This is a genomic window from Pseudomonas abieticivorans (assembly GCF_023509015.1).
In the GTDB taxonomy this organism is placed as follows: Bacteria; Pseudomonadota; Gammaproteobacteria; order Pseudomonadales; family Pseudomonadaceae; genus Aquipseudomonas; species Aquipseudomonas abieticivorans.
Genome location: NZ_CP094975.1, coordinates 1617501 through 1731465, shown reverse-complemented (window position 1 = coordinate 1731465; position 113965 = coordinate 1617501). Strand labels below are relative to the sequence as shown.

Annotated in this window: 98 protein-coding genes, 2 tRNA genes, 1 other RNA gene and 2 pseudogenes (2 of these 103 only partly in view); 51 read left to right on the top strand and 52 right to left on the bottom strand. The window is 60.5% G+C overall.

Translation table 11 applies throughout. The annotated features are described in order from the left end of the window. From L9B60_RS07855 to L9B60_RS07840, 4 genes are all read right to left on the bottom strand, one after another. A protein-coding gene (locus tag L9B60_RS07855; RefSeq protein ID WP_249677829.1) for an aldehyde dehydrogenase crosses the window boundary here: on the bottom strand, positions 1-537 show its 5' end (the start). 945 nt of this gene lie to the left of the window's left edge; only the first 537 of its 1482 coding nucleotides appear in the window; it begins with the start codon at positions 535-537; its stop codon lies beyond the left edge, outside the window. Next, positions 534-1367: an alpha/beta fold hydrolase gene (locus tag L9B60_RS07850; protein ID WP_249677827.1), complete on the bottom strand. Its 834-nt coding sequence runs from the start codon at positions 1365-1367 to the stop codon at positions 534-536. The genes L9B60_RS07855 and L9B60_RS07850 overlap by 4 nt, the downstream gene beginning before the upstream one ends. A gap of 22 nt (positions 1368-1389) precedes the next feature. Further along, on the bottom strand, positions 1390-1980 hold the full coding sequence (locus L9B60_RS07845; RefSeq protein WP_249677824.1) for an amino acid synthesis family protein: 591 nt from the start codon (positions 1978-1980) through the stop codon (positions 1390-1392). A 168-nt stretch (positions 1981-2148) separates the two neighbouring features. Beyond that, positions 2149-2721, bottom strand: coding sequence for an acyl-homoserine-lactone synthase (locus tag L9B60_RS07840; protein WP_249677822.1), 573 nt, complete (start codon positions 2719-2721; stop codon positions 2149-2151). 132 nt (positions 2722-2853) lie between these two features. On the opposite strand from L9B60_RS07840, the gene L9B60_RS07835 reads away from it, so the two are divergent. Then, positions 2854-3096, top strand: coding sequence for a hypothetical protein (locus L9B60_RS07835; RefSeq protein ID WP_249677820.1), 243 nt, complete (start codon positions 2854-2856; stop codon positions 3094-3096). A gap of 9 nt (positions 3097-3105) precedes the next feature. Here the strand turns inward: L9B60_RS07835 and L9B60_RS07830 are convergent, their stop codons facing one another. The 4 genes from L9B60_RS07830 to L9B60_RS07815 all read right to left on the bottom strand — a co-directional run bounded on the left by L9B60_RS07830 (position 3106) and on the right by L9B60_RS07815 (position 7600). Then, positions 3106-3876: a helix-turn-helix transcriptional regulator gene (locus L9B60_RS07830; protein WP_249677818.1), complete on the bottom strand. Its 771-nt coding sequence runs from the start codon at positions 3874-3876 to the stop codon at positions 3106-3108. A 102-nt stretch (positions 3877-3978) separates the two neighbouring features. Continuing rightward, the gene (locus L9B60_RS07825) at positions 3979-5187 is read right to left on the bottom strand and encodes an SGNH/GDSL hydrolase family protein (protein WP_249677817.1); all 1209 of its coding nucleotides are present in this window, start codon (positions 5185-5187) and stop codon (positions 3979-3981) included. Continuing rightward, a complete protein-coding gene (locus L9B60_RS07820) occupies positions 5188-6210 on the bottom strand; it encodes an SGNH/GDSL hydrolase family protein (protein WP_249677816.1) in 1023 nt (340 codons plus the stop codon). Next, complete coding sequence (locus L9B60_RS07815; RefSeq protein ID WP_249677814.1) at positions 6197-7600, bottom strand: MBOAT family O-acyltransferase; 1404 nt, start codon at positions 7598-7600, stop codon at positions 6197-6199. The genes L9B60_RS07820 and L9B60_RS07815 overlap by 14 nt, the downstream gene beginning before the upstream one ends. Before the next feature lie 170 nt (positions 7601-7770). Here L9B60_RS07815 and L9B60_RS07810 point away from each other — a divergent pair, with 170 nt between their 5' ends. The 3 genes from L9B60_RS07810 to L9B60_RS07800 all read left to right on the top strand — a co-directional run bounded on the left by L9B60_RS07810 (position 7771) and on the right by L9B60_RS07800 (position 11775). Next, positions 7771-8283, top strand: coding sequence for a sigma-70 family RNA polymerase sigma factor (locus L9B60_RS07810; protein ID WP_249679684.1), 513 nt, complete (start codon positions 7771-7773; stop codon positions 8281-8283). Further along, positions 8280-9218, top strand: a complete 939-nt coding sequence (locus L9B60_RS07805) for a FecR domain-containing protein (protein ID WP_249677812.1) — start codon at positions 8280-8282, stop codon at positions 9216-9218. Before L9B60_RS07810 ends, L9B60_RS07805 begins: the two co-directional genes overlap by 4 nt. Positions 9219-9315: 97 nt before the next feature. Then, entirely contained in the window at positions 9316-11775 is a 2460-nt protein-coding gene (locus L9B60_RS07800; RefSeq protein ID WP_249677810.1) for a TonB-dependent siderophore receptor, read from the top strand. Between the two features lie 158 nt (positions 11776-11933). On the opposite strand, the gene L9B60_RS07795 is transcribed toward L9B60_RS07800, so the two are convergent. After that, complete coding sequence (locus tag L9B60_RS07795; RefSeq protein WP_249677809.1) at positions 11934-12206, bottom strand: PA2433 domain-containing protein; 273 nt, start codon at positions 12204-12206, stop codon at positions 11934-11936. A 579-nt stretch (positions 12207-12785) separates the two neighbouring features. Between L9B60_RS07795 and L9B60_RS07790 the strand changes: the two genes are divergently transcribed. Continuing rightward, on the top strand, positions 12786-12953 hold the full coding sequence (locus L9B60_RS07790) for a hypothetical protein (RefSeq protein WP_249677808.1): 168 nt from the start codon (positions 12786-12788) through the stop codon (positions 12951-12953). Positions 12954-13094: 141 nt separating this feature from the next. Next, positions 13095-13217, top strand: coding sequence for a hypothetical protein (locus L9B60_RS30465; protein ID WP_283780581.1), 123 nt, complete (start codon positions 13095-13097; stop codon positions 13215-13217). 6 nt (positions 13218-13223) lie between these two features. Here L9B60_RS30465 and L9B60_RS07785 read toward each other — a convergent pair whose 3' ends face one another. After that, on the bottom strand, positions 13224-14093 hold the full coding sequence (locus tag L9B60_RS07785) for a LysR family transcriptional regulator (RefSeq protein WP_249677806.1): 870 nt from the start codon (positions 14091-14093) through the stop codon (positions 13224-13226). Positions 14094-14215: 122 nt separating this feature from the next. Between L9B60_RS07785 and L9B60_RS07780 the strand changes: the two genes are divergently transcribed. Both L9B60_RS07780 and dctA read left to right on the top strand, forming a co-directional pair. After that, positions 14216-15388 (top strand): mandelate racemase/muconate lactonizing enzyme family protein, encoded by a 1173-nt coding sequence (locus L9B60_RS07780; RefSeq protein WP_249677804.1) that lies wholly within the window; start codon positions 14216-14218, stop codon positions 15386-15388. A 78-nt stretch (positions 15389-15466) separates the two neighbouring features. Next, positions 15467-16834, top strand: coding sequence for a C4-dicarboxylate transporter DctA (gene dctA, locus L9B60_RS07775; RefSeq protein WP_249677803.1), 1368 nt, complete (start codon positions 15467-15469; stop codon positions 16832-16834). A gap of 628 nt (positions 16835-17462) precedes the next feature. Here the strand turns inward: dctA and L9B60_RS07770 are convergent. The 8 genes and pseudogenes from L9B60_RS07770 to L9B60_RS07735 form a co-directional block, all read right to left on the bottom strand. Continuing rightward, positions 17463-20504, bottom strand: coding sequence for a type I restriction endonuclease subunit R (locus tag L9B60_RS07770; protein ID WP_249677802.1), 3042 nt, complete (start codon positions 20502-20504; stop codon positions 17463-17465). Positions 20505-20513: 9 nt separating this feature from the next. Next, a complete protein-coding gene (locus L9B60_RS07765) occupies positions 20514-21809 on the bottom strand; it encodes a restriction endonuclease subunit S (RefSeq protein WP_249677800.1) in 1296 nt (431 codons plus the stop codon). Further along, the gene (locus L9B60_RS07760; protein ID WP_249677799.1) at positions 21809-24199 is read right to left on the bottom strand and encodes a type I restriction-modification system subunit M; all 2391 of its coding nucleotides are present in this window, start codon (positions 24197-24199) and stop codon (positions 21809-21811) included. The genes L9B60_RS07765 and L9B60_RS07760 overlap by 1 nt, the downstream gene beginning before the upstream one ends. 165 nt (positions 24200-24364) lie before the next feature. Further along, positions 24365-24655, bottom strand: a pseudogene (locus L9B60_RS07755) (transposase); the annotation flags it as partial. Positions 24656-24698: 43 nt separating this feature from the next. Then, on the bottom strand, positions 24699-26516 hold the full coding sequence (locus L9B60_RS07750) for a hypothetical protein (protein ID WP_249677798.1): 1818 nt from the start codon (positions 26514-26516) through the stop codon (positions 24699-24701). Between the two features lie 144 nt (positions 26517-26660). Further along, the gene (locus L9B60_RS07745) at positions 26661-26948 is read right to left on the bottom strand and encodes a hypothetical protein (protein ID WP_249677796.1); all 288 of its coding nucleotides are present in this window, start codon (positions 26946-26948) and stop codon (positions 26661-26663) included. Continuing rightward, positions 26945-27925: an integrase domain-containing protein gene (locus tag L9B60_RS07740; RefSeq protein ID WP_249679683.1), complete on the bottom strand. Its 981-nt coding sequence runs from the start codon at positions 27923-27925 to the stop codon at positions 26945-26947. Before L9B60_RS07740 ends, L9B60_RS07745 begins: the two co-directional genes overlap by 4 nt. Before the next feature lie 906 nt (positions 27926-28831). Next, positions 28832-29483, bottom strand: a pseudogene (locus tag L9B60_RS07735) (tyrosine-type recombinase/integrase); the annotation flags it as partial. A 185-nt stretch (positions 29484-29668) separates the two neighbouring features. Here L9B60_RS07735 and L9B60_RS07730 point away from each other — a divergent pair. Next, positions 29669-29866: a hypothetical protein gene (locus L9B60_RS07730; protein WP_249677795.1), complete on the top strand. Its 198-nt coding sequence runs from the start codon at positions 29669-29671 to the stop codon at positions 29864-29866. Between the two features lie 178 nt (positions 29867-30044). Here the strand turns inward: L9B60_RS07730 and L9B60_RS07725 are convergent, their stop codons facing one another. The 8 genes from L9B60_RS07725 to L9B60_RS07690 form a co-directional block, all read right to left on the bottom strand. Further along, positions 30045-30503, bottom strand: coding sequence for an REP-associated tyrosine transposase (locus tag L9B60_RS07725; protein ID WP_249677794.1), 459 nt, complete (start codon positions 30501-30503; stop codon positions 30045-30047). A gap of 211 nt (positions 30504-30714) precedes the next feature. Next, positions 30715-31102, bottom strand: a transfer-messenger RNA (tmRNA) gene (gene ssrA / locus L9B60_RS07720). 118 nt (positions 31103-31220) lie between these two features. Further along, a complete protein-coding gene (locus L9B60_RS07715; RefSeq protein ID WP_249677792.1) occupies positions 31221-31505 on the bottom strand; it encodes a PA2433 domain-containing protein in 285 nt (94 codons plus the stop codon). A gap of 170 nt (positions 31506-31675) precedes the next feature. Then, positions 31676-34486 carry an FAD-binding and (Fe-S)-binding domain-containing protein gene (locus L9B60_RS07710; RefSeq protein ID WP_249677791.1) on the bottom strand — a complete coding sequence of 937 codons (2811 nt, stop codon included), beginning with the start codon at positions 34484-34486 and terminating at the stop codon, positions 31676-31678. Beyond that, positions 34483-35154: a LutC/YkgG family protein gene (locus L9B60_RS07705; protein ID WP_249677790.1), complete on the bottom strand. Its 672-nt coding sequence runs from the start codon at positions 35152-35154 to the stop codon at positions 34483-34485. Before L9B60_RS07705 ends, L9B60_RS07710 begins: the two co-directional genes overlap by 4 nt. Beyond that, positions 35151-36608 carry a LutB/LldF family L-lactate oxidation iron-sulfur protein gene (locus L9B60_RS07700; RefSeq protein ID WP_249677788.1) on the bottom strand — a complete coding sequence of 486 codons (1458 nt, stop codon included), beginning with the start codon at positions 36606-36608 and terminating at the stop codon, positions 35151-35153. The genes L9B60_RS07705 and L9B60_RS07700 overlap by 4 nt, the downstream gene beginning before the upstream one ends. Beyond that, positions 36605-37429: a (Fe-S)-binding protein gene (locus L9B60_RS07695; RefSeq protein ID WP_249677787.1), complete on the bottom strand. Its 825-nt coding sequence runs from the start codon at positions 37427-37429 to the stop codon at positions 36605-36607. The genes L9B60_RS07700 and L9B60_RS07695 overlap by 4 nt, the downstream gene beginning before the upstream one ends. 45 nt (positions 37430-37474) lie before the next feature. Continuing rightward, positions 37475-39142, bottom strand: coding sequence for a lactate permease LctP family transporter (locus tag L9B60_RS07690; RefSeq protein ID WP_249677786.1), 1668 nt, complete (start codon positions 39140-39142; stop codon positions 37475-37477). Positions 39143-39366: 224 nt separating this feature from the next. Between L9B60_RS07690 and L9B60_RS07685 the strand changes: the two genes are divergently transcribed. Next, entirely contained in the window at positions 39367-40134 is a 768-nt protein-coding gene (locus L9B60_RS07685; protein ID WP_249677785.1) for an FCD domain-containing protein, read from the top strand. Between the two features lie 153 nt (positions 40135-40287). Here the strand turns inward: L9B60_RS07685 and smpB are convergent, their stop codons facing one another. Then, a complete protein-coding gene (smpB, locus tag L9B60_RS07680; RefSeq protein ID WP_249677783.1) occupies positions 40288-40770 on the bottom strand; it encodes an SsrA-binding protein SmpB in 483 nt (160 codons plus the stop codon). A 152-nt stretch (positions 40771-40922) separates the two neighbouring features. Here smpB and L9B60_RS07675 point away from each other — a divergent pair, with 152 nt between their 5' ends. Both L9B60_RS07675 and L9B60_RS07670 read left to right on the top strand, forming a co-directional pair. Further along, positions 40923-41357 (top strand): type II toxin-antitoxin system RatA family toxin, encoded by a 435-nt coding sequence (locus L9B60_RS07675; protein WP_249677781.1) that lies wholly within the window; start codon positions 40923-40925, stop codon positions 41355-41357. Continuing rightward, a complete protein-coding gene (locus L9B60_RS07670; RefSeq protein ID WP_249677780.1) occupies positions 41350-41655 on the top strand; it encodes an RnfH family protein in 306 nt (101 codons plus the stop codon). The genes L9B60_RS07675 and L9B60_RS07670 overlap by 8 nt, the downstream gene beginning before the upstream one ends. Before the next feature lie 65 nt (positions 41656-41720). Here the strand turns inward: L9B60_RS07670 and L9B60_RS07665 are convergent, their stop codons facing one another. Further along, complete coding sequence (locus L9B60_RS07665) at positions 41721-42248, bottom strand: outer membrane protein assembly factor BamE (RefSeq protein WP_249677777.1); 528 nt, start codon at positions 42246-42248, stop codon at positions 41721-41723. A gap of 98 nt (positions 42249-42346) precedes the next feature. Between L9B60_RS07665 and fur the strand changes: the two genes are divergently transcribed. Then, a complete protein-coding gene (fur, locus tag L9B60_RS07660) occupies positions 42347-42751 on the top strand; it encodes a ferric iron uptake transcriptional regulator (RefSeq protein ID WP_249679682.1) in 405 nt (134 codons plus the stop codon). Between the two features lie 197 nt (positions 42752-42948). Here the strand turns inward: fur and recN are convergent, their stop codons facing one another. Further along, positions 42949-44622: a DNA repair protein RecN gene (gene recN, locus L9B60_RS07655; protein ID WP_249677774.1), complete on the bottom strand. Its 1674-nt coding sequence runs from the start codon at positions 44620-44622 to the stop codon at positions 42949-42951. 62 nt (positions 44623-44684) lie between these two features. On the opposite strand from recN, the gene grpE reads away from it, so the two are divergent. The 8 genes from grpE to L9B60_RS07615 all read left to right on the top strand — a co-directional run bounded on the left by grpE (position 44685) and on the right by L9B60_RS07615 (position 55335). Continuing rightward, positions 44685-45410: a nucleotide exchange factor GrpE gene (gene grpE, locus L9B60_RS07650; protein WP_438866129.1), complete on the top strand. Its 726-nt coding sequence runs from the start codon at positions 44685-44687 to the stop codon at positions 45408-45410. A 128-nt stretch (positions 45411-45538) separates the two neighbouring features. After that, positions 45539-47458, top strand: a complete 1920-nt coding sequence (dnaK, locus tag L9B60_RS07645; protein WP_249677771.1) for a molecular chaperone DnaK — start codon at positions 45539-45541, stop codon at positions 47456-47458. 190 nt (positions 47459-47648) lie between these two features. Beyond that, on the top strand, positions 47649-48773 hold the full coding sequence (dnaJ, locus tag L9B60_RS07640; protein WP_249677769.1) for a molecular chaperone DnaJ: 1125 nt from the start codon (positions 47649-47651) through the stop codon (positions 48771-48773). 9 nt (positions 48774-48782) lie between these two features. Then, positions 48783-49589, top strand: a complete 807-nt coding sequence (dapB, locus tag L9B60_RS07635) for a 4-hydroxy-tetrahydrodipicolinate reductase (RefSeq protein WP_249677767.1) — start codon at positions 48783-48785, stop codon at positions 49587-49589. A gap of 353 nt (positions 49590-49942) precedes the next feature. After that, on the top strand, positions 49943-51079 hold the full coding sequence (gene carA / locus L9B60_RS07630; protein ID WP_249677765.1) for a glutamine-hydrolyzing carbamoyl-phosphate synthase small subunit: 1137 nt from the start codon (positions 49943-49945) through the stop codon (positions 51077-51079). Positions 51080-51216: 137 nt separating this feature from the next. Then, entirely contained in the window at positions 51217-54438 is a 3222-nt protein-coding gene (gene carB / locus L9B60_RS07625) for a carbamoyl-phosphate synthase large subunit (RefSeq protein ID WP_249677763.1), read from the top strand. Continuing rightward, positions 54435-54911, top strand: a complete 477-nt coding sequence (gene greA / locus L9B60_RS07620) for a transcription elongation factor GreA (RefSeq protein WP_249677761.1) — start codon at positions 54435-54437, stop codon at positions 54909-54911. The genes carB and greA overlap by 4 nt, the downstream gene beginning before the upstream one ends. A 28-nt stretch (positions 54912-54939) precedes the next feature. After that, the gene (locus L9B60_RS07615) at positions 54940-55335 is read left to right on the top strand and encodes an MFS transporter (protein ID WP_249677759.1); all 396 of its coding nucleotides are present in this window, start codon (positions 54940-54942) and stop codon (positions 55333-55335) included. Positions 55336-55347: 12 nt separating this feature from the next. On the opposite strand, the gene L9B60_RS07610 is transcribed toward L9B60_RS07615, so the two are convergent. Beyond that, positions 55348-55656 carry a YhbY family RNA-binding protein gene (locus L9B60_RS07610; protein ID WP_249677757.1) on the bottom strand — a complete coding sequence of 103 codons (309 nt, stop codon included), beginning with the start codon at positions 55654-55656 and terminating at the stop codon, positions 55348-55350. A gap of 101 nt (positions 55657-55757) precedes the next feature. Here L9B60_RS07610 and rlmE point away from each other — a divergent pair, with 101 nt between their 5' ends. From rlmE to L9B60_RS07530, 16 genes are all read left to right on the top strand, one after another. After that, a complete protein-coding gene (gene rlmE / locus L9B60_RS07605) occupies positions 55758-56387 on the top strand; it encodes a 23S rRNA (uridine(2552)-2'-O)-methyltransferase RlmE (protein WP_249677755.1) in 630 nt (209 codons plus the stop codon). Positions 56388-56605: 218 nt separating this feature from the next. Further along, complete coding sequence (gene ftsH / locus L9B60_RS07600) at positions 56606-58513, top strand: ATP-dependent zinc metalloprotease FtsH (protein WP_249677754.1); 1908 nt, start codon at positions 56606-56608, stop codon at positions 58511-58513. A gap of 8 nt (positions 58514-58521) precedes the next feature. Then, a complete protein-coding gene (gene folP, locus L9B60_RS07595) occupies positions 58522-59373 on the top strand; it encodes a dihydropteroate synthase (RefSeq protein ID WP_249677751.1) in 852 nt (283 codons plus the stop codon). A 16-nt stretch (positions 59374-59389) separates the two neighbouring features. Further along, positions 59390-60730 (top strand): phosphoglucosamine mutase, encoded by a 1341-nt coding sequence (glmM, locus tag L9B60_RS07590; protein ID WP_249677749.1) that lies wholly within the window; start codon positions 59390-59392, stop codon positions 60728-60730. Between the two features lie 66 nt (positions 60731-60796). Further along, on the top strand, positions 60797-61549 hold the full coding sequence (tpiA, locus tag L9B60_RS07585; RefSeq protein WP_249677747.1) for a triose-phosphate isomerase: 753 nt from the start codon (positions 60797-60799) through the stop codon (positions 61547-61549). 4 nt (positions 61550-61553) lie between these two features. Beyond that, positions 61554-61937: a preprotein translocase subunit SecG gene (gene secG / locus L9B60_RS07580; protein ID WP_249677745.1), complete on the top strand. Its 384-nt coding sequence runs from the start codon at positions 61554-61556 to the stop codon at positions 61935-61937. Positions 61938-61970: 33 nt separating this feature from the next. Beyond that, positions 61971-62056, top strand: a tRNA-Leu gene (locus L9B60_RS07575). Positions 62057-62151: 95 nt separating this feature from the next. Beyond that, positions 62152-62228, top strand: a tRNA-Met gene (locus L9B60_RS07570). Between the two features lie 141 nt (positions 62229-62369). Then, positions 62370-62828, top strand: coding sequence for a ribosome maturation factor RimP (gene rimP / locus L9B60_RS07565; protein WP_249677743.1), 459 nt, complete (start codon positions 62370-62372; stop codon positions 62826-62828). Positions 62829-62887: 59 nt separating this feature from the next. Further along, positions 62888-64369 carry a transcription termination factor NusA gene (gene nusA, locus L9B60_RS07560; protein ID WP_249677741.1) on the top strand — a complete coding sequence of 494 codons (1482 nt, stop codon included), beginning with the start codon at positions 62888-62890 and terminating at the stop codon, positions 64367-64369. 27 nt (positions 64370-64396) lie between these two features. Beyond that, entirely contained in the window at positions 64397-66913 is a 2517-nt protein-coding gene (infB, locus tag L9B60_RS07555) for a translation initiation factor IF-2 (protein ID WP_249677739.1), read from the top strand. A 111-nt stretch (positions 66914-67024) separates the two neighbouring features. Next, positions 67025-67426, top strand: a complete 402-nt coding sequence (gene rbfA / locus L9B60_RS07550; protein ID WP_249677736.1) for a 30S ribosome-binding factor RbfA — start codon at positions 67025-67027, stop codon at positions 67424-67426. A 3-nt stretch (positions 67427-67429) separates the two neighbouring features. Continuing rightward, the gene (gene truB / locus L9B60_RS07545; protein WP_249677733.1) at positions 67430-68347 is read left to right on the top strand and encodes a tRNA pseudouridine(55) synthase TruB; all 918 of its coding nucleotides are present in this window, start codon (positions 67430-67432) and stop codon (positions 68345-68347) included. 146 nt (positions 68348-68493) lie between these two features. After that, positions 68494-68763 (top strand): 30S ribosomal protein S15, encoded by a 270-nt coding sequence (gene rpsO, locus L9B60_RS07540; RefSeq protein ID WP_043190760.1) that lies wholly within the window; start codon positions 68494-68496, stop codon positions 68761-68763. Positions 68764-69015: 252 nt separating this feature from the next. Continuing rightward, positions 69016-71121, top strand: coding sequence for a polyribonucleotide nucleotidyltransferase (gene pnp, locus L9B60_RS07535; protein ID WP_249677731.1), 2106 nt, complete (start codon positions 69016-69018; stop codon positions 71119-71121). Between the two features lie 273 nt (positions 71122-71394). Next, entirely contained in the window at positions 71395-71748 is a 354-nt protein-coding gene (locus L9B60_RS07530; RefSeq protein WP_249677730.1) for a BON domain-containing protein, read from the top strand. Positions 71749-71915: 167 nt separating this feature from the next. On the opposite strand, the gene L9B60_RS07525 is transcribed toward L9B60_RS07530, so the two are convergent. From L9B60_RS07525 to dksA, 16 genes are all read right to left on the bottom strand, one after another. Then, positions 71916-72215 (bottom strand): DUF2845 domain-containing protein, encoded by a 300-nt coding sequence (locus L9B60_RS07525; protein ID WP_249677729.1) that lies wholly within the window; start codon positions 72213-72215, stop codon positions 71916-71918. Further along, a complete protein-coding gene (locus tag L9B60_RS07520) occupies positions 72215-75187 on the bottom strand; it encodes a DUF748 domain-containing protein (protein WP_438866128.1) in 2973 nt (990 codons plus the stop codon). Before L9B60_RS07520 ends, L9B60_RS07525 begins: the two co-directional genes overlap by 1 nt. Before the next feature lie 123 nt (positions 75188-75310). Continuing rightward, positions 75311-76327, bottom strand: coding sequence for a class I SAM-dependent rRNA methyltransferase (locus tag L9B60_RS07515; protein WP_249677725.1), 1017 nt, complete (start codon positions 76325-76327; stop codon positions 75311-75313). Positions 76328-76387: 60 nt separating this feature from the next. Beyond that, positions 76388-77566, bottom strand: coding sequence for an acetyl-CoA C-acetyltransferase (locus L9B60_RS07510; RefSeq protein ID WP_249677724.1), 1179 nt, complete (start codon positions 77564-77566; stop codon positions 76388-76390). 107 nt (positions 77567-77673) lie between these two features. After that, a complete protein-coding gene (locus L9B60_RS07505) occupies positions 77674-78549 on the bottom strand; it encodes an oxygenase MpaB family protein (protein ID WP_249677722.1) in 876 nt (291 codons plus the stop codon). A 20-nt stretch (positions 78550-78569) separates the two neighbouring features. Further along, entirely contained in the window at positions 78570-80507 is a 1938-nt protein-coding gene (gene acs / locus L9B60_RS07500; protein ID WP_249677719.1) for an acetate--CoA ligase, read from the bottom strand. A 186-nt stretch (positions 80508-80693) separates the two neighbouring features. Next, positions 80694-82358, bottom strand: a complete 1665-nt coding sequence (gene pgi / locus L9B60_RS07495; protein ID WP_249677717.1) for a glucose-6-phosphate isomerase — start codon at positions 82356-82358, stop codon at positions 80694-80696. A 250-nt stretch (positions 82359-82608) separates the two neighbouring features. Then, on the bottom strand, positions 82609-83469 hold the full coding sequence (panC, locus tag L9B60_RS07490) for a pantoate--beta-alanine ligase (RefSeq protein WP_249677715.1): 861 nt from the start codon (positions 83467-83469) through the stop codon (positions 82609-82611). Beyond that, a complete protein-coding gene (gene panB / locus L9B60_RS07485) occupies positions 83466-84266 on the bottom strand; it encodes a 3-methyl-2-oxobutanoate hydroxymethyltransferase (RefSeq protein ID WP_249677713.1) in 801 nt (266 codons plus the stop codon). Before panB ends, panC begins: the two co-directional genes overlap by 4 nt. 241 nt (positions 84267-84507) lie before the next feature. Continuing rightward, positions 84508-84984 carry a 2-amino-4-hydroxy-6-hydroxymethyldihydropteridine diphosphokinase gene (gene folK / locus L9B60_RS07480; protein ID WP_249677711.1) on the bottom strand — a complete coding sequence of 159 codons (477 nt, stop codon included), beginning with the start codon at positions 84982-84984 and terminating at the stop codon, positions 84508-84510. A 2-nt stretch (positions 84985-84986) separates the two neighbouring features. After that, positions 84987-86381, bottom strand: a complete 1395-nt coding sequence (locus tag L9B60_RS07475; RefSeq protein WP_249677709.1) for a polynucleotide adenylyltransferase PcnB — start codon at positions 86379-86381, stop codon at positions 84987-84989. Between the two features lie 711 nt (positions 86382-87092). Continuing rightward, entirely contained in the window at positions 87093-88532 is a 1440-nt protein-coding gene (locus tag L9B60_RS07470) for a sigma-54-dependent transcriptional regulator (protein WP_249677708.1), read from the bottom strand. 22 nt (positions 88533-88554) lie between these two features. Then, positions 88555-91503, bottom strand: coding sequence for a sensor histidine kinase (locus L9B60_RS07465; RefSeq protein WP_249677706.1), 2949 nt, complete (start codon positions 91501-91503; stop codon positions 88555-88557). Continuing rightward, entirely contained in the window at positions 91487-91663 is a 177-nt protein-coding gene (locus tag L9B60_RS07460) for a hypothetical protein (protein ID WP_003250005.1), read from the bottom strand. The genes L9B60_RS07465 and L9B60_RS07460 overlap by 17 nt, the downstream gene beginning before the upstream one ends. A 125-nt stretch (positions 91664-91788) precedes the next feature. Then, complete coding sequence (gene gluQRS, locus L9B60_RS07455) at positions 91789-92673, bottom strand: tRNA glutamyl-Q(34) synthetase GluQRS (protein WP_249677704.1); 885 nt, start codon at positions 92671-92673, stop codon at positions 91789-91791. 75 nt (positions 92674-92748) lie between these two features. Next, a complete protein-coding gene (gene dksA, locus L9B60_RS07450; RefSeq protein ID WP_249677702.1) occupies positions 92749-93195 on the bottom strand; it encodes an RNA polymerase-binding protein DksA in 447 nt (148 codons plus the stop codon). 232 nt (positions 93196-93427) lie between these two features. Here dksA and L9B60_RS07445 point away from each other — a divergent pair, with 232 nt between their 5' ends. Both L9B60_RS07445 and sfsA read left to right on the top strand, forming a co-directional pair. Continuing rightward, positions 93428-94600, top strand: coding sequence for a pyridoxal phosphate-dependent aminotransferase (locus L9B60_RS07445; RefSeq protein ID WP_249677699.1), 1173 nt, complete (start codon positions 93428-93430; stop codon positions 94598-94600). Beyond that, positions 94600-95310, top strand: coding sequence for a DNA/RNA nuclease SfsA (gene sfsA, locus L9B60_RS07440; RefSeq protein ID WP_249677698.1), 711 nt, complete (start codon positions 94600-94602; stop codon positions 95308-95310). Before L9B60_RS07445 ends, sfsA begins: the two co-directional genes overlap by 1 nt. Here the strand turns inward: sfsA and L9B60_RS07435 are convergent. Then, the gene (locus L9B60_RS07435) at positions 95303-95620 is read right to left on the bottom strand and encodes a Rieske (2Fe-2S) protein (RefSeq protein ID WP_249677697.1); all 318 of its coding nucleotides are present in this window, start codon (positions 95618-95620) and stop codon (positions 95303-95305) included. The two genes, sfsA and L9B60_RS07435, sit on opposite strands and share 8 nt — an antisense overlap. A gap of 110 nt (positions 95621-95730) precedes the next feature. Between L9B60_RS07435 and L9B60_RS07430 the strand changes: the two genes are divergently transcribed. The 3 genes from L9B60_RS07430 to L9B60_RS07420 are packed head-to-tail and all read left to right on the top strand — an operon-like array spanning position 95731 to position 98410. Continuing rightward, on the top strand, positions 95731-96609 hold the full coding sequence (locus tag L9B60_RS07430; protein ID WP_249677695.1) for a heme/hemin ABC transporter substrate-binding protein: 879 nt from the start codon (positions 95731-95733) through the stop codon (positions 96607-96609). Positions 96610-96617: 8 nt separating this feature from the next. After that, positions 96618-97643, top strand: a complete 1026-nt coding sequence (locus L9B60_RS07425) for a FecCD family ABC transporter permease (RefSeq protein ID WP_438866076.1) — start codon at positions 96618-96620, stop codon at positions 97641-97643. Next, entirely contained in the window at positions 97643-98410 is a 768-nt protein-coding gene (locus tag L9B60_RS07420; protein WP_249677691.1) for a heme ABC transporter ATP-binding protein, read from the top strand. The genes L9B60_RS07425 and L9B60_RS07420 overlap by 1 nt, the downstream gene beginning before the upstream one ends. Positions 98411-98595: 185 nt before the next feature. Here L9B60_RS07420 and L9B60_RS07415 read toward each other — a convergent pair whose 3' ends face one another. Both L9B60_RS07415 and L9B60_RS07410 read right to left on the bottom strand, forming a co-directional pair. Then, positions 98596-99390 carry a Crp/Fnr family transcriptional regulator gene (locus tag L9B60_RS07415; RefSeq protein WP_249677689.1) on the bottom strand — a complete coding sequence of 265 codons (795 nt, stop codon included), beginning with the start codon at positions 99388-99390 and terminating at the stop codon, positions 98596-98598. 43 nt (positions 99391-99433) lie between these two features. Continuing rightward, positions 99434-99706: a TfoX/Sxy family protein gene (locus L9B60_RS07410; protein ID WP_249677686.1), complete on the bottom strand. Its 273-nt coding sequence runs from the start codon at positions 99704-99706 to the stop codon at positions 99434-99436. Between the two features lie 1190 nt (positions 99707-100896). On the opposite strand from L9B60_RS07410, the gene L9B60_RS07405 reads away from it, so the two are divergent. Next, positions 100897-101826: an IS110 family RNA-guided transposase gene (locus L9B60_RS07405; protein WP_249677685.1), complete on the top strand. Its 930-nt coding sequence runs from the start codon at positions 100897-100899 to the stop codon at positions 101824-101826. 349 nt (positions 101827-102175) lie between these two features. Here L9B60_RS07405 and L9B60_RS07400 read toward each other — a convergent pair whose 3' ends face one another. Further along, on the bottom strand, positions 102176-102520 hold the full coding sequence (locus L9B60_RS07400; RefSeq protein ID WP_249677683.1) for a pentapeptide repeat-containing protein: 345 nt from the start codon (positions 102518-102520) through the stop codon (positions 102176-102178). Between the two features lie 97 nt (positions 102521-102617). Beyond that, entirely contained in the window at positions 102618-104177 is a 1560-nt protein-coding gene (locus tag L9B60_RS07395) for a bifunctional aminoglycoside phosphotransferase/ATP-binding protein (protein ID WP_249677681.1), read from the bottom strand. Between the two features lie 140 nt (positions 104178-104317). Between L9B60_RS07395 and mrcB the strand changes: the two genes are divergently transcribed. Genes mrcB through L9B60_RS07380 form a run of 3 tightly spaced genes read left to right on the top strand, consistent with a single transcriptional unit; the run spans position 104318 to position 107767 of the window. Continuing rightward, on the top strand, positions 104318-106639 hold the full coding sequence (mrcB, locus tag L9B60_RS07390; protein ID WP_249677678.1) for a penicillin-binding protein 1B: 2322 nt from the start codon (positions 104318-104320) through the stop codon (positions 106637-106639). A 34-nt stretch (positions 106640-106673) separates the two neighbouring features. Beyond that, on the top strand, positions 106674-107438 hold the full coding sequence (locus tag L9B60_RS07385; protein ID WP_283780579.1) for a tetratricopeptide repeat protein: 765 nt from the start codon (positions 106674-106676) through the stop codon (positions 107436-107438). Next, positions 107438-107767, top strand: coding sequence for a YqcC family protein (locus L9B60_RS07380; protein ID WP_249677676.1), 330 nt, complete (start codon positions 107438-107440; stop codon positions 107765-107767). Before L9B60_RS07385 ends, L9B60_RS07380 begins: the two co-directional genes overlap by 1 nt. A 49-nt stretch (positions 107768-107816) precedes the next feature. Here the strand turns inward: L9B60_RS07380 and L9B60_RS07375 are convergent, their stop codons facing one another. Next, entirely contained in the window at positions 107817-108251 is a 435-nt protein-coding gene (locus tag L9B60_RS07375; RefSeq protein ID WP_249677674.1) for a DUF4124 domain-containing protein, read from the bottom strand. 403 nt (positions 108252-108654) lie between these two features. On the opposite strand from L9B60_RS07375, the gene L9B60_RS07370 reads away from it, so the two are divergent. From L9B60_RS07370 to msrP, 5 genes are all read left to right on the top strand, one after another. Further along, positions 108655-110379: an acetolactate synthase 3 large subunit gene (locus L9B60_RS07370; protein ID WP_249677671.1), complete on the top strand. Its 1725-nt coding sequence runs from the start codon at positions 108655-108657 to the stop codon at positions 110377-110379. A 2-nt stretch (positions 110380-110381) separates the two neighbouring features. Further along, on the top strand, positions 110382-110873 hold the full coding sequence (ilvN, locus tag L9B60_RS07365) for an acetolactate synthase small subunit (RefSeq protein ID WP_249677670.1): 492 nt from the start codon (positions 110382-110384) through the stop codon (positions 110871-110873). A 48-nt stretch (positions 110874-110921) separates the two neighbouring features. Continuing rightward, the gene (gene ilvC / locus L9B60_RS07360; RefSeq protein ID WP_249677668.1) at positions 110922-111938 is read left to right on the top strand and encodes a ketol-acid reductoisomerase; all 1017 of its coding nucleotides are present in this window, start codon (positions 110922-110924) and stop codon (positions 111936-111938) included. Between the two features lie 146 nt (positions 111939-112084). After that, positions 112085-112942, top strand: coding sequence for a CDP-diacylglycerol--serine O-phosphatidyltransferase (pssA, locus tag L9B60_RS07355; RefSeq protein ID WP_249677666.1), 858 nt, complete (start codon positions 112085-112087; stop codon positions 112940-112942). Positions 112943-113007: 65 nt separating this feature from the next. Then, a protein-coding gene (msrP, locus tag L9B60_RS07350) for a protein-methionine-sulfoxide reductase catalytic subunit MsrP (RefSeq protein ID WP_249677664.1) crosses the window boundary here: on the top strand, positions 113008-113965 show its 5' portion. 56 nt of this gene lie beyond the right edge of the window; the window shows 958 of its 1014 coding nt (coding positions 1-958); it begins with the start codon at positions 113008-113010; its stop codon lies beyond the right edge, outside the window.

Below are 113965 nucleotides of genomic sequence, written 5' to 3'. Positions count from 1 at the left end.
GGAAGGCTTGAGCACGATGGTGTTGCCGGCGGCCAAAGCGGGCGCCAGCTTGATCGCGGTCAAGTACAGCGGGCTGTTCCAGGGGATGATCCCGGCCACTACGCCCATCGGCTCGTGCACGGTGTAGGCAAACAGGTCGGGCTTGTCCAGCGGCAGGGTGCCGCCTTCCAGCTTGTCGGCCAGGCCTGCGGTGTAGTGGAAGAACTCCGGCAGGTAGCTGACCTGGCCGCGGGTTTCGCGGATCAGCTTGCCGTTGTCGCGGCTTTCCAGCTGGGCCAGGTGTTCTTTGTTCTCGGCGATCAGGTCGCCCAGGCGGCGCAGCAACTTGCCCCGCGCGGTGGCGGTCAGGCCACGCCAGGCCGGGCTTTCAAAGGCTTTTTGCGCGGCTTGCACGGCGCGGTCGACATCGGCTTCGTCGGCGTCCGGCAGTACGGCCCACGGTTGGGCCAGCGCCGGGTTGAGGCTTTCAAAGGTCTTGCCGGACAGGGCATCGACCCATTGGCCGTCGATGCACATCTGGAAGCGGGCGAGAGTCATGCAACGATCCCCTTGGCTTTGTTCAGAGAGATTTGCGCGGTAGTGAGGAAGTCCAGCAGCATCTGGTTGACCAGGCGCGGCGACTCTACCGGCATCATATGCCGTTGCTCGTGCAACACGGCAACTTGCGCGCCGGGAATGCGCTCGGCCATTTCCCGGGCCATCTGTGGCGTGGAACCTGGGTCCAGTTCGCCGGTGGCGATCAGGGTCGGCACCTGGATCTTGCCCAGGTCCTCGACCCGGTACATGTCTTGGGTGGCGAACAATTCGTAGGTGGTCAGGTAACCCTGCGGATCATTGCTGGCCAGGGTTTGGCGGATCGCGGCGATTTGCGCCGGGTTGGCCGCCTGGTATTCGTGGCTGAACCAGCGCGACAGCGCCGCCTCGGCGTTGGCATCCGGGCCGTGCTCGGCGGCCTGGGCGGTGCGGGCGATTACGCCGGCACGCTGCTCGGGGCTGCGGTTGAACACGCTGTTGAGCACCACCAACCCAGACAGGCGCTCGGGGTGGTGCAGGGCAAAGGCCCGTGCCACCAGGCCGCCCATCGAGAAGCCGATGATGGTGGCCTGGGGGATCTGCAGGTGGTCGAGCAGTTCCAGCAGTTGATCGGCATAACCGAGCAGTGGCGTGCCGGCGGCCGGGCGCGGGCTGGCGCCGTGGCCGAGCATGTCGTAGGCAATGACACTGTAATGCGGCGCCAGGCCAACGGCCTGCCCGCCCCACATCTCTTTGTTCAGGCCCACGCCGTGGATCAAAACCACCGGGTGGCCTTGGCCGCACGCCAGATAACTGGTGCCGGCCGGGGTGAGTTCAGCGGTATGCCGAATCATGGAACGCTCCTGCTAGCCTTGCTTATTGGTTTTTTTCTGCAGCCAGTTCTTCAAGGTCGATGTAGCGGTTGCCGATGCGCGGGTGCAGGCGGCCACCGTTGGCAGCGCCCAGCACTACGACGATCTCGTCGGCACGCGGCGAGTCTTCGATCTGCATTTCCAGGGTGATGTAGTGCGAGCGCAGGCCTTCGTCATCCTTGTGCATCATCGGGATCTGGATCGAGGTGCCTGGGCCGCCGCGCTTGTTGGTGAAGCTCAGGTAGCTTTTGGCTTGCACGGCTTCGCGATAGTGGTTGCCAAAGCGCAGGGTGTGGATCACTGCAGAGGCGTGTTCGATCTCGCCGTCGGCACCCACCACTGCAGCCTTGCCATAAGCCTGGATCTTGTCCGCACCGCCAATGGCAGCCGTCAGGCGCTCGACCATCATGGCGCCCAGGGCCGAGCAGTTGGCTTTGATTTCTGGCTTCAAGTCTTCAACGAAACCACGGCCCAGCCACGGGTTCTTCATGACGACCGCCAGGCCGATCATGGTCACTGGGGTGTCGGTCGCCTTGCCGCCTTCGATCAGGGTTTCTTCGGTGTAGCTGACGATCTTGCGAATTTCGAAACTCATGGGCTGCTCCATAGTAGAGGGGAGAGGTGGTCGCTGTATGATGGTATACCATAATATTGGCGATGCAAGAGGGAACTGCACGATCGGGCGGGGGGGAGGCGACGGAAGGTCAGAAACGAAAAAGGCGCGCCGTCTGTGCGAGGGCGCGCCTTGGGGGGTGTCTGGTGATTATTTGTTCAATGCAGCCCAGGTTTTTGCATTCAGTTCGACATTAAGCGCCACGGCGTTTTCAATACCCACTTTTATCGATGGGCCAAAACGGCTGATATCCAAGCCCAACCGACGGAGCATCTTTTCAACGCCCACGGTGGTCACAGTAACGAACTGTTTAATACCTTGATTCATGGCAAACTCGACAATAGAACGAATCGCTATAGTCGATACGTCGGAAAAGTTGAAAGCACTTTTATCCGGCGCTTCAATGGCAAAGCGGCTTAATTCCCAGACCGTTTCCGAGCAGGGCGCAGGGGCCCCGTGCAGCAGTTCCGGGAAGGTATGGGCCAGCATGTTCGGGCCTGTGGTGGGCAGGATGCGCCAGCAGCCAGACACGTTAGTGTCGGCATCGCCATGGCTCATGATCATGTAGTAGGGGTCTAGCGCGTCATAACCATCGATCTCCATTTCGGCAATTACGCTGACTTCCCAGTCTTTGCGCTCCTTGAATATCCGGGCGCGAAGTTTATGCATTTCTTTCAAGTGCTGGGTATTCAAGTTGGCGCGGCGATCGATGGCAATGTACATGTTGGCTCCCAGTGTGTGTTGTGCTGGGAAAACGGTATATTCAATTTGAATAAATTAATGCCTACCTGAATAGGGAGGTTATGGTCGCGAAAACCCGGTGGTAAGGTTCACGTTTTCCTGCCCGGAGCCCCCATGACCCTCAAACGAAACTGGAGCAACCGCACGGCCACCGGCCTTGCCGTCCGGTTGCGCTTGTCGCGCAAAGAGAGCCAGACGGCATTTTGGTCGCGTTTTGGTATCAGCCAGGCGTGCGCGAGCCGCATCGAATGCACCACCCAGGTACCGCCCTCGGTGTTGATCCTGCTTGGGCTTTACTTGGATGGGGTGATCAGCGAGGTTGACCTGGAGCGCTATTGCCCGGCAGACGACGATTGACCCGCGGCGTCAGGGTGTGATCAAGCCGTTCTGGATTGCCTTGACGATGGCCGTGCGGCGCGAACTGACCTTGAATTTCTTGCGGATGTTCTTGAAGTGAAAGTCGATGGCCGCCTCTGAACAGGCAAGGATCATCGAGGTTTCCCACGTCGTCTTGCCCGCCGCGCCCCACTTGAGCACCTCAAGCTCGCGCTTGGTCAGGTGGATGGCCTCATCGCTTTTGCCCAGCAGGTGGCCGGCGCTTTCCAGGGCGAAATCGCGCAGCACCGCCGCATGGGGCAGGGCCTGGTGGATGTGCTGCAGGTGGGCGCGGCCACTGCCATGGTCGTTGCTAAAGCTGAGCATGCCGGCGTAGCCGTTCACCGCATGCAGCGGCAGGGTCAGGCCCTGTTGCAAACCGTAGGAGGAGGCCTCTTCGAAAAACTCGTTTTCCTGAGGCTGCGTGGTGGCCTGCCCCGTCCAGATCAGCGGCAGGTTGGAGCGAAAACTATGGGCTACCACCGGGTCGATGTAGGCGTAACCCTCGCTGTCGTACTTTTGCCGCCAGGCTTCGGAATAGCTGCTCAGGATGGTGGCTTTTTCGAAGGTCGCGTCGGTCTTGCACTTCAAGCCGAACAGGATGCGCGAGAAGCCCAGCTTGGCGGCTTGCCTGTTGAGCAGCTTGAACCATTCGTCGAAATTGGAAGCCCCGGCCAGTTGGCTCATTTCGTCGTAGCAGAGCACGGTCGTATCCTCGGTGTGGTGGCTGCCTTGCCGATAAGCACGTCCAGGGGGCGACATTAAATTAACGCCATTTGTAACGATGATAACGTATCGCCACTGTTGTGGGGTGTGGCGTGATGGCCATTGGTCCAGATGGCGCTACCTCTCGGGCGTTTGCCCTTAACGTCCGGTTTTGATCACCCCACTCAGGTACTCATACAACCCGTCCGCCGCTTGCTTGTAGCCTGCGGCATTGAAATGCACGAAATCCGGCCGCGCCAGGTCCTGTGCCTGCCAACGTTCAATCGAACAATCCCCGCCCATGTAGGCCTGCCAGCTCCAGTACAACGTGCGCTGCTGTTGGGCGACTGTTTTCTGCACCTGGATCAGTGGCCGCAGGTTGCGCGGTTGGCGGGCGGCGCAGGTCGCCGCCTTGCGATTCTTGTAGGAGTCGGGCGCGCCCACCACCAGTAACGCCGTGCCGGGCAGGGCGCTGCGCAAGGCCTTGAGCTTGTCGGTGAGCTGGCTTTGGTAAAGGCTCAGGTCCAGGTCGTCGTCGAAGGCTTCATTGGTGCCGTAGGCGATGATCAAGAGGTCGGGCTTGAGCGCCTTGAGGGTGTCCAGCCAGCCGGGCTGCCATTTGTCGACCACGTTGAAGGTCGCACCGTTGATGCCCAGGGTCGAGAACACCACGCCTGTGTTCTGTTGGGCCAGCAGGTTGAAGCCACCCAGGGCCAGGCCTTGTTTGCCGGCAAGAGACAAGTCCATAGGCAGGCGGACGTTGCTGACCGTGGGGCTGAAGCGCCAGTTGCCGTTGCTAGGCGACAAGGCGCGCACGGTCTGCGTGGCACCGTCTGACACCAACAGCCGGTTGGCGCTGCTGGCCTGGTACAGCGCCGACACCCGGTAGCGCTGCTCGGTGGGCGGCGTGGGCTCCAGGTGCACCCGGGCATTGGCGCTTTGCGGCAGCGACAGGTAACCACCCAGGGGGAACTGCGCACTTTGCTGGTTGCGCGCCGACACCAATTGCCACTGGCCCTTGGCAGTGCTCAAACGCAGCTGGTCATAGCGGGTGCCGGGCACCGGGGTGGCGGCGATAAAACCGATGCCACCGTTGCCGTAGTCTTGTTGAAAGCGGGCGCGCAACTCGCCCGTGAACAGGTCGGCGGCAGTGTGCGAGTCGCCCAGTTGCACGATGCTGATGGCGGCGCGGTTGGCCGCCTGGAACTTGCGTTGCAGGGCGGGCAGATTGGGCTCGCCGTCGGTCACGCGTGCCGCCGGCTTTTGCACCGCGGGTGCCTGGGTGGGCTTGTCGAGCGCCGAGACCGGGCTGCAGCCACTCAGTATCAGGGCGGCCAGAAGCGTGAGGGGGCCTGGCATTCGTGGCATCTAGCGCTCCGTAATATCGTGGGTGTGCACGTTGATCAGCGACAGCACGCGGGTGGCGATCAATTTTTGCCCGGTAGGGGTGAAATGAATGCCATCGTCGCCGCGGGTTTTCACCCGTTTGCCGTCGGCGTCTTGCAGGTACGGCGAAAACTCGTCGGCCTTGTAGCCCAGCATCTCGTTGGCCGAAACATACAACTGACCATAGCGCTGGGCTTCGGTTTTATACAGCTGGCTCAGGTAGGTCATGGCACGCGACAGCTTGTCGGTGCGCATGTTGGGCGGGCCTACCCAGATCACCTGGGCATTGTGCGCCTTGGCTTGCTCGAAAATGCTCGCCACGCGCTGGCGATACAGGGTTTCCCAGTCGGCGCTGCGAAAGCGCAAGAACGGTTTGCCCTTGGCCACGGGCATGTCCCACGGGTCGTTAGGGCCCAAAAACACCACGATCAGGCGAATGTGGGGATTGGCGTGCAGCGTTTGCTCGACCGTTTGTGGCCAGTTGAAAAAGCTTGGGTAGGCAAGGCCGGTGCTTTGTTTGCTGAGGTTGACGCTGCTGATGTTGAAGCGCTTGTGCAGGCTGTTGACCAGGTGCGGCGCCACGCCTTGCATCAGCGAGTCGCCCACCAGGAACACTTCATCGTTGGGCGCAAGCGTTGCAGCCAGGGTAGCCACTGGGGCGGGCACCTGGGCGGGTGGCTGGATGACCAGGGGCAGGATCGGCTCGGCGGCCAATACAGGGGCAATAACAGGCGGCGTCTCGACCACCACGGGTATGCCCGCAAGGCTGGCCAGAAACGCGTCTCGCCCGTCGGCCAGGGCCAGGGTCAACTTGCCACCCAAGGCCCAGGCCGGGCTGTCGGCCAGCCCTGGGATGGCGCAGCCGCCGTGGTACTTCTGCTGGCAATACAGGCGCATTGAGTCCTGGTTCAACCAGGTCAAAATCAACGCTGCCACCAGCATGCCGAGCAGCACCTTGATGGCCGTGAACAGGCTGCCCAGCACCGGGTCGTCAGAAGCTTGCATAGATAAACCCCGGCACGCCCGACGGTGAAGCGAAGATCACCAATGAGATGAACAACCCCAGCGGCACCGGATAAATCAGCCACGGTATGCGCTGACTGCTGGCGAACAGGCTGCGCAGGCTGGCGACCAGCCAGGGGTACAGGATCACCAGCGCCAGGCAACCCACCAGCCCGGCCCAAGGGCCATTACCCAGGCCTTGCCAGGACAGTTGGCTGATACCCAGCAGCATGTCTTGGGTGCCTTCCAGCGTGGGGCTGCGGAAAAAGATCCAGGCAAAGGCCACGTAGTGAAAGGTCAGCACGCGCATCAGGGTTGTAGAGCCCGGCCATGTCGCAGGGTGTGGTCGCCAGCGGCTGTAAAGCTTGTAGGCAATCAGCCCCAGGCCATGCAGCCCGCCCCAGATAATGAAATTCGAGCTGGCGCCGTGCCACAGGCCAGAGATCAGCATGGCCGCCAACAGGTTCAGGTTGCCGCGCCAGAAACCCTGGCGGTTGCCACCCAGCGGGATGTACACGTAGTCCCGGATAAAGCGCGACAAGCTGATGTGCCAGCGGTCCCAGAACTCCTTCAGGTTACGGGCCAGGTAGGGGTAGTCAAAGTTCGGCGGCAGGCGAAAACCCAGCAACAGGGCGATGCCGGTGACCAAGTGGGTGTAGCCGCTGAAGTTGAGATAAATCTGCAACGAATAGCCGTACACGCTCAGCAACACCTGCTCGGGGCTGAAGGCGCTGGGCGTATCGAACACCGGGTCCACCCACTCGTTGGCAAGCCAGGCGCTGAGAAAAAACAGCTTCACCACCGCCAATGCGATCAAGCCCAAGGCCCGCTGCGGTTCGATCACATGGCGGGTGCTAGTGCGCTGGATCTGCGGTAGAAAATGCGTGGCACGGTTGACCGGACCGGCGATCAGGCTGGGGAAAAACGCCAGGTACAGTGCCAGGTCCTGGGGCTTGGCCGGCGTTATTTCAGCGCGGTTGATCGACACCAGGTAGCTGACTGAATGGAACACGTAAAACGACAAGCCCGCCGGCAGCAGCACTTCGAACAGCGGCAGCGACACAGTGAAGCCGAAGGTTTGCAGCGCTTGTTGCACGCTGGTGACGAAGAAGTCCTGGTATTTGAAAAAGTAAAAACTGCCCAGTACCAGCAGCAGGATCAAGCCGTAGGTGGCCTTGCGGCCTGGGTAGCGCGCACTCAACTGCCCCAGCCCATACACCGCCAGGGTGTAGCCGAACAGCACTTGGAAAAATAGCGGGTCGATGGAGGCGAGCAGGCCGTAACTGGCGGCGAGCAACAGCAGGTTCTGCGCCGTGGTGCTCCAGGTGAAGCTCCAGTACAGCACGAAAAAAACCATGAAACACAGAGCGAATTCGATCGAAAAGAAGCTCATTACAGGTAGTCCGTTACAGGCAAACGCACAGGGGAAGGGGGGCGCATTGGGCTTCATGCCCGGCAGCGGGGCGCGAGTATGGCAGAGGGGTGGCGGTGCGGGGAAGGGTTGTAACAGCTCGCATATTTATTGATAATCGTTTGCACTTACTCGTCATGATCATCCCCACCATGTCGTTCACCGCCGCCCACCGCCAGCACACCCTTGACCGCCTGTTCGGCGAACACCACCATTGGCTGTTCGACCGCTTGCGCCTGCGCCTGGGTTGCCCCGACGATGCCGCCGACATGGCGTCGGAAACATTTGTGCAGGTGGTGGCGATGCCAGCGCCCCAAGCGATTCGCGAGCCACGGGCCCTGTTGACCACCATCGCCAAGCGGCTGATGTACGACACCTGGCGCCGTCGCGACCTGGAGCGCGCCTATCTTGAAGCGCTGGCCGCGCAACCCGAGCCGTTGGAACCGTCGCCCGAAGAGCGCGCACTGGTGATGGAAAGCCTGATGGCCATAGATGCCCTGCTCGACGGCCTGTCGTCACGGGCGCGCACCGCGTTTTTGTGCAGCCAACTGGAAGGCATGAAATACGCCGACATCGCCGCGCAACTGGGCGTGTCCACCATCCGCGTGCGCCAATACGTGGCCAAGGGCTTGATGCTGTGTTGTCGCGAGTTGATGGCGCCATGAGCCTGCCCCGCGCCGCCATCGAGCAAGCCGTGCAGTGGACCGCCGTGATGCGTGACGAACCCATCGCTGCGGGCGAGCGCCGTGAATTCGAGGCCTGGCTGCACGCCGACCCGGCCCACGCCCAAGCCTGGTCGCGGGTGCAAGGGCACCTGCAACATGCCTTCGCCGCGCTGGGCAATGCCGACCCCACTTTGCGCCATGCCCTACAGGCGCCGCGCCCCAGTCGCCGGCATGTATTGCGCGGCGCCCTGGCGTTGGCCGGCGTGGGCGTGGGCGTAGCCTTGCTGAGCCGCCCGGGCATGCCGCTGGCAGAGATCACCGCAGACCTGAGCACCGGCACCGGCGAGCGGCTAAGCCGGGGTTTGGCCGATGGCAGCCGCCTGCAGCTGGACGCCCAGAGCGCGGTAGACGTGCACTTCACCCCGCAATTGCGCCTGCTGGTGTTGCGCGCCGGCCAATTGATCATCGACGTGCAACGTGAGTCGCGGCCCCTGGTGGTGGTCACCCCCTATGGTCGCGTGCAGTCGTTGGACGCGCGGCTGATGGTCGCCTTGCACCCGGGCGCCGCCCACGCCTGGGTCATGGGTACCCAGGCCGACATCGCAACCCGCAGCGGCGCCACCGCCCATTTGCAGGCCGGCCAAGGCGCGCGCTTTACCGACACCATCACCCTGCTGGCGCCCAACCGCAGCGGTGAAAGCCGCTGGCAGGATGGCTGGCTGAGCGTGGTCGACTGGCCGCTGGGCGATGTGATCAATGCCTTGCGCCCTTATCGGCGCGGCGTGTTGCGCATCAGCCCGCAGGCAGCGGTGGTGCATGTGTCTGGCACCTTTTCCCTGGACCACAGCGACCGTGCCCTCAGCGCGTTGGAGCAAACCATGCCGGTGCGCATCAGGCGCTACCTGGACTGGTGGACCAGCGTTGAGCTCAGTTGACCCATTATTTTTGCCCCAGCCTATATCGCTTTTTCAATCTCGTTGGACATACACCATGAACCGCTCACAAACAGCGGCCCGTCCATGGAGCCTTGTCATGTCTCACCGCTTTGCCTTTCAGTTGACCCCCTTGTGTGTCGCCCTGTTGTTCGGCCCCGTGCTGGCCGGCAGTGCCATGGCCCAGGCGCAGGAGAGCAGCCAGTCGCTGATCGCCTTCGACCTGCCCGCCGCAGACCTGGCCACCACCCTGGGGCGCATCGCCCGGCAAAGCGGTCGTGAAATCGTCTACCAGCCCGGCCTGGTCGACCAGCAACAAGCGCCAGCACTGCGCGGGCGCATGAGCGCGGAAGCGGCCGTGTCCCAGGTCGTGGCAGGCTCTGGCCTAGCCCTGGACGTGACCCCCGGCGGCACCCTGACCCTCAAGCGCTTGCCAGCCGGAGCCTTGACCCTGGGCCCCACCAACATCAATTCCGCCACCGGCTACGGCGTGGTCGAGGGCGACCGCAGCTACGTCGCCACTCGCACCAGCGGTGCCACCAAAACCGACACGCCCATCGGCGAAATCCCACAGTCCATCTCGGTGGTCACCCGCAAGCAAATGGACGCCCAGGCGGTGCAGGACGTCAGCCAGGCGGTGCGTTACACCCCCGGCGTGTTCGGCGAATACACCGGCAGCAACAACACCCGCGAGCAGTTCCGCATTCGCGGCTTTTCGCCCTACGTGTTCCAGGATGGCTTGATGCTGCCCTACGGCGAAAGCGGCCAGGGCGGTATGGCCGAGCCCTACGGCCTGCAAAGCGTGGAAGTACTGCGTGGGCCCAGCTCCATGCTCTACGGCCAGAGCCGCCCGGGCGGGCTGATCAACCTGACCAGCAAGATGCCGACCACCACGCCCCTGCATCAGTTGCAGGTGCAGGGTGGCAGCCACGACCTCAAGCAATTGGGCTTTGACTTCGGCGGTGCGCTGGACGACCAGGGCCAGTGGAGCTATCGCCTGACGGGCCTGGTCAAAGACAGCGGCACCCAAGTTGATCACGTCAACAACAACCGCAACTTCATCGCTCCGGCCATCACCTGGCGCCCCGATGACGATACCAGCCTGACCTTGCTGGCTCAGTACCAGCGCGACTGGGGCGGCACCACCGAGCAGTACTACCCGGCCAAAGGCACCCTGAGCAACACGCCGTGGGGCCACATCAACAGCAATACCCTACTGGGCGATCCAAACTTCGACCAACTGCGCCGCGAGAGCTTTCAACTGGGCTACCTGTTTGAGCACCGCTTCGACGACACCTGGACCGTGCGCCAGAACCTGCGCTGGAGCAAGGTCAACGTGCAAAACCGTTCGGCCTACGGCAACGGTTATGTCAGCACCACCAGCCCATTGCTGGCGCGCGGCACCTCGGACATCAAGCGTAACCTGCAGATCTTTAACGTCGACAACCAAGTGCAAGCCAACTTCACCACCGGCGCCCTGGAGCACACCTTGCTGATGGGCTTGGATTTCCGTCGCACGGGCCTGGTCAACGACGTGGTCAACGGCACCTACACGCCGATCAACCCCTACACCCAGGATGGCGCCGGCGGCACCCTGACCAACCAGAAAGTCGGCCGCGACCTGTATCAAACCATGAAGCAAACTGGCTTGTACGTGCAGGACCAGATCAAGCTGGACCACTGGATCATGACCCTGGGCGGGCGCTACGACTGGGCCAAGTCCGACAGCCACTACCGCCCGGACGCCAGCAACGCGACCAACCGCTACATCGACCAGGATGACGAAAAGGGCACCTGGCGCGCAGGCCTGGGCTACCTGTTCGATAACGGCGTGATGCCCTACTTCAGCTACTCGCAGTCGTTCGACCCGATGCTGAACACCACCGTGAGCGCCACAACGCCGGTCTTCAAACCCACCGAAGGCGAGCAATACGAGGCCGGCATCAAGTACCAGCCACCCGGCCAGGAGAGCTACGTGACCGCGTCGGTGTACACCCTGACCCAGAAGAACCTGACCACGGTAGACCCGGCCAACACTCAGAACACCGTGCAAATCGGCGAGGCGCGTAGCCGTGGCTTGGAGCTGGAAGGCAAGGCCGCCGTGACCGACAGCCTGGACGTACTGGCGAGCTACACCTACACCGATAGTGAAGTGACCAAGTCCGGTTACATCACCTCAGCCTACACCGATAAAGGCAACGAACTGCCCTTCACCCCGCGCCACCAGGCCAGCACCTGGCTGGACTACACCTTCCATGACGGCCTACTGGAAGGCTTCGGCCTGGGTGGCGGCGCACGTTACGTGGGCTCGGTATGGGGCAGCAGCGCCACCTCTGCCACCGCCAGCCTCAACCGCATCAAAACCGGCAACGTCACCGTGTTCGACGCCGCGATGCATTACGACCTGAGCAAACTGTCGCCCACATTGAACGGCACCCAAGTGGCGCTGAACGCCAGCAACCTGCTGGACAAGGACTACATCACCGCGTGCAGCAACAGCGCCAGCTGCTACTTCGGGCCACGGCGTAATGTGGTGGCGACGTTGACGTACAACTGGTAAGACTGCTCTGTTGTAGGAGCGGATTAATCCGCGAAGCCCGCACCGCGTTGCATCAGGCACACCGGCATCGATCTTTTCGCGGATAAATCCGCTCCTACACTGGCATCTCAGTCATCCGCGAACCAGTCACGCGGTACTTTTAGAGGTACACGATCCACTCAATTACTCTGAATCTTCTGCAACGCCTGCTGCGTCAACGCAATGCACTCCCTGGCCCCATCATCGTTGTTACGAGCAAACGCAGCCTCGGCCCGATGCAGCGTGGAATCCACCTCCGCCTTCACCTGCTGGTTCGCCGGGTTGATCATCGCCTGCGCATCCCTGACTTTTTGCAGGTTGTTCTGGCATTGGTTGCTCTCGCCACTGGCAAACGCCGGGGCCATGTTGATAACAGCAGCGAAACACAATCCGATAGGGAAAACGCGCTTCACGGGGGTACTCCTAAAGCACCTGGCTGGCCAGGTTGGGGTTGGGGTGGTGCTTGGGGATTGGATTCTGACAGTGGGATTTCAGTTCCGCCATGGGGTGGGGATATTTCTGGGGGCGCTGTCGGATCGTTCCCCAAACAACAGATCGATGATACGTCAAATAACGGAACTCCCATTTCCTACAGCCGCTACAGATTTTTCCGATAAGTCCGAACTGACTGGTACTGCAATAATGTCAGGCCCGTCTGACGCGGTTCTCTTTCCCTCGAATGTTAGGATTTCCCGTCGCCGCAAAATCGGTGACCGGGTGTGAGAACTCGTTGTTGTTCGGCGCAACTGCCTCTTATCGGGCAGCTTGCTCGCTTGCATGTTCGCGTTATGGCGGTCGTGCGTGGGCGGACTTCGGTCCGACCGGCTTTGCCGAACTTCACCGGTTCTCACCTCACGTACGGCCGCCACCCATTCCGGGGGCGGCTACTACCGCCAAACAGGGAGAACACACATGATCGGAAGCAACCCAACCCCCGCCTGCAACCCACCCCTCTTCAACGTACGCCCCACCTGAGCACCGAAGACGCCTTGGTGCACCTGGCTTCCTACCTGCGCGCCGGCGAGGCGGCTGCATACGAACTGACCGACAGCCCGGGGCACAATGCTGGTGGGTTGGCGTTGTCGGTGGTGCATTCCATTGAGTCGGCGCAAGTAATCGTGGAGATGCTGTTAACAGCGAGCATCCAACGCGATCACTAACACAAGGCCGTTCGGCTGCCGGTGCATGCCCTTGTCGCACCCATTACCTGAGCTAAGCTCCCTTTGAGCGTTATAAAAAGCACCCAGTGCCGTGAAGCCATTTGCGGCACAGTGCCAAGATGACCACCCGGGAGCAAATCCATGAAATACCTCTTAGCCCTGACGCTGGTACTCTCCTGCACCGGCTGCAAGTATTTCAGCTACCAGGACAGCTGCACCGACAACCCCGACCAATCCAGTTGCGCGGGCGTCGGGCACCCATAACCCCCTTCACAACTTGCCCCAAAACGCCTCGGCAAAATCGCTGAGCGGCGTACGCGCGCGGAACAGTCGGATCTGCACGGGTATATCCCACGCTTCATCAAGCGCCCGCACCAACCGGTGCTGGGCAATGTCCGCCTCTGCCAAGGTGCCGGGCAGCCACGCCATGCCCTTGCCCTCCAATGCCATCGACAACAGCACCGCCGCCAGGTGTGAGCTGAACAAGGTGTTCAGCGCAGGTTCTGGCTGCGAGCGGTTCAAACGCCAGTTGATGATGCGGCCCAGGCCCGACTCTGCGGTGTAGCCTAAATAGGGCAGGGTGGTGGGCGCGGTGTCGTTGATGGCTTGCGGTGCACACAGTGGCATCAGCAGATCGCTGCCCACGGTTTTGCCCAGGAACTGTTCGTTGGGGAAGCGCGGCGGTACGTCCGGGTGGTGGTGGCACAGCAAAAACTGCACCTCGCCGTTAAGCAGCATCTGTTCGCACACGCGCATGTTGTCCGAGTGCAGGCGCACCGCCTCGATGGGCGCCTCGCGCTCGGTGCTGCGTATCCAGCCCGGGAAAAAGTTGAACGACAGCGAGTGCGTGGCGGCGAAGTACAGCGTGCGCAGTTGCTTGCCCGCCAGCTCGCGGGCGTCCAGGCGCATCTGGTGCAGGCGGCGGGTCATGTCCTGGGCGTTGCCGAGCATTTGCCGGCCGACGTCGGTCAGGGTCGCGCCCTGGGTGGTGCGCTCGAACAGGTCGACGCCCATCCAGTTTTCCAGCGCGCGAATGCGCCGGCTAAAGGCCGGTTGCGTGACGTGGCGGGCGTCTGCGGCGCGGGAAAAGTTCTCCAACTGCGCGAGCGCGACAAAGTCTTCCAGCCAAGCGAGTTCCATGGGCAATGCTACCTGTGCATAAGTTACTCGATTATAGGCATTGGCCGCGGGCAACCCGCCAGCCCTAAAGTCCTCTGGCACCCCCTGCACAGCCAGGTCAAATAATCAGAGAGGACGCCCGCATGCGTATCGTGGATATTCGCGAGAAAACCGTTTCCATCGCATCGCCCATTGCCAATGCCTACATCGACTTTTCCAAAATGACCTGCTCGGTAGTCGCGGTGATCACCGATGTGATCCGCGACGGCAAGCCGGTGATCGGTTACGGCTTCAACTCCAACGGCCGCTACGGCCAAGGCGCGCTGATGCGCGATCGCTTTCTGGCGCGCATTGCCGAAGCCGACCCCGAAAGCTTGATCGACACCGAACACAACAACCTGGACCCGTTCGCCATCTGGAAAACCCTGATGACCAACGAGAAGCCCGGTGGCCACGGCGAGCGCTCGGTGGCCGTAGGCACCATCGACATGGCCGTGTGGGATGCGGTGGCCAAGATCGAAGGCAAACCGCTGTACCGCCTGCTCGCCGACCGTTACCGCGACGGCGTGGCCGACGACAAGGTGTGGGTGTACGCCGCCGGCGGTTACTACTACCCCGGCAAAGACCAAACCAAGCTCAAGGCTGAAATGCAGAGCTACCTGGATCGCGGCTACGACGTGGTGAAAATGAAGATCGGCGCCGTGCCCCTGGACGAAGACATCCGCCGCATCGAAGCGGTACTGGAAGTGGTGGGCGACGGCCGTCGCCTGGCAGTGGACGCCAACGGCCGCTTCGACCTGAAAACCTCCATCGCCTACGCCGAAGCCATCAAGCCCTACAACCTGTTCTGGTACGAAGAAGCCGGCGACCCACTGGACTACGCCCTACAGGCAGAACTGGCCAACCACTACGACCTGCCCATGGCCACCGGCGAAAACCTGTTCTCGCACCAGGACGCCCGCAACCTGCTGCGCCACGGCGGCATGCGCCCGGACCGCGACTTTCTGCAGTTCGACTGCGCGCTGTCCTACGGCCTGGTGGAATACCTGCGCACCCTGGACGTGATGAAAGAACTGGGCTGGTCGTCGCGGCGCGTAGTGCCTCACGGCGGCCACCAAATGTCGCTGAACATCGCCGCCGGCCTGCACCTGGGCGGTAACGAATCCTACCCAGACGTATTCCAGCCCTTCGGCGGCTTTGCCGACGGCATCAAGGTGGAAAACAGCTACGTCGGCCTGCCAGACATCCCAGGCGTAGGCTTCGAAGCCAAATCCGCGCTGTACGCCGTGATGCGCGAACTGGGCGAAGGCGCCTGATATATCCACAGGGCCAACCCGCTTGGGTCGGCCCTGTGCGCTCTGCCTCCCTCCTACAAAAACAAGATTGAGGTCCCCATGAGCAACACGTCCCCACGCTGGTACGGCCAGCTGTATGTCCAAGTACTGATCGGCATCGTCATCGGCGGTGCCATCGGCTTCTTCCTCCCCGACATCGGCGCCAAGCTGCAACCGCTGGCCGATGGCTTTATCAAGCTGATCAAAATGCTGCTGGCGCCGATCATCTTCGGCACCGTAGTGGTCGGCATCGCCAAAATGGGCAGCATCAAGGAAGTCGGGCGCATCGGCGGCAAGGCGCTGATCTACTTTGAAGTGCTGTCTACCCTGGCCCTGGTGATCGGCCTGGTGGTGGTCAACGTACTCAAGCCGGGCGTGGGCATGAACATCGACATCAGCACCCTCAACGCCAGCGCCGTCAACGGCTACGCCCAGGCCGCCGCGGCCCAGGGCGGCATCGTCGACTTTCTGCTGAACATCATCCCCACCACCCTGTTCGACGCCTTCGCCAAAGGCGCAATGCTGCAGGTGATCCTGGTGTCGGTGTTGATGGGCGTCGCCCTCGTGCAACTGGGCGACACCGGCAAACCGCTGGTCAACGTGATCGACCTGCTGCTGCAAAGCCTGTTTCGCATCGTCGCCATTGTCATGAAACTCGCACCGCTTGGCGCCGGCGCTGGCATGGCCTTCACCATCGGCAAATACGGCATCGGCACCCTTATGTCGCTGGGCCAACTGCTGGTGGCGCTGTACCTCACCACCCTGCTATTCATCGTAGTGGTACTGGGCAGCGTGGCACGCTGGTCGGGCCTGCCGCTGCTGCAGTTTTTGCGCTACTTCAAAGACGAGATCCTGGTAACCCTGGGCACCTGCTCTACCGAAGCGGTGCTGCCACGCATGATGGTCAAACTGGAAAAACTGGGCTGCAGCAAATCGGTGGTCGGCATGGTGCTGCCCACAGGCTACACGTTCAATTCCGACGGCACCTGCATCTACCTGACCATGGCGGCGATCTTCGTCGCGCAGGCCACCAATACGCCGCTGAGTTTGATGGATCAAATGGTGGTGCTGGGTGTGCTGTTACTCACCTCCAAAGGCTCGGCGGGCGTGGCCGGCGCGGGGTTTGTGACCCTGGCGGCGACGTTGTCGGCCATCCATGGGATACCGTTGGTGGGGTTGGTGCTGCTGCTGGGGGTGGATCGGTTTTTGAACGAGGCGAGGGCGGTGACCAATTTGATTGGGAATGGGATTGGCACCATTGCGATTGCCAAGTGGGATGGGGCGTTTGATGTGGAGCAGGCGCGGCGGGAGCTTGCGGGGATGAAGGTGCAGAGTGAGGGGGGCGGGGAGAGGCTGCCGGTAATGCCGGGAACAGGTTTTGTAGGAGAAAAGCTGGTTCGCGATAGGGCCTTGAAGGTAGAGCGCTAGATCAAGGTATGGGCAGCGGGGCGACGGAACAGTGTCGGCACGGCTGACACAATTGTCTTGGACCCACAATCTAACCGTTTTTGGCCAGAGCAAGCGTTAGGAAGAGCGTGAGTTTTGCCTGCGTATGGCCATCCGGGAGCGACGGTCTGCCGGGAGCTGGAGGGGCAGTTCAAGGCCACAAAAAAGGCACCTGCGACTTCTCGCCAGGTGCCTTGGTCGTACTGCTTTGTTTGGTGGGCCGGGGTAATTTGAATCTGTTAAGTAAACTACTGATTTATAATATAAATATCGATTCAAATTTTTAATTGGAATACCAGTTGGAATACTGCATTCCACTTGCTCACCCGTTTGCATTCGATCTGACAAGCGCGCTTCGTGAACATGAGCCATCAAATTCTCTTGCCGGCTGATGTGATTAGCGATGTCGGTAAAAAACCGCTTACCTCAGCAACGAAGCTGTCTCTCAGCGCCTTGATGATCTCCGACACCCGCGTCCTCTCCGAATCATGGGCCTTGCCTCTGACTGCAGCGGTGGCTGGGTCGAGGCTATAGTCGCCGTCCTCTGTGCTTAGCCGTAGCTTATGTTTTGCGCGCTTGCTCAGCCGGTAGACTCCCCAGTTCTTTCGCTTTATGCACTGGCCTGATTGTCCAAGTTCTTTTTGAGCACCTGCTCGATGTTCTGGCTCCATGCCGCTTTGAACGCCGGATCAGAGGCAAACAGCTTATAGAGCTCCAGCTCGTCCTTCCGCCTTTTCAGCATCACGTCCTGGAGCATCTTTTCCAATGCGAGGCCGCGATTGTATGGGTCAGCATTGTCCTCGTACTTGGCCGTGTAGTCCGGGTGTGCGCGGATGCTGTTGACGATGTTAACGAACTTGACACGTTGCTCCTCCGGCGTCGCGCTCCAGCCCTGAAACCACCGTTCGTTGAAGCTGCGAATGATTTCATCCAGCGGATCAGTTTCCGGATCGCTGTCGCGGTTGCCGCGTGGGTTCGGGTTTTGCGGCGTCAGCTCGGTGTCGGTAGCGTCGAGGCCGATTTCGTGGTTCAGCTTCGTGCGTTCCAAGCCATACGATGACAGGTCAACTGCCTCAAGCAACTCGTCGAGCATATCCTGATTGGGATCTTTGATTTTGAGCTTGGGGATCAGAAACTTCAGCAGCCAGAAAAGCTTTTCCCACACTAGCACTTCAAACGGGATGATCGACGCCATCTGACCGTAGATCTTCACGAATTGCTTGGCCTTGATCTTGAAGTCGATCTTCTCGGGGTCCAGTAACTCCAACTCAGCGTTGAAGCGATTGGCTGCGACATCTATGATCGGACTAAGGGCCTGGGCATCTTCACCGGCAAAATAACGTGTGACGAAGTCTTCGACCTCCTGCCATTCGTATACTCCAACTTGGTCCAATGCGTCCTTCAGCTCGTGCAACACGTTGACGTCGGTTGCCTCGGACAGCGTTGTCACTGTGTAGAAGGGATCGAAGGCCGTCTTTATGTCATCGACGCTGTTGAAGAAGTCGAGGATGAACAGATCTTCCGTTCGCTTGCCCAGCTTAGGGGCCGAACGGTTCAGCCGAGACAGCGCCTGAACGGCCAACACAAACTGCAGCTTCTTATCCACATACATGGCGGTCAGCTTGGGTTGGTCGAATCCGGTCAGGTATTTGTTGGCGACGATCAGCAGCCGATAGTCGTCGGTGTCGAACTTTTCCCGCGTCTCGCTTTCAGCAAAGCCGTTCACTTCAGCTTCTGTGTATTTCACACCATCGACGGTTTTCTCTCCCGAAAAGGCGATCAGCGCCTTGAACGGGGTTCCTTGGGCATCTAGCAGCTTGGTCACCGCCTTGTAATAGCGGATCGCGGCTTCGATGTTCTGGGTGATGATCATCCCCTTCGCCTTGCCGCGAAGCTTCTTGGCATTCACGACCTGAGGGATGAAATGGTCCAGCATGATCTCGGCCTTGGTGTTGATCGTGTGCTGGCTGCGTTCGACATAGGCGCGCAGCTTCTTCTGGGCCTTCTTAGTGTCGAAAAGCGGGTTTCCCTCCACTGACTTCTGGATTTCGTAATAGCTTTTATAGGTCGTGTAGTTGGCCAGTACGTTGAGGATGAAGCCCTCTTCGATGGCCTGCTTCATGCTGTAAAGGTGAAACGGCTTGAAACTGCCGTCGGGCTGTTGTTCACCAAATTTCTCAAGCGTGGTGGCCTTGGGCGTTGCGGTAAAGGCCAGATAGGACGCGTTACCGCGCATCTTGCGCGACTGCATCGCCGCTAGGATGCGGTCTTGCGGGTCATCCTCGTCTAGGTCGGTGTCCCCAGCACCCATCGCGCGGTTCATGGTGTCATGGGCCTGGCCGCTTTGACCGCTGTGCGCCTCGTCGATGATCACGGCGAATCGTTTCTCGCTTAGGTCCGCAATGCCATCAATGATGAAGGGGAACTTCTGGATCGTCGTGATGATGATCTTCTTGCCGTTCTCCAACGCCGATTTTAGGTCGGCTGAGCGCAGCGCTGGGGCGACGATGTTCTTAACCTCGGAGAAGTCCTTGATGTTGTCGCGTAGCTGCTTATCGAGCAAGCGCCGGTCCGTCACCACAATAACCGAGTCAAACAAGGGCTGGTCAAGACCCTTGGCGCCAGGCAGACCAGCACTGCAGGGGTACGCTTCGATCAACTGATAGGCCGCCCAGGTGATCGAGTTCGATTTGCCTGACCCCGCCGAATGCTGGATCAGATAGCTGTGGCCGACACCATTGGTGGACGCATGGTCCAGCAGCCGGCGCACCACGTCCAACTGCTGATAGCGCGGGAAGATCAGCGACTTCTTCGCCAGCGAATCGGTGGCTTTTCCCTCAAGCAGAACGAAATGCTGAATGATGCCTGCAAGGCTGGTCGGCGCGAATACTTCTTCCCACAAATAGGCAGTCTTGTGGCCGTTAGGGTTTGGCGGGTTGCCCTCGCCGTTGTTGTGACCCTTGTTGAACGGCAGGAAGAAGGTCGAGCCCCCTGTAAGCTTGGTGGCCATGAACACCTCGTCGGTGTCCACCGCCATATGCACCAGTGCGCGGCCAAATTGCAGCAAAGGCTGGGTGGCGTCACGTTTTTCGCGGTACTGCTTCTGGCCATGAAAGCGTGCTGTCTGGCCGGTCCATGCGTTCTTCAACTCCACCGTAATCAGAGGTATGCCGTTGAGGAACAGCGCCATGTCGATTTCTTCAAGCGGGTTGCTCTGCGAATAGCGGACCTGGCGAGTGATGCTCCAGATATTGGCGGTGAAGTTTTCGTGTACGCGGGCGGCAGAGCTGGCCAAAGGGGCGGGGTACATCAGCGAGAAGAACGCGTCATCGACCGGCAGACCCTTTTTCAGCAGATGCAGCAAGCCGTGCTTTTTGATCATCCGATCAAAGCGCTCAAGGATCTTGGCCTGCCAGTCGGTGGGGTTGCGGTCACGCAGCTTGGTCAGTTCCTTGCCTTGGGTGGTTTCAAGGAACTGCCAGAAAATCAAGGTATCCAGCGCGAACTGAGCGTTGAAATCTGTGGGATGACCGATACGGTAAGGGCCGCTTCCGGCGGGCGCGGGTCCGCCGTCGAGTTCTTCGGTGTGGTGACCGGTCAGATGTTTCTGAATGGCCTCCTCCAGTGCTACTTCCTTGGTATTGCTAACCATGCTGATTCCCTAAATGACCTTGATCTTGCCTGTGACAGCCGCATTGATCAGGCAGGTTTTGTATTCCTTGAGTGTGTCGATCTGGTCTTGCTTGATTGAAATGGCAGCTTCGAATCTGGATGCAAGCTGGTCGAGGTGCGCAACAATTTCTCCCTGTTCTACTTGGGGAGGAATAAGCAACGGAATATCCATGAAGCTGTCAGTGTAAAGTCGGTAAAAGCCCTCAACGATACCGCGAACGCGCAATCTGAGCTCACCAAGGTATTTAGAGGTTTTGAACAGTGCTTCATAATATTGACTCGACGCACCATCAACGAAGGGTCGAAACACTGAGTAATCTGGGCTAACTAGGCCCTCCATAGGCGCAATGGAAAAAACGGCGAGGTGTGCTTTCAGACGATTCAGTACGAGGTCGCCTACACGAACAAGTTTTGCGCCTTCATAGCTTTCAGAAACCAACGACTTTTCAACGAGGTTGGCAGGAACAAGCCCCAGTTTCTGGCTCATCGAAAGGTGCTGCTCCGTACCCTTCGCCGACCTTTCATTAATTTCGACAAACATGTGTTTGTTGCGCTGCACCGCCCAATGTGCAGGGATTTGGCCGATCCAGTCAATTCCGCTGTCTTTCATCGGGGTATCGGGGTTCAGGCCACGGGTGACGGCGTGTTGGATCAGGATCTGCTGCCGCTCGCGCAACAGGGCGATTTGCTGTTCCTTGATCCGCACTGCCTCATCCACCCCCGCGCATTTCTCATCTAGGAACTTCGTAATGGCGCGTTGTTCTGGGAGGGGCGGGACAATCAGTTTAAAGGCTTTGATCACCTGCTGGCTGATGTTTGGCTGCCCTCCACCGTATGCGTCAGCCAAAATATAGGTTCGCATCGCAAGGAGCGAATAGAAGGCGAAGTCAGAAGTTACGACATCGCTTTCAGCAAACACGCAGCATGCTTGGTTCGTTGTGGCCGAGATTTCCAGCTTTCCAAGCTTGCCAATCGTCGCGCCATACATTGCCATTACAAGACTGCCAGGCGGATAAACCTTAAGTGTTGAGAATTTCCTCAATGCCAAGGGTGAGATTGTCTTGTTCGTGGACGTGATAGATCCATCTGTTAGATCGCCTGTTTGCAACCAAGAGATGCCGCCACCGTAAAACACTGCCTTCCCTGTATCAGGTGTAGTTCCGCTCCCAACTTTTTGAAATGCATGTGAGACCTTCCATACCTGCCAGTGCGCTGGAATCTTTGGCGCAATTTCAAGGTGTGTTTCCTTATAGCGTTCATATGCCGGATAGGTTGCCGTCCCCATCACACCGCTCCCGCCAATTCCGCCATCTTCACCCCCAGGATATCGGCGATCAGGCCATCGGCCTTTTGCTCCAGCGCCAGAATATCCTGTGTCACTTCGGCAAGGCTGCGTAGGGGTTTGTGTCGATAGAAGTATTTGTTGAAGCTGATCTCATACCCAATCTTGAAGCCGTCCCGGTTGATCCAAGCTTCATCTACATGCGGCTTCACTTCGGCGCGGAAATAGTGGTGGATGCTGTCTTTCAGCGGCACAGACTCGGTATCGCGCAAATCGGTGCTGCTGGCATAGGTCAGATAGCTGCCATCGGGCTGCTTATACAGGCCAAAATCGTCCAGATCAGCCACGTCGCAGCCCAGACGCGTGGCCACCGATGCTAGCTCGGCCGCCGTAAAACACAGGGATTTGTCGATGACCTTGGCTGCGTCTTCGGCATACCAGCTGACCGCGTTCAGGATGGCGTTTTTTTCGGTCGCCGATAGCTTGATTTTGCGGGTCTTCAACACCTTGGCGACCTGCTCGCTGAAGGCGTTGAAATCGTCGGACTCCTCGGTGCCCATCGCCTGCATCAGTTGCAACCCCACGTCGATCAGATCGCGCTGGGCCACCCATGACGCGGTATCGACCAACTTAGCGCGCTGTTTGGTGTTCAGCGTAATCTCACGCTCCTCGCACCAGGCCTGGATCGTCTTAGCCTGGCCTTTGAGGAGGCCAGGCTCGTATACCTTGACGCCATGTTCTGCCCAGAGCTGTTCCATCGGTTCTCGCAAGGATTTGTCAAAGCGCAGGACCTCCAGCCGTTCGGCACTGAACTGGGCGCGGCGGCGGTCGGGACGTTCGATGGTGACCTTGTGATAGCCGAAATCGCTGTTGTCAAAGATCTGCACCGCGATGCCGAAGGGGTCGTTATTGGCGTCGACATGCCGTTCGATGGGTTGGAAATTGAGGTAAGCGGTGATGATCTCGTCGATATGTTCGGGGGCGAACTCACAGTTCTTGTCGCCAAGGTTTTTACGCAGTTTGCGGAACAAAAGGTTGGCGTCTATCAGTTGCACGCGGCCCCGACGGTCGGCGGGCTTGGCATTGCTCAGCAGCCAGATATAGGTGGTGATGCCGGTATTGTAGAACAGATTATTCGGCAGTTGGATGATGGTGTCGAGCAGGTCGTTTTCGATGATATAGCGGCGGATGTTGGATTCGCCGCTGCCTGCATCGCCGGTGAAGAGGCTGGAGCCATTGTGGACCGATGCGATGCGTGAGCCGATGGCGCTGTCTTTGGTGGATTTCATCTTGCCCACCATTTCCATCAAGAACAACAACTGGCCGTCGCTGGAGCGGGGGGTGGCATCTTGGACCTCGACGGTGCCCCAGTAATCGGCCAGCGGCACCTTGAAACGGGGGTCGATGACGTCCTTGCCGTCCTTGATGTATTTCAACTCGCTGTTCCAACTCTTGCCGTAGGGCGGGTTGGACAGCATGAAATCAAAGCGATGGGCGGCGAATTCGTCTGTGGACAAGGTGGAACCGACCTTGATGTTCTCGGGGTTGTTGCCCTTTATCATCATGTCGGATTTGCAGATGGCATAGGTCTCGTCGTTGATTTCCTTGCCGTATAGGTAGACGTCGCCGGTGGCCTTGATCTGGCCTTCGGGATCGATGACGTAGTTCTGAGATTCCGTCAGCATGCCGCCGCTGCCGCATGCGGGGTCATAGATGGTCATGACGGGGGGCAAGCGGTCCTTGATCGGGTCGAAGATGAGGTGCGTCATGAGGTGGATCACCTCGCGCGGGGTAAAATGCTCGCCTGCCTCTTCGTTGTTTTCTTCGTTGAACTTGCGAATCAGTTCTTCAAAGACATAGCCCATGCCGAGGTTGCTGAGAGCCGGGAGAGTGTTGCCGTCCGGGTCTTCGACCTGGTGCGGCGTGAGGTTGATGTAAGGAGAGATGAACTTTTCCAGCACATCCAGCAGGACCTGCTTGTTAGCCATGTGCCGCATCTGTTCCAGCAGCTTGAAGCGCGAGATGATCTCTTTGACGTTGTCGCTGAACCCGTTCAAATAGTCTTCCACGTTGGCCAGCAGTATCTGTTGGTTGTTAGTGGCGGTTGCATGCAGCAGCTTCAGTGTCCATTTGCTCGTGTTGAAGAATACGTAGCCAGAGGCCGCCTTTAGCGGTGCATCGTCCAGCTCAGTCGCCTTCATTTCGCCTTTCTGAAAGCGGACCTCCTCCAGGACTTCGGCCTTGGTGGGCTCGAGGAGAGTATCGAGGCGACGCAGAACAACCATCGGCAGGATGACGTCACGGTATTTGCCCCGGACGTAAACGTCGCGAAGGCAGTCATCCGCGATAGACCAAATGAATGAGACAAGTTTGGTATGTGCGTAATGGTTCATGGGGAAGGGGCTATTGTCCTGGTGTCAAAGGGGCGCTACGTGTAGCTGAACGGCCGGAAACCCGCCATTATCCATGAGCGTTACAGACTCGGCCACCGTGGTGTTCTTACTTGTCAAATCCATTGAAGGAGACCCATGAATACGAACATCCGGTGAGGTTTGGACTCTGTACGAAACCAGCTGTCGTAAACACCGCAGCGAACAGTCCAGCGAGACCATCGCAGAAAAGCTGTCCGCGAGGTTGTCGTAGCGGTTACCAATCAGATGGTTGTCTTTCAGCCAGCCGAACATCCGCTCAATGATGTCTCGTCTCGTGTATTGGGGCTTGTTGAGCCGGCGGGGTGCAGCGGGCTTTGGCTTACGTATCATCTTGCGCAGCGGGATGACTGGCTGCATTCGATAACGGTCAGAGTGCTGACGAAATGCCTCTGCGTTATAGCCCTTGTCGGCAACCAGCCTTTACTGGGTCAGTTTTCGGTCAGCGGCAACAGTCACACCGTCATTCCTGACATATCACGCAGCCGAAAGCTCCAACCTCCGTACAGGCAGCAAAGAAAGACGACAATAACCAATAGAGCTGGACGAAGTAGGGGCTTGCAGTGTGACCCGCTGCGATGTCCTGAAACGCTTTCTCAACCGCGCCCTTGCTAAGGGATGAGGTCACGATGGCCACCCGTTTGAAGGTGTGAGGGGCATTCCTGCAAAACTCCACTGCAGTTCGAGAATCTGCGGTTGTGCCTCGGCATGTGCGATGAATGCCTGTTTTTACCCTGTTGTTGGTATAAAGCCGATTCCATCGCGCGAATTTCTTGGTCATAGCCGGTGCGGGCAAATTGAGATTGCCCAGGTTTTTGATAGCCTGGCTGACAGAAACGTGGAACGCGCTCGCGCCGAGAGTCAACTCCCCGTGCTTGGCATGGTAGAAGGTGATTCTTGGAGAGGCTGGATCCGTTCGGAAGCCAATGAAATCAGCCCATTCGTCACCAAGATCATCGCAGACCATAACATCGTCTTCGGGCGCGACCGTCGATAGTACTGCGCCGAACGTGGAGTCAAGATCGAACGTATGATGGACAGCGGTAAAGGCACCTTTCTCGTCCGTGACATTAGCCAGCTCTGCATTGCCGAAGAGGTAGCCCAGGAACTGATTGCCACCGTTCACCAAGGAGTCGTCCTGGTAAAGGTTGCCGTCCAGATAGGCAAAGCGAGGCTGGTCGAATAGGACAATGTACGTGTCTTCTTTGTCGATGAACTGCTTAAGCAGAACGCGACCTTCGTCCGCTCCTAGAGCGAACTGTGTCTCCTCGACATAGACATCGGCGAGCAGAGGTAGCGTGAGGCGTTTCAAGGCGATTCGCGTTTTGTTGATCGCGAGTTCGCCCACTTCGACGCCTGTTGCAAGCTGGGACACGAGCAGTTTGCCGGCGGCGTTTTTGGCAACTCCCAAGACGTCTGTCAGCTCTGCGAGTATCGGATCGACTTCTACTTTTGGCAGCTCCCGATAGCCACCTCCGTCCCGCTTGACCAAACGAATAACTTTGTCGTCAAAGATGGCCTGTCCGAGGATGGCGGTATCAACCGCAAATTGGGTAGGGCTAGCCGTCAGATCCGATAGCTCCAGCGGTCGCGCGAAAGCTGCCAGAAAAGGGGAGGACGATGGCCTTCCAGGTCGAGGGTGCAGGCGGTCAATGATACTGCAGGCATAGTCCACCAGTTCCAGATAGCCAGCACGATCCGCTCGAAGTGAAATCCGGCCGGTTCGCGGTGTTGTTGAGAAGTGCTCGTCCGCCTCTGTGAAGCTGTAACCCAGCGGGGCAAATCGAGCCGAGGAGGCCATGCCCACATTATTCTGGAGGTTCTCGCCCTCAAGTGTCTTGCTGCGCAATGCAAAGCGGGACAACGTCATATGGCGCAGCCGAACCCGGGCAAATACTGAATCCTTGCTAGTGAGTCCACGGTCAACATCTTGGGAGCTGATGCGCTGCAGGTGTCGCTTGGTGAAATCTGCGGGGACGTCGATCTGGGATTTGAAAATGGCGACGTAATCACGGTGCTCGACGATCAGCAAATATCCGGTTACTCGGTCGATTACGTCGTCAGCGCCAGGTAGGAAAGCTGGTGTCTTGTCGAATTGAAAGCATAGAGCAGACCAGATTGATGCCCCGTGGGCCTGCCGTATGAAAGAGAAGAGGTTGTTCGAGGGAGATGTGTGAGCACATCTGATCGTTCGGAACAACGCCGTGATTGCGCCCATTGTGATCGGAGTTTTTCGGCGATAGAAGTAGCAGGATTTGCTGGATTGAAGCTCATCGATCATGTCCGTTTCCCTACGGCAAGGGGTAAAACGTGGAGTCCATCAACTCGATGAGGGTAGCCCAATGCCACTAAGACTGTATAGATGGATAAGCTTTGACAGAGCTGACCTGTTTGGATCGTCTGTAGTCGGTCGTGACTATCAAAATCAGATCCTCTCTCTGGGAGGCAAAGTCCATGATTTTTCTAAACGACGAACGATCAGCCGCACGGTCAGCAAATAGTAATACCGCGTCGCGTCGTTGCGTCGATCTAGGCGATGTTCAAGGAACCAAACCACATGCTTTCTCTGCCAAGCCCAAGGCGTTTTTCGCTGCCAGCGCTCTGCAATTTCAGTCTGGATGATTTTCGCCTGTCGCACATGGCGTTGCCGGGTTGCGTGCGAGCCGGTCAGCACGCCAGCCAAAAACAGCTCCATATCGAATGGCTTACTCATGACCACCCTCCAATGTACGCGGCGACCACGTCGATCCGCCCGTGCCCCAGCTCATAGCTGATTTGCCTCCAGGCCTCACGATCAAGTTGCCTATCTGCCCGGCAACATTGGCCGCCGTTGATAGGCGCCCGGTGTTGAGTAATTTGCTCATAGCGCTCACACGCGTACGCCGCTCGTAGCTCATGGAAGCCTTTGAGGTTGTGCGCATGCAGGATGGCCCGCGCAGGGCGGATGATTTTTTGCACAAGATTCAGGTAGCTTTCGTGTGGCGCAATCAGGTTGCGGCTACCCACAGGCGACACCTGCCGTGCAAACCCAAGCGCCTCGCGAACATGGCCGTCCACCGCAATCCAACGTGGCGCAGAGGCGCCAGCGCGGCCGCCTTTCGTGCCGTCCTGGATGTTGATCCTGCCTAGGTCCTTAGCCTCACGGCTTAGCCGTGGCAGGTCAGCCAAGATGGCCTCACGCAAGCGCATGCCGGTGGCTCGCGCCAACAGAACAATCGCGGCGGCCCGTAGCTGATGTTGGCTGCAAAGCGCATCGACTATCTGCTTAACCTGTTTGCGGTCTTGACCCTGCGGCACTGAATGTCGAACCCCAGTGCGCTGCATACCCAGTGCCTTGCTCGGGCTTGGCAACTTCACATACTGATCACCGCGAAGCGCCGCCATGGTCCTGTTAACGCTGGATAGCCGATTTTGCGCGGTGCTGACGGCGAGGTCACCGCGCCCAACCACGTCGCGCAGATGCGCCGCATAGTCGGCCAACACCTTCCGATCAATCTGTCGTGCATCATTGATACCGGGCCCCTCGTCGGAACGACACCACTTCACGAATGCCTGCCAGCGATCACAGTGCGCCTTGACGGTGCCGTAGTGGCCTCCGCCGAACATGTCTATTAGCGCCTGAGGTCCTGCGTAGCTCAACTGCCTGCCGTAGCCGAAATTGCGGCCATCGCGCCTAGCCACCAATGCCATGTCGGTCACCTCATCTTCCGCTCTCCGATTCTCGCCCCACGTCATCCCGCCAAGAATGCTGAGTGTTATCAGGGATCAAGGCCCCTGCGACCTGTGGGGAATGTCCACTACGCGGGAATGGCGGCTCCTTACGTCCGGGAGCTAGGGCATCTCATGATCTGGCCTCCTGAGCACCGTTACCGGTGGGCGGGTGGAGGTAGCATGGGCTGACGAGCCCAGTACCTAAAGATCCTGAGCCAGGTGCAAGCAGCAATGCGATGACCGGGGCATGGCTGACTGCCAGTCACGTTTCGTCCATTCCTTGATCTGCGGCACCATCATCTACATGGCTGTTGCTGGTGACATCGGCGTTTGTCACGCCGATGTCACGAGGGGAATGCCGCAAAGCCATGTGCGATCAGGGCTGCAGCAGTGGTAGAAGTGCCCGCCTTTTTCCAGTAAAAAGAGACGGGCACAGGTTGGCGCAATATTCGGCCAAGCGGATAGGTTGCTGCAGGACAGCGAGGTACGGTGTGTCTGGCGCACGAGGGCCATATGTGTAAGAGCATCCATCTCCGGAGAGGTGACCGGGCGAGCTACCAAATGCTAATCGCCCTCGGGGAGAACCACCACTAGAGCTGCGTGACCTTTAAGGTTCAGGTCACCTGGGGTGCTGTCATCGACAGCGCTTGCACGGCCAGTTCTAAGCCTGTGGATAAAGCCGGTCAAGGGCCGAAATTCGGCGCTCTTGGGGACGTGAAAAGCGGTTATCCATCGGTGGAGTTCCGTGGTAAATCCCGGACAACGTCGTAGCTTTTAGCTCTTCAAAGTGAGGTCCATCCAAACAGGGCGGCATTGCAGCCCTGTTTGGATGGACCCGCGCTGACAAGCGGATAAGCGAGGCTGCTTTCCCTGAATCTTGAGTGCTCAGTTGCTGTCGCCGCCGTTATTGCGCCTGTATAGGCGGATCGGCACCACGTTCTTGTCTCTGACTTGGCCGTATGCAGAGGCAAGCAGGCTGCCGGTGGCGGCTTTCTGGATGTACTCACTCCACCAAGCCATCATCGGACGCCGGCGTTCGATGTAGTCGGCTCGGTTGTAGGCGCTCCGCACTTCATCCTTATCGACGTGCGCCCGTGCGACCTCAACGAGCTCCGGATCCCAGCCATGCTCATTCAGGATCGTGCTCGCCATCGAGCGCAAGCCGTGGCTGACTAGGCGGTCCTGAAAGACCATACGTTTCAACACCATGTTGGCGGTCTGGCTATTGGCATGGGTGCGCGGACTTCTATCTGCCTGGAATACGTATTCCCTGTGGCCACTGTGGGGATGAGCGTCTCCAATAGCACGAGTACCTGCTCGGTCAGCGGGATGCTGTACGGACGACGCTTCTTCATACACGCCGGCGGGATGGTCCAGATGCGTTGGTCGAAGTAGATGTCTGCCCTTCGCGTGGTTCAGGCTTCGGTAGGGCGGGTCATGGTATGCAGGTCACGTTCGATAAAGCAGTGGGCCGTTTTTTTGGCGGCTGCATTTCGATTTCTATAATGAGCTCGGGAAGATCTTCTGGCGAAAATGCAGAAAAACTATCTGTCTCGGTCTCTTCGGATTCCGTCTAGCCGCCACAGAGTAGGGCCCCCAAGGTATTTCTAAAATCTATCTGTCGGGCAGGGGTACCTATTGATTCTGGCAGTCAATCAGCGTGGCAAATGGCCACTCTGCAAGATATGCTCTGCGGCCCTCATATCTGGATAGGAATCCAACATGAAACTCAACATCGCGCTTTTGCTCTTGGCTGTCATAGGCCTCTCTGGTTGCGTGCAAACCGCTTACAGCAAAAGCATTGCTGTCACCAAGGACGCCCATGGGAATGTCGTACAGACTGTAGAAACCGAGACGGTTACGCAGCCGGGTCAAGGCTATGAAATGCGCCTTGAGAAGATAAAGGGTGTGCAGCGCTGAGGGCTCCTTAGGGTTTGCAGTTGGAGATGTTTGCCCCCATCAAATTGCCTTTGTTACGACGGGCCTCTCGCCGGCAAGCCGTGCTCCCACGGGGTGGGGTGGTGGGGATTTTATCTTGGATTCGCCCCCGCATTGTGTGAGTGCGGCTTGCCCGCGATGTGGCCCTCAACGGCGCCAATCAAACCCAGATTGCATCCCACATCGAATATTGACCCAGCTTCTTCACCAGGCCTGCACGAAGCGGGTTCGCGATGATGTATCGCGCGACTGCCTTAACGTCTTCGTCCCGACGCAGTGCTCGATCATGAAAGCCTTTTTGCCAAAGGGGGCCTGTCCGCTGTAGATGGCGGTTGAGGTTGACGGTTGAGCGCGACTTCATTCTGCCGATAACTTTGGGCAGGTCTTCCAGGTGGAGTTCGATTAGCCAGTGAAGGTGGTCGGGCATGATGACCCAGCATAGGGAGTCGGCCTCGCCTGTTTGTTGGGCTTTTTTGAGGGCGTTGATGATGGGGCGGGCGGTGGGCCAGTCTTGGAACAGGGGTTGGCGTTCGAGGGTGGCCAAGGTGATGAGGTAGAGGCGGTTTTCTTCGCTGTATCGACCGATGCGTAGGCGGTGTGATTGGGGTGGGGTTGGCATTCCTTTGCCCTCCTTTGGTGTTGAGAGGGGAAGGGTAGCTTTGGCACTGGTGTCAGGTGAGATTGGATTGCGGCGGGGTATTTCTGGGGTGTCCGGGAGGGCCTTTTCGCGGGCAAGCCTTGCTCCTACAAAAGCCAAGCCCCCAAAACCATCACCCACAAAAAAGGCACCTGCGATTTCTCGCCAGGTGCCTTGTTCGTACTGCTTTGTTTGGTGGAGCCGGGGGGATTTGAACCCCCGTCCGCCAGTACTCCGCTGTCGGTTCTACATGCTTAGCCGTGTCTATTGAGTTAACCCTCGGCCGCCCGACGGGCAGGGTGCTTCAGGCGAGTTGTGTAAGTTTTAGGCGCTTCGTCCACAACGTACTAGGCGACGATTCTGTTCTATATGACAATCGCTTCAGGTTTACAGACATCCCCTAACGATTGCTGGAGCCGAAGCTACCAGAAGTGCGACTAGGCTGCTTACGCAGCTAGTTGAGCACCGTAATTGTCATCATTGGCAATTATAGAGTTTTGCAACAGTGGATTTACGAGTCCTGTTACCTACTCGGCATGCCCCTAGAGTTTCGCAACCGGCGTCGAATCCTAATCGGCCCCGCTTTCTAGCTCTCGCCCGGTCGCGTGAGCGACCGAGGCGTGTAGTGTACGTCAAAGCGTTGGCAGAGTCGACCGTCTGTCTTGCTCAATGCAGTGCGAGGCGGCCAGGGCTCTGATTTTACTTGGCGCCGCCTTCGGTGCTGTTGGTTTTTTCGAAGTCTTGCAGGATGCGCGTGGACAGGGCGATGCAGGTTTTCTTGTCGCCGCTGGTTTGGGCGGCGTGGGCTTTTTGCAGGTCTTCCTTGTTGGTTTCGAACAGTTGGGCCGAGGCGGTGCCGGCGGTTTTGTCCTGGTCGTCGATTTTTTGCAGGTTGGCGGCGCACAGGTCGTCGGCGGCGAACGCCGGGGAGGCCAGCAGGGTAGCGGCCATGCACAGGCCAGTCAGGGTGATCATGCGTTTCATGGGTGTGTCCTCGTGCTGCGATGACGGGGGAGGGGGCCTTTTTGATGCCCATGAAAAATGGACTGTGGGGCTACACAGGGGTTCTATTTTTCTGCGCGGGATAGTGTGAAAAAGGCCGCTTATTTGCAACAAAATCCTACAGGGGCAGGCGCCCCCGCAGGACGTTTTGCTCAGGCGTGCCGGGCCTGGGTCACGCGGTCTACCAGGTACACCAAGCCGTGATAGTCGATGCCGCCATGGTTGCTCAGGCCAATCTCGCAAGTGCGGCTGGTGGAGATACCTTCGTCGCAATACTGCACGGCGTCTTTCAGGGTGCGCAGGGCGTGGGCGTTCAGCTCGGGTGTGGTGAAGCCTTTGTCGCCGGCGAAACCGCAGCAGTGGATGCCTTCGGGGATGACCACCTGTTTGCTGCAGCGCCGTGCCAGGTCGATCAGCGCCTGGCTTTCGCCCAGGTGTTGGGTGCTGCAGGTTACGTGCACGGCGATGGGCGCGTCTTGCGGGGTGAAGTCGAGTTTGTCGAGCAGGTGGGTGCGGATGAAGCGCACCGGGTCGTACAGGTCCAGGCGGGTTTCTTTCAGGTCCTGGACCAGGCGCAGGGTGCAGGGGCTGGTGTCGCAGTAGATGGGGTCGAGGCCGCCGCGGCTGGCTGTTAGCAGGGCGGCGATGAGTTCCTGGCGTTTGTGTTCGGCTTGCTCGGGGTAGCCTTTGGAGGCGAAGGGTTGGCCGCAGCACAGGCTTTCTTGATCGCTGGGAAACACGACTTGGTAGCCGGCTTTTTCCAAAAGGCCGCGGGTTTTGTCGAGCAGGGACATTTGCTCGCGGTCGCTGGCGGCGGGGCCCATCACGCGGGATACGCAGGCGGCCAGGTACACCACTCGGGGGCGGGCGTCTTCCACGGGGGGGCTGATGCGAATCGCGCGCTCGGGTTGCGGCATGGCGGCGGTCCACAGGGGTACGCGGCCCTTGGAGGCTTTGTTAAAGCCGGCGGACCATTTGCTGAGCCTGGGGGCGCCCAGGAACATGCGCGCGCCGTTGGCCACGTGCAGGCCAAAGCGTACGCCTTGTAAGGCGGTGGCAAAGTTGTCGGCCAGCAGGTTGGCGGCCTTGACGTTGCTGGCGGCCTGGGCGCGCAGCTTTTTGATCAGCTCGCCGGTGTTGATACCCACCGGGCAGCGTTGGGCGCACAGGCCGGTGGCGGCGCAGGTGTCGATGCCTTGGTATTGGTAGTCTTTTTCCAGGGCGGTGGTATTGATGCCCTGGCGTTTTTTCGACTGGATGTCGCGCCACATCACGATGCGTTGGCGTGGGCTCAGGGTCAGGCCTTTTGAGGGGCACACCGGCTCGCAAAAACCGCACTCGATGCACTTGTCGACGATCTCGTCGGCGGCGGGCATCGGCTTCAGGTTTTTCAGATGGATGTGTGGGTCTTCGCTGAGTACTACGTCAGGGTTGAGGATGCCGGTGGGGTCGAGCAGGCGTTTGAGTTGCCACATCAGCTGGTAGGCGTCATGGCCCCACTCCAGTTCCACGAACGGCGCCATGTTGCGCCCGGTGCCATGCTCAGCTTTTAGTGAGCCGCCGAACTCCACGGCCACCAGGTGCGCGACGTCTTCCATGAAGGCTTGGTAGCGCGCCACTTCCTCGGGGTTGTTGAAGCCCTGGGTGAAGACGAAGTGCAGGTTGCCCTCCAGGGCGTGGCCGAACAGGATGGCTTCGTCGTAGTGGTGCTTGTCGAACAGTGCGATCAGGCGGTTCACGCCGATGGCCAGTTGTTCCACGGGGAAGGTCACGTCTTCGATGATCACCGTGGTGCCGGTTTGGCGCACGGCGCCGACGGCGGGGAAGGTGTCTTTGCGGATGGCCCACAGGCGGGCGTTTTCCACTGGGTCTTCGGTGAAGTCGACTTGTTTCTCTACCGGAAAGCTGGCCACGGAACTCATGATTTGCGCCAGTTGTTCGTGCAGCAGGGCTTGGCTGGCGGCGCGGGATTCGATCAGCAGGGCGCAGGCGCCTTCGCTCAGTTCGCGGACGAAGGCCGGCATGCCTTTTTTATCCTGTACCGAGCGCAGGCTGCGACGGTCCAGCAGTTCGACGGCGGATACCGGTTGGCTTTTCAGGACGGTGACGGCGTTGCAGCAGGTTGCCACGTCGGGGAACACGATCAGCGCCGAGGCTTTGTTGGGGTGGTCGATGACGGTGTCGTAGGTGACGGCGCTGATAAAGCCCAGGGTGCCTTCAGAGCCCACCAACAGGTGGCTGAGGATATCCAGCGGTTCGTCGTAGTCCACCAGGGCGTTCAGCGACAGGCCGGTGGTGTTTTTCAGGCGGTACTTGTGGCGGATTCTGGCAGCCAGTTCGGCATTGGCCCGCGTCTCGCGTCCCAATCGGCCAAGCGCTTCGAGCAACGCGCTATGGCTTGCGCGAAAGGCCGCAATGCTGGCGGCGTCTTCGGTGTCGACGCGGGTGCCGTCGGCCAGTACCAGGCGCAGGCCGGCCAGGGTGTGATAGGTGTTTTGCGCGGTGCCGCAGCACATGCCGCTGGCGTTGTTGGCGACGATGCCGCCGATTTTGCAGGCGTTGATCGAGGCCGGGTCTGGGCCGATCTTGCGCCCGAACGGAGCTAGCCAAGCGTTGGCCTGGGCGCCGATCACGCCCGGTTGCAGGCGGATCTGCGTGCCTTGCCCGCGAATCTCGCGGCCGTTCCAGTTGTCGCCCAGCACGATCAGTACCGAGTCGCTGATGGCCTGGCCCGACAGGCTGGTGCCGGCGGCGCGGAAGGTGACGGGCACCTGTTCGCGGTGGGCGAGTTTGAGCAGGGCGACCACTTCGTCTTCGGATTCGACGCGGATCACCAGCTTAGGGATCAGCCGGTAAAAACTGGCGTCGGTCCCAAAGGCCAGGGTCGATGTGGCGTCGTCAAAGCGGCGCTCGGCCGGGATCAGGCGGTGGGCTTCGCTGAGGAAGCCTGCGGGTAGGCTCATTGGTCCTCCAAAATCAGCACCACCAGGTCTTTCGGGCCGTGGGCGCCGTAGGCCAACACCTGCTCGATGTCGGCCGTTTTCGATGGGCCAGAGATTAACAGGGCATTGGTGGGCATGCCGCCGGCCCACTGGAATTTTTGCTGCACTTCATAGAAGTTGTTGTGGATTTCGCTGGCCTTGAGCAGGGCGAAATGCACCGGCGGCACCAGGCTCATCAAGCGCGGCTCTTCCCGGTTGGGCCACAAAATCAGGCTGCCGGTGGCGGCGATTGCGCCTTGGGTGGCGGTGAGGCTGGCCGGGGTGTCGTTGAACAGCTCGGCTTTCCATTCTTCCACCGGGCGGTCGTAGGCCTTGAGCGTTGGCAGCTCGTCATTCGCCGCCCAGTGCGCCGTCAGTTGCTGGCCGTGGGGCGTGCTGGGGGCGATCAACAGGCTGGGCAACTGGCGATCCTTGAGCAGTTGCGCGACCAGCGCGGGCCAGTTGGCCGAGGTGCTCAGGTGGATCTCGGTGTGCACCGCTTCCATCAGCTTGCGCAGTTGATCGATGCGCTGGGCCTGTGGGTAACTCCAGCGCTCGGTCACCAGCGCTTCATCGAAGTTATCCACAACCGGGGTGGTGCCTTCCAGGCTTTTACGCAGCTTGGCGAAGATGTTCTGTTTCGCGCTCATCCGCGGTCTCCCTGTTGGCCCAGGTGCGCGCGGGCCATGTCATGCAGCGAACGCGCGGCGGGTTTCGGCGCGCTGTGGTTTTGTGTCCAGGGGCCAACGTTGCTCGGCGTGAGGTTGCGCAGGCGCGTGGCGAAAAAGCCGAACAGGCGGTACAGCGCAGGCGTGCTGTTGAGCCAGGCCCAGGCGTTCCAGATGAACCGCTCCTTGCGTGAGTACTTGCTGCCTTGGCCGCGCATCACGGGGTGGGGGCTGTTCGGCGCCTTGACGTTTTCTTCGCGCAGGCGCCGCAAGATGGCCGGGATCGGGATTTTCACTGGGCACACTTCACCGCACGCGCCGCACAGTGAAGAGGCGCTGGGGTGATCGGGCACTTTGGCCAGGCCGACCATGTGCGGGGTGATGATTTTGCCGATGGGGCCGGGGTACACCTCGCCGTAGGTGTGCCCACCCACGCGGGTGTACACCGGGCAGTGGTTCATGCAGGCGCCGCAGCGGATGCAGTTGAGGGTTTGGCGCAGTTCGCTGTCGGCAAAGGCCTGGCTGCGGCCGTTGTCCAGCAGTACCAAGTGCACTTCCTGGGGGCCGTCCAGCTCATGGGCCTTGCGCGGGCCAGAGATCATGTTGACGTAGGTGGTGATGGGGATGCCCAGCGCCGAACGGGTCAGCAATGACAACAACGGCACGGTGTCGCGCAGGTTTTCGACGACCTTCTCGATGCCGGTCACGGCGATGTGCACGGGCGGCACGGTGGTCGACATGCGACCGTTGCCTTCGTTTTCCACCAGCAGCAGGGTGCCGGTCTCGGCCACCGCAAAGTTGACCCCGGACACGCCGATGTCGGCGTCGAAGAATTTCTGCCGCAGGACCCTGCGACCGATCTGAATAAGTTGGTCGACGTCCTTGGTGTATTCCACGCCAAGTTTGTCGTGGAACAAGGACGCGACCTGACCGGCATTCTTGTGGATCGCCGGCATAATAATGTGAGAGGGCTTTTCGTGGTCGAGCTGGACGATGTATTCGCCCATGTCCGATTCCAGGCATTCAATGCCCTGAGCCTCGAGAGCATGGTTCATTTCCATCTCTTCGCTGACCATCGATTTGCCTTTGACCACTTGCCGCGCCTCGTGAGCCCGGATGATCGAGAGGACGATGCCATTGGCCTCGTCCACCGTTTGCGCCCAGTGCACCTTCACACCGTTGCGAGTCAGGTTCTGCTCCAGCTGCTCGAGCAAGTCGGGCAGCTTGGATAATGCCCTTGCGCGGATCGCGTTGCCCAGCGCGCGCAATTGCTCACGCTCCTCGGCATCGCTGAAGGCAATGGCGCGCTTGCTCATCAGCGAGTCCATGGCCGTGCGAAAGTTGTTGCGCAGCTGTTTGTCGCCCAGGGCCTTGTGGGCCCGTTCGCGGAAGTCATCTTCCACTTGGACGGCAGGGATGCGTGCCTGGGAGTTCATCGGGCGCCCCCCGTCCGTTGCCAGAGGAAGGTGGCCAAGTGTTGCCCACGCAGTGCTTCGCGCTGTTTTTCCAGGGAGCCGTTGATGTTCATCAGGCAGCCGCAGTCTGCGCTCAATACCTGATGGGCACCGGACGCTTTCAGGTTGCGGGTTTTATCCGCCACCATGGCTCCGGAAATGTCTGGCATTCGGACGCTGAAAGTCCCACCAAAGCCACAACATTCGCTTTCGTGGCTGTGCTCCACCCGTTCGACGTTGCCCAGTTGTGCCAGCAGGGCGCGACCATGCAGGTGGGTGTTCATTTCGCGGCGAGCCGAGCACGAGGTGTGCAGGGCGACCTTGACCGGTGCGCCGCTGTCTTTGAGCTGCACCTTGCACACGTGCAGCAGGAACTCGGCCAGCTCATAGGTGCGTTCGGCCAGGTGTTGCACTTGGCGCAGGGTGTCGGGCTCGTTTTTGAACAGGTCGGCATAGTGCTCGCGCAACATGCCGGCGCACGAGCCCGAGGGCACCACCACCGGGTAGTCACCGGCAAACAGCGCCAGTTGCGAGCGCGCCACTTGCCGTGCCTGTTCGGTGTAACCGCTGGTGTAGGCCGGTTGCCCGCAGCAGCTTTGCCCTTGGGGGAAGTGCACGCGGATGCCTTCGCGCTCCAGCAAATGGATCGCGTGCATGCCGGCCTCGGGGTAGAACAGGTCGACCACGCAGGTGCCAAACAGGTACACCTGCGCAGGTTTCACGCTGGGGTACTGGCGCGGCTGCGCTATCGGCGGTGCCACGCGGGTGGCGTTGGGCACGGCGTTGTAAAAGAGCTCGCTCATCAGGCGTATCTCCGATCTTTTTATTCAATCACGGTAAAACAACAATCAGTGCACCAGCATGCCGGTGAACACGTAGGCCTGGGCCAAGGTGATCAAGCCAACGATGGTGGCAAAAAACAGGCTGTGCTTGAGGGTGAAGCGGAACAGGTCCGACTCTTTGCCCACCAGCCCGGTCGCGGCGCAGGCCACGGCGATTGATTGCGGCGAAATCATTTTGCCGGTCACCCCGCCACTGGTATTGGCCGCCACCAGCAGCACATCGCTCACGCCGATCTGGTGGGCGGTGGTGGCTTGCAGTGAGCTGAACAGCGCGTTGGACGATGTATCTGAGCCGGTCAGGAATACCCCCAGCCAACCCAGGAACGGCGAGAAGAACGGGAACGCTGCGCCTGTTGCCGCCAGCACCAGGGCCATGGTCGAAGACATGCCCGAGTAGTTGGTGACGAAGGCGAAGGCCAGCACCATGCCGATCGACAGGATCGGCCAGCGCAGCTCGTAAAGCGTTTCTTTAAAGGTGGTAAGACCAATTTTAAGGTTGATCTTCAGTACCAGCATCGAAACCACGGCCGACAAGAAGATCGCGGTGCCGGTGGCGGCGATCGGGTCCAGCTTGAAGATGGCCGCGATCGGCGTGGGCGTGGCCACGATCGGCAGGGTCTTGATCACCAGTGCATCCAGGTGCGGGATGGCAAAGCTGAACACCGTGGAGTACATCGCGCCGCCCGCGGCAAACATCGCCTTGAACGGTTTAAGGGTCCAGAGGGTGACCAGCACGGTCAGGATCAGGAAGGGCGACCAGGCCTTGAAAATCTCCCCTAGGCTGTAGGGCGTTGGCGTGGAGCCTTTGTTCAGGCTGCCGACGACTGCGGCGCCGGCACTGGCCGTGGCGGCGCTGCGCTTTGGTTGCCATACCTTGAGGAACAGTGTCAGGGCAATCAGGCTGACCAGCGCGGAGGTGATGTCCGGCAGTTCCGGGCCAATGAAGTTGGAGGTAAAGAACTGGGTGATGGCAAAGCTGGCACCGGCCACCAGCGCGGCTGGCCAGGTTTCTTTCACGCCGCGCATCCCGTCCATCATGAACACCAGCCAGAACGGCACGAACACCGACAGCAGCGGTAATTGCCGGCCCGCCATGGCGCCGATCTTGAACGCGTCGATGCCGGTGACCTGGCCTGCGACGATGATCGGAATGCCCAAGGCGCCAAAGGCCACTGGGGCGGTGTTGGCGATCAGGCACAGGCCGGCGGCGTACAGTGGGTTGAAGCCCAGGCCCACCAATAGCGCGGCGGTAATGGCCACTGGTGCGCCAAAGCCTGCAGCACCTTCCAGGAACGCGCCGAAGCAGAAACCGATCAGCAACACCTGCAGGCGTTGGTCGTCGGTGATCGACAGCACCGAGCTGCGGATGATCTCGAACTGCCCGCTCTTGACCGTGAGTTTGTAGAGGAACACCGCCGCCACAATGATCCAGGCGATCGGCCACAGGCCGTAGATAAAGCCGTAGCCAGCGGCGGCAATGGCCATGTCGGCGGGCATCTGGAAGGCGAAGATAGCAACCAGGATCGACAGCACCAAGGTGATGGTGCCGGCCACATGGCCTTTGAGGCGAAACACCGCCAGCGCCAGGAAGAAAAATACGATCGGAATGACGGCGGCCAGTGCGGACAGGCCAAGGCTGCCGAGTGGGCTGTAGAGTTGTTGCCAGGTTTGCATTGGGATGGCCCCTAATTATTGTTGGTCAGGCGATTGGCTAAATTGGTAATACCAATTTACAATGGCTAGACGCTAGAGTAGAGGCCCTGCCATTGGTGTGTCAATTTGTGGCCCTGAAACTTTAGTCGTGGGTGGCTCAAAAAAATCGGCGAGCGCAGCCAATCGGGCGCCGATAGTCCAGAATAGGTGCCCCCGGCATGCAGCCGGGCGAGTGGGGAGTGGGTATGGCTTTTGATCAGGTCCGACAGCGCCGTTTGTCCGACGACATCGTCGAGCGGCTCGAAGGGATGATTCTTGAAGGGACCTTGCGCGCCGGCGAGCGCTTGCCAGCCGAGCGCGCGCTGGCCGAGCAGTTCGGCGTGTCGCGCCCGTCGCTGCGTGAGGCGATCCAGAAGCTGGCGGCCAAGGGCATGCTGGTCAGCCGCCAAGGCGGTGGCAACTACGTGGTCGAGTCGTTGGGGTCAACGTTCAGTGACCCGCTGTTGCAGTTGTTGGAAAACAACCCGGAGGCCCAGCGCGATCTGCTGGAGTTCCGTCATACGCTGGAGGCGTCCTGCGCCTATTACGCGGCATTGCGGGCCACCGACGTGGACCGTGAACGGCTCAAGGCAGCGTTCGATGCACTGCAGGAGTGCTATGCCCGGGCCGATGAGGGCGGGCGGGCCGAGGAGGGGGCGGCGGATGCGCGTTTCCATTTGGCCATTGCCGAGGCCAGCCACAACGCGGTGTTGCTGCACACCATTCGTGGGCTGTTCGATTTGCTCAAGCGCAACGTGGTCACCAATATCGGCGGCATGTACAAGCAGCGCAGCGAGACGCGCGACATGCTGATCAGTCAGCACCGCGAGTTGTACGACGCGATTATCGAAGGGCGCGCCGAGCAGGCACGGGAGATCTCCAGCCGGCATATCTTGTATGTGCAGGAGGTGTTGGAGGAGGTGCGCCAACAGGTGCAGCGGGTGGCGAGGGCGGAGCGGCGCAAGGGGCTTTGAGCGTTGGTTGGGGTTGGCCCTCACCCCAGCCTTCCCCTTCAGAAGAGGGGGCAGACCCTGGGTGTACCCACGATCTGCAAACGGCACAACTCAGCCCCCTCTTCTAAGGGAGAGGGCTGTGTGGGGCGAGGCGGCTGGCAGCTTAAGCCTGGCCTACTCTTCCTTGCCCTTGGTCCGCACCGCGCGATGCAGCTCGCGATCCGAATCGCGCTCACGCTCGGTGTGGCGCTTGTCGTATTCCTTCTTGCCCTTGCCCAGCGCGATCTCGCACTTGATCAGGTGCTTGCTCCAGTAGATGGACAGGCATACGCAGGCGTAACCCTTTTGCTGTACGTTGGAGAACAGCTTCTCCAGCTCACGCTTGTTGAGCAGCAGTTTACGGGAGCGCACCGGGTCGGCGATGACATGCGTGCTGGCCGTGGTCAAAGGGGTGATGTGGCTGCCAAGCAACCAGGCTTCACCGTCCTTGAGCAGGACATAGCTGTCGACTAACTGGGCCTTGCCGGCGCGCAGACTTTTTACTTCCCAACCGGACAGGACCAGACCGGCCTCGAACTTGTGTTCGATGAAGTAATCGTGCCGCGCCTTCTTGTTCTGCGCGATAGTCCCTTCGGGGTGTTTCTTTTGTTTGGCCATAGGGGGCGCATTATAGGGAAGGCTCGCGCTGTCGGCTACGGTATTGCTGCGTGCTTGAGCCTGCGCCGTGAATCCCGGACAATGCCCGATCTTTTTTGATCACCTGGGCCTGGTTGTTGTCGACTGAAGGTACCGGAGGAAGTGACCCGCACATGAGCACACATATTCAACGATCGGCCCTGTTGCCCTACCCGGCGCAGGCTCTGTACGACCTGGTGAACGACGTGGCGCGCTACCCCGAGTTCCTTCCCTGGTGCTCGGGCAGCACGGTGCTCGAGGCCAGCGATGTGGCGATGCGGGCAAAGGTGGAAGTGGCCAAGGCCGGCCTGACCCAGCACTTTGTTACCCGAAATGTATTGGTGCCTGGCCAGTCCATCGAGATGAACCTGGAAGAAGGCCCATTCAAGAAGCTGCACGGGCTTTGGGTGTTCAAGCCATTGGGCGAGAAGGCCTGCAAGATCAGCCTGGACTTGACCTTCGACTACGCCAACGCCCTGATGCGCGCCACCTTGGGCCCGCTGTTTGACCAGGCCGCCAACACCATGGTCGATGCCTTCTGCCAGCGCGCCAAGCAGATGCATGGCTGAAACCATGATCGATGTCGAAGTGGTGTACGCCGCCGTCGACCGGCAAGTGTTGCTGACCGTTGCCGTGGCGCCGGGCTGTACCGTGAGCGAGGCCGTTCGGCTGTCGGGCATTGCCGATCAGTTTGTGGGTGAGGATGTGCTGGCGTTGCCCGTGGGGATCTACGGCAAGGTGGTCAGTGATCCGCACGTGCGTGCAGTGGAGGAGGGTGATCGCATCGAATTGTATCGCCCGCTGTTGGCCGACCCGATGGAGGTGCGACGTTTGCGCGCAGCCAAGGCCGCCAAGAATCGCCAGTAGCCGCGCCTGAAGAATGTTTCACCCATAAAAAAGCCCGGCGAACCGGGCTTTTTTGTGCCTGCAAATTACTGCGGGCTGGTGTCCAACGGCGTGGGCGTCGGCACCGGCGTGGTCTTGACGTCGTCGACGCTGCGCTGGATATCATCCAGCAAGCTGCCAGGCTTGGGCGGTGCCTCGGCCTTGGGCTTCTCGGCGTTGTCAGCCGGCTGCGCGGCAGGCGCTGCGCCGTCCTGGCCCAGGATAGCCTGGTCCTTGCTGACGCCGGGCATGAAGTCGCCGGACAGGCTGGACAGTTGATCATTTCCATTAAAGAAAATGCTCATGCGTTCCTGCTGGCGCTCGCCGCCACCCGGTTGCATGCTGTACAGGTAATCCCAGCGGTTGGCATGAAACGTGTCGACCAGCAGGGGGTTGCCCATGATAAACCGTACTTGCCGACGGGTCATTCCCGGGCGTAACTGGTCTATCATGTCCTGCGTGACGACATTGCCCTGCTGGATGTCGATTTTGTAAACCCCGGGGAATGAACAACCGGCGAGTGCGAGCAGTCCCACAAGGGTGAGGCTGGTTAGCAAGTGCTTGGTGTTTTGCATCGGTGGGCGACTTCCACTATCTTGGCTGGGACAACGTAAACCCCGATCATACCCGCATTAAGAGAAGCTGCGAAGCAGCATCGGCGAGAAAGCTGACCATGGTTGAAAATAGCGAACTACGTAAAGCCGGCCTCAAGGTGACACTGCCTCGAGTCAAGATTCTTCAAATGCTCGATTCCGCTGAGCAACGTCACATGAGCGCCGAGGATGTCTACAAGGCGCTGATGGAGGCGGGCGAGGACGTTGGGTTGGCCACGGTTTATCGTGTTCTGACTCAATTCGAAGCTGCCGGGCTTGTGGTCCGCCACAATTTCGATGGCGGCCATGCGGTATTCGAACTGGCCGACGGTGGACACCACGACCATATGGTTGATGTGGACTCTGGCGAGGTTATCGAGTTTTTCGATAGCGAGATCGAAAAGCGTCAGAAAGAAATTGTGGTTGAGCACGGCTTCGAGCTGGTGGATCACAATCTGGTGCTTTACGTTCGCAGAAAGAAGTAAGCGCCTACTCGGTGCTTGACGAGCAAAGGCGGCCCTAGGGCCGCCTTTGTGCGTTTTGGTTTGCGGGAAGCATTCGCCTATAGGGATCGATGTGCCCTGCCGCAGCGGACTTTTCCGCGAAGGCCGCGCCGCGGTAGGCCTGGTGCACCGCGTTGAGTTTTTCGCGGATGAATCCGCTCTTGCACGCGTTGTTGCTTTTAGATCTTCGCTGTTACCACCATCTTTTTGGCGTGGGCCAACGACTCCTTGGTCAAATCGATACCGCCCAACATTCGCGCCACCTCCTCAACCCGCTCAGCCTTGCTCAAGCTCGACACTGCCGTGCGCGTCTCGTCGCTACCGCGCACCTTGTGCACGAACAGGTGGTGATGGCCTTGGGCAGCAACTTGCGGCAAGTGCGTCACGGTCAGCACCTGGCCGCGCTCACCCAGCCGGCGCAGCAGTTGGCCGACGATCTCCGCCGTAGGGCCGCCGATGCCCACGTCCACTTCGTCGAACACCAGGGTGGGCACGCGCGAGGTTTGCGCGGTGATCACCTGGATCGCCAGGCTGATGCGCGACAGCTCGCCACCCGAGGCCACCTTGGCCAGCGGCTTCATCGGTTGGCCGGGGTTGGCGCTGACCAACAGCTCTACCTGTTCCAGGCCGTTGGGGTGCAGGTCGCCGTTGTCGTTGATGCGCAGTTCGATGGTAAAGCGCCCGCCTGGCATGCCCAGGCGCTGGATTTCCTGCTCTACCGCCGATGCCAGTTCGGTGGCAGCCACCTGGCGCAGTGCGCTCAACTCCCGTGCTTTCTCTTGATAGTGGCGGGCGTAGGCCTTGAGCTCGTCGGCCAGGCGCTCGATGGACTCATCGTTGGCGGCCAGGCTTTCTATTTCGTCCAGCAGCTTTTGCTGCAGCGCCGCTACCTCAGTGGGGTGGATGCGGTGTTTGCGCGCCAGGGTATAAATAGTGTCCAGGCGCTCTTCCAGCATTTGCAGGCGCGCGGGGTCGGCGTCGAAGTTGTCCAGGAAGCGGTTCAGTTCGCCTACCGCCTCTTCCACCTGGATTTGCGCGCTGCTGATCATGCTGGCCGCTTCATTCAGGGCGTGTGGCGCGTTATGAATGGCGTGCAGGCGGTTCAGGCTGGCCGTCAGGGCGCTGAGCACGTTGCCCGAGTCGTTCTCGCTGCAGTGGTCGATGACCTGGCGGCAGATGCCGAACAAGGCTTCGGAGTTGGTCAGGTTCTTGTGCTCCTGCTCCAGCAACTCCAGTTCGTTTTCACCCAGGTTGAGGTTTTCCAGCTCTTCCAACTGATAGCTGAGCAGTTGGTGACGGGCGCGCTGCTCGTCGCCGGAATTGGACAGGCGCTCGTGTTCCTGGCGCGTTTGCCGCCATTTTTGCGCGGCCAATTGCACCTGGCGGGCGAGGTCGGTGGCGCCGGCGAACTCGTCGAGCAGGCGGCGATGGGTGTCGGTTTTCAGTAGGGACTGGTGTTCGTGCTGGCTGTGGATATCGATCAGCAGTTCGCCCAGGGCCTTGAGGTCGCCCAGCGGGCAGGGCGAGCCGTTGATGTAGCCGCGCGAGCGCCCTTCGGCGGTGATCACCCGGCGCAGGATGCATGGGCTGTCGCTGTCCAGGTCACGCTCGGCCAGCCAGGTACGGGCCTCGGGGATGTCGTCCAGGTCGAAGGTGGCCAGGATGTCGGCCTTGTCGGCGCCGGGGCGCACCACGCCACTGTCGGCCCGGTCGCCCAGGGTCAGGCCCAGGGCGTCGAGCATGATCGACTTGCCCGCACCGGTTTCGCCGGTGATCACGCTCATGCCGCGGGCGAGTTCCAGGTCCAGGTGTTCGACGATGGCGTAGTTGTGTACGGACAGGTGCACGAGCATTGGGCAGCTCCCCAGGCTGAAAAGGTCTGGTTATTTATACAGTGTTTTATTTCCCGCTGACAATGCCCGGCCTTAGCTCGATTCGCTCGCACGCAGGCTTTTTTTATCGCGCTTGTGCAGGTAAGCGGCACAGATCTTCTCGCCGCAAGCCCTTGAACCCGGCAATTGCGACCCCATATAACGGGTCAGAAGCGCGAGTTGAGCTCGCAGACGAACTTGAAAGGAGAATATGCATGGCTGACGAACAGACTCTGGACGAACAGAACAAAGAAGCAACCCCGGCTGGCGACGAGGCAAACACTCGCATCCAGGCCCTGGAAGAACAGCTGGCTGCCGCTCAGGACCAATCGCTGCGCGTGGCGGCCGACCTGCAGAACGTGCGCCGCCGTGCCGAACAGGACGTGGAAAAGGCTCACAAGTTCGCCCTGGAGAAATTCGCTGGCGACCTGTTGCCGATCATCGATTCCCTGGAGCGCGGCCTTGAGCTGTCGAACCCGGACGACGAAAGCATCCGCCCGATGCGCGAAGGCATCGAGCTGACCCTCAAGATGTTCCAGGACACCCTGAAACGCTACAACCTGGAAGCCCTGGACCCGCACGGCGAGCCGTTCAATGCCGAGCACCACCAGGCGATGGCCATGCAGGAAAGCGCCGACGTCGAGCCCAACAGCGTGCTCAAGGTGTTCCAGAAGGGTTATGCGTTGAACGGTCGTTTGCTGCGCCCGGCCATGGTCGTGGTTAGCAAGGCCCCGGCGCCGGTTTCGCCGTCGATTGACGAGCAAGCTTGAAATATCTGTTAACGGGCGGCTTGAAATTTCATCTTCGGCCCCCATTTTGATGTCAAGCGTTTAAGTGCTACCGCAGTTAGCCACCACTGCTGCGGCAACCAAATCAAAAAGTTTCGGAGAGAGTGAACATGGGCAAGATTATCGGTATCGACCTGGGGACCACCAACTCGTGCGTCTCCATCCTCGAAAACGGCAACGTCAAAGTCATCGAGAACGCTGAAGGCGCGCGTACCACGCCGTCGATCGTCGCTTACGCCAACGATGGCGAGATCCTGGTCGGCCAATCCGCCAAGCGCCAGGCGGTGACCAACCCGCACAACACCCTGTACGCGGTAAAGCGTCTGATCGGCCGTCGTTTTGACGAAGAAGTCGTGCAGAAAGACATCCAGATGGTCCCTTACAAGATCGTCAAGGCTGACAACAACGACGCTTGGGTTGAAGTGAACGGCCAGAAAATGTCGCCGCCACAAATCTCGGCTGAAATCTTGAAAAAGATGAAGAAGACTGCCGAAGACTACCTGGGCGAAGCTGTGACGGAAGCGGTGATCACCGTTCCGGCCTACTTCAACGACAGCCAGCGTCAGGCGACCAAAGACGCCGGCCGCATCGCGGGCCTGGACGTTAAACGTATCATCAACGAACCTACCGCAGCCGCTCTGGCCTACGGCATGGACAAGGCCAAGGGCGATCACACCGTGATCGTTTATGACCTGGGTGGCGGTACCTTCGACGTTTCGGTCATCGAAATCGCTGAAGTCGACGGCGAGCACCAGTTTGAAGTGTTGGCCACCAACGGCGACACCTTCCTGGGTGGCGAAGACTTCGACATCCGCTTGATCGATTACCTCGTCGACGAGTTCAAGAAAGAAAGCGGCATGAACCTCAAAGGTGACCCGCTGGCCATGCAGCGCCTGAAAGAAGCCGCTGAAAAAGCCAAGATCGAGCTGTCTTCCAGCCTGCAGACCGACGTCAACCTGCCGTACATCACTGCAGACGCCACCGGTCCCAAGCACTTGAACGTGAAGATCTCCCGCGCCAAGCTGGAATCGCTGGTTGAAGACCTGGTCAAGCGCACCATCGAGCCTTGCCGCATTGCCCTGAAAGACTCGGGCATCGACGTTGGCGCGATCAACGACGTGATCCTGGTAGGCGGCCAAACCCGTATGCCGCTGGTTCAGAAAGCCGTTACTGACTTCTTCGGTAAAGAAGCCCGTAAAGACGTGAACCCGGACGAAGCCGTTGCCATGGGTGCTGCCATCCAAGGCGCCGTGTTGGCTGGCGACGTGAAAGACGTACTGCTGCTGGACGTTAGCCCGCTGACCCTGGGTATCGAAACCATGGGTGGCGTGATGACCGCGCTGATCGAGAAAAACACCACGATTCCTACCAAGAAATCGCAAGTGTTCTCGACCGCCGATGACAACCAGGGCGCCGTGACCATCCACGTGCTGCAAGGTGAGCGCAAGCAAGCCGGTCAGAACAAGTCCTTGGGCAAGTTCGACCTGGCCGAGATTCCACCAGCACCCCGTGGCGTGCCACAAATCGAAGTGACCTTCGACATCGACGCCAACGGCATCCTGCACGTAGGCGCCAAGGACAAGGCCACCGGCAAGACTCAGTCCATCGTGATCAAGGCCAACTCCGGTCTGTCCGAGGAAGAAATTCAGCAGATGATTCGTGACGCTGAAACCAACGCTGACGAAGACCGCAAGTTCGAAGAACTGGCCGCTGCACGCAACCAGGGTGATGCCCTGGTGCACTCGACTCGCAAAATGATCACCGACGCGGGCGACAAAGTCACCGCCGAAGAGAAAACCGCGATCGAAGCCGCGCTGGTTGCCCTGGAAGCCGCTGTGAAAGGCGACGACAAGGCGACCATCGACGCCAAGGTTGAAGAGCTGTCCAAAGTGTCGGCCCCTGTCGCTCAGAAAATGTACGCCGAGCAGGCAGAGAAGCCGGAAGGCGCTGCGGCCCAGCCTGCTGAAGAAGCCGGCAAGCACGACGACGTTGTCGATGCCGAGTTCGAAGAAGTCAAAGACCACAAGTAATCACTGCTTGTTGGTCGGCCGGTTGACCGCCGCTAGGCGGTCACTGGTAGGATGTCGCCGCGCGGGGGCTTGCTCCCGCGTTGGCGTGTCTGGAATACACGAATTTTTACAGCATGCGACAACGTCGGGTGCTGTCGGCACGGTCAGTAGCCCTTGAGCGTTCTGACGTCCTGAAGAGTGCAAATGACTTATGGCAAAGCGTGATTATTACGAGGTTCTGGGGGTGGAGCGTGGCTCCAGTGAAGCTGACCTCAAAAAGGCCTATCGCCGCCTGGCGATGAAGCATCACCCGGACCGCAACCCGGACAACAAGGAATCGGAAGAAGCCTTCAAGGAAGCCAACGAGGCTTACGAAGTGCTGTCCGATGCCAGCAAGCGCGCCTCCTATGACCAATACGGCCATGCGGGCGTCGACCCAAGCATGGGCGGCGGCGGTGGCGGTTTTGGCGGCGCGAACTTCTCCGACATTTTCGGCGACGTGTTCAGCGACTTCTTTGGCGGTGGCCGCGGTGGCCAGCGTGGCGGTGCCCAGCGCGGCAGCGACTTGCGCTACACCCTGGAACTGAACCTGGAAGAGGCCGTGCGCGGCACCACCGTCAGCATTCGCGTGCCGACGCTGGTCAACTGCAAGCCATGCGATGGCTCGGGCGCCAAGAAAGGCTCCGCGCCGATCACTTGCCCAACCTGCGGCGGTATCGGCCAGGTGCGCATGCAGCAAGGTTTCTTCTCGGTGCAGCAAACCTGCCCGCGCTGCCATGGCCAGGGCAAGATCATTTCCGACCCGTGCGATTCGTGCCACGGCGAAGGCCGCGTCGAAGAATACAAGACCCTGTCGGTCAAGGTGCCTGCGGGCGTCGACACCGGTGACCGCATTCGCCTGTCGGGCGAGGGCGAGGCGGGCACCCAGGGTGGCCCGACGGGCGATCTGTACGTGGTGATCAACGTGCGCGAGCACGACATCTTCCAGCGTGACGGCAAGCATCTGTACTGCGAAGTGCCGATCAGCTACACCGACGCGGCCCTGGGCGGCGAGTTGGAAGTGCCGACCCTGGATGGCCGGGTCAAGCTGAAGATCCCCGAAGGCACTCAAACCGGCAAGCAGTTCCGTTTGCGCGGCAAGGGCGTGGCCCCGGTGCGTGGCGGTGGTGCGGGCGACCTGATGTGCCGCGTGGCCGTCGAAACCCCGGTCAACCTGAGCCGTCGTCAGCGCGAGCTGCTCGAAGAGTTTCGCGCTTCCCTGGAAGGCGATACCTCGCATTCGCCCAAGGCCAATGGTTGGTTCGAAGGCGTGAAGCGTTTCTTCGGCGATTTGTAAGGAGCACGCATGAGACGTATCGCGGTGATGGGCGCTGCCGGGCGCATGGGCAAGATCCTGGTCGAGGCCGTGCAGCAGCGCGCGCCCCTGGCTGGGCTGACGGCGGCGATCGTTCGCCCAGGCAGCACGCTGATCGGCGTCGATGCCGGCGAGCTGGCTTCGCTGGGGCGCATCGGCGTGCCGTTGTCGGGCAACCTTGAGCAGGTGGCTGACGAGTTCGATCTGTTGATCGACTTCACGCTGCCCGACGTGATGCTGCATAACCTGGCGTTCTGCCGCAAGGCGGGCAAGGCCATGGTCATTGGCACCACCGGCTTGAATGCCGAGCAGAAGCACTTGCTGGCCGAGGCGGGCAAGGACATCCCGATCGTCTTCGCGTCCAACTTCAGTGTGGGCGTGAACCTGTCGTTCAAGCTGCTGGACATGGCGGCGCGGGTGATGGGTGAGGATGCCGACATCGAGATCATCGAGGCGCATCACCGCCACAAGGTCGACGCGCCCTCGGGCACGGCGGTGAGCATGGGTGAAGTGATCGCCAGTGCGCTGGGCCGTGACCTGGGCAAAGTAGCCGTTTACGGCCGCGAAGGGCATACCGGTGCGCGCGAACGTGAAACCATCGGTTTCGCCACCGTGCGCGGCGGTGACGTGGTGGGCGACCACACCGTGCTGTTCGCCGCCGAAGGCGAGCGCCTGGAGATCACCCACAAGGCCAGCAGCCGCATGACCTTCGCCAAGGGCGCGGTGCGTGCCGCGCTGTGGCTCGATGGCAAGCCTGCGGGGCTGTACAACATGCAGGATGTGCTCGACCTGCACTGAAAATGCATTTCCCGGTAGGGGCGGATTCATCCGCGAACGGCACGCCACGGTCTATCTGATGCACCTGGGCGTACTTTTCGCGGATAAATCCGCTTCTATGGGCGTATTGCGCGTATAATGCGCGCCGCAAAGTCCCGTTTTACCCCGCCTCGCGATCCCTTGTCGCATTCCTCTGCCTTTCAGGCTCAATGGCGGTAGATAAAAAAATCATTTTTCTGTAAGCTACAGCTTTAGTGTGTCCACTAAAAGCGCGCAGATAATTCGATGAAGAAGCGGGGTGACGTGTCTATACGTCATTCCGCTTTTTTACAACCTGCGATTGCCCTTTCAGGCTTTATTTACGGGAGGTCTTCTTGACTAAGCCAGCCATACTCGCCCTTGCTGATGGCAGCATTTTTCGCGGTGAAGCCATTGGAGCCGACGGTCAAACCGTTGGTGAGGTGGTGTTCAACACCGCAATGACCGGCTATCAGGAAATCCTTACCGATCCTTCCTATGCCCAACAGATCGTTACCCTGACCTACCCGCACATCGGCAATACCGGTACTACACCGCAAGACGCCGAGTCTGGCCGTGTATGGTCCGCTGGCCTGGTTATCCGTGACCTGCCGCTGGTTGCCAGCAACTGGCGCAACACGATGTCGCTGTCCGACTACCTGAAGGCCAACAACGTGGTGGCCATCGCCGGTATCGACACCCGTCGCCTGACCCGCATCCTGCGTGAGAAAGGCGCACAAAATGGCTGCATCATGGCCGGCGACAACATTTCCGAAGAAGCGGCCATCGCCGCGGCTCGCGGCTTTCCAGGCCTCAAAGGCATGGACCTGGCCAAGGAAGTCAGCACCAAGGAAAGCTACCAGTGGCGCTCCAGTGTCTGGAACCTGGCCACCGACAGCCACCCGGACATCGCCGACAGCGAACTGCCTTACCACGTGGTGGCCTACGATTACGGCGTCAAGCTGAACATCCTGCGCATGCTGGTAGAGCGCGGTTGCCGCCTGACCGTGGTACCGGCGCAAACGCCTGCCAAAGACGTACTGGCGCTCAAGCCTGACGGCGTGTTCCTGTCCAACGGCCCGGGCGACCCCGCGCCATGCGACTACGCTATCCAGGCGATCAAGGACGTGCTGGAAACCGAGATCCCGGTGTTCGGTATCTGCCTGGGTCACCAGCTGCTGGCCCTGGCCTCCGGCGCCCAGACCGTCAAGATGGGCCACGGCCACCACGGTGCCAACCACCCGGTGCAAGACCTGGACACGGGCGTGGTGATGATCACCAGCCAGAACCACGGTTTCGCGGTAGACGAGGCGACCCTGCCAAGTAACGTGCGGGCGATCCACAAGTCGCTGTTCGACGGTACCCTGCAGGGCATCGAGCGCACCGACAAGAGCGCGTTCAGCTTCCAGGGCCACCCTGAAGCGAGCCCAGGCCCCAATGATGTGGCGCCGCTGTTCGACCGCTTTATCGATGCCATGGCCAAGCGCCGCTGATACACGGCCTCGTAAAGCTAACGCGCGCCGAGGCGGGCCCCGGAACACCGGAATGAGCCCCCACGGCGCCGCCAACGAATGTTTAAGCCGGCACCTCCATACAGCTGCCGACTGACTTGCGGACTTGAGTGACAACCATGCCAAAACGTACAGACATAAAAAGTATCCTGATTCTCGGCGCCGGCCCTATCGTCATCGGCCAGGCCTGTGAATTCGACTACTCCGGCGCCCAGGCCTGCAAAGCCCTGCGCGAAGAGGGTTACCGCGTCATCCTGGTGAACTCCAACCCGGCCACCATCATGACCGACCCGGCCATGGCCGACGCCACCTACATCGAGCCGATCAAGTGGCAGACCGTTGCCAAGATCATCGAAGCCGAGCGCCCGGACGCGCTGCTGCCGACCATGGGTGGCCAGACCGCCCTGAACTGCGCCCTGGACCTGGAGCGCGAAGGCGTTCTGGAAAAGTTCGGCGTGGAAATGATCGGTGCCAACGCCGACACCATCGACAAGGCTGAAGACCGTTCGCGTTTCGACAAGGCGATGAAATCCATCGGCCTGGCGTGCCCGCGCTCCGGTATCGCCCACACCATGGAAGAGGCCAGCGCGGTCCTCGAGACCCTGGGCTTCCCATGCATCATCCGCCCCTCGTTCACCATGGGCGGCACCGGTGGTGGTATCGCCTACAACCGTGAAGAGTTCGAAGAAATCTGCGCCCGTGGCCTGGACTTGTCGCCAACCAAAGAGCTGCTGATCGACGAATCGCTGATTGGTTGGAAAGAGTACGAGATGGAGGTGGTCCGCGACAAAAAGGACAACTGCATCATCGTCTGCTCCATCGAGAACTTCGACCCGATGGGCGTGCACACCGGTGACTCGATCACCGTGGCACCGGCGCAAACCCTGACCGACAAGGAATACCAGATCCTGCGTAACGCCTCCCTGGCGGTACTGCGCGAGATCGGCGTGGAAACCGGCGGCTCGAACGTACAGTTCGGCATCTGCCCGGACACCGGCCGCATGGTTGTGATCGAGATGAACCCGCGGGTATCGCGTTCCTCGGCACTGGCTTCCAAGGCCACCGGTTTCCCGATCGCCAAGGTCGCGGCCAAGCTGGCCGTGGGTTACACCCTGGACGAGCTGCAAAACGACATCACCGGCGGCAAGACCCCGGCGTCGTTCGAACCGTCCATCGACTACGTCGTGACCAAGCTGCCACGTTTTGCCTTCGAGAAATTCCCGAAAGCCGACGCGCGCCTGACCACCCAGATGAAGTCGGTGGGTGAAGTCATGGCCATCGGCCGGACCTTCCAGGAATCCCTGCAAAAAGCCCTGCGTGGCCTGGAAGTGGGCGTTTGCGGCCTGGACCCTAAAGTCGAGCCAAGCAACCCCGAGTTCCACAGCATCCTCAAGCGCGAGCTGACCGTGCCGGGCGCCGAGCGCATCTGGTACGTGGCCGACGCCTTCCGCGCCGGCATGACGTGCGATGAAATCTTCAAGCTGACCATGATCGACCACTGGTTCCTGGTGCAGATCGAAGACCTGATCAAGGAAGAAGAGCGCGTCAAGACCTTGGGCCTGGCCGATATCGACAAGAGCCTGATGTTCCGCCTCAAGCGCAAGGGCTTCTCTGACCAGCGTTTGGCCAAGCTGCTGGGCGTGACCGACAAGAACCTGCGCCGTCACCGCCACAAGCTGGAGATCTTCCCGGTCTACAAGCGCGTTGACACCTGCGCCGCCGAGTTCGCCACCGACACCGCCTACCTGTACTCCACGTACGAGGAAGAGTGCGAGGCCAACCCGTCGACCCGCGACAAGATCATGATCCTGGGCGGTGGCCCGAACCGTATCGGCCAAGGCATCGAGTTCGACTACTGCTGCGTGCACGCGGCCCTGGCGTTGCGTGAAGATGGTTACGAAACCATCATGGTCAACTGCAACCCGGAAACCGTGTCCACCGACTACGACACTTCCGACCGCCTGTACTTCGAGCCGTTGACCCTGGAAGACGTGCTGGAAGTGGTGCGCGTCGAGAAGCCTAAAGGCGTGATCGTGCAGTACGGCGGCCAAACCCCGCTGAAACTGGCTCGCGCCCTGGAAGAAGCCGGCGTGCCGATCATCGGTACCAGCCCTGACTCCATCGACCGTGCCGAAGACCGTGAGCGCTTCCAGCAGATGGTTCAGCGCCTGAACCTGCTGCAGCCGCCGAACGCTACCGTGCGCAGCGAAGAAGAAGCCATCCGCGCCGCTGGTGTGATTGGCTACCCGCTGGTGGTTCGCCCGTCCTACGTGCTGGGTGGCCGCGCCATGGAGATCGTCTACGAGCTGGACGAACTCAAGCGCTACCTGCGTGAAGCGGTGCAAGTGTCCAACGACAGCCCGGTGCTGCTGGACCACTTCCTCAACTGCGCCATCGAGATGGACGTGGATGCGGTGTGCGACGGTACCGACGTAGTCATCGGCGCGATCATGCAACACATCGAGCAGGCCGGCGTTCACTCCGGTGACTCGGCGTGCTCCCTGCCGCCGTACTCGCTGCCTGCCCACGTGCAGGACGAAGTGCGCGAACAGGTCAAGAAAATGGCCCTGGAGCTGGGCGTTATCGGCCTGATGAACGTGCAGTTGGCCCTGCAGGGCGACAAGATCTACGTGATCGAAGTCAACCCGCGCGCCTCGCGTACCGTGCCGTTCGTGTCCAAGTGCATCGGTGTTTCCCTGGCCATGATCGCTGCCCGCGTGATGGCCGGCAAAACCCTGAAGGAGCTGGGCTTCACCAAAGAAATCATCCCTAACTTCTACAGCGTGAAAGAGGCGGTGTTCCCGTTCGCCAAATTCCCTGGCGTAGACCCGATCCTGGGCCCAGAGATGAAGTCCACCGGTGAAGTGATGGGCGTGGGTGACACCTTCGGCGAAGCGTTCGCCAAGGCCCAGATGGGCGCCAGCGAAGTGCTGCCCACCGGCGGTACCGCGTTCATCAGCGTGCGCGACGACGACAAGCCCCTGGTGGCTGGCGTTGCCCGCGACCTGATCGCCCTGGGCTTTGAAGTGGTGGCCACTGCCGGCACCGCTCGCGTCATCGAAGAAGCCGGCCTGAAAGTACGCCGTGTGAACAAAGTGACCGAAGGCCGCCCGCACGTGGTCGACATGATCAAGAACGACGAAGTCACCTTGATCATCAACACCACCGAAGGCCGTCAGTCGATTGCTGACTCCTACTCCATCCGTCGCAATGCGCTGCAGCACAAGATCTACTGCACCACTACCATTGCCGCGGGCGAAGCGATCTGCGAAGCGTTGAAGTTCGGCCCTGAAAAAACCGTGCGCCGCTTGCAAGATCTCCACGCAGGGCTGAATGCATGACTAAATACCCAATGACTGTCCAGGGCGCGCGCGCCCTGGAAGAAGAGCACGCGCACCTGACCAAGGTGGTGCGCCCCAAGCTCAGCCAGGACATCGGCACGGCGCGTGAACTGGGCGACTTGAAAGAGAACGCCGAGTACCACGCTGCCCGCGAGCAGCAAGGCATGGTCGAAGCGCGTATTCGTGACATCGAAGGCCGCCTGCAGAACGCAGTGGTCATCGACGTCACCACCATTGCCCACACCGGCAAGGTGATCTTCGGCACCACGGTCGAGATCGCGAACGTCGAAACCGACGAGCGCGTGAAGTACCAGATCGTGGGTGAAGACGAAGCCGACATCAAAGCTGGCAAGCTTTCCGTTGGCTCGCCCATCGCCCGTGCCTTGATTGCCAAGGAAGAAGGCGATGTGGTGGTGGTCAAGACCCCGAGTGGGGTGATCGAGTACGAGATTGTCGAAGTCAGCCACATTTAACCGTCGTCGCCCGCTTCAGGCGGGCGCGGTGGTCTGGCAGCTGGCCCAGGTACTCTGGGTCGGCAGCCTGTGGATGCTGCATTTTGGCTTGATGCCGGTGCTCGGGCACGTGGGGCTGGCGCCGATGTTGATTGACGACATCTCGGCGCAGGTCGGTGGCCTGATCATCGGTTTTGCGGCGTTTTGTGGGTTCTTGCAGATGCTGGTGCTGTTGCAGGCCGAAGGCCTGGGCAGCGTGTGGCGAGATACACGGGGGCAGTTGCTGCTGATCGTGCTGGGGGCTTGCGCGGTTTACTTCGCCTTGCACCTGGGTTCGCTGCAGGCTGAGCGCTGGCAGCTATTCTGCTACCTGGTACTGGGCCTTAGCGGCCTGTTGCTGGTGCTGCAGTCGGTTCCGGGCAGGGCGCGCCAGGCGCGCCACTGAACGGAGCGAACATCACTTGAAGCGATGGATGTTCGACAGCTGCTTGTTAGGCTGCGGGTTACGGCGGTAGATCAACGCTTTCTTGCCGATGGTCTGCACCAGTTCGGCGCGGCCTGCCTTGCACAGTTCTGCGATGGCGGCGGCACGTGCTTCGCGATCTTCGGAGCGAATCTCGACCTTGATCAACTCGTGATCGACCAGTGCGCGCTCAAGTTCGACGAGAACGCCTTCAGTCAGGCCATTGCCTGCCACAATAAGAACTGGTTTCAGATCGTGGCCAATGGATTTGTACTGTTTCTTCTGCTCGTTAGTGAGCGGCATAATCTGACCTTTTGTTTAGATTTTGCAAAAATGGCGGCCATTTTACCTGAGGGCCCGTGGATCCGCCCAATTAATCACGACCCTTATCATCGAGGTGCCCAATGGCGCGTTCCAAGACAAGCCTTGGTTGGCTGAAAGAACATTTCAACGATCCGTACGTCAAAAAGGCACAAAAGGACGGTTACCGCTCGCGTGCGAGCTACAAATTGCTTGAGATCCAGGAAAAGTACCGTTTGATCCGCCCTGGCATGAGCGTGATCGACCTGGGCGCGGCACCGGGCGGGTGGTCGCAGGTGACCAGTCGTCTGATTGGTGGCCAGGGCCGCCTGATCGCTTCCGACATCCTGGAAATGGACAGCATCCCTGACGTGACCTTCATTCAGGGCGACTTTACCGAAGACGCCGTGCTGACGCAGATCCTCGAGGCCGTCGGTAATTCGCACGTTGACCTTGTGATTTCGGATATGGCCCCCAATATGAGTGGTACGCCTGAAGTAGACATGCCCAAGGCCATGTTTCTTTGCGAGCTGGCCCTTGATCTGGCTGAGCGGGTGCTCAAGCCCGGTGGTGACTTTGTAATCAAGATTTTTCAGGGCGAAGGGTTCGACCAATACCTGAAGGACACCCGCAAGAAGTTCGACAAGCTGATCATGCTCAAGCCGGACTCTTCACGGGACCGCTCCCGCGAGCAATACATGCTGGGGCGTGGTTACAAGGGCAGGGGCGAGTAAAGGGTAGATAGGGCAGTTGGCAGGGTACCCGATAGTTTTTTCCAATTGGGCGCCCTGACTGCCTGGGATGAACATTGTGTAGTCTTGTTTCACAAAGGGTTACAGACGGCTCCTGCAGACTTGTAGGGAATGTAGTAAGTTAAGCCGGTGATTATCATGCGAAGCACGCCTGCGCGGGTTGCGGGTAGCAGGCTTCAGAGGGTAGCGAATTGAACGATATGGCAAAGAATCTGATCCTGTGGTTGATCATCGCAGCTGTCCTGGTGACAGTGATGAACAACTTCTCAAGCCCCAATGAGCCTCAGACCCTCAACTATTCCGACTTCATCCAGCAAGTGAAGGATGGCAAGGTCGAGAAAATTACCGTGGATGGCGCTGTCATCACCGGCAAGCGCAACGATGGCGACAGCTTCAAGACCATCCGTCCGAATATTGCCGACAACGGCCTGATCGGCGACCTGGTCGACAACCACGTTACCGTGGAAGGCAAGCAGCCTGAGCAGCAAAGCATCTGGACCCAGCTATTGGTGGCCAGCTTCCCGATCCTGGTGATCATCGCGGTGTTCATGTTCTTCATGCGCCAGATGCAGGGAGGGGCGGGCGGCAAGGGCGGGCCGATGAGCTTCGGCAAGAGCAAGGCGCGACTGCTGTCCGAAGACCAGGTGAAAACGACATTGGCTGACGTTGCCGGGTGCGACGAGGCCAAGGAAGAGGTGGGCGAGCTGGTCGAGTTCCTGCGCGACCCAGGCAAGTTCCAGCGCCTGGGTGGGCGAATTCCGCGCGGCGTGCTGATGGTTGGCCCGCCAGGTACCGGTAAAACCCTGTTGGCCAAGGCCATCGCGGGCGAAGCCAAGGTGCCGTTCTTCACCATTTCCGGTTCCGACTTCGTGGAAATGTTCGTCGGTGTCGGCGCCAGCCGTGTGCGCGACATGTTCGAACAGGCCAAGAAGCACGCCCCGTGCATCATCTTCATCGACGAAATCGATGCCGTGGGTCGCCATCGTGGCGGCGGCATGGGTGGTGGTCACGACGAGCGCGAACAAACCCTCAACCAGTTGCTGGTAGAGATGGACGGTTTCGAGATGAATGACGGCATCATCGTCATCGCCGCGACCAACCGCCCGGACGTGCTCGACCCTGCGTTGCTGCGCCCGGGCCGTTTCGACCGCCAGGTGGTGGTCGGCCTGCCAGACATTCGTGGTCGCGAGCAGATCCTTAAAGTTCACATGCGCAAAGCGCCATTGGGTGACGACGTCAACCCGGCGGTCATTGCCCGTGGTACCCCGGGTTTCTCCGGTGCCGACTTGGCCAACCTGGTCAACGAAGCCTCGCTGTTCGCTGCCCGCAATGGCAAGCGCATCGTCGAGATGAAGGAATTCGAGCTGGCCAAAGACAAGATCATGATGGGCGCTGAGCGCAAGACCATGGTCATGTCCGAGAAAGAGAAGCAGAACACTGCGTATCACGAAGCTGGCCATGCCATCGTCGGTCGCGTGGTGCCCGAGCACGATCCGGTCTACAAGGTGTCCATCATCCCGCGCGGTCGTGCGTTGGGCGTGACCATGTTCCTGCCGGAAGAGGACCGCTACAGCCTGTCCAAGCGCGCGCTGATCAGCCAGATCTGCTCGCTGTACGGCGGCCGTATCGCTGAAGAGATGACCCTGGGTTTTGACGGCGTTACCACCGGTGCCTCCAACGACATCATGCGGGCCAGCCAGATCGCCCGCAACATGGTGACCAAATGGGGCCTGTCCGAGAAGCTCGGCCCGTTGCTGTACGCAGAAGACGAAGACCAGGTATTCCTGGGCCGTGGTGGCAGTTCGGGTAATGCCAGCGTTTCCGGCGAAACCGCCAAGCTGATCGACTCCGAAGTGCGCAGCATCATCGACCAGTGCTATGGCACCGCCAAGCAGATCCTGACCGACAACCGCGACAAGCTCGACGCCATGGCGGACGCGCTGATGAAGTATGAAACCATCGATGCCGATCAGATCGACGACATCATGGCGGGCCGTACGCCTCGCGAACCTCGCGATTGGTCGGGCGGTTCGGGTTCTGCAGGCACGCCCGTAGCTCAGGGTGATCGCCCAGAGAGCCCGATCGGCGGCCCCGCAGCTCAACTTTAAGGTTTGTCATGACATCAAAGCAGTACCCAACCCGGTTGCCTTGCGGCAACCGGGTTCTTGATTTGGCCCAGACGCATGTCATGGGTATCCTCAATGTCACCCCCGATTCCTTTTCCGATGGCGGCCGCTTCAACCAGGTCGACGTCGCGTTGCGTCATGCGGCCGAGATGGTCGCGGCCGGCGCCACGCTGATCGATATCGGCGGCGAGTCCACTCGGCCCGGTGCCAGGGTGGTTTCCCCGCTTGAAGAGCTGGAGCGCGTGGCGCCGGTGGTCGAAGCCATCAGCCGCGAACTCGACGTGATCATTTCGGTGGACACCTCCACGCCTGCGGTAATGCGCGAGAGCGCGCGCCTGGGCGCCGGGCTGATCAACGACGTGCGTTCGCTGCAGCGCGACGGTGCCCTGGACGCGGCGGCGGCCTCTGGCCTGCCGGTGTGCCTGATGCACATGCTCGGCGAGCCGGGTGATATGCAAGACAACCCCCACTATGACGACCTGGTCGGCGAGGTGACGGGGTTCCTGGCCGAGCGCATGCAGGTGTGCGCGGCGGCGGGTATCCCCGCCGAGCGCATCATCCTTGACCCCGGTTTCGGTTTTGCCAAGACCCACGCGCACAACCTCAGCCTGTTCAAGCATATGCAGGCCCTGGATGCCCTGGGTTGCCCGCTGCTGGTGGGTGTGTCACGCAAGAGCATCGTCGGCCAGGCCTTGGGCAAGCCGGTGTCTGAGCGCCTGTACGGCAGCCTGGCACTGGCAGCGTTGGCGATGTTCAAGGGCGCGAAGATCCTGCGCGTCCACGATGTGGCCGAGACGGTCGATGTGGTTCGCATGATTGCAGCGGTCAACGCCGCCCAATAAGAATGATGGAGTAGTTATGACTAGAAAGTATTTTGGTACCGACGGTATCCGTGGTCGTGTCGGCGAGTATCCGATCACTCCTGATTTCATGCTCAAGCTGGGCTGGGCCGCCGGCATGGCGTTCCGCCGCATGGGCGCTTGCCGCATCCTGGTGGGCAAGGACACGCGCATCTCCGGCTACATGTTCGAGTCGGCCCTGGAGGCCGGCCTGTCTGCCGCCGGTGCCGACGTGATGCTGCTGGGCCCGATGCCCACGCCAGGCATTGCCTACCTCACGCGCACTTTCCACGCCGAAGCCGGCATCGTCATCAGTGCCTCGCACAACCCGCACCATGACAACGGCATCAAGTTCTTCTCGGGCCAGGGCACCAAGCTGCCAGACGCCATCGAGAAAATGATCGAAGAGCTGCTGGACGCGCCCATGACCGTGGCCGAGTCGAGCAAGCTGGGCAAGGTGTCGCGCATCAATGACGCGGCCGGTCGCTACATCGAGTTCTGCAAGGCCAGCGTGCCCACCAGCACCGACTTCGCCGGCCTCAAGCTGGTGATCGACTGCGCCCACGGTGCCACCTACAAGATCGCGCCCAATGTGTTCCGCGAGCTGGGCGCCGAAGTGACCGTGCTGTCGGCCCAGCCCGACGGCCTGAACATCAATGACAACTGCGGCTCCACCCACATGGAGGCTTTGCAGGCCGCTGTGCTGATTGGTCATGCCGACATGGGCATCGCCTTCGACGGTGACGGCGATCGCGTACTGATGGTCGACCACACCGGCGCCATCGTCGACGGTGACGAGTTGCTGTTCATCATCGCCCGTGACCTGCACGAGCGCGGCAAACTCGATGGCGGCGTGGTCGGTACCCTGATGAGCAACCTGGGCCTGGAGCTGGCCTTGGACGAGCTGAAGATACCGTTCACTCGCGCCAATGTTGGCGACCGCTACGTGATGGCGCAGCTGCAAGAGCGTGACTGGAAGCTCGGTGGCGAGAACTCCGGGCACATCGTGTGCTGCCAGCATGCCACCACGGGTGACGCGATCATCGCGTCCCTGCAGGTGCTGCTGGCCCTCAAGCGCCGTGGCGAAACATTGGCCCACGCGCGCCACGGCCTGCACAAGTGCCCTCAGGTGCTGGTGAATGTCCGTTTTGCCGGCGGCGACGTAAACCCGGTCGAGCACCCGGCGGTCAAGGAGGCGTGCGCGCGCGTCACCGAGGCCATGGCGGGGCGCGGTCGCGTGCTGCTGCGCAAGTCCGGCACCGAGCCGTTGGTGCGGGTGATGGTGGAGGGCGACGACGAAATGGTGGTCAAGCGCTACGCCGACGAACTGGCAAAACTGGTGAGTGAAGTTTGCGGTTGATTTTGGCTTGCCAGCCATCGTTGCGTTGGGTAACATCTGCGCCCACTTTGACCGACGAGGTAGAGCATGCGTCGCACTATGGTAGCTGGTAACTGGAAGATGCACGGTACCCGCGCCAGCGTTGCTGAGCTGCTCCAAGGGCTGCGTAACATGGCCCTGCCTGGCGGTGTCGATGTCGCGGTCTTCCCGCCAAGCCTGTTCATCAATCAAGTGATTGATGGCCTGCAAGGCAAGTCGATCGCCACGGGTGCACAGAATAGCGCGGTGCAGGCCGAGCAAGGCGCGTTGACCGGTGAAGTCTCGCCGGCGCAACTGGCTGATGCAGGTTGCTCCCTGGTGCTGGTGGGCCATTCCGAGCGTCGCCTCATGGGCGAGACCGACGAAATGCTCATCAGCAAGTTCAAGGCAGCCCAGGCTTGCGGTGTGAAGCCGGTGTTGTGCATAGGGGAAACCCTGGCAGAGCGCGAGGCTGGCAAGACCCTCGAAGTGGTCGGGCATCAGCTCGGCAGCGTCATCGAGGCGTTGGGTGTAGAAGCTTTCGTCAACGCGGTTATCGCTTACGAGCCAGTTTGGGCGATCGGTACCGGGCTGACGGCCACGCCGCAGCAAGCGCAGGATGTGCACGCAGCCATTCGCGCACAGCTCGCGGCAAAGAATGCAGAAGTCGCGCTCAATGCGCAGCTTCTATACGGCGGCAGCGTGAAGGCGGCCAATGCGGCCGAACTGTTCGGCATGCCGGATATCGATGGGGGGCTCATTGGTGGAGCTTCCCTGAATGCAGATGAGTTCGGTGCGATCATTCGCGCCGCGGGAAACTGAGAAAATGCTGGAAACAGTCGTAGTCGTGTTTCATCTGCTGGGTGCACTGGGCGTAGTTGCTCTGGTTTTGCTGCAGCAGGGTAAAGGTGCGGATGCTGGCGCGTCTTTCGGAGCAGGTGCTTCAAATACTGTGTTCGGAAGCCAAGGTTCCTCTACCTTTCTTAGTAAGTTTACTGCTATACTTGCCGCAGGTTTTTTCATAACCAGCTTGGGGTTAGGTTACTTTGCTAAAGAGAAAGCTCACCAGCTGACTCAAGTAGGTTTGCCAACACCAGCAGTGATTGAAGCACCAAAGCAAAAGCCGGCGACAGATGATGTTCCGGTGCTTAACGAGCAAAAGACTGACGTGAATACCACTGACGTACCTCCAGCTCAAGAGCAAAAATGATTCTCAGGAATCATGGGTTTCAAATGTAGTTTTGCCGAGGTGGTGGAATTGGTAGACACGCAACCTTGAGGTGGTTGTGCCCATAGGGTGTAGGGGTTCGAGTCCCCTTCTCGGTACCAATTATCAGGAGAGCCCGCAGTAGCGGGCTTTCTTGTCGGTGGAGGTTAGATTGACCCCGCAAAGGATCAGTCGTATACTTTTGCCCCAGCTTTGTCGCGGGATGGAGCAGTCTGGTAGCTCGTCGGGCTCATAACCCGAAGGTCGTTGGTTCAAATCCAGCTCCCGCAACCAGTTTTAGCAGAGCCCCTTGTTAGGGGCTTTTTGTTAGCTGGACACTTTATAGCGCCGCTTTCGACGGCGTTTCAGGGATGGGCGCTTCGCCCATTTTTTTTTATTCGCACAGCATGCACAAACATGCACGAGGGGGTTCAGGTGTCGAGCAAGCTAGAACAGTTGCAGGCCTTGCTGGCCCCGGTGGTCGTGGCCCTTGGCTATGAATGCTGGGGTATCGAGTTTTCGGCTCAAGGTCGCCACTCACTGTTGCGCGTTTATATCGATAAGGAAGGCGGTGTTCTGGTAGACGACTGCGCAATCGTCAGTCGCCAGATCAGCGGTATTCTGGATGTGGAAGATCCCATTGCCTCCGAATACACCCTTGAAGTTTCTTCTCCTGGCATGGAACGCCCGCTGTTCACTCTTGAACAGTTTGCCGCGCATGTCGGGGAACAAGTGAAGATCAAGCTGCGCTCGCCCTTCGAGGGCCGTCGCAACTTTCAGGGCCTTCTCCGCGGGGTGGAGGAGCAGGACATCGTGGTGCAGGTTGAAGACCATGAGTTCCTGTTGCCGATCGATTTGATCGACAAGGCCAACATTATTCCCAGTTTTGACTGAGACGTGCCAGATACTGCGGATCCCGCGGATCCAGTGGCTTGCGAAAGGCGAGGCGTACGATGAGCAAAGAAGTACTGCTGGTTGTTGAGTCGGTATCCAATGAAAAGGGTGTACCGGCAGGCGTAATTTTTGAAGCGCTTGAAATAGCGCTCGCGACTGCGACCAAAAAGCGTTTTGAAGACGAAGTCGACCTGCGTGTGGAAATCAACCGTCACACCGGTGGCTACGAAACCTTCCGCCGTTGGGCTGTGGTTGAAGACGAAGACCTGGACGACCCGGCCATCGAGTTGGCCGTCGACCAGGCCCAGGCTAAAAAGCCAGGCGCCGTGGCCGGTGACGTGATCGAAGAGAAGATCGACTCCATCGAGTTCGGTCGTATCGCTGCGCAGACCGCCAAACAGGTGATCGTGCAGAAGGTTCGCGAAGCCGAACGTGCCCAAGTGGTAGATGCCTACCGCGAGCGCCTGGGTGAAATCATTTCCGGTACCGTTAAAAAGGTTACCCGGGACAACGTCATCGTGGACCTCGGCAACAACGCCGAAGCCCTGTTGGCCCGCGAGGACATCATTTCTCGCGAAACTTTCCGAGTGGGTGTACGTGTTCGTGCACTGCTCAAGGAAATCCGCACCGAGAACCGCGGTCCGCAGCTGATTCTGTCGCGTACAGCGCCAGAGATGCTGATCGAACTGTTCCGCATCGAAGTGCCGGAAATCGCTGAAGGCCTGATCGAAGTCATGGCCGCGTCCCGCGACCCGGGTTCGCGCGCCAAGATTGCGGTTCGCTCCAAGGACAAACGCATCGACCCCCAGGGTGCTTGCATTGGTATGCGCGGTTCGCGCGTCCAGGCAGTTTCCGGGGAGTTGGGCGGTGAGCGTGTCGACATCGTTCTTTGGGACGATAACCCTGCGCAGTTCGTGATCAACGCGATGTCCCCGGCTGAAGTGGCGGCAATCATCGTTGATGAAGATGCCCATGCCATGGACATCGCCGTCGGTGCAGACAATCTGGCTCAGGCCATTGGTCGTGGAGGTCAGAACGTGCGTCTGGCCAGCCAGTTGACTGGCTGGACCTTGAACGTGATGACCGAATCGGACATCCAGGCTAAGCAACAGGCAGAGACCGGCGACATCCTGCGCAACTTCATCGACGAGCTGGAAGTCGACGAAGAACTGGCTCAGGTGCTGGTTGATGAAGGCTTCACCAGCCTGGAAGAGATTGCCTACGTACCGTTGGAAGAGATGCTCAACATCGACGGCTTTGACGAAGATATCGTCAACGAGCTCCGCGCTCGAGCCAAGGATCGTTTGTTGACCAAAGCCATCGCTACAGAGGAAAAGCTGGCAGACGCCCATCCGGCCGAAGACCTGCTCTCGCTTGAGGGTATGGACAAGGATTTGGCGATGGAACTGGCGGTGCGCGGCGTGATTACCCGCGAAGACCTGGCCGAGCAGTCAATAGACGATCTGCTCGACATCGACGGCATTGACGAAGATCGTGCCGGCAAGTTGATCATGGCCGCCCGAGCCCACTGGTTCGAGTAAGTAGGCGCGGCCTGAGGAGAGAAGTGCATGACGCAAGTCACGGTGAAAGAACTGGCCACAGAGGTCGCCGCACCGGTAGAGCGCCTGTTACAGCAGATGCGTGAGGCAGGTCTGCCACACACTGACGCCGGACAAGTTGTGACCGATAATGAGAAGCAGGCTCTGCTGGCTCATTTGAAAAGCAGCCACAAGGCTAAAGCGGAAGAACCGCGCAAGATTACCTTGCAGCGCAAGACCACCAGCACCTTGCGTGTTGCTGGCAGCAAGAGCATCAGCGTAGAAGTACGCAAGAAGAAAGTATTCGTTCAGCGCAGCCCGGAAGAAATCCAGGCCGAGCAGAAGCGCGAGCTCGAAGAGCGCCGTGCAGCCGAAAACGCAGTCCGTCAGAAGGCCGATGAAGAAGCACGCAAGCGTGCTGATGAAGAAGCCCGTCGTCAGCCGCAGTCGGGCACCGCTCCTGCGGCCGCCGCTCAAGCTCCGGCTGCCCCTGTGGCAGCGGTAGCCGCTGCCGAAGTCGAGCTGGGTGCCGTTGCGCCTGCGCCAGCTGCTGACCGCAAGAAAGAAGAACCTCGTCGCCCGGACAAGCCGCGCAACGAAGACGCACGTCGTGATGGCGATCGCAAGAACGCCCCGCACCGCGCGTCGGTCAAGGAAAAAGAGAAGGCCCCGGCCCCTCGTTCGGCTCCGCGTACCACCGACGAAGAAAGCGATGGCTTCCGTCGTGGCGGTCGTGGCAAGTCCAAGCTGAAAAAGCGCAACGCCCACGGTTTCCAGAGCCCAACCGGCCCTGTCGTGCGTGACGTGCAGATCGGCGAGACCATCACTGTCGGCGATCTGGCCGCGCAGATGTCGGTCAAGGCTGCCGAAGTCATCAAGTTCATGTTCAAGCTGGGTACCCCGGCCACCATCAACCAGGTACTGGATCAGGAAACTGCCCAACTGGTTGCTGAAGAACTGGGCCACAAAGTGACTCTGGTCAGCGACACGGCCCTGGAAGATTCCCTGGCCGAGTCCTTGAAGTTCGAAGGCGAGGCGTTCTCCCGTGCGCCAGTCGTGACCGTAATGGGCCACGTTGACCACGGTAAGACTTCCCTGCTCGACTACATCCGTCGTGCCAAGGTAGCTGCTGGCGAAGCCGGCGGTATCACCCAGCACATCGGCGCGTACCACGTTGAAACCGACCGTGGCATGGTGACGTTCCTCGATACCCCGGGCCACGCTGCGTTTACCGCAATGCGTGCTCGTGGTGCCAAGGCAACCGACATCGTGATCCTGGTGGTTGCAGCCGACGACGGCGTGATGCCGCAAACCATCGAAGCTGTTCAGCATGCCAAGGCTGCTGGCGTTCCGCTGGTGGTTGCAGTGAACAAGATCGACAAGCCGGGCGCTGATCTCGATCGCATCCGTAGCGAACTGTCGGTTCACGGCGTGACCAGCGAAGAGTGGGGCGGCGACACTCCATTCGTCCCGGTTTCGGCGAAGATGGGTACTGGCGTCGACGAGCTGCTGGAAGCCGTTCTGCTGCAGGCCGAGGTTCTGGAACTGAAGGCAACCCCTTCGGCACCTGGCCGTGGCGTGGTGGTTGAATCGCGTCTGGACAAGGGCCGTGGCCCAGTGGCCACCGTGCTGGTACAAGACGGTACGCTGCGTCAAGGCGACATGGTGCTGGTGGGTTCGAACTATGGCCGCGTTCGCGCCATGCTCGACGAGAACGGCAAGCCGATCAAGGAAGCAGGCCCGGCCATTCCGGTCGAGATCCTGGGCCTGGACGGTACGCCAGACGCTGGCGACGAGATGAGCGTGGTTGCCGACGAGAAGAAAGCCCGTGAAGTGGCTCTGTTCCGTCAAGGCAAGTTCCGCGAAGTCAAGCTGGCCCGTGCTCACGCCGGCAAGCTGGAAAACATCTTCGAGAACATGGGCCAGGAAGAGAAGAAGACGCTTAACATCGTCCTCAAATCTGACGTACGTGGCTCGTTGGAAGCTTTGCAAGGCGCTCTGAACGGCCTGGGCAACGACGAAGTGCAAGTGCGCGTGGTCGGTGGCGGTGTCGGTGGTATCACCGAATCCGACGCCAACCTGGCACTGGCCTCCAATGCAGTACTGTTCGGCTTCAACGTGCGTGCCGATGCTGGCGCGCGCAAGATCGTCGAGCAGGAAGGTCTGGATATGCGTTACTACAACGTGATCTACGACATCATTGAAGACGTCAAGAAAGCCCTGACCGGTATGCTCGGCAGCGACGTTCGCGAGAACATCCTGGGCATCGCCGAAGTACGCGACGTGTTCCGTTCGCCGAAGTTTGGTGCGATCGCAGGTTGCATGGTGCTTGAAGGTGTTGTTCACCGTAACCGTCCAATCCGTGTACTGCGTGAAGACATCGTTATCTTCGAAGGCGAGCTGGAATCCCTGCGCCGCTTCAAGGATGACGCTTCCGAAGTACGTGCCGGCATGGAATGCGGTATCGGCGTGAAGAGCTACAACGACGTGAAAGTCGGTGACAAGATCGAAGTCTTCGAGAAGGTCCAAGTGGCTCGTACGCTTTAACACGCGAGCTTGAGGGGTGCGCCCGGCCAAAACCGCCGCACCCTAAACGCAACGCCCGGTCAGGCTCAAGCTTGACCGGGCGTTTGCCGCTTCAGTTACAGGTAATAAATCATGGCAAAAGAATACAGCCGTACCCAGCGCATCGGCGACCAGATGCAACGCGAGCTGGCGCAACTCATTCGTCGTGAAGTGAAAGACCCCCGCGTGGGCCTGGTCACTATCACCGCCGTCGACGTCAGCCGCGACGTGGGCCATGCCAAGGTGTACATCACCGTCATGGGCCAGGACACTGCCGAAGACATCAAGCAAAGCATCAAGGTGCTCAACTCTGCTGCAGGCTTCTTGCGCATGCAGTTGGGCAAGGAAATGAAGCTGCGCAGCGTGCCGCAATTGCACTTCCATTACGATGAAAGCGTGACCCGCGGTGCTCATCTGTCGGCCCTGATCGAGCGTGCCGTGGCCGAAGATACCCAGCACCAGGATGACACCAGCGCTCCTGACACCAAGGAGTAAGCCGTGGCTCAGGTCAAGCGTATCCGTCGCGATGTCAGTGGCATTATCCTGCTGGACAAGCCGTTGGGGTTTACTTCCAACGCCGCCTTGCAAAAAGTGCGCTGGTTGCTTAACGCCGAGAAGGCCGGGCATACCGGCAGCCTCGACCCCCTGGCCAGCGGCGTGTTGCCGTTGTGCTTTGGCGAGGCCACCAAGTTCTCGCAATACCTGCTCGATTCCGACAAGGGTTACGAGACGGTGATGCAGATGGGCCAGACCACCACCACGGCCGACGCCGAGGGTGAGGTTTTGCAAACCCGTGAAGTGACCGTTGGTCGCGCTGATATCGAAGCGGCATTGCCCGGTTTTCGTGGGCAAATCAGCCAGATACCGCCGATGTACTCGGCGCTCAAGCGTGATGGCCAGCCACTTTACAAGCTGGCACGTGCAGGTGAAGTAGTGGAGCGCGAACCGCGTTCTGTTACTATTCACCGGTTGGAGTTGCTGGCTTGTGAAGAGACCCGCGCGCGGCTGACCGTAGGTTGCTCGAAAGGCACCTATATCCGCACCCTGGTCGAAGACATTGGTGAGCAATTGGGCTGTGGTGCCTACGTCGCGGAACTGCGCCGTACCCACGCCGGGCCCTTTACCCTCGCGCAGACCGTGACGCTCGAAGAGCTGGAGCGGGTGCATGCCGAAGGTGGCAACGAGGCGGTGGACCAGTTCCTGATGCCGTCCGACAGTGGCCTGCTTGACTGGCCGCTGCTGCATTTCTCCGAGGCCAGCGCTTTCTACTGGCTCAACGGGCAGCCAGTAAGAGCCCCGGACGCGCCGAAATTCGGCATGGTACGGGTGCAAGATCACAATGGTCGCTTCATCGGTATCGGTGAAGTGAGCGAAGACGGGCGCATTGCGCCACGTCGTTTGATTCGGTCGGAATGACCGATCCCGGTTGCCGCGCGGTTTTGCGCGGTGGCTGGTCGAGGACGGCTGTTAACAGGCACGGTCGCACCTCCTATTATTAATACAGGGTATTACCCTGGCCTGTTGGAAACCGCTCGCGGTTTCCCTAGTACTGGAGATGCCTCATGGCTCTTAGCGTTGAAGACAAAGCTCAAATCGTTGCCGACTACCAGCAAGCCGTTGGTGATACTGGTTCGCCAGAAGTGCAAGTTGCACTGCTGACCCACAACATCAACAAGCTGCAAGGTCACTTCAAGGCCAACGGCAAAGACCACCACTCCCGTCGTGGCCTGATCCGTATGGTTAACCAGCGTCGTAAGCTGCTGGACTACCTGAAGGGCAAAGACGTTACTCGCTACAGCGCCCTGATCGGTCGCCTGGGCCTGCGTCGCTAATAGCGGCCCGGCCAGTGGTGTGCGCGGTGTGTTGCCTGCGCAGGTTTCGACGCCTGGCGTCGGGGCTTGTGAATATGCCGCGCGTGTCTATGAGGTTGGTTGGTTGTGCTGCATCGGTGCTTTTGCATTGATGCGGGGCAGCCTTCCAGCCTCAAGTTTTATCTGGACTGCCAAAAGGGGCCGATTCCCCTTGCTGCCCAAGAATTCGCAAGAAACCAGTTCCCCCAGAGCCACTAAAGAAGGTAGGAAACCGTGAACCCGGTCATCAAGAAGTTTCAATTCGGTCAGTCGACCGTTACCCTCGAAACGGGCCGCATCGCCCGCCAAGCCTCCGGCGCCGTATTGGTTACCGTCGATAACGACGTCACCGTATTGGTTACCGTTGTAGGCGCCAAGCAAGCTGATCCAGGCAAGGGCTTCTTCCCTCTGTCTGTGCACTACCAGGAAAAAACCTACGCTGCCGGCAAGATCCCTGGTGGTTTCTTCAAGCGCGAAGGCCGTCCTTCCGAGAAAGAAACCCTGACCTCGCGTTTGATCGATCGCCCGATCCGCCCGCTGTTTCCTGAAGGCTTCATGAACGAAGTGCAGGTTGTCTGCACCGTCGTTTCCACCAGCAAGAAAACCGATCCGGACATCGCTGCGATGATCGGTACTTCGGCTGCCCTGGCGATCTCCGGCATTCCTTTCGAAGGCCCGATCGGCGCTGCGCGCGTTGCTTTCCACGAAAGCACCGGCTACCTGCTGAACCCAACCTACGAGCAACTGGCTGCCTCGAGCCTGGACATGGTCGTTGCCGGTACCTCCGACGCCGTGCTGATGGTTGAATCGGAAGCCAAAGAGCTGACCGAAGACCAGATGCTGGGCGCCGTGCTGTTTGCCCACGACGAGTTCCAGGTGGTGATCAACGCCGTCAAGGAACTGGCCGCCGAAGCCGCCAAGCCAACCTGGAACTGGGTTGCCAAGGCTGAGAACACCCCACTGCTGAGCGCCATCCGTGGTGAATTCGGTGCTGCGGTTTCCGATGCCTACACCATCACCGTCAAGGCTGATCGTTACGCCAAGCTGGGTGAGTTGCGCGACCAGGTCATCGCCAAGTTCTCCGGTGAAGAAGGCCAGCCTTCTGCCGGCGAAGTGAAAGAAATCTTCGGCGAAATCGAATACCGCACCGTTCGCGAAAACATCGTCAACGGCAAGCCACGTATCGACGGCCGCGACACCAAGACCGTGCGCCCGCTGAACATCGAAGTCGGTGTTCTGCCAAAAACCCACGGTTCGGCCCTGTTCACCCGTGGCGAAACCCAGGCCCTGGTTGTTGCAACCCTGGGTACTGCGCGTGACGCACAGCTGCTGGACACCCTGGAAGGCGAGAAAAAAGACCCCTTCATGCTGCACTACAACTTCCCTCCGTTCTCGGTGGGCGAGTGTGGTCGCATGGGCGGTGCTGGCCGTCGCGAAATCGGTCACGGCCGTCTGGCCCGTCGTTCGGTCCAGGCCATGCTGCCTGCCGCCGACGTGTTCCCGTACACCATCCGCGTGGTATCGGAAATCACCGAGTCCAACGGTTCGAGCTCCATGGCTTCGGTCTGCGGTGCCTCCCTGGCACTGATGGACGCTGGTGTGCCGATGAAGGCGCCGGTTGCCGGTATCGCCATGGGCCTGGTTAAAGAAGGCGAGAAGTTCGCCATCCTGACCGACATCCTGGGTGACGAAGACCACCTGGGCGACATGGACTTCAAGGTGGCCGGTACTGCCAAGGGCGTTACCGCCCTGCAGATGGACATCAAGATCAACGGCATCACCGAAGAGATCATGGAAATCGCCCTGGGCCAAGCCCTGGAAGCGCGCCTGAACATCCTCGGCCAGATGAACCAGATCATTGGTCAGTCCCGTAGCGAACTGTCGGAAAACGCTCCGACCATGATCGCCATGAAGATCGACACCGACAAGATCCGTGACGTCATCGGTAAAGGCGGCGCCACCATCCGCGCTATCTGTGAAGAAACCAAGGCTTCGATCGACATCGAAGACGACGGTTCGATCAAGATCTTCGGCGAAACCAAGGAAGCGGCAGAAGCAGCACGCCAGCGCGTCCTGGGTATTACCGCAGAAGCCGAGATCGGCAAGATCTACGTGGGCAAGGTTGAGCGCATCGTCGACTTCGGCGCATTCGTCAACATCCTGCCTGGCAAGGACGGCCTGGTTCACATCTCGATGCTGAGCGACGCTCGTGTCGAGAAAGTGACCGACATCCTCAAAGAAGGCCAGGAAGTGGAAGTGCTGGTACTGGACGTGGACAACCGCGGCCGTATCAAGCTGTCCATCAAGGACGTGGCTGCAGCAAAAGCTTCCGGCGTGTAACTAGCCGGCGGTAGAAAAAGGACCCTTCGGGGTCCTTTTTTTATGGCTGGCATTCAGCCGCCACTCAATTCTTTAGTGAACATGCAACTTGCACGCGGATTTGTGGGCGAGCATGCAATCTGCACGATTGGCAAAAAACCTGTTTTTTATAAGCTGTTGATTTATAACGTTTAATATTCTTTTCGAAGGTTGGCACAGCCCCTGCAATAGTTAACGTAACCCTGCTGCCAGGAACCCACGGCGCAGACTTTTCGAAAAACAGGAGTGTCTCGTATGAAGAAGTTCGCTATTGCTGCCGCTACTGCCACTGCTCTGACCCTGACCATGGCCAACGCAGCCTTCGCTGCCCAAGAAGCCTCCCAGGCTCCAATGGTCGTGGCTGCTGGTGAAATGACCAAAGCCAAGGAAACTACTTCCGACACCTGGATCACCACTAAAGTGAAATCCGACCTGGTGACCGAGAAAGGCATCCCAGGCACTGACATCAAGGTTGAGACCAACAAGGGTGTTGTTTCCCTGTCCTCGACTGTAGCCGTTACCGAAGCTCAGAAGACTACCGCGGTGAACATCACCAAGAAAATCAAAGGCGTTAAAGCCGTATCGGCTGATGGCCTGAAAGCTGAGTAAGTTTCATGCGAAGGCCGGATGGACCCGGCCGCTCAAAGCCCTGGCGTAAGCCGGGGCTTTTTTTATGCAGGTAGGAGCGGATTTATCCGCGAAGGCCGCGCAAGGTAGGTCTGAATTACTGCGGGGGCATCTTCGCGGATAAATCCGCTCCTACACAGTGACGCCGGTCAGTCGCCGCGCTTGCTATCGATCGTGATCAACCGCCCACCCTCAAAGCGCAAGTACTGGTACATGCCATTGTTGGGCCCATACACCCATTGTTCGATGGGCACCTGAGGCGGGCCGTAGTAGCCGCCCTGGCGGTAACCCATGAACGTGCGCGAAGCGGGTTCGCCACACTTGCGGGCGACCTCGCCCATGCTGTCCTCCACCGAGATCAAGGCACTGGCGCAGCGCAGCGTGGAGCTCGCCTGGGCGTTGCCCGTCATGGCCAGTAATACTAGGCCCAGGCATACAGCGGTTTTCATCAATCGGCGTCCAAATGCAGTGGGGTGATTACACGCCCATCACTTTCGGCCTGGCCAAGGTTGGCGTCAATCAGGAACACGCGGTCGTCCGGCAATTGGCCTTTGTCGACCATAAAGCCTTTGATCGCCGTGGCGCGATCCTGGCCCAAGGTGCGCAGCAACGGCGCGCTCTCGGCCCAGGATTTGATCACGCCCTGTTGCAGTTTGGCCGTGCGCTCTTTCTTGTCCAACTGCTCCCACTCAGCCGGTGGCTGGCCCTTCAGACGGGTACGGTAGATAGCCTCCAGCATGGCGGGCTTCTCATCTTCCGGCACGGTCAGCATCGAGGCTTGGGCCGGCACCTTGTCGCCGCGCCGCTGCAGGATTTTGTAGTAGTTGGCCTGGTATTCGCGATCCAACCGTTGCTGGGCAATCAACGGGCCGTCGCTGGTGGCCGCGCTGGTGCCTTCTACTTCCAGGTGCAAGGCCGGGCGTGCCTTGAGCGCTGCGGCCAGTTTGGTCAGGGAGGCCTGGGCATCGGCGCTCAGCTCGCTGGAGCCCGGCGCAAAGGCCACGTTACTCAGGTCGGCGGAGTCGCCGCCGCTGATCAGCCCACCCAGCAATTTGAACGGCGCGGCCGCCGCCTTGACGATCAGGTTACGCAGGGTTTGCCAGACGATGGGCATCACGCTGAACTGCGGGTTATTCAAATCGCCGGTCACCGGTAGCTCGATCGAAATCTTGCCGTCCGTGTCCTTGAGCAGGGCGATCGCCAGTTTCAGGGGCAGGTTCACCGCATCCGGGCTGTCGACCTTCTCGCCCAGTTGCAGTTGCTCGACCACCACTTTGTTTTCGGCCTTGAGTTGGCCCTTGGTGATCAGGTAGTGAAGGTCCAGGTTAAGCCGGCCCTTGCGGATGCGGTAGCCGGCGAACTTGCCGGAGTAGGGCGTGAGGGTGGTCAGCTCTACGCGCTTGAAGCTGGTGGCGATGTCCAGGCTGGCCATGGGGTCGAAAGGGTTCAGGCTGCCCTGGATGGTGACCGGGGCGTAGCGGTCGACCTTGCCTTTGATGTCCACCTTGGCCGGCTTTTGTTCGCGGCTGTCGATGGTGCCGATCTGCCCGTTGAGCTGTTGCACGGCAGTGGCAAAGTTGGGTGTCAGGCTGAAGTCGGCGAAGTTGGCCGAGCCATCGTTGATGTTCACCTGGCCAATATGGATGGCCATGGGTTTGTCGTTGCTGGCGGTTTTCGCCGCAGGCGCCGTTGGCGCGCCGGCAGGTTGGGCGATCAGCATGTCGTTGATGTTGGTGGTGCGGTCTTCGTTGATCATGAAGCGGGCATAGGGTTGCAGCAGGTTGACCTTGTCGATCGACAAGCTGTTGCCCAAGTCGAAGTTCACGCCTTCGAGCACCAACTGCTGCCATTTGACGAAGTCACGGGTCTTGAGGGTGTCCAGGGTGTGCAACTGGTCAACCTGAGCGCGGCCGGTCACGGTCAAGGCCAACGGCTCGGTGCTCTTGAGGTTGACGGCCAGGTCGCTGCCGAGCATGCCACTGCGCAGCTCCATGCGAATGAACGGGGTGATGTAGGACTGCGCCACCCGCAGGTCGATGTCTTGGGTGGTGACTTTCAGCTTGGCGCTGACCGGGTTCAGGTTGACCTCGCCACTGGCGCTGATCTTGCCCTGTTTGCCCAGGCCTGTGTCCAGTTTCAGGTTAAAAGGCGATTTGTTGAGGCTGTCGAAGTTTTGCAGGTCCAGGTTCAGCGGGCCCAGTTCCAGGGCGACGGGCTCTTTGGGCACGCGGTCGGCCAAGTGCACTTTGTAGTCGCGCAATTGCACGTCTTTAAGCAGTACCTGCCAGGGCTTGCTCGGTGCGCTGGGCACCGGCTGGGTTTCAGGCTTGGCATCGGCGGTGGCCGGCGCGTTTTTTTCCTGGGGGGCGGGCTTGGCGGGCTGGGCGAACAGTTTTTGCCAGTCCAGTTGCCCGTCAGCCTCGCGGGCGGCCCAGGTTTCCAGGTTCTGGCTGCGGATCTTGCCCACGGTGACCAATTGCTTGGCAAGGTCTAGCGAGGTGTCGCTGACGTCCAGGCGTTCCAGCTTGACCAGTGGGCGACCGTCCGGGGTGTTGATGGCGAACGGCGCGATACTGACGGCGACGTTGCTCAGGTTGAGTTCGGTTTCCTTGGACAGGTTGAGCTGGTAATCGGTGCTCAGGCTGAAGTTGCCGTCTTGCAAAGCCAGAGGCAACGCATCGCGTACATAAGGCCACCAGACCTTCATCTTGCCATCGGTGACCTTCAGCTTGCCCTCGGAGGTGATCGGCACCAGGCTGATCTTGCCGCTCCAGTCGATACGCCCGCCGGCGGGGCCGGCGGCCACCAGGGTCATGTCGGCGTTGTCGTCGGGCAGGGTACTGAGGTTGTTCAGCTCAAGGTTCATCGAGTTGTAGAGAAACTCGATGGGTTCGCTGGGGCGCATGTCCTTGAAGTGCAGGTAGCCTTCCACCAGCTTGATGCTGCCGATGCGCAACGGGAACGGCTTGCTCGGCGGCTCGTCCGGCTTGGCAGGCGTGCTGGGCGGCAGCTTGAACAGCTGCGCCAGGTTGAGGGTACCGTCCTTATTGAACAGCAACTCGGTGCGCGGCTTGTCCAGCTCCACGGCTTCCAGGTGCAGGGCGCGGGTCCACAGGCTGTCCAGTTGCAGGTTGGCGTACAGGCGCTCGAAGGCCACCTGCTCGGTTCCCGGTTCGCCCAGGCGCAAGCCCCACAGTGTCAGCTCCAGGCTGAAGGGGTTGAACTCCAGACGGTCCAGGTGCGCAGGTACGGTCGAGTAATTGGCCAATTGCTGGTTGGCGATACGTAGGCCAATGCCCGGCAATATCAGGAAACCGAGCAGGCTGTACACGGCGATTAGCGCCACGATGGCGGCGAGGGTGCGTTTCAATCCTTTGTGCATGTGCGGCTTCGTCTGTTCGAACGGAGGTGCTTGGAGTATGGCACGCCAAACTTGTTCCGAAGACAAAGCCGCAATGTGTGTAGGAAATTACATCAGGTTGTTTTTTTCGCGGATAGATTCGCTCCTGTAGAAGCGGATCTATCCGCCAAGCAAACGGCGCGACTACAACTGCAGAATCAAGGTCTTCAACGGCGGTTGCCCATCCATCGAGGGGAAATCTTGCGCCGGGGCCATCACCTGCCAGTCGCGCACCGGTCGCCCGGCCTTTTCGGCGCAGCGCAGCACCTGTTCGCGCCAGTCATCCAAGCTGACTTTCGCCAGGTTGTTGCAGCAGATCAACACGCCGTTGTCGGCGGTGCTCAGCAGGGCTGGCTTGAGCAGGCTCTGGTAATCGCGCAGCAAGTCCACGGTGCCGAAGGCGCTCTTGGCCCAAGCAGGCGGGTCGAGGAATACCAGGTCGAACTGGCGTTGTTCCAGGCGCGGGTAGCTGGGCAGTTTTTGCCCGCGGCGTTGGGTGATCGCTAGCCCAGCCAGTTGGCGAATGGCCGGGAAGTAATCGGACTGCACGAACTGCATGGGCGGCAGTTGCGGGTTCAGTACGCCGTTTTCCTTGCCCACCGCCAGGTTACCCTCGGCGAAATCCAGGTTGCAGACTTCGCTCGCGCCGCCAGCCGCCGCGCTCAAGCCAACGCCGCAGGTATAGGCGAACAGGTTGAGCACGCTTTTGCCCTGGCTGTGCTGCTTGACCCAGCCACGGGCGTTGCGCAGGTCCAGGAACAGCAACGGGTCTTGCCCGGCATGGCGGCCGCGCACTCGGTAGTTCAGGCCCCATTCGTGGCCCACCAAGTCTGCCAGGGCGGCATCAGCGGCCTGGTACGCCGTGTCTTGCCGGTCGATGCGTGAATTACCACGGGAGCGGTCGTTGTACACCAGCAACAGTTCCAGGCCCAGCTCGCGGTTAACCTGCTCGTGCACGGCCAACAGCTCGGCCGGCTCCAGGCTCTGGTGGAAGCTTTGCACCAGCAACTGCGGGCCGTAACGGTCGACGGTCAGGCCGCCGGCGCCTTCCTGGCTGCCATGGAACAGGCGATAACAGTCGGTGCCCTGCGCGTGCAGTTCACTGAGGAGGTCTTTACGGCAGTCGAGGGCGGCGCGCAGCGCCTGATTCAAAGGGGTCATGCACGGCGCCTTGTAAGGTAGCCGTGCAGTTTAACAGCCCGGATGGGGCAGGGTAATGGCCTAGCGCTCGATGGCCAGCGCGACGCCCTGACCACCACCGATGCACAGGGTGGCCAGGCCCTTCTTGGCATCACGCTTGATCATTTCGTGCAGCAGGGTGACCAGCACGCGGCAGCCCGACGCACCAATCGGGTGGCCAATGGCGATGGCGCCGCCGTTGACGTTGACCTTGCTGGCGTCCCAGTTCAGCTCCTTGCCCACCGACAGGGCCTGGGCAGCGAAGGCTTCGTTGGCTTCGATCAAGTCCAGTTGCTCGAAGGTCCAACCGGCCTTGTCCAGGCAACGGCGGGTGGCGCTGACCGGGCCGATGCCCATGATGGCTGGGTCTACGCCGGCATTGGCATAGGCCTTGATGCGGGCCAGCACTGGCAGGCCCAGCTGCTCGGCCTTGGCGGCGCTCATTAGGATCACGGCGGCGGCGCCATCGTTTAGCGACGAGGCGTTACCTGCGGTCACCGTGCCGTCTTTTTTGAAGGCTGGCTTGAGCTTGGCCAGGGACTCGGCGGTGGTGCCGGCACGCGGTTGCTCGTCGGTGGCGAAGGCAATGGGGTCGCCTTTGCGCTGCGGGATCAGGATGGGGGTGATTTCGTCGACGAAGCGCCCGGCTTCGATGGCTGCGCAGGCTTTTTGCTGGGAGGCGGCGGCAAAGGCGTCCTGGGCTTCACGGCTGATGCCGTACTTGTCTACCAGGTTCTCGGCAGTGATGCCCATGTGGTAGTCGTTGAAGGCGTCCCACAGGCCGTCGCTGATCATGGTGTCGACCAGGGTCGCGTGGCCCATGCGCAAGCCGGTGCGGGCGCCGGGCATCACGTAGTTGGACAGGCTCATGTTCTCCTGGCCACCGGCGATGATGACGTCGGCGTCGCCGCAGCGGATGGCCTGCGTGGCCAGGTGCAGGGCCTTGAGGCCCGAGCCGCAGACTTTGTTCAGGGTCATGGCGGGCACGGCATGGGGCAGGCCAGCCTTGATCGCGGCCTGGCGGGCGGGGTTTTGCCCGGCGCCTGCGGTGAGCACCTGGCCGAGGATGACTTCGTCGACCTGTGCGCCATCCAGGCCGGTCTGGGCCAGCAACTGGCGGATGACCGCCGCGCCCAGGTCCACGGCGGGAATATTCGCCAGGGCGCCCTGGAAGCTGCCCACGGCGGTGCGGGTGGCGGCAACGATGACTACGTCTTGCATGGCACAGGTCCTCACTTTTATTGGTTTACCGCAGCGTGCGCCGAGGTTTGTGATAGCGGGTCATGGTGTCACAGTCGCCACCTTGGTGCCATCGGCGAACCGGGCGGTCATATTTGGGCGATACCCATGCGCCGCCTGGCACGGTGCACCGAGCCGTCACGCACGGCCCAGCGCAGAATCGGCGCGGTGCTGCCCACGCCGCTGCGCACCAACTGGCGCTTGAGGCTGCCTTGTTTCAGCGCCAGCATCGCGCTGGCCCAATCGGGCAGCAGGTCGATGCCGGCCTGCATCATCAGCGCGCCAAAGGGTTTGGCCAAGCGGCTGGGCGCTGGCGCATCGAGCAACAGGCGGATCACTTCGTGGCTGCGTTCGTCGCACACAAGCTGTGGGCGAATACCTTGAAGGTAGTCGGCGATTTGCTGCCGTGACTTGGGCACATCGCGCGCGCCCAGCCGCTCTGCCACCAAGGCGATCTCGGCGTAGTAGCGGTCTTGGTCTGCGCCGCTCAGGTGCGGGTTGCGATAGCGCAGGTGCGAGGCCAGGAAGTGGCTGACCTCGGCCACGTGCACCCAGGTCAGCAGGTCCGGATCGCTGGCGGCGTAGGGCCGGCCATCGGCCGCGTTGCCGACGATATGCACATGGATGCCGCGCACTTTGTCGATCAGCCAGTTGGCGTCCTGGGTCGCGCCAAAGGTGGTGCCCGAGATGAACTGCCCGGTGCGGCGCAGGCGGCCGAGCATGTCACTGCGAAAGTTTGAATGGTCCCATACCCCGGCCAGGGCCAAGGGGTGCAGGGCCTGCAGCATCAAGGCGCTGATGCCGCCGACCAGCATGCTGGTGAAGTCGCCGTGCACCTGCCAGCAGATGGCATCGGGGCCGAACAGCCCGGGGTCGCCCTTGGGGTTTTCCAGGTCCAACTGGCCCAGGGACAGGCCGGTCAGGCTCAGCACTTGTGTTTCGATGCGGCGGCGAATGAATTCCATGGGTTACTTAGTGTGAAGGGTCATCGGTTGAGGCGCGTGTCGATCAAGCCTTGCACCACGCTGGGGTCGGCCAGGGTGGAGGTATCGCCCAGGCTGTCGAGTTCGTTGCAGGCGATCTTGCGCAGGATACGCCGCATGATCTTGCCCGAGCGGGTCTTGGGCAATGCCGGTGCCCATTGAATCAGTTCCGGCTTGGCAAAGCTGCCGATTTCCTTGCTGACCAACGCCAGCAACTCTTTGCGCAATGCGTCGTCAGCGGTGACGCCGTTCATGGGCGTGACAAAGGCATAGATGCCCTGGCCCTTGAGGTCGTGAGGGTAGCCGACCACGGCCGCCTCGGCGATGCGATCGTGCAGCACCAGTGCGCTTTCCACCTCGGCGGTGCCGATGCGGTGCCCGCTTACGTTGACCACGTCATCGATGCGCCCGGTTATCCACAGGTCGCCGTCTTCGTCGCGGCGCGCGCCATCGCCGGTGAAGTAGTAACCGGGGTAGGGCTTGAAGTAGGTGTCGACCATGCGCTGGGGGTCGCCGTACACGCTGCGGATCTGCCCCGGCCAACTGGCCTTGATGGCCAGGATGCCGCTGCCGGGGCCGTCCAGGCGTTGGCCTTTTTCATCCAGCAGCACCGGCTCCACGCCAAAGAACGGCTGGGTGGCGCAGCCGGGCTTGGTGCGCGGTGTGCCTGGCAACGCGGTGAGCATGATGGCGCCCGTCTCGGTTTGCCACCAGGTATCGACGATGGGGCAGCGCTCGTTGCCTACGGCGTGGAAGTACCATTCCCAAGCCTGCGGATTGATCGGTTCGCCCACGCTGCCGAGCAGGCGCAGGCTTTCGCGAGAGGTTTTTTCCAGTGGGCCGTGGCCTTCGCGCATCAAGGCGCGCAGGGCTGTGGGGGCGGTGTAGAAGATATTCACGTGGTGCTTGTCGATCACCTGCCAAAAGCGCGAGGCGTCCGGGTAATTGGGCACGCCCTCGTAAATCAAGGTGCTGGCGCCGTTGGCCAGCGGCCCGTAAACGATGTAGCTGTGGCCGGTGACCCAGCCAACGTCGGCCGTGCACCAGAAGACTTCACCGTCGCGGTAGTCGAACACATGCTTGAAGGTCATGGCGGCCTGCAGCAGGTAGCCGCCCGTGGTGTGCAGCACGCCCTTGGGTTTGCCGGTGCTGCCGGAGGTGTAGAGGATGAACAGCGGGTCTTCGGCGCCCATCGGTTCGGGCGGGCAGTGGTGGCTGACGCCGTGCACGGCCTCGTGGTACCAGATGTCACGGCCAGCCACCCAGTCCAGGGTGCCCTGGGTGCGCTCCACCACCACCACGGTGCTGACCGCCGGGCAACTCTGCAAGGCCTTGTCGACGTTGCTTTTGAGCGGTATGTATTTACCACCGCGCACGGCCTCGTCGGCGGTAATCACGGTGCGGCAATCGGCATCCAGGATGCGGTCGCGCAATGCGTCCGGGGAAAACCCGCCAAACACCACCGAGTGCACCGCGCCAATACGCGCGCAGGCCAGCATGGCGTAGGCTGCTTCCGGAATCATGGGCATGTAGATGCACACCCGGTCGCCCTTTTTCACCCCACGCTCTTTGAGCACGTTGGCCAAGCGGCAGACGTTGTGGTGAAGCTTTTTGTAGGTGATCTCCGCGGATTCGCTGGGGTTGTCACCCTCCCAGAGTATCGCGATCTGTTCGCCACGGGTTTTCAGGTGGCGGTCGATGCAGTTGTAGCTCACATTCAACTGCGCCCCTTCGAACCAGGCGGCCTTGCCCGTGCGCAGGTCGCAATCGCGCACCTTGCTCCAAGGCTTGCTCCAATCGACGAACGCCTTGGCCTGCTCGGCCCAGAACCTGTCGGGGTCATCAATGGATTGGCGGTACAGGCGCTGGTAGTCGGCGTCGTCCAGTTGCGCGTTGCGGCGCGTGGCATCGGCGATGGGGTAGGCACTGAGGTCGAACATGGCGGGGTCCTTGTTCTTGTGAGGGCACAATAACAAGGGTGGACCCGATAGGGCGGGTGAGCAAGGTTTACGAGGTGATGGGCAATCGGTAGGAGCGGATTTATCCGCGAAGATCACGCCACGGTAGGCCTGAATGACCGTGTTGTTCTTTTCGCGGATAAATCCGCTCCTACGGACGGCGGGCAATCAACCGCGATGGCGACCGCGGAAGTAGTTGATCAGCCCTTGGGTCGACGCGTCTTCCGCCGGCTCCTCGTTGCTGCCGGTCAGGCGATTGTAGACGCCTTTGCCCAGTTCCTTGCCCAGTTCCACGCCCCATTGGTCGAAGGCGTTGATGCCCCAGAGCACGCTTTGCACGAATACTTTGTGTTCGTACATTGCCACCAGCGCACCCAGGCGGCGGGGGCTGATGCGCTCTACTACCAGGGTGTTGCTCGGGCGGTTGCCCGGGATCACCTTGTGCGGGGCCAGTTTCTGGATTTCTTCTTCGCTCATGCCCTTGTCGCGCAGTTCGGCCTCGGCCTCGGCGCGGGTCTTGCCCAGCATCATCGCTTGGCTCTGGGACAGGCAGTTGGCGTACAGCCACTGGTGGTGGTCGGCCACCGGGTTGAAGCTAACCACCGGCACGATGAAGTCAGCCGGGATCAGTTGGGTGCCCTGGTGCAGCAACTGGTGGTAGGCGTGCTGGCCATTGCAGCCCACGCCACCCCAGATCACGGGGCCGGTGTCGGTGGTCACCGGGCTGCCGTCCTGGCGCACGCTCTTGCCGTTGGATTCCATGTCCAACTGCTGCAAGTGCTTGGTGATGTTGCGCAGGTAGTGGTCGTACGGCAGGATCGCGTGGCTTTTCGCGCCCCAGAAGTTACCGTGCCACACGCCCAGCAGGGCCAGCAACACTGGCATGTTGGACTCGAACGGTGCGGTCTGGAAGTGCTGGTCCATGGTGTAGGCGCCAGACAGCAGCTCCTTGAAGTTGGCCATGCCGATGGCCAGGGCGATCGGCAAGCCGATGGCCGACCACAGCGAGTAGCGGCCGCCTACCCAGTCCCACATCGGGAAGATGTTTTCTTCGCGAATGCCGAAGGCCACGGCTGCGGCGTTGTTGCTCGACACGGCGATGAAGTGGCGGTACAGCTCGGCTTCCGAGCCGCCTTGCGCCAAGTACCAGGCACGGGCGGCCTGGGCGTTCTTCAGGGTTTCGAGGGTACTGAAGGATTTGGACGAAACGATGAACAGCGTAGTTTCGGCGCGCAGCTTGCTCGACAGTTCGTGGAACTCACTGCCGTCGATGTTCGCCAGGTAGTGGCAACGCACGCCTTTCTGCGCATACGGCAGCAGCGCTTCGGACACCAGTTCCGGGCCGAGGAACGAGCCGCCGATGCCGATGTTGACCACGTCGGTGATCGGCTTTTCGGTGTAGCCGCGCCACAGGCCGTCGTGGATGCGCCCGACCAGCTCGGTGATCTGGTTCAGCACCTTGTGCACTTCCGGCATGATGTTGGTGCCGTTGACGTTGAGCTTGTCGCCTACCGGCCGGCGCAGGGCGGTGTGCAGCGCCGGGCGGCCTTCGGAGGCGTTGAGGATCTCGCCGGCGAACATCGACTTGATGGCGTCTTGCAGGCCCACCTCACCGGCCAGCTTGACCAGCAGGTCGCGGGTTTCGGCGTTGATCAGGTTTTTCGAATAGTCGAGAAACAGGCCGCAGGCGCTCAGGGAGAATTCGTTGAAGCGCGTGGGGTTGGCATTGAACGCTTCGCGCATGCTGAAATCCTGCATGGCTTTGCGGTGTTGGCTCAGCGCCTGCCAAGCGGGCAGGGCGGTCACGTCGTGAGGAGTGCGGTAATACGCCATCGCTGCAGGTTTCCTTTTACTTGAACTGCCTTTTGGACACTTGAGAGCCCGGCCAGGTTGCGTAAATTTTTTTTGGCCAGCTCAGGCATCAGCGGCACGCCCATGGGGGGCGGTCCGTTCACAGTAAACGCCCTTGGCGATTCTGTCTGCGCCTGGGCTCATCTTTGTCCGGTACTTTTTATAACATCGCGAATCGCTGGCAGTGTGCCCGAACCCTTGGGGCCGGGCAATACGGCGGCAGGCACCGGTTTCAGGCGTGTGCGTCGAGGTCCAGGTGCAGGTTGTCGATCAGGCGCGTGGTGCCGATGTAGGCGGCGGCCACGATCACCAGGTCGCGGTCCTCGGCCGTGACCTGGCGCAGGTTGATGGCGTGGCGAATTTCCAGGTAATCGGGCTTGAACCCGGCGGCTTCCTGTTGCGCGCGGGCCGTGGCAATCAGGGCGGGGTAGTCCCGATCGCCTGCGCGAATGGCCGCGGCGACCTGTGTAAGGCTGGCGTACAGTGCGGGGGCTGCGCTGCGTTGGTCTTGCGTGAGGTAACCATTGCGCGACGACAGGGCCAGGCCGTCTTCGGCGCGCGCGGTTGGCTCGCCGATGATCTGGATCGGCATGTTCAGGTCGCGCACCAGGGCGCGGATCACCGCCAGTTGCTGGTAATCCTTCTGGCCAAACACCGCCAGGTCCGGTTGGACCATGTTGAACAACTTGCTGACCACCGTGGCCACGCCTTCGAAATGCCCGGGGCGGCTGGCGCCACACAGGCCTTCGGACAGCTGCGGCACGCTGACGCGCGTCTGCACGGCCATGCCATCGGGGTAGATTTCTTCGACCGCAGGCGCGAACAGCAGGTTGCAACCCGCCTGGATCAGTTTTTCCTGGTCGGCGGCCAGGGTGCGTGGGTATTTATCCAGGTCTTCTGAGGGGCCGAACTGCATTGGGTTGACGAAAATGCTGGCAACCACGAAATCAGCCCGCTGCGCCGCCTTGGCCACCAAGGCCGCGTGGCCCGAGTGCAGGTTGCCCATGGTCGGCACAAGGCCAATACGTTTGCCTTCACTGCGGGCGCGGGCCACGGCAGCACGCAGTTCGCGTACGGTTTTTACAGTGTTCATGCGGTGAATCCGTGTTCGGGGCCTGGGAAACTGACGTCTTTGACTGCGCTGACATAGGCCTGCAGGGCGCTCTGGATGTCTGGCTGGCCGGTCATGAAGTTCTTCACGAACTTGGGCACGCGGCCGGTCAGGGACAGGCCGAGCATGTCGTGCAGTACCAAGACCTGGCCGTCGACATCACTGCCGGCGCCAATGCCGATGATGGGGATCTTGACCGCCTGGTGGATTTCGCTGGCCAGCTCGCTGGGTACGCACTCCAGCAGGATCATTGCCGCGCCAGCGGCTTCCAGGGCCATGGCGTCGGCGCGCATTTGCCGGGCCTGGGCTTCCTGGCGGCCTTGCACTTTGTAACCACCGAGGATATTCACCGTTTGCGGGGTCAGGCCCATGTGCGCGCACACCGGGATGCCGCGCTCGGCCAGCAGGCGGATCGATTCGGCCAGCCACGCCGCACCCTCGACCTTGACCATGTGGGCGCCGGCCTGCATCAGCATGGCGCTGTTGGCGAAGGTTTGTTCCAGGGTGGCGCAGCTCATGAAGGGCAAATCGGCGAGGATCAACGCGCCTTCGTTGCCGCGCTTGACGCTGGCCACGTGATAGGCCATTTCCGCCGTAGTGACGGGCAGGGTGCTGTCATGCCCCTGCAGGACCATGCCCAGCGAGTCGCCCACCAGCAGGACTTCCACGCCGGCCTGGCAGGCGGCCTGGGCGAACGTCGCGTCGTAGCAGGTCAACATGGTGATTTTCTCACCCTTGAGCTTGAGGCTCTGCAGGGTGGTCAAGGTGATTTCTGGCATGAAAAGCAATCCTCAGTCAGGCGCCGTGAATACTGCCGTGAAAGCAGATGGTTCAAGCACACCATCGTCTTTTGCGATGTTTGAATAACGACCTTTGGCAGCCCGAACACGCTGTTTCGGGGCGTCGACGGGCCATCGGACGCCTATAGTCGTGACGAGGGGGGAGGAAGTCAATTACCAGTGTTACCGCAATGTTACCCAGCGGCTGTTACGCACGTTACCAGCCCAGGCGGGCCGGGCGTTACAGGCGTTCGAGGCCTTCGAATGGGCACTGTGCCAGAAGCGCCGAAAGCGCCCTTTTATCGGCCAGCACCAAGTCTTGGGGGGCCACTTCGGCCAGGGGGTACAGTACGAAGGCGCGCAGGTGCATCTGATAGTGCGGCACCTTCAAGCGCGGCTGGTCGATCAACTGGTCGCCGAACAGCAGGATATCCAGGTCCAGCGTGCGCGGGCCCCAGCGCTCCTTGCGCTCGCGGCCCTGGTCGTTCTCGATCGCTTGCAGGGCGTCGAGCAGTTCCAATGGCGCAAGGCGGGTGTCCAAGGCGGCGACGGCGTTGGTGTAGCGGGGCTGGCCCGGCAACAGCGAGTCGCTGGTATAGAAGGACGATGCCTGTGCCAGCGCGGTGCCAGGCAACTGGGCCATGGCCTGCAAGGCACTGCGCAATTGCGCATCCGGTGCCGAGAGGTTGCTGCCCAGGCCGATATACACCCGTTCCATGCTTACTCGCCGAAGTCTTGCGAGTCACCAGCGCGTTTGCGCTTGGTGCCCGTGCGGCGACGTTTGCGCGGTGCACCGCTGTCATCGCCCTTGCTGCCCAGGTCGCGAATCATGTCGCGGCGCCCGCTTTCGTTGGCGTCCTGGTAGTCGGTCCACCATTCACCCAGGCCATCAGTGTCTTCGCCGGCGCTTTCACGCAGCAGCAAAAAGTCGTAGCCGGCACGGAACCGTGGGTTGTCCAGCAGCAGGTCGGCACGTTTGCCGCTGCGCCGTGGCAGGCGCTCCTGCATGTCCCAGATCTCGCGGATCGGGATGGTGAATCGCTTGGGAATGGCGATGCGCTGGCACTGTTCGGCGATCAGTTCGTGGGCGCCTTCCTGCATGGCCGGGATGGGCGGCATGCCACGTTCCTGCAAGCGCAAGACACGGGCGGGCAAAGCTGGCCACAACAGCGCGGCGAACAGGAAGGCCGGTGTGACCGGCTTGCCCTGCTTGATGCGCAGGTCGGTGTTGCGCAGCGCTTCGCTGATCAGCGTGTGGGTGTACGTGGGGCGGTGCTCCAACGCCAAGGCGCTGGCCGGAAACAATGGGTCGAACAGTTCCAGGTCCACCAGCATCTCGAAGGTGTCGGCGGCGTGGCCGGACAGGAACAGCTTGAGGGTTTCCTCGAACAGGCGTGCCGAGGGAATTTCACGCAGCAGCGGTGCCAGTTCGCGGATCGGCGCTGCGGTGTGTTTCTCGATGCCGAAGTCCAGCTTGGCGGCAAACCGTACGGCACGCAGCATGCGCACCGGGTCTTCCTGGTAGCGCTGGCGCGGGTCACCGATCAGGCGGATCAGGTGGTTGCGAATATCGTGCACGCCGTTGGCGTAATCAAGAATGCGCTCGCTGACCGGGTCGTAGTACAGGGCGTTGATGGTGAAGTCGCGGCGCTGGGCATCATCTTCCAGGGTGCCGTAGACGTTGTCGCGCAGGATGCGACCGGCCTCGTTGCGCGAGGACTGGTTGCTGTCTTCTTCTTCGTCATCCTGGGGATGGTTGGCGCGGAAGGTGGCGACTTCGATGATTTCGCGGCCGAAATGAATGTGCACCAGTTTGAAGCGACGACCGATGACCCGGGCATTGCGAAATTCGGCGCGCACCTGTTCAGGGGTGGCACTGGTGGCGACGTCGAAGTCCTTGGGGGTGATGTTGAGTAGCATGTCGCGCACGCACCCACCCACCAGGTAGGCCTGGTAGCCGGCGTTCTGCAGGCGTTCGACGATGCTCACCGCATGGCGGCTGAACTGGCTGCGTTGCAGCGAATGTTGCCCGCTATTAAGCACTTCTGGCGTGGTTCGCTGGTGTTGCGTTCGACGCACTGGAGGACGGAGAGACTGGAACAGCTTCTTCAGCATGGGATGCACTGTTTGAAGGAATGTTCGGCCATGAATGGAGAATGACCGCATGATGGGCGGGGATTCTAGCATTTAGTCGGGGGATGGTGTAGGAGGCTGCGACATCCGAGTACGGATGTGTCTGAAAAGCAGAAACTACAAGGGGAGCCGAAGCTCCCCAAGAAAGTAGTTTTGCGTGCTCTTTTTGTTTTTCTTTTCGGGCTTTTTGTTTTTGTTAACGCCCTGGTCTCAGGCCTGAACCTGGGACTGCCTCCCTAAACCGGGAGCCAAGAGCAAACGGATTGCTTTGATCGCTGTGCTGTCATGATCTTTCGATCCAATCAGTTCGGGCTCTGCTGTGATTGCAGTTTTTATTGTTCTCTGCCTGACTGTGGGGCAAGCCCCAAAAACAACGCTTCTCCAAAAGAATCAGTTAGCTGCGCCTCCGCCGTGTTGTTCTTGTTATGCGTGAGTCGATTCGTCTTATTTTTATTGTCTTGTTCAGTGCTTGTTATTGTTCTTGTACCAAACATATAGCAGGTGCCGTGCCAACTTTTGCAAACCCTTTTAAATCAGGGGGTTGGATGCTTTGATGGCAGGGTGCCAGACCGGCAAATGAGCAAATTCTGTTACCGCACACCCCGGTTTTTGTTACGTGTTGCAAAGGGGGGTAACAGTTTGTCACGCCCCCCTGTGACACCCGGTCTAGAGGGGGGTAGCAGCTGAAACGTATCAGCTTTCGCTGGCCACGCCCGACTTGCGCCGCGGGATGCCCAGGCGCTGTCGGCGTTCCCACAGGCACTTGCGGCTGACGCCCAATTTGCGGGCAAGCTCGGTTTCGGTCATGTGGTCCTGATGTTCCAGTACGAAGTGCTGGAAGTAGTCTTCCAGGGACAGGTCTTCGGTGGGCTCGTGGCTGGTACTGTTTGCGCCGTTCTGCTGCGGCGCCAAGCCAATGTACTCATCGTCGTCGACCAGGTCGCTCAATTCGATGTCGATGCCCAGCAGCTCGGCGGAAATTTCCGCGCTTTCGCTGAGAATCACCGAGCGCTCCACGGCGTTTTCCAGTTCACGCACGTTACCGGGCCAGGAGTAGTGGCGGATGGCCTGTTCGGCATCGGCGGCAAAACGCAGGTCGGTGCGCCCGACACGGGCGCTTTGGCGGGCCAGGAACGCCGTGGCGATTTCATTGACGTCGGCACCGCGCTCGCGCAAGGCTGGCAACTTCAGCGCGATCACGTGCAGGCGGTAATAAAGGTCTTCGCGGAACTGGCCGATCTTGGCCAGGCTCTTGAGGTCCCGGTGGGTGGCAGCGATCAGGCGCACGTCGACCTTTTGCGACTGCACCGAGCCTACCCGGCGGATCTCGCCTTCCTGCAGCACGCGCAACAACCGCGCCTGGGCTTCAAGCGGCAGTTCGCCGATTTCGTCCAGGAACAGCGTGCCGCCATCCGCCGCTTCGACCAGGCCTGCGCGGCCAGCGCTGGCGCCGGTGAACGCGCCTTTTTCGTGGCCGAACAGCTCGGACTCGATCAGGGATTCGGGGATGGCCGCGCAGTTCACCGAGATCATCGGCGCCTTGGCGCGCTTGGACAGGTTGTGCAGGGCCCGGGCCACCAGTTCTTTACCGGTACCCGACTCGCCCTGGATCAGTACGTTGGAGTCGGTGGGCGCGACCTTGCGGATCTTGCTGTACAAGTCCTGCATGGGCGGGCACGAGCCGATGATGCCGATCTCGCCATTGGCATTGCCCGGCAGCGCTTTGTCGGCACTGGCGGCCTTGCCATTGCCGCGTTCGACGGGTGAAGGCGCTGGGGCGTTGGCTCGATCACGCAGGATGCGGGCCACGGCCTGGAGCATCTCATCGTGATCGAATGGCTTGGCGATGTAATCCACCGCACCCATTTTCATCGAGTCCACCGCCGAGCGCAGGCTGGCATAGCTGGTCATGATCAGCACCGGCTTGCCTTGGCCCAGCTTGATCAGTTCGGTACCCGGTGCGCCAGGCAGGCGCAGGTCACTGACGATCAAGTCGAAGGTGGGGATGGAGAAGCGTTCCTGTGCCTCTTGCACAGAACCTGCTTCGCTGACCTGGTACTGATTCCGTTCAAGCAGGCGACGTAGGGCAGAACGAATAATGGTTTCGTCTTCGACGATTAGAATATGCGGCATTGATTCAATTCTCTCGACGGTCTCAGTTCACAGCGGACGTCGCTTCGACATGGCGCGGCAAGGTCACCCGGATACGGGTGCCGCGCTGGCTTTTTACATCAGCCGGGCTGTCGATGGTGATCTGTCCATAATGCTCTTCAACGATGGAATAGACCAGAGCGAGCCCCAGTCCGGTCCCTTCGCCTGGTTCTTTGGTGGTGAAGAAGGGTTCGAATAAACGGTCCATGATGTTTTTCGGAATACCACTGCCTTCATCTTCGACGATCAGATCGACCGTATGTTCGCTGGCTTCGCTTTTGACCCGCACAGCGCTGCCGGGCGGGGAGGCGTCGCGGGCATTGGACAGCAGGTTGATCAGCACTTGCGCCAGGCGCTGCGGATCACCTTCGGCCCAGTGATCGGGGTCGCACAGGTTGAAAAATTGCACCTCGAAGTTGCGCCGGTTCAGCGCCAGCAGGCCGATGGCGTCCTGCGCGACTTCGGCCAGGCTCACCGGTTCGTCGCTGTGCTGGTGGCTGCCGGCGTGGGCGAAGCTCATCAGCGATTGCACGATGCGCGACACCCGCTTGGTCTGTTCGAGGATCTGGCTGCTGAGCTCGGTGATCTCGCCGTCGTCTTCGCGCTCCTCGCGCAGGTTTTGCGCCAGGCAGGCGATGCCGGTAATCGGGTTGCCAATCTCGTGGGCCACCCCGGCAGCCAGCCGGCCGATACTGGCCAGGCGCTCGGAGTGCACCAGTTTGTCTTCCAGCATCTGCGTGTCGGTGAGGTCTTCGACCAGCACCACCAGGCCGCTGTTGCCCGGCGCCAAGGGTTCATCGATGGCTGCCTTGTGCAGGTTCAGCCAGCGGGTTTGGCCATCCAGGGCCAGGCGCTGCTTGTGCAAATGCTCGTCGGGCAAGGTCACGAAACCCAGCAGCAGGCCGCGCCAGGGTTCGCCAATGGTCACCAGGCGCGAGCCCACCACGCGCTGCGCAGGGATGCCGGTCAGTTCTTCCATGGCCTTGTTCCACATCAGGATCTCCTGGTCCTTGGCCAGGGAGCACACGCCCATGGGCAGTTCCTGCAGGGTCTGGCGGTGGTAGCGGCGCAGGGCGTCGAGCTCGGCGGCAAGGCCGGTCAAGCGCGAGTGGTAATCCTCGAGGCGGCTTTCGATGAAGTGAATGTCTTCGGTGACGTAGTTTTCGCTGCCGGACTTGTACGGCAAAAACGTCTCGACCATGTCTTGTGCGACGCTGGGGCCCATCAGGCCGGACAGGTTGGCCTCGATGCGGTCGCGCAGCCGGCGCAGGGCATAGGGCCTGCGCTCGTCGAAGGGCAGGTAGAGGTCACGCAGCGCCTGCTCCACTTCTTTTTGCGCGGCCTTGGCGCCCAGCGGCTTGGCCAGTTGCGTGGCGAACTCCTGGGGCGAGGCGGCGTGCAGTTCGCGGCGTTGCGGGCGGCGCACGTTGTCCACGGCGCAAGCCTCGGCGGCGCTGGCTTCTTCGGTGCTGATGTTGGTGAACAGCGAGATCAGGGTGAACATCAGCACGTTGGCCGCCAGCGACGCGATGGCCGCCATGTGCCAACTGGTGTCGTCCATCACGTAGATCATGTCGAAGAAGGGGATGTAGAAGCCTTGGATATTGCCGATCAGTGGCAGCAGCATGGTGAAAAGCCACACCACGATACCGGCCAGCAATCCGGCAATGAAGCCTCGGCGGTTGGCGGCCGGCCAGTACAGTACTGACAGCACGCCGGGCAGGAACTGCAGGGTGGCGACGAAGGCGACGATGCCCAGGTCAGCCAGATCTTGCTTGGCCCCCAGCAATAGGTAGAAGCCATAGCCGGCCATGATGATCGCGACGATCAGCGCGCGGCGGGTCCACTTCAGCCAGCGGTAGATGTTGCCCTCGGCCGGCGGCTGGTACAGCGGCAGCACCAAGTGGTTGAGCGACATGCCCGACAACGCCAGGGTGGTGACAATGATCAGCCCGCTGGAGGCCGACAGCCCGCCCACGTAGGCGATCAACGCCAGCGCCGGGCTGTTTGCGGCGATGCCGATCCCCAGGGTGAAGTACTCCGGTGGCGTGGTCACGTTCAGCTTCAGGCCCGCCCAGAGAATCAGCGGCACCGCCAGGCTCATCAGCAACAACACCAGCGGCAGGCCCCAACTGGCGCTGACCAGCCCGCGTGGGTTGAGGTTTTCGGTGAACACCATGTGGTACATGTGCGGCATCACGATGGCCGAGGCAAAAAATACCAGCAGCAGCGTGCGCCATGGGCCTTCCTGCAGGGAGGTGTGTATCAGAGCCATCTGGTTTTGCACCAGCCACAGTTCCAGCTGGTGCGGGCCATCGAACACCCCGTACAGGGCATACAGGCCGATGGCGCCCAGGGCGACCAGCTTGATCACCGACTCAAAGGCAATGGCGAACACCAGGCCTTCGTGCTTTTCGCGGGTGGCAATGTGGCGTGAACCAAAGAAGATGGTGAACAGCGTGATCAGCGCGCAAAAGCCCAGCGCCACGCGGTTTTGCACCGGCTCGCCAGTGAGGATGCCGATGGAGTCGGCCACCGCCTGGATCTGCAGGGCCAGCAGCGGCAGCACGCCGATCAGCATGAAAATAGTCGTCAGCGCGCCGGCCCAGGTGCTGCGAAAGCGGAAGGCGAACAGGTCGGCCAGGGACGACAGCTGGTAGGTACGGGTTATTTTCAGGATGGGGTAGAGCAGCACCGGCGCCAGCAAAAAGGCCCCCGATACCCCCAGGTAGCAGGCCAGGAAGCCGTAGCCATACTGGTACGCCAGGCCCACGGTGCCATAGAACGCCCAGGCGCTGGCGTATACGCCCAGCGACAAGGTGTAGGTGATGGGGTGGCGAATGATTGCCCGCGGGATCATCCCGCGCTCGCTGATCCAGGCAACGCCAAACAGCACCAGCAGGTAGGCGGTGCTGATCAGCAGCATCTGGGTGAGGCTAAAGCTCATCGGCATCGCGCTGGCTCTGAAGAATGAAGGTGACCACGATCAGGATCAGCCACAGCAGATAGGGTCGGTACCACGCGCCCGTCGGCTCGATCCACCAGTCCATGATGGCTGGGGAGAACAGGTAGATACCGACTACCAGCAACAGGACCAAACGGTAGATATACATGCCGGCCTCTCGAGTGGATGGACGTCAAACCCCAGGGTGCTCGACTTGTTATTGTAGTGTGGGCAAAAAAGGTGCGGCGATGGTAACGCAAGCTAGGTAGAACGCAACTGGGATTGCCTGCGTTGCTACAATGTGGCCTCGGGCAGGCTGGGTACTTTGGCGATCAGGTCGCTGTCCCAGTGGGCAATGCCCCATCTCAGTACCTCGGCAGGCGTCGCCTGCGCCAACCCGGTGGGCACTGGCTGCCCTAGTGCCCGCAATGCCCGCACCAGCAGCGGCGCGGCCTCGTGGGGCTGCAGGGGCGGCGAACGATAACTCTTGCCCAGTTTGTGCCCGTCCGGCTGGGTGATCAATGGCACATGCAGGTAGCGTGGCTGTTTCAACCCCAGCAATTCCTGCAGGTACAGGTGCCGCGGGGTCGAGTCCAGCAGGTCGGCGCCGCGTACCACATCGCTCACCCCTTGCCAGGCATCGTCCAGCACCACGGCCAGTTGATAGGCGTACAGGCCATCACGACGGCGGATCACGAAATCGCCGCACTCGCGCCCCAGGTGCTGCTCGAAGCGGCCCTGAACCCGGTCGATAAAGTGGTAGCTGAGTTCCGGCACCCGCACGCGAATGGCGGCATCGCCCGGGCCATGGCCCAGGTTGCGACACACGCCTGGGTAGATGCCGTTGAACGGTTCCAACTGCTTGCGCGAACAGGTGCAGGCGTAGGCCAGGCCATGGTTGAACAACTGGTCGATGACCTGAGCGTAGGCGTCGTGGCGCAGGCTTTGGTACACCACCTCACCGTCCCACTCCAGGCCGTAGCTCTCCAGGGTGTGCAGGATCGCCGCCTGGGCCCCGGGCATCTCCCGGGGTGGGTCCAGGTCTTCCATGCGCAACAGCCAGCGGCCACCCACTGCGCGGGCGTCAAGGTAGGAGGCGAGCGCTGCAACCAGCGAACCGAAATGCAGGAAACCACTGGGCGTCGGTGCGAAGCGACCGATGTAGGCGGGGTTATTCATGATAGTAGGTTACTGGAAAGCGGCAAGGGGGGGCGGCGAACCGAGGGCGTGGAGAACGCCCTCTGCTTCAACAAGTCATTTGCCGACTTGTTTTTCCTTGATTTCAGCAAGGGTTTTGCAATCTACGCACAGGTCGGCGGTAGGGCGTGCTTCCAGGCGACGGATACCGATTTCAACGCCGCAGGACTCGCACCAGCCGTATTCTTCGTCGGTGATCAGTTGCAGGGTCTTGTCGATTTTCTTGATCAGCTTGCGCTCGCGGTCGCGGGCACGCAGTTCCAGGGCGAACTCTTCTTCCTGGCTGGCCCGATCGGCTGGATCGGGGAAGTTGGCTGCTTCATCCTTCATATGGTCAACAGTCTTGTCGACGCCGACCATCAGCTCCATCTTCCATTTCTGCAGGATTTTGGTGAAGTGCTCACGCATGGGTTTACCCATGTACTCCTCACCAGGAGCTGCAACGTAAGGCTCAAAGCCACTTTCCAGTGTTTGGGTAGATGCTTGCTTTTCTTTGGTGGACATTGGTTGACCGCCTCTCGCTCTTCTAATCCATTGCGCAGGATGCTCCATCTCCGACACCCGCCGGCCCTGCGACTGCAAGCCGGCGAACTTAGCAGATCAAATCGGACCGCGCTACTCCCGGTTGTCGAGCCTGTCGCAGATGGGTATACAACAGTTCGACCGGGCGTTTACCGACACGTTCGCCGTTTGTGTTCGGTAGAATGGTTATTTTACACCCAAATGAAGGATGAAAATGGCTCAGCCCTACAGTGCGCGCAGTCGCGCCATCGAACCTTTTCATGTCATGGCGCTGTTGGCCCGCGCCAACGAATTGCAGGCGGCGGGGAACGATGTCATCCACCTGGAGATCGGCGAGCCGGACTTCACCACCGCCGAGCCGATTATCAAGGCTGGCCAAGCGGCGCTGGCCGGCGGGCACACCCGCTATACCGCCGCGCGCGGTGTTCCGGCACTGCGGGAGGCCATTTCGGGCTTTTACGAGCAGCGCTACGGGTTGAATATTTCCCCGGAACGCATCCTGATCACCCCGGGCGGCTCGGGCGCGCTGCTGTTGGCCAGCAGCCTTTTGGTCGACCCTGGCAAGCACTGGTTGCTGGCCGACCCGGGCTACCCGTGCAATCGACATTTCCTGCGCCTGGTGGAAGGTGCGGCGCAGTTGGTGCCGGTGGGCCCGGACGTCCGTTATCAATTGAACGCCGACCTGGTGGCACGCCATTGGGACCAGGACAGTGTGGGTGCGCTGGTAGCCTCGCCAGCCAACCCCACCGGCACGCTGCTAAGCCGTGATGAGTTGGCCGCGTTGTCGACGGCGGTCAAAGAGCGCAATGGTCACTTGGTGGTGGACGAGATCTACCACGGCCTGACTTACGGCACGGATGCGGCCAGCGTGCTGGAAGTGGATGACGAGGCGTTCGTGCTGAATAGTTTTTCCAAATATTTCGGCATGACCGGTTGGCGCCTGGGCTGGCTGGTGGCACCGCCGCAAGCGGTGCCGGAGCTTGAGAAACTGGCGCAAAACCTCTACATCAGTGCGCCGAGCATGGCGCAACAAGCGGCGTTGGCCTGCTTTGAGCCAGAAACACTGGCCATATTGGAGGAGCGCCGCGCCGAGTTTGGCCGGCGCCGCGATTTTCTGCTGCCGGCGCTGCGCGAGCTGGGCTTTGGCATTGCCGTGGAGCCTGAAGGGGCGTTCTACCTGTACGCCGATATCAGCGCCTTTGGCGGCGATGCCTTTGCGTTCTGCCAGCACTTTCTGGAAACCGAACACGTGGCGATCACCCCCGGGCTGGATTTTGGCCGTCACCAGGCTGGCCACCATGTGCGGTTTGCCTACACCCAGAGCCTGCCGCGCCTGCAACAGGCGGTGGAGCGCATTGCCCGTGGGCTGCGGAGCTGGCAAGGCTGATGCATTTCAATCCTCCACTTGAAGAAGGGCGGCTACTGCGCCGCTACAAGCGCTTCCTGGCCGATATCGAAACCAGCACTGGCGAGCAGATCACCATCCACTGCCCCAATACCGGCTCCATGTTCAATTGCATGGTGGAGGGCGGGCAGGTGTGGTTCAGCCGCTCCAGCGACCCCAAGCGCAAACTGCCGGGCACCTGGGAAATCAGCGAAACACCCCAAGGCCGCCTGGCCTGCGTGAATACCGCGCGGGCTAATCCACTGGTGGAGGAGGCCCTGCGTGCCGGCGTGATCAGCGAACTCAATGGCTTTACCGGGCTCAAGCGCGAAGTGCCCTACGGCGAGGAGCGCAGCCGCATCGACTTTCGCCTGGAATACCCCGATGGCTTTGCCTACGTCGAGGTCAAAAGCGTGACCCTGGGGTTTGACGGCACGGCCGTGGCCGCCTTCCCCGATGCGGTCACCCAGCGCGGTGCCAAGCACCTGCGCGAACTGGCCAGCCTTGCGCGCCAGGGCGTGCGGGCGGTGCAGTTGTACTGCGTGAACCTGAGCGGCATCGACGGCGTGCGCCCGGCCGAAGAAATCGACCGGGCCTACGCCGATGCCTTGCGCGCCGCCGTGGCCGAAGGCGTCGAGGTACTTGCCTACGGGGTGTACCTGGACCACGAGCAGGTGTACATCGACCGGCCGCTGCCGGTGCGGCTCAGCTAAGCAGCCAGATGCCGCGCGTATCTTCGCGGCACTCCAGGCTTTCCAGGGCCTGGCCCTCGCATGGCCCGGCCACGCAATCACCACTTTCGATCAGGAACAGTGCGCCATGGTGGGCGCACTGGATCAGGCTGGCGCTGGCATCCAGGAAGGCGTCGGGCGCCCATTCCAGGGCAATGCCGCGGTGCGGGCAACGGTTGCGGTAGGCGTAGACCTGGCCTTCGCGGCGCACCAGGAAAATGTTTGCCCCCGCGACTTCAAAACCACGGCTTTGTGCTTCGCTCAACGTTGCGCTTTCACACAACCAATGCATTCGTTTCTCCAGTGTTTACTGCATGTAACAAGGGCGGGCTTGACGGCTAAATGCAAACAATTATCAAATGGTTCGCTGCTGCCATCCACTTCACCAGAGGGAATTATCTCATGCGCTTGAGCGCCAGGGCCGTATTGTTTGCCGGATTGCTCGTTCACCCCTGGCTATCTGCCGCCGAGGCGCCGCTGCCCCAGCATTGGGTCAGTGCCGGCGGGGCGCTGACTGAATGGGTGGTGGCCATGGGCGGTGAAAGCAAACTGGTGGGGGTCGACACCACCAGCCAGCACCCCGACAGCGTCAAGGCCATGAAGAGCATCGGCTACCAGCGTCAGCTATCGGCCGAGGGCATTCTCAGTTTGCAACCGGACCTGCTCATCGGCACCGAAGAGATGGGCCCGCCGGCGGTGCTGGCGCAAATTCGCGAGGCCAAGGTGCGGGTCGAGATGTTCTCCAGCGAGCCGCAATTGCCGGCCTTGCAAGGCAACCTGCTGCACTTGGGGCGGCTGTTGGGCGACGAGGCCCAGGCGGGCAAACTGTTCGACCAGTTCCAGCAGCAACTGGCCGTGCACAAGGCCTGGGTGGACGCCGCGCAAAAAAGCCAGGCGGCGCCCGGCGTGCTGCTGTTGCTGGGGCATGCCGGTGGCAAACCCTTGGTGGCCGGGCAGGACACGGCGGCCGATTGGCTGATCACTCAGGCAGGCGGGCACAACCTGGCCACCAGCACGGGCTACAAGAACTTTTCGGCGGAGGTGCTGGCGGCGCTAGACCCACAGGTCATCGTGTTTGCCGACCGAGCATTGAGCGGTGACGCCGCCTTGCAAGCCTTGATCAAGGAAAATCCGGCGTTGGCATCGACCCGTGCGGTGCGCGAAGGGCGGGTGGTGGAGCTTGATCCCACCCTGTTGGTCGGCGGCCTGGGGCCGCGCCTGCCCGACAGTCTGACGAAACTGGCCACGGCCTTTTACCCTGCGGCCAAGCCTGCCCAATGAAGCGGGTCATGGCACCCCGCACGCTATTTATCGGCCTGAGTGTTTTGTGCTTACTGTCGATCTGGCTGTCGTTGGCCTTGGGTCCGGTCAGCCTGCCATTGCTGGACACCTTGCGTGCCGCCTTGCATCTGCTGGGCTTGCCGGTGGACGGCAATGGCCTTGAGCAGGCGCAACTGATCCTTGGGCAAATCCGCCTGCCGCGCACGTTATTGGGTATGACCGTGGGGGCGGTGCTGGCGCTGTCAGGCGTGGCCATGCAAGGGCTGTTTCGCAACCCTCTGGCAGACCCAGGGCTGGTGGGCGTTTCCAGTGGTGCGGCGCTGGGCGCCGCGATTGCCATTGTGCTGGGCTCGTCGATGGGCGGCATCGCGCAGGGGTTCGAACCTTATCTGTTGTCTGCCTGTGCGTTTCTCGGTGGCCTGGGGGTGACGGCGCTGGTGTATCGCCTAGGCCGTCAGCAAGGGCAAACCAGTGTGGCGATCATGCTGTTGGCCGGTGTTGCGCTGACAGCCCTGGCCGGTTCTGCCGTAGGCCTTTTCACCTATTTGGCCGATGACGCCACCCTGCGCACCCTGACGTTCTGGAACCTGGGCAGCCTAAACGGCGCCAGCTACCAGCGTTTGTGGCCACTGTTGTTGATCGGCGCCGGGGTGGCGCTGTGGCTGCCGCGCCGGGCCAAGGCATTGAATGCCTTGTTGCTGGGCGAGTCTGAAGCGCGGCACCTTGGGGTGGATGTCGAGAAGCTCAAGCGCGAGTTGGTGTTTTGCACGGCGCTGGGCGTGGGTGCCTCCGTGGCGGCCGCCGGGTTGATCGGTTTTGTCGGTTTGGTGGTACCGCACCTGGTGCGGCTGCTGGCAGGTCCCGACCATCGGGTGCTGCTGCCCGCGTCGCTGCTGGCCGGTGCCAGCCTGTTGCTGTTTGCCGACCTTATAGCGCGCCTGGCGCTGGCGCCGGCAGAGTTGCCGATCGGTATTGTCACCGCGTTCCTGGGCGCCCCCTTCTTTCTCTGGTTGCTGCTGCGGGGGCGTCACTGATGCTGCGGGTCGAACAATTGCATATCGTGCGCGGCCAGGACGCCGTGTTGAGTGACATCACCCTGGCCCTGCAACCAGGGGAAGTGCTGGGCGTGCTGGGGCCAAATGGTGCCGGCAAGAGCACGTTGCTCAGTGCCATGTGCGGTGAACTACCGCCTAGCACCGGGCAGGTGTGGCTGGGCCAGCGCCCGCTGGCCCAGTGGCCGGGCAGCGAGCGTGCACGCAGCCTGGCGGTACTACCGCAAACCTCGACGCTGGGCTTTGCCTTTCCCGTTGAAGAGGTGGTGGGCATGGGCCGCCTGCCGCACCAGAGCGGCTTGCTGCGCGACGGCGAAATCATCGAGGCCGCCCTGCAGGCCGCCGATGCCGCCCACTTGCGGGGGCGCAGCTACCTGGCGCTGTCTGGCGGGGAGCGCCAGCGCGTGCACCTGGCACGGGTGCTGGCCCAACTGTGGCCGGGGGAGGCGGGCAGTACCTTGCTGCTGGATGAACCTACCTCGATGCTCGACCCTTTGCACCAGCACACCACCTTGCAAGCGGTACGCGCCTTTGCCGACCGTGGTGCAGCGGTATTGGTGATCCTCCATGACTTGAACTTGGCGGCGCGTTATTGCGACCGCATCTTGCTACTGGAGCAGGGGCGCGCCGCAGCCTTGGGCAGCCCTGCCGAAGTCTTGCAGCCCGCTACCCTGCAAGCTGTGTTCGGCCTTGAAGTGCTGGTGCAGATGCACCCCGAGCGCGGCCACCCGTTGATCATCGCGCGCTGAAACCAACAAAAAAAAGGCAAAAAAAGACCCGGCAAAACTGCCGGGTCAATAACCGTGATTAGCCTGATGAGGAGATAATCTGAGAGTCCGAACCAAGGGCCTTTCAAATCATCACTGATCTCGCGACCAGTTGTGATAATCATAACAATTCTCATTTAGATGTCAAGGCTTGCCGATGAGAATTTTCAATTGGCTGAAATAAGCCGAGTCACCTGCCGGTTCAGCGAGTCGATGCGCCGCGCCATGCTCTCGATCAAACTGTGGGCAATCCGGGGGTTGGTCTGGGTCAGGTTGAGGAACTGCTCCTTGGGTATCAGCATGATGGTGCACGGTTCGCTCGCGATGACCGTGGCGCTGCGCTTTTCGGCAGTGAACACCGCCATGGCGCCAAAAATCTCGTCCTTGGGCACGTCACCCACCTTGTGCCCGTCGACGAACGCTTCGGCATGGCCTTCGATGATCACGAACACGTGGTCGGCATTGTCGCCCTGGTTGATCAGGGTCTCACCGGCCGCGACATGCTTGAAGCCATTGCTGCTGCGAAACTCCGGTTGTTTGAGGCGGGTGATGGCGTCGCACAGCAGGGTGGTGTGGCCGGTGAGGTACTCCACCAGCAATTCTTGCGCGGGGGTGGATTGATTCAGGTGCGCCAATACCTCGCTTCGCGAGTAGGGCACCAGGCGCAATGGCCCTTCGCAGCTGTAATGGTAGGCGCAGGGCAGGGAATGGGCTTGCTGCAGGCCGACCAGGTCGCCTTCTTGCAGGTAGAACAGCGGTCGTTCGTTGACCCGCGCGTGCAACAGGCCGCTGTCGATCAGGTACAGGCATGTTTCATCGATATGGGGCGAAAGGTCGGCACACTGCTCAAGCTCGATCGCCTCGTCCAGCGGCGCCACCCCATGCAGCATCTGCGCAGCCAAGCCCTGCAGGCGGTTGACCCACGCATCGGCGTAGGCCGGTTGCTCCCCAAGTAAGTACATAAGCTAAGTCTCTTGACGGCCATGCGCGGCAGAGTGCGCGCGATTAGTTTTTATGGCGTGACGATATAGCGTCAAGTTGCTTATTCAAAGCTTCTTTGCGATCACTGGGGATATCGTTCCAGTGTACGTCCAGCAGCGCCCCTTCAATGGCGTACAGCAGCACTTTGGATGCACGGAAACCACGGGTCTTGACCGCTCGGTAGGCATCCACCGCCCCCAGGCGGCGCAGATCCGATGCACTATGAATGCCCACGGCGTGCAACCACTGCGCAGAAGTCTTGCCAAGGTTTTTCAAATGTTGAAGTTCATCGTTCATCAAGCCTCCTTGCGACGGCTGAACTCTTGGAGATTGCGTATCTGAAGGGGAGTGTAGCGGCACTTCGCAATTGCGCTCAGCGAGGCTGATCAGTTGCGCAGGGGCAGGGGTGCACACCCCTGTAGGAGCGGATTCATCCGCGAAAAGATCGCCGCGGTCCTACCGATCTATCGCGGTGGTTTCTTCGCGGATCAATCCGCTCCTACAGAAGACCGGGGGGCAATCAGCGGATATGTTGGCGCGCACGCCCCTGTAGGAGCGGATTCATCCGCGAAAAGATCGCCGCGGTTCTACCGATCTATCGCGGTGGTTTCTTCGCGGATGAATCCGCTCCTACAGAAGACCGGGGGCAATCAGCGGATACGTTGGCGCGCACGCCCCTGTAGGAGCGGATTGATCCGCGAAAAGATCGCCGCGGTTCTATCGATCTATCGCGGTGGTTTCTTCGCGGATGAATCCGCTCCTACAGAAGACCCGGGGGCAATCAGCGGATATGTTGGCGCGCACGCCTCTGTAGGAGCGGATTCATCCGCGAAAAGATCGCCGCGGTCCTACCGATCTATCGCGGTGGTTTCTTCGCGGATGAATCCGCTCCTACAGAAGACCGGGGGTAATCAGCGAATATGTTGGCGCGCACGCCCCTGTAGGAGCGGATTTATCCGCGAAAAGATCGCTGCGGTCCTACCGATCTATCGCGGTGGTTTCTTCGCGGATCAATCCGCTCCTACAGAAGACCGGGGGCAATCAGCGGATATGTTGGCGCGCACGCCCCTGTAGAGCGGATTTATCCGCGAAAAGATCGCTGCGGTCCTACCGATCTATCGCGGTGGTTTCTTCGCGGATGAATCCGCTCCTACAGAAGACCGCGGGGTAATCAGCGAATATGTTGGCGCGCACGCCCCTGTAGGAGCGGATTTATCCGCGAAAAGATCGCCGCGGTTCTACCGATCTATCGCGGTGGTTTCTTCGCGGATCAATCCGCTTGTATCTGCAGAGGTGGTTAGACTTTGAGGTGAGAGCGGTGAGTAGCAAGCTGTTAATCCGTTGTGCTTGAAGCACGTGTAGGAGCAAAGCTGCTACCCACCTCTTCACTCTGGCGATAAAGCCCGAACAGTTGAACGAGCACCACTCGAATACAAGCGTGGGCCACGCCAGAGCGCTCTCACTCACAAGTGTAGGAGGGTCTGGCCATGTTGTCTTGGATTGGGATCGACGTTGCAAAAGCTAGCCTTGAAATTGGGATCAAGCCTCAAGGCATCACTTTCACTACTTCAAACGACAACGAGGGCCTAGCCCAGCTAGAGACTTGTCTTGGCCAACTTGAGGTCGGGCGAATTTTAATGGAGGCGACCGGCGGATACGAAAAGCTGGCCCTGCGCACGCTTCAGAAGGCTGGTCACAACGCCGTTTGTATCAATCCTGTTCGGGCTCGCCAGTTCGCAGAGGCGATGGGCAAAAGAGCTAAAACGGACAAGATTGATGCAATGGTCTTAGCCGACTTCGCATCGAAAATCGACGATTGTCCTAGCCAGGCATCGACTCCGGAGCGCGATGAGCTCAGGGAGCTGGTCAAGCAGCGTGATCGGTTCGTCCAGCAGCGTGATGACAATAAGCGTCGGCTCAAGCAAGCCAACTCGGCGGTGGTCATCGCCAATTTCAACCAGCACATTAAGCACTTGCGCGAGTTGATCAAACAGCTGGACAAGGTAATCAAGCAAGCCACGAAAAGCGTGGACTCCGACAGAGCGAAGCAACTGATGTCGGTAAAAGGCGTCGGCCCTGTCACAGTGGCAAGCTTGCTGTGCTACTTGCCAGAGCTTGGCTCACTGGACCGACGTGAGATAGCGGCCCTGGTCGGTGTGGCGCCCTATAACAACGACAGCGGCAACCGCTCTGGGCCGCGAAGTATCTGGGGTGGCCGAGCAAAAATGCGACGAGTTCTATACATGGCGTGCTGGGCTGCCATCCTGAGCAACCCGGAATTCAAAATGCGCTATAGCACGTTATGCGCGCGCGGAAAGTGCTCTAAAGTCGCTGTAGTAGCCTGTATGCGAGTATTTATCGTGAGGCTCAACGCGATGGTCAGGGATGGCACGGCCTGGAAGGCACAAGCGGCATGAAAGACTTGATCGCACTGCAAAGCAAGGCTTTGCAGTGCGATCAAAATTTAAGGCGGAAGACAGTTGCTCCTACAGAAGACCGGGGGCAATCAGCGGATATGTTGGCGCGCACGCCCCTGTAGGAGCGGATTCATCCGCGAAAAGATCGCCGCGGTTCTACCGATCTATCGCGGTGGTTTCTTCGCGGATGAATCCGCTCCTACAGAAGACCGGGGGCAATCAGCGGATATGTTGGCGCGCACGCCCCTGTAGGAGCGGATTTATCCGCGAAAAGATCGCTGCGGTCCTACCGATCTATCGCGGTGGTTTCTTCGCGGATGAATCCGCTCCTACAGAAGACGGGGGGCAATCAGCGGGTGCGGTAGCGCAGGCGGGTACCGAAGTTGACGGACATGAGGATTTCATCGGCACTCAGTTCGGCGGGGAAATAAGCGCCGGAGATCTGTGCGTGGGCCAGGCTCGCGCCTTCCATTTGGGTGTTGCGCAGGTCCAGGCCGCGCAAGTCGGCGGTGCGGAAGTAGGCGTCGGTGAAGTCGATGCCATCGGTGTCGAGTTCGCGCAGGTCGATCCCACGGAAATCGCCGCCGCGAAAGTCGACAGGGCCATCGGTGGGGCGTTGCTGGTTGAAGCCGCGGATGTTTTCCTGGTGCACGAGGGCATATAGCGGCGAGTCGAGTTGCTTGGGCTGACTCATGATGGCGTTTCCTGTTGGAATTATGACGCCATTATAATGCCACTATTCTTCAGCCGTGAAGTGTCGACTACTTCACGGCTGAAGCATTTAGTAACGCTTACAGGCCTGGCAAGCGCTGGCGGATTTGCTCCACCAGTTTGTCCAGGCTGCCGCTTTCGTTGGTTTCAACGCGTTTGGTGTGCAGCGCCTCGTCTGCGGTCAGCGCATCGCGACCGGCTTGCTGCGCGGCGATGACTTCCAGGGTGGCGTCGGAAGGGTCCTGTTTTTCTGCCTGGCGTTGCGACAGCCAGCTGGCGATCACGGCGTCAGGTGCGTTGCAGTCCAGGATCAGGAACGGCACGCCGGTGGTTTCGGCGACGTTCGCGGCGGCCTGGCGCTGGTCCAGTTTCAGGTAGGTGGCGTCGATCACCACCGGGTACCCGGCACGCAATACCTTGGCAGCCAGTTCGTGCAGGTGGTTATAGGTAGTCACGCTGGCTTGTGCGCTGTAGATACCGCTTTGCAGCTCGTTGCTGCTATCAGTCTGCTCGCCCAGCAAGCGCTTGCGCTCCACGTCCGAACGCAGGCGCACGGCGCCCAGGGCTTCGACCATGCGCATGGCCACGTGGCTTTTGCCCACGGCCGACACGCCACTGGTAATGGCCAGGAAGCGCGAAGGGATGGCGCTGTAGCTTTCGGCCAGGTTGGCGTAGTTACGGTATTGGCGCAGGGAAGTGGCGCGCTGCACGCCATCGGCGTTGGCCGGCATGCTGAACAGGGCGATCTTGGCGCGCACCAGGGCACGGTAGGCCTTGTAGAAGTTCAGCACTTCCAGGCCCTGGTAGTCGCCGGTCAGCTCCAGGTATTGGCTGACGAAGCGCCGGGCAAGGCTCTTGAGGCCGCGGTCTTCCAAGTCCATGGCCAGGAAGCCGACATCGGCGTAGACGTCGGTGAAGCGGAACGGCTCGTTGAACTCGATGCAGTCGAAAATCACCACTTCGCCGTCGACCACGGTGGCATTGCCCAGGTGAATATCACCGTGGCATTCGCGGGTGTAACCCTGGGCCTTGCGCTCGATCAGCAGGGGCTTGAGGCGCTCGAAGCTGGCTTCGGCCCAGGCTTGCAGGGCGTCGACCTGGGCAAGGTCGGCCTTGTCGCTGAGGAACGGGCGGATCTGCTCGAAGTTCTGCAGCACCGGTGCCATGACCGCCTCGGGGGTGCCAGCGGGGTTTTCGGCCGGTACCTTGGGGGTTTCCAGGTGGAACAGGGCGATCTGGCTGGCCATGGCATCGATGTGGCCGTTGCCCAGTTCACCGTTGGCTTGCAGGGTGCTCAGCAGGCCGGCTTGCGGGAACTGGCGCATTTTCAGCACGTATTCGATGGCCGGGCCTTCACCGTTCAGTTGCGGTGCGTCGACAGTGCCGGTAATCGGCAACACTTCCAGGTACAAATCCTTGGTCAAGCGCTGGTTCAGGCGTAGCTCTTCCTTACAGAAATGCTCGCGTGAGGCCAGTTCGGAGAAGTCCAGGAAGCCGAAATTGACCGGCTTCTTGACCTTGTAGACATAGGTGCCGGTGAGCAGGACCCACGAGATGTGCGTCTCGATGAGCTGGAAACCATCCACGGGATGGTCGTAGAGGGCCGGGTTTTGCAGGGCGGCGATCAGTGATTGGCTCACGGGCGATCCTTCAGCAGGCGGTTAATTCGAGTCGGGCATTATGGCCGCTTGGGCCCTCTGTGCAAACAACCGATAAACGCTTGTCGTCCAACGATGGGGATGTCTGTCGACGGCCGCCAAAGTGCGTATAATCCGCCGCCATGACTCGTACCCGAACTTCCCGCACCCCTAAAAAACGCCCCTCCAGCACCCTGCGCACCTGGCTTGGCTGGGGGCTCAAGCTCAGCCTGGTAGGCCTTGTAGTGCTGGCCGGCTTTGCCGTTTACCTTGATGCCGTGGTGCAGGAGAAGTTCTCTGGCAAGCGCTGGACCATCCCGGCCAAGGTCTACGCCCGGCCGCTGGAGCTGTTCGTCGGGCAGAAGCTCAGCGAACCTGACTTCCTGACCGAACTCGACGCCTTGGGCTATCGCCGTATGCCGTCGGTCGACGGGCCGGGCACCGCGACGGTCAAAGGCACCACCGTGGACCTCAACACCCGCGGCTTCCAGTTCTATGAAGGCCTTGAGCAGGCGCAGCCGGTGCGTGTGCGCTTCAACGGCGATTACGTGGCCGAGTTGACCACCACTGCCGGTGCCAAATTGCCGGTGGTGCGCCTTGAACCTCTGCTGATTGGCGGGCTTTACCCGAAAAACCTCGAGGATCGCATCCTGATCAAGATCGATCAGGTGCCGCCGTACCTGCTCGATACGCTGACCACGGTCGAAGACCGCGACTTCTATCACCACTTCGGGGTGTCGCCCAAGTCCATCGTGCGGGCCTTCTGGGTCAACGCCTCGGCGGGGCAGATGCGTCAGGGCGGCAGTACGCTAACGCAACAGCTGGTCAAGAACTTCTACCTGACCAATGAACGCAGCTTGAGCCGCAAACTGACCGAAGCGATGATGGCGGTGCTGCTGGAGGTGCATTACAGCAAGCAGGAGATTCTCGAGGCGTACCTCAACGAGGTCTTCATCGGCCAGGACGGGCAGCGCGCGGTGCATGGCTTCGGCCTGGCCAGCCAGTTCTTCTTCAGCCAGCCGCTGGCCGAACTCAAGTTGCATCAGGTGGCATTGCTGGTGGGTATGGTCAAGGGGCCGTCCTACTACAACCCACGGCGTTACCCCGACCGCGCACTGGAACGGCGCAACCTGGTGCTGGACTTGCTGGCGCAGCAAGGCGTGGCCAGCCAGGAGGCGGTGGATGCGGCGAAGAAGATGCCACTGGGCGTGAGCAAGCTGGGCAGCCTGGCGGACAGTTCGTTCCCCGGCTTCCTGGACCTGGTCAAACGTCAGTTGCGTGAAGACTACCGCGACGAAGACTTGACCGAGGAAGGCCTGCGCATCTTCACCAGTTTCGACCCAATCCTGCAGATGAAGGCCGAAGCCAGCGTCACCGATACCTTCAAGCGCTTGTCGGGGCGCAAGGGCTCGGATGCGGTTGAGGCCGCCATGGTGGTCACCAACCCGGAAAGCGGCGAAGTGCAAGCCTTGGTCGGCAGCAAGATACCCGGCTATGCGGGCTTTAACCGGGCGTTGGATGCGGTGCGGCCGATCGGCTCGCTGGTCAAGCCATCGATCTACCTGACCGCCTTGGAAAAACCGGCGCAGTACACCCTGACCAGCTGGGTCAAGGATGAGCCCTTCCAGGTGAAGGGCGCCGACGGTCAGATCTGGAAACCCAAGAACTACGAAGGCAATGCCAACGGTACGATCTTCCTGTACCAAGGCCTGGCACATTCCTACAACCTGTCGAGCGCCCGCTTGGGCCTGGACCTGGGCGTGCCGAACGTCTTCAAAACGATTTCCAAGCTTGGCGTGGACGTCGATTGGCCGGCGTACCCCTCGATGCTGCTGGGTGCCGGTGGCATGTCGCCGATGCAAGTGGCGACCATGTACCAGACCCTGGCAAATGGCGGCTTCAACACGCCGATGCGCGGTATCCGCAGCGTGCTGACGGCTGAAGGCGAGCCGCTCAAGCGCTACCCGTTCCAGATCCAGCAGCGTTTCGACCCAGGCTCCATCTACCTGATCCAGAACGCGATGCAGCGGGTGATGCGCGAAGGTACCGGGCGCTCCGTGTACAACGTGCTGCCCAGCTCGTTGAACCTGGCAGGCAAGACCGGCACCAGTAACGATTCGCGCGACAGCTGGTTCGCAGGCTTCAGCCAGGATGTGCTGGCGGTGGTGTGGCTGGGCCGCGACGACAACGGCAAGACGCCGTTCACCGGTGCAACCGGTGCCCTGCAGATCTGGACCAGCTTCATGAAAAAAGCTGATCCGCTGCCGCTGGACACGCCGCAACCCGATAACGTGGTGCAGGCCTGGATCGACCCGCACACCGGGCAGGGCTCGGACGCGAGCTGCCCAGGTGCGGTGCAGATGCCGTATATTCGTGGCAGTGAACCCGCCGCGGGCGCCGCCTGCGGTGGTGGCCAGGCCCCTGCCGAAGGGGTGATGGATTGGGTCAAGGGCTGGCTGAACTGAGCACGCCCGATTGAATCATGTGAGAGGAATCGAATTGAACAAGTGGTGGTTTCCTGCTTTAACGGCCATGGCCCTGCTTAACGGCTGCTCCACGGTGCCCAGCGGTTCGATCCCGGTGGTGGACTCGGGCAGCCGCGTTTCCAACAGCGAGCGGGTGCAGGCCAATCGCGGCGCCTACGCTACCCAGCGCCAAGCGCCCCAGGCCGTGCCGCAAGACTCTGGCGTGACGGTCATGCCGCAAGGCGGTGGCGAGGCACCGATGACGTTCGCCGCACCGGCCAGCACCAGCGCGCCGATCAGCACCGGGCCGATTACCCCGGGCCCAACGAACTCGGCCCCGATCAGCACGTCCACGTACAACAGTGCGCCAGCGCCGGTCAGCAACTACAGCATGCCGCAAACCAGCAACAGCACCAGCCCTACCGGTATCCCGCGCAGTAACGCGGCCAGTGGCGGCCTGTCGGCTGACGAGCAGTTGGATGGCCCGGTATTGGCCTTGCTCACCACCGCCCAGCAACAGCAGGGCAGCGGTGACCTCAACGGTGCCTCATCGAGCCTGGAACGTGCCCAGCGCATCGCCCCGCGCGAGCCGCAAGTGCTTTATCGCCTGGCCCAGGTACGCCTGGCTCAAGGTGATGGCGCCCAGGCCGAGCAGTTTGCCCAGCGTGCGCTGACTTACGCCAACGGCCGCCCAGACCTGCAAAGCAGCTTGTGGACGACGATTGCCCAGGCCCGTGCCAAGCAAGGTGATACCCAAGGCGCGGCACTGGCCAAGCAAAAAGCAGCGAGTGGCGGTTGATGGACGCACGTTTTCCAATTTTGGCCGATCACCTGCTGCTGATCGAGCGTGAACTGCGCCTGCAGGGCTGGTGGAGCGAGGTGGCACCGAGTGCCGAGGATTTGGCCAGCGTCGAGCCCTTTGCGGTCGACACGATGGACTTTTCCCAGTGGCTGCAGTGGGTCTTCTTGCCGCGCATGAAGCAGATCCTCGAGTCCGACCTGCCGCTGCCCAATGCCTCCGGTATTTTGGCGATGGCTGAAATGGTCTATGCCAGCCAGGCTGAAAAAAGTCGCGGCCTGAGGGCGCTGCTGGCCCAGTTCGATGAGCTGATCACTCAGGCTGAATAACTGCAACTGCTCATAACCGTTGCCCTGGGGCGGCGGTTATGGGCAGGGGTTATTGGCAGTTCTCCGTAATCTTCTGCTGCATGTCAGTAATCTTCGCCTGCCGCTCTTCTTCGGTCAGGCGCCTGACTGCACCCTCGATGTTTTCCCGTACCCGCGGGTTGTTCTGCAGTTGCGCCATATTGGTTCGAATACCGTCGCAATAGCGCTGCATGCGGTCTTCCTGGTCTGCGACCTGTTGCTTGACCTGGGCATCGATTTCGCGCTGGCGCGCCTGGCCCTCCAGAGGGTTGGCTGGCTTGGCTACCGACGGCCTGGGTGCCGCGGGTGGTTTGCCGGTGTCGACGGTGGTTGTCGCTTGCCCGGTGGGCGGCTGGGCATCGAAGTGTGTCTGGCCCTGGGCGTCCACCCATTTGTAGATTTGAGCGCCCATGGCTGGCGCGAGAAGCATGACCCATAACCCGGCAGCCGCGAAAATTGATCGCATTTTATTTCCTTGAAGAACAACGCCATGGGGAAATTACCATAGGCGTGTACGACAAAACGCGATGTTCTGTCGCTTTGTGCACCAGATGAAGACGAAAAACGCACAGATGACTTGACTTGGAGCGGCTGAATAAGAAGAATCCAAAGTCCGCTGTAGGGGGACTGCCAGAAGCAGACCCCCTCAGCAGATCATGAGGCGCATACCCGCGCCGACCTGCTACACCCGCAACGCGTTACCTCGCGCTGGGTGGGAACCTCCCGCAACACTTTGGGGGCCGTCCCAATACTTGCTCAGTCAGTGCTGACGTACGTCGGCGACTACCGTCGCTCATGCTCTGCTGACAGTAAACCTATTAAGACCCGTTCCCATGGAGCGGTATTCTGGCGTTTTAGAGGTGAACAACGTGGAGCTTTTATCTGGCGCTGAGATGATCGTCCGCTTTTTGCGCGACGAGGGCGTTAAGCACATCTATGGGTACCCTGGTGGTGCTCTCCTGCATGTTTACGATGCCTTGTTCAAAGAACCGGAAGTGGAACACATCCTGGTTCGTCACGAGCAGGCCGCTACCCACATGGCTGACGGTTATGCCCGTGCCACCGGTAAAGCCGGTGTGGTACTGGTAACGTCCGGCCCGGGTGCGACCAACGCCATCACCGGTATTGCCACCGCCTACATGGACTCCATCCCTATGGTGATCCTGTCGGGCCAGGTGCCTAGCACCATGGTCGGCACCGATGCGTTCCAGGAAACCGACATGATCGGTATTTCCCGGCCGATCGTGAAGCACAGCTTCATGATCAAGCACGCATCGGAAATCCCGGAAGTGATGAAAAAGGCGTTCTACCTCGCGCAGTCCGGCCGTCCTGGCCCGGTCGTGGTCGATATCCCCAAGGACATGACCAACCCGGCTGAGAAGTTCGAATACGTCTTCCCGAAAAAAGCCAAGCTGCGCTCCTACAGCCCAGCCGTGCGTGGCCACTCGGGGCAAATCCGCAAGGCAGCCGAAATGCTGCTGGCGGCCAAGCGCCCGGTCATGTATGCCGGGGGTGGCGTTATCCTGGGCGGTGGTTCGGAGTCGTTGACCGAGCTTGCACAGATGCTGAACCTGCCGGTAACCAACACCTTGATGGGCCTTGGCGCCTATCCGGGCATGGACCGCCAGTTCGTCGGCATGCTGGGCATGCACGGCAGCTACACCGCCAACCTTGCCATGCACCACGCCGACGTGATTTTGGCCGTGGGTGCGCGTTTCGATGACCGTGTGATCAACGGCGCGGCGAAGTTCTGCCCCAACGCCAAGATCATCCACATCGACATCGACCCGGCCTCTATCTCCAAGACGATCAAGGCAGACGTGCCAATCGTTGGCCCGGTTGACAGCGTGCTGGCCGAGATGGTCGCGACCCTCAAGGACATCGGTGAAACCCCGAACAAAGAGACCGTTGCCAGTTGGTGGAAGCAGATTGAAGAGTGGCGCGGTGATCGCGGCCTGTTCCCTTATGAAAAAGGCGACGGTTCCAAGATCAAGCCACAGACCGTGATCGAAACCCTGTGCGAAGTCACCAAGGGCGACGCCTACGTCACCTCCGATGTGGGCCAGCATCAGATGTTCGCGGCGCAGTACTACAAGTTCAACAAGCCTAACCGCTGGATCAACTCCGGCGGCCTGGGCACCATGGGCTTTGGCTTCCCGGCCGCCATGGGCGTGAAGTTGAGCTTCCCGGATGCCCACGTTGCCTGCGTCACCGGCGAAGGCAGCATTCAGATGAACATCCAGGAACTGTCGACCTGCCTGCAGTACGACTTGCCCGTGAAGATCATCCTGCTCAACAACGGTGTACTGGGCATGGTTCGCCAGTGGCAAGACATGAGCTACGGTGCCCGTCACTCGCACTCCTACATGGAATCGCTGCCTGACTTCGTCAAGCTGGTCGAAGCCTACGGCCACGTCGGCATGCGCATCACGGATCTGAAAGATCTGAAGCCGAAGATGGAAGAGGCGTTCGCCATGAAGGACCGTCTGGTGTTCCTCGACATCCAGGTCGACGTCAGCGAGCACGTCTACCCGATGCAGATCAAAGACGGCTCGATGCGCGACATGTGGCTGAGCAAGACGGAGCGTACCTAATCATGCGGCACATTATTTCCTTGCTGTTGGAAAACGAACCAGGTGCATTGTCCCGTGTGGTCGGGCTGTTCTCGCAGCGCAACTACAACATCGAAAGCCTGACGGTTGCGCCAACCGAAGACCCGACACTGTCGCGCCTGACGTTGACCACCGTGGGCCACGATGAGGTGATCGAGCAGATCACCAAAAACCTCAACAAGTTGATCGAAGTGGTCAAGTTGGTCGACCTGTCGGAAAGCGCGCACATCGAACGTGAATTGATGTTGGTCAAGGTCAAGGCCACCGGCGCCCAGCGCGCCGAGATCAAGCGCACCACCGATATCTATCGTGGGCAGATCGTTGACGTCAGCAGTAGCGTTTATACCGTGCAACTGACAGGTACCAGCGACAAGCTGGACAGCTTCATTCAGTCTATAGGCACAGCCTCGATCCTCGAGACCGTGCGCAGCGGCGTCACCGGCATTGCCCGTGGCGACAAAGTTCTGAGCATCTAAACCAATTTAGCGTAGGGCCTGCGGGCCCGGATAACAGGGGTAATTTTCATGAAAGTTTACTACGACAAAGACTGCGACCTGTCCATCATCCAGGGCAAAAAAGTTGCCATCATCGGTTACGGCTCCCAGGGCCACGCTCAAGCGTGCAACCTGAAAGACTCCGGTGTTGACGTCACTGTCGGTCTGCGCAAAGGCTCGGCTACCGTTGCCAAGGCAGAAGCTCACGGCCTGAAAGTGGCTGACGTTGCTACCGCGGTTGCCGGTGCCGACCTGGTCATGATCCTGACCCCGGACGAGTTCCAATCCCAGCTGTACAAAACCGAAGTCGAGCCGAACATCAAGAAGGGCGCCACCCTGGCCTTCTCCCACGGTTTCGCAATTCACTACAACCAGGTCGTGCCACGCGCTGACCTGGACGTGATCATGATCGCGCCAAAAGCGCCAGGTCACACCGTGCGTACCGAGTTCGTCAAAGGCGGCGGTATCCCTGACCTGATCGCTATCTACCAGGACGCCTCGGGCAACGCCAAGAACGTCGCACTGTCTTACGCTTCGGGCGTGGGCGGCGGCCGCACCGGCATCATCGAAACCACCTTCAAGGACGAGACCGAAACCGACCTGTTCGGCGAACAAGCCGTTCTGTGCGGCGGTACCGTTGAACTGGTAAAAGCCGGTTTCGAAACCCTGGTTGAAGCTGGCTACGCGCCAGAAATGGCCTACTTCGAGTGCCTGCACGAACTGAAGCTGATCGTTGACCTCATGTACGAAGGCGGTATCGCCAACATGAACTACTCGATCTCCAACAACGCCGAATACGGCGAGTACGTGACCGGCCCGGAAGTCATCAACGCCGAATCCCGTCAGGCCATGCGCAACGCTCTGAAGCGCATCCAGGACGGCGAATACGCCAAGATGTTCATCAGCGAAGGCGCAACCGGCTACCCTTCGATGACCGCCAAGCGTCGTAACAACGCCGCCCACGGCATCGAAATCATCGGCGAGCAACTGCGCTCGATGATGCCTTGGATCGCAGCGAACAAAATCGTCGACAAAGCCAAGAACTGATCCTGGCTTGATGCGATGAAAACGCGGCTTCGGCCGCGTTTTTTCGTTTTGGGGGTCAGGTTCTGGTATAAAGCTGCAACGTTTGTTGGCGAACCCTCGTCGCAGACCTCTGTCGAAACTTTCCAAACCGTTGCAAGGTATTGTCCATGAGCGAACGTCCCGAAGAGCCGAACACGGCCTCTGACGCCGAAAGCCTGCTACCGATCGATGAACATGTCGAAGAAGGGCATGACGCTGAAGGGCGAAAAGTCCGGCATCGCGGCATCTATCTGCTGCCCAACCTCTTCACCACGGCAAACCTGTTTGCCGGGTTCTACTCGATCATCAATTCGATGAGCGCACAAAGCGAACTGGCAGCCGGCAACGCCAGTGAAGCGGCCAAGTACTTTTCGTTCGCCGCCATCGCCATTTTCGTCGCCATGGTGCTCGACGGCCTCGATGGCCGCGTGGCGCGCATGACCAACACTCAGAGTGCCTTTGGAGCCGAGTACGACTCGCTGTCCGACATGGTCGCGTTCGGCGTGGCCCCTGCGTTGCTGGCTTTTGGCTGGGCGCTGGGAGACATGGGCAAGGTCGGCTGGATGGTCGCGTTCATCTATGTCGCCGGTGCTGCGTTGCGCCTGGCGCGCTTCAACACCCAGGTGGGCACGGCTGACAAACGCTACTTCATCGGCCTGGCCAGCCCGGCTGCGGCTGGCGTGGTGGCCGGCACCGTGTGGGCCTTCAGCGATTACGGTATCCAGGGCTCCAAGATGTCCTTCCTGGTGGCCCTGCTGGTGGCTGCGGCCGGCATGCTGATGGTCAGCAACATCAAGTACAACAGCTTCAAGGAACTGGACCTCAAGGGGCGTGTGCCTTTCGTGGCCATCCTGGCGGTGGTGCTGGTGTTCGCCGTGGTATTCAGCGATCCACCGCGCATCCTGCTGCTGATCTTCCTCGGCTACGCGGCGTCGGGGCCGGTGCAATATTTGTTGCGCATGCGTCGGCACAAGAAGCCCGACTGATGTAGTTTTCTCGCGCGCTCCGTAGTCTACTGGTGCATCAGTTCACCAAAGGCTACGGAGTCGTCATGCTGATCAAGTTGCCTCGCGCGTCGGACCTTTCCGAGTCCGCCGTCACCCCTGAGCACCACTACCTTTCTCGTCGCAGGCTATTGGCCAGTTCGCTGGGCGCCCTGGCGGTTGGCAGCCTGCCGCAATGGGCCAGTGCCGCCGACCCTTCTCGCTACGCGGATGTCGATGCCGGCGCCGCTCCTGCCTGGTTCAAAGGCAAGTTACCGGCAACCCAGTGGCAGGCCATGACCGTGGAAGGGGAGGCGATTACCCCGTTCAAGGATGCGACCCACTACAACAACTTCTATGAGTTCGGTACCGACAAGGGCGACCCGGCGCAGAACGCTGGTGCCTTGAAGACCGAACCTTGGTCGGTCGTGATCGATGGTGAGGTCGGTAAGCCAGGGCGCTATGCGCTGGAGGACTTCATGCAGCCTTATCAGTTGCAGGAGCGTATCTACCGGCTGCGCTGCGTGGAGGCCTGGTCGATGGTGATCCCTTGGCTGGGCTTCCCGATTGCCGACTTGCTCAAGCGCGTAGAGCCTACCTCCAAAGCCAAATACATTCGCTTCGAAACCCTGAAAGACCCCAAGAGCATGCCCGGCCAGCGCTCCGACTTTGCCTTGATCAAATGGCCCTATGTGGAAGGGCTGCGGTTGGATGAGGCGATGAATCCTTTGGCGATCCTGGCGGTCGGCATGTACGGGCGCGAGTTGCCCAATCAGAACGGTGCGCCTTTGCGGCTGGTGGTGCCATGGAAGTACGGGTTCAAGAGTGTGAAGTCGATCGTGCGGATCAGCCTGGTGGCCGAGCAGCCGCAAACGACTTGGCAAGACATTGCGCCGGATGAGTACGGGTTCTACGCCAACGTCAACCCGACGGTGGACCACCCGCGCTGGACCCAGGCCCGCGAACGGCGCCTGCCCAGCGGGCTGTTCAGCCCCAATGTACGCGACACACAGATGTTCAATGGTT

What these genes read in the sequence shown, in the direction of transcription:
- L9B60_RS07475 (WP_249677709.1), bottom strand. Translation starts at nt 86,381, where the DNA reads ATGCTGAAGAAGCTGTTCCAGTCTCTCCGTCCTCCAGTGCGTCGAACG.
- L9B60_RS07745 (WP_249677796.1), bottom strand. Translation starts at nt 26,948, where the DNA reads ATGAGTAAGCCATTCGATATGGAGCTGTTTTTGGCTGGCGTGCTGACC.
- L9B60_RS07505 (WP_249677722.1), bottom strand. Translation starts at nt 78,549, where the DNA reads ATGGAATTCATTCGCCGCCGCATCGAAACACAAGTGCTGAGCCTGACC.
- folP (WP_249677751.1), top strand. Translation starts at nt 58,522, where the DNA reads ATGACATCAAAGCAGTACCCAACCCGGTTGCCTTGCGGCAACCGGGTT.
- panB (WP_249677713.1), bottom strand. Translation starts at nt 84,266, where the DNA reads ATGCCAGAAATCACCTTGACCACCCTGCAGAGCCTCAAGCTCAAGGGT.
- glmM (WP_249677749.1), top strand. Translation starts at nt 59,390, where the DNA reads ATGACTAGAAAGTATTTTGGTACCGACGGTATCCGTGGTCGTGTCGGC.
- L9B60_RS07815 (WP_249677814.1), bottom strand. Translation starts at nt 7,600, where the DNA reads ATGAGCTTCTTTTCGATCGAATTCGCTCTGTGTTTCATGGTTTTTTTC.
- panC (WP_249677715.1), bottom strand. Translation starts at nt 83,469, where the DNA reads ATGAACACTGTAAAAACCGTACGCGAACTGCGTGCTGCCGTGGCCCGC.
- L9B60_RS07845 (WP_249677824.1), bottom strand. Translation starts at nt 1,980, where the DNA reads ATGAGTTTCGAAATTCGCAAGATCGTCAGCTACACCGAAGAAACCCTG.
- gluQRS (WP_249677704.1), bottom strand. Translation starts at nt 92,673, where the DNA reads ATGAATAACCCCGCCTACATCGGTCGCTTCGCACCGACGCCCAGTGGT.
- L9B60_RS07820 (WP_249677816.1), bottom strand. Translation starts at nt 6,210, where the DNA reads ATGCAAGCTTCTGACGACCCGGTGCTGGGCAGCCTGTTCACGGCCATC.
- L9B60_RS07435 (WP_249677697.1), bottom strand. Translation starts at nt 95,620, where the DNA reads ATGCATTGGTTGTGTGAAAGCGCAACGTTGAGCGAAGCACAAAGCCGT.
- L9B60_RS07780 (WP_249677804.1), top strand. Translation starts at nt 14,216, where the DNA reads ATGCGTATCGTGGATATTCGCGAGAAAACCGTTTCCATCGCATCGCCC.
- L9B60_RS07730 (WP_249677795.1), top strand. Translation starts at nt 29,669, where the DNA reads ATGAAACTCAACATCGCGCTTTTGCTCTTGGCTGTCATAGGCCTCTCT.
- tpiA (WP_249677747.1), top strand. Translation starts at nt 60,797, where the DNA reads ATGCGTCGCACTATGGTAGCTGGTAACTGGAAGATGCACGGTACCCGC.
- acs (WP_249677719.1), bottom strand. Translation starts at nt 80,507, where the DNA reads ATGTTCGACCTCAGTGCCTACCCCATCGCCGATGCCACGCGCCGCAAC.
- infB (WP_249677739.1), top strand. Translation starts at nt 64,397, where the DNA reads ATGACGCAAGTCACGGTGAAAGAACTGGCCACAGAGGTCGCCGCACCG.
- L9B60_RS07840 (WP_249677822.1), bottom strand. Translation starts at nt 2,721, where the DNA reads ATGTACATTGCCATCGATCGCCGCGCCAACTTGAATACCCAGCACTTG.
- L9B60_RS07470 (WP_249677708.1), bottom strand. Translation starts at nt 88,532, where the DNA reads ATGCCGCATATTCTAATCGTCGAAGACGAAACCATTATTCGTTCTGCC.
- L9B60_RS07415 (WP_249677689.1), bottom strand. Translation starts at nt 99,390, where the DNA reads ATGTACTTACTTGGGGAGCAACCGGCCTACGCCGATGCGTGGGTCAAC.
- L9B60_RS07715 (WP_249677792.1), bottom strand. Translation starts at nt 31,505, where the DNA reads ATGAAACGCATGATCACCCTGACTGGCCTGTGCATGGCCGCTACCCTG.
- ilvC (WP_249677668.1), top strand. Translation starts at nt 110,922, where the DNA reads ATGAAAGTTTACTACGACAAAGACTGCGACCTGTCCATCATCCAGGGC.
- L9B60_RS30465 (WP_283780581.1), top strand. Translation starts at nt 13,095, where the DNA reads ATGAAATACCTCTTAGCCCTGACGCTGGTACTCTCCTGCACCGGCTGC.
- rlmE (WP_249677755.1), top strand. Translation starts at nt 55,758, where the DNA reads ATGGCGCGTTCCAAGACAAGCCTTGGTTGGCTGAAAGAACATTTCAAC.
- L9B60_RS07685 (WP_249677785.1), top strand. Translation starts at nt 39,367, where the DNA reads ATGGCTTTTGATCAGGTCCGACAGCGCCGTTTGTCCGACGACATCGTC.
- L9B60_RS07430 (WP_249677695.1), top strand. Translation starts at nt 95,731, where the DNA reads ATGCGCTTGAGCGCCAGGGCCGTATTGTTTGCCGGATTGCTCGTTCAC.
- L9B60_RS07740 (WP_249679683.1), bottom strand. Translation starts at nt 27,925, where the DNA reads ATGGCATTGGTGGCTAGGCGCGATGGCCGCAATTTCGGCTACGGCAGG.
- carB (WP_249677763.1), top strand. Translation starts at nt 51,217, where the DNA reads ATGCCAAAACGTACAGACATAAAAAGTATCCTGATTCTCGGCGCCGGC.
- L9B60_RS07695 (WP_249677787.1), bottom strand. Translation starts at nt 37,429, where the DNA reads ATGAGCGAGCTCTTTTACAACGCCGTGCCCAACGCCACCCGCGTGGCA.
- recN (WP_249677774.1), bottom strand. Translation starts at nt 44,622, where the DNA reads ATGCTCGTGCACCTGTCCGTACACAACTACGCCATCGTCGAACACCTG.
- grpE (WP_438866129.1), top strand. Translation starts at nt 44,685, where the DNA reads ATGCCCGGCCTTAGCTCGATTCGCTCGCACGCAGGCTTTTTTTATCGC.
- L9B60_RS07420 (WP_249677691.1), top strand. Translation starts at nt 97,643, where the DNA reads ATGCTGCGGGTCGAACAATTGCATATCGTGCGCGGCCAGGACGCCGTG.
- L9B60_RS07805 (WP_249677812.1), top strand. Translation starts at nt 8,280, where the DNA reads ATGAGCCTGCCCCGCGCCGCCATCGAGCAAGCCGTGCAGTGGACCGCC.
- L9B60_RS07750 (WP_249677798.1), bottom strand. Translation starts at nt 26,516, where the DNA reads ATGATCGATGAGCTTCAATCCAGCAAATCCTGCTACTTCTATCGCCGA.
- L9B60_RS07375 (WP_249677674.1), bottom strand. Translation starts at nt 108,251, where the DNA reads ATGCGATCAATTTTCGCGGCTGCCGGGTTATGGGTCATGCTTCTCGCG.
- L9B60_RS07665 (WP_249677777.1), bottom strand. Translation starts at nt 42,248, where the DNA reads ATGCAAAACACCAAGCACTTGCTAACCAGCCTCACCCTTGTGGGACTG.
- fur (WP_249679682.1), top strand. Translation starts at nt 42,347, where the DNA reads ATGGTTGAAAATAGCGAACTACGTAAAGCCGGCCTCAAGGTGACACTG.
- L9B60_RS07835 (WP_249677820.1), top strand. Translation starts at nt 2,854, where the DNA reads ATGACCCTCAAACGAAACTGGAGCAACCGCACGGCCACCGGCCTTGCC.
- dctA (WP_249677803.1), top strand. Translation starts at nt 15,467, where the DNA reads ATGAGCAACACGTCCCCACGCTGGTACGGCCAGCTGTATGTCCAAGTA.
- L9B60_RS07670 (WP_249677780.1), top strand. Translation starts at nt 41,350, where the DNA reads ATGGCTGAAACCATGATCGATGTCGAAGTGGTGTACGCCGCCGTCGAC.
- mrcB (WP_249677678.1), top strand. Translation starts at nt 104,318, where the DNA reads ATGACTCGTACCCGAACTTCCCGCACCCCTAAAAAACGCCCCTCCAGC.
- L9B60_RS07400 (WP_249677683.1), bottom strand. Translation starts at nt 102,520, where the DNA reads ATGAGTCAGCCCAAGCAACTCGACTCGCCGCTATATGCCCTCGTGCAC.
- L9B60_RS07525 (WP_249677729.1), bottom strand. Translation starts at nt 72,215, where the DNA reads ATGAAAACCGCTGTATGCCTGGGCCTAGTATTACTGGCCATGACGGGC.
- L9B60_RS07405 (WP_249677685.1), top strand. Translation starts at nt 100,897, where the DNA reads ATGTTGTCTTGGATTGGGATCGACGTTGCAAAAGCTAGCCTTGAAATT.
- L9B60_RS07800 (WP_249677810.1), top strand. Translation starts at nt 9,316, where the DNA reads ATGTCTCACCGCTTTGCCTTTCAGTTGACCCCCTTGTGTGTCGCCCTG.
- pssA (WP_249677666.1), top strand. Translation starts at nt 112,085, where the DNA reads ATGAGCGAACGTCCCGAAGAGCCGAACACGGCCTCTGACGCCGAAAGC.
- nusA (WP_249677741.1), top strand. Translation starts at nt 62,888, where the DNA reads ATGAGCAAAGAAGTACTGCTGGTTGTTGAGTCGGTATCCAATGAAAAG.
- L9B60_RS07675 (WP_249677781.1), top strand. Translation starts at nt 40,923, where the DNA reads ATGAGCACACATATTCAACGATCGGCCCTGTTGCCCTACCCGGCGCAG.
- L9B60_RS07465 (WP_249677706.1), bottom strand. Translation starts at nt 91,503, where the DNA reads ATGCCGATGAGCTTTAGCCTCACCCAGATGCTGCTGATCAGCACCGCC.
- dnaK (WP_249677771.1), top strand. Translation starts at nt 45,539, where the DNA reads ATGGGCAAGATTATCGGTATCGACCTGGGGACCACCAACTCGTGCGTC.
- L9B60_RS07760 (WP_249677799.1), bottom strand. Translation starts at nt 24,199, where the DNA reads ATGAACCATTACGCACATACCAAACTTGTCTCATTCATTTGGTCTATC.
- L9B60_RS07380 (WP_249677676.1), top strand. Translation starts at nt 107,438, where the DNA reads ATGGACGCACGTTTTCCAATTTTGGCCGATCACCTGCTGCTGATCGAG.
- L9B60_RS07510 (WP_249677724.1), bottom strand. Translation starts at nt 77,566, where the DNA reads ATGCAAGACGTAGTCATCGTTGCCGCCACCCGCACCGCCGTGGGCAGC.
- sfsA (WP_249677698.1), top strand. Translation starts at nt 94,600, where the DNA reads ATGCATTTCAATCCTCCACTTGAAGAAGGGCGGCTACTGCGCCGCTAC.
- L9B60_RS07765 (WP_249677800.1), bottom strand. Translation starts at nt 21,809, where the DNA reads ATGGGGACGGCAACCTATCCGGCATATGAACGCTATAAGGAAACACAC.
- L9B60_RS07515 (WP_249677725.1), bottom strand. Translation starts at nt 76,327, where the DNA reads ATGACCCCTTTGAATCAGGCGCTGCGCGCCGCCCTCGACTGCCGTAAA.
- pgi (WP_249677717.1), bottom strand. Translation starts at nt 82,358, where the DNA reads ATGGCGTATTACCGCACTCCTCACGACGTGACCGCCCTGCCCGCTTGG.
- L9B60_RS07830 (WP_249677818.1), bottom strand. Translation starts at nt 3,876, where the DNA reads ATGTCGCCCCCTGGACGTGCTTATCGGCAAGGCAGCCACCACACCGAG.
- L9B60_RS07825 (WP_249677817.1), bottom strand. Translation starts at nt 5,187, where the DNA reads ATGCCACGAATGCCAGGCCCCCTCACGCTTCTGGCCGCCCTGATACTG.
- L9B60_RS07690 (WP_249677786.1), bottom strand. Translation starts at nt 39,142, where the DNA reads ATGCAAACCTGGCAACAACTCTACAGCCCACTCGGCAGCCTTGGCCTG.
- L9B60_RS07425 (WP_438866076.1), top strand. Translation starts at nt 96,618, where the DNA reads ATGGCACCCCGCACGCTATTTATCGGCCTGAGTGTTTTGTGCTTACTG.
- L9B60_RS07460 (WP_003250005.1), bottom strand. Translation starts at nt 91,663, where the DNA reads ATGTATATCTACCGTTTGGTCCTGTTGCTGGTAGTCGGTATCTACCTG.
- L9B60_RS07710 (WP_249677791.1), bottom strand. Translation starts at nt 34,486, where the DNA reads ATGAGCCTACCCGCAGGCTTCCTCAGCGAAGCCCACCGCCTGATCCCG.
- L9B60_RS07705 (WP_249677790.1), bottom strand. Translation starts at nt 35,154, where the DNA reads ATGAGCGCGAAACAGAACATCTTCGCCAAGCTGCGTAAAAGCCTGGAA.
- L9B60_RS07445 (WP_249677699.1), top strand. Translation starts at nt 93,428, where the DNA reads ATGGCTCAGCCCTACAGTGCGCGCAGTCGCGCCATCGAACCTTTTCAT.
- L9B60_RS07610 (WP_249677757.1), bottom strand. Translation starts at nt 55,656, where the DNA reads ATGCCGCTCACTAACGAGCAGAAGAAACAGTACAAATCCATTGGCCAC.
- L9B60_RS07410 (WP_249677686.1), bottom strand. Translation starts at nt 99,706, where the DNA reads ATGAACGATGAACTTCAACATTTGAAAAACCTTGGCAAGACTTCTGCG.
- folK (WP_249677711.1), bottom strand. Translation starts at nt 84,984, where the DNA reads ATGGAACGGGTGTATATCGGCCTGGGCAGCAACCTCTCGGCACCGGAT.
- smpB (WP_249677783.1), bottom strand. Translation starts at nt 40,770, where the DNA reads ATGGCCAAACAAAAGAAACACCCCGAAGGGACTATCGCGCAGAACAAG.
- L9B60_RS07530 (WP_249677730.1), top strand. Translation starts at nt 71,395, where the DNA reads ATGAAGAAGTTCGCTATTGCTGCCGCTACTGCCACTGCTCTGACCCTG.
- greA (WP_249677761.1), top strand. Translation starts at nt 54,435, where the DNA reads ATGACTAAATACCCAATGACTGTCCAGGGCGCGCGCGCCCTGGAAGAA.
- dnaJ (WP_249677769.1), top strand. Translation starts at nt 47,649, where the DNA reads ATGGCAAAGCGTGATTATTACGAGGTTCTGGGGGTGGAGCGTGGCTCC.
- L9B60_RS07850 (WP_249677827.1), bottom strand. Translation starts at nt 1,367, where the DNA reads ATGATTCGGCATACCGCTGAACTCACCCCGGCCGGCACCAGTTATCTG.
- L9B60_RS07770 (WP_249677802.1), bottom strand. Translation starts at nt 20,504, where the DNA reads ATGGTTAGCAATACCAAGGAAGTAGCACTGGAGGAGGCCATTCAGAAA.
- ftsH (WP_249677754.1), top strand. Translation starts at nt 56,606, where the DNA reads ATGGCAAAGAATCTGATCCTGTGGTTGATCATCGCAGCTGTCCTGGTG.
- L9B60_RS07785 (WP_249677806.1), bottom strand. Translation starts at nt 14,093, where the DNA reads ATGGAACTCGCTTGGCTGGAAGACTTTGTCGCGCTCGCGCAGTTGGAG.
- L9B60_RS07810 (WP_249679684.1), top strand. Translation starts at nt 7,771, where the DNA reads ATGTCGTTCACCGCCGCCCACCGCCAGCACACCCTTGACCGCCTGTTC.
- L9B60_RS07725 (WP_249677794.1), bottom strand. Translation starts at nt 30,503, where the DNA reads ATGCCAACCCCACCCCAATCACACCGCCTACGCATCGGTCGATACAGC.
- ilvN (WP_249677670.1), top strand. Translation starts at nt 110,382, where the DNA reads ATGCGGCACATTATTTCCTTGCTGTTGGAAAACGAACCAGGTGCATTG.
- secG (WP_249677745.1), top strand. Translation starts at nt 61,554, where the DNA reads ATGCTGGAAACAGTCGTAGTCGTGTTTCATCTGCTGGGTGCACTGGGC.
- L9B60_RS07700 (WP_249677788.1), bottom strand. Translation starts at nt 36,608, where the DNA reads ATGAACTCCCAGGCACGCATCCCTGCCGTCCAAGTGGAAGATGACTTC.
- dksA (WP_249677702.1), bottom strand. Translation starts at nt 93,195, where the DNA reads ATGTCCACCAAAGAAAAGCAAGCATCTACCCAAACACTGGAAAGTGGC.
- dapB (WP_249677767.1), top strand. Translation starts at nt 48,783, where the DNA reads ATGAGACGTATCGCGGTGATGGGCGCTGCCGGGCGCATGGGCAAGATC.
- rbfA (WP_249677736.1), top strand. Translation starts at nt 67,025, where the DNA reads ATGGCAAAAGAATACAGCCGTACCCAGCGCATCGGCGACCAGATGCAA.
- rpsO (WP_043190760.1), top strand. Translation starts at nt 68,494, where the DNA reads ATGGCTCTTAGCGTTGAAGACAAAGCTCAAATCGTTGCCGACTACCAG.